This is a genomic window from Methylophilus sp. VKM B-3414 (assembly GCF_032248435.1).
GTDB classification, from domain to species: Bacteria; Pseudomonadota; Gammaproteobacteria; order Burkholderiales; family Methylophilaceae; genus Methylophilus; species Methylophilus glucosoxydans.
In genome coordinates this window covers 1-115,343 of the sequence record NZ_JAVTLI010000011.1, presented here as the reverse complement: position 1 = coordinate 115,343, position 115,343 = coordinate 1, and the positions used below count along the sequence as shown (strand labels likewise).

The window sequence follows — 115,343 nt, the reverse complement described above, 5'->3', positions numbered from 1 at the left end:
GAAGTGGGCGCGTATAGCACCATAGGTGCGGGTGTCCGTATTGATGCGGGTACCAAAGTCGCCTCACATGTGGTGATTGAAGGCCCCACCACCATTGGAAAGCATAACGAGATTTTTCAATTCTCGTCGCTAGGGGCAAAGCCACAAGACAAAAAATTCAAGGATGAGCCTACGCTGCTTGAAATCGGTGATCACAATGTCATCCGTGAGTTTTGTACCTTTAATCGTGGCACGGTTCAGGATAAAGGCACGACCAAAATCGGCAGCCATAACTGGATTATGGCCTATGTGCATATCGCCCATGATTGCATCGTTGGCAACCATACCATCATGGCGAATAACTCCTCGCTGGCAGGGCATGTCACTATTTATGATCATGCCATTCTTGGCGGCTTTACCTTAATCCACCAATATTGCCAGATCGGTGAGCATATTATTACCGCGGTTGGGTCTGTGGTGTTCAAGGATATTCCGCCCTATGTGACGGCAGCGGGGTATGACGCGCAGCCGCATGGGATTAATGCCGAGGGCCTCAAGCGAAGAGGCTTTAGTGCTGAGACCATACAGCAAATCAAGCGCGCCTATAAAGTGCTTTATCGTCAAGGCTTGTCGTTAGAAGAAGCAAAAGCGGCCTTGGCTGACATGGAAACATCCTGCCCGGAAATTGGCTTGATGACCCGTTTTCTCGCGCAGACCACGCGCGGCATTGTCCGTTAATTCACACACATTATGGCTAAGATTGCAATGGTGGCGGGAGAGGCCTCCGGAGACTTGCTGGGCTATCACTTGATTCAGGAGCTGAAAGCAGCGCAACCTGACGTCGAGATTTTTGGCATTGCGGGTCCTAAAATGATGAGCCTGGGTGCCAAATCCTTATTTCCGATCGAACGTTTATCGGTACGTGGCTATCTTGAAGTGCTCAAGCATCTGTGGGGCCTGCTCAAATTACGCCGCCAGTTGTACAAGCAGATTCTCACTGAAAAGCCCGATGTATTCATCGGTATTGATGCCCCAGACTTTAACTTTTGGCTGGAGCGTAAGCTCAAAGCCAAGGGCATCGCGACTGTGCATTATGTCAGCCCCTCTATCTGGGCGTGGCGTAAAAACCGGATTCACAAAATCAAGCGGGCGGTTTCACATATGCTGGCCTTGTTTCCGTTTGAGCCTGCGCTTTACCAGCAGGTTGGCGTGCCTGTCACCTATATCGGCCATCCTCTGGCGGATGCGCTACCGATGGAGCCGCCTGTTGAGCAAGCCCGAGAGAAACTCAAACTCAAAAAAGACACAGTGGTCATTGCGATGCTGCCTGGTAGTCGCCAGTCTGAGGTGACGTTTCATGCAGAACTTGTTCTGGAAACTGCGATTGTATTTGATCGCCTGATGCGTGAAAACGGCCAGCAAGCGCAGTTTCTGGTGCCATTGGTGACGCGAGAAACCCGTGATATTTTTACCAGTGCCTGGCACCAGTTATTAACGCAAAAACCTGAGACCAGCATAGATCTGCAAATCATGTTTGGTCACGCACATGATGCGATGACAGCCGCAGATGCGGTGCTGGTCGCCTCTGGCACGGCAACACTGGAAGCTGCGTTGCTCAAGAAGCCGATGGTCATTACCTACAAGATGTCTAATATGAGCTGGCAATTGCTTAAACGTATGCGTCTGCAGCCTTATGTTGGCTTGCCTAACATCCTGGCTGGTGAGTTTATTGTGCCTGAATTGCTGCAGGATGATGCGACTCCGGAGCGCATTGCGCAAACACTCTACAATCTGCTGGCTGATAAAGTTGGCTTGAGTGCGCTACAAGAAAAGTATCGCCATATTCACGCGCAGCTCAAGCAAAACAGCGCGCAAAAAGCAGCGGCTGTGATTAGACAATTTCTACAGGCTTAACTGCGATGCACATCCTGTGTGGTATTGATGAAGCAGGTAGGGGGCCTTTGGCTGGCGCAGTGTATGCCGCCGCAGTCATTCTGGATCCGTCCAGACCTATCGCAGGTCTGGCAGACTCGAAAAAGTTATCTGAGGCCAAGCGTGATGCACTGGCGATCACCATCAAACAACAGGCTTTGGCCTGGGGCATTGCCAGCGTCAGCGCGCAAGATATTGATCGGATCAATATCTTGCAGGCCAGTCTGCTCGCCATGCAACGCGCTTACCAGGCCATGTGCGACCAGTTTCATATACAGGCCACACTGATCCAGGTGGACGGTAATCGTAAACCTGTATTCCAGATCCCTTGTGAAGCCATTGTCAAAGGCGATAGCAAAGTGGCTGAAATTTCGGCAGCCTCTATTTTGGCCAAGACGGCCAGAGATGCTTCATTGCTGGAATTAGACGCGCAATATCCAGAGTATGGCTTTGCCCAGCATAAAGGCTATCCCACCGCGTTGCATCTTGAGCGCCTGGCCTTACATGGCGTCACGCCTGAGCACAGGCGTAGTTATGCACCGGTTAAAAAACTGCTCATAGCCATGGACATTTAAACACTTGGATGCCAGTCGCAATAAAAAAGCCGCTTTTTAAAAAGCGGCTTTTTTGTGACCTCAAGGCCAGAAAAGCTTATTCGACCAGCAGTTCAGTCTTGCCGGATTTGCCATTCATTTCATCGGCATTCGGCAAGGGTTCTTTGCGTGCGGTAATGGTCGGCCAGACTTTTGCCAGACGGGCATTGAGTTCGATAAAGTGCTGCTGGTTGGCTGGCACATCATCTTCAGAGAAAATCGCTTCTGCCGGGCATTCGGCCACACACAGCGTGCAGTCAATGCACTCATCCGGGTTGATTGCCAGAAAGTTAGGGCCTTCAACAAAACAGTCTACCGGGCACACATCTACGCAGTCGGTATATTTGCACTGAATACAATTTTCGGTTACTACATAAGTCATGTTTTAAATCCTTTGTGGGCTTTTAGGGCCAAAACGATATTTTATTGCAATTTAGCCAAATTGACGATGGATGGCTTTGTGTGACATCCGCTTGCGCTGGTTTAGACAATCATGCCTGCGCCAACCGTGTTGTTGGTGCTCTCGTCAATGACGATAAACGCGCCGGTGGCACGGTTTTTATCATAGCTGTCTACCATTAGCGGTTGCGCCAGCTTAAAGCTTACGCGGGCGATATCATTCATTTTGAGATCAGTAGTCGCCTGTTGCTCCAGCGTGTTGACGTCCACTTTGTATTGAATGCTGCCGATTTTCGCTTTGGATTCGCGTGTGGTGTGACGCACTATGTAAGTCCGTGCCGGCGACAATGGGGTTTCTGACAGCCAGCAGACATGTGCTTCAATGTGTTTGACGGCTTCAGGCGCTTGACTGGTTTTCACGATCATATCGCCGCGTGAGGTATCAATCTCATCTTCAAGCAGCAGGGTTACGCTTTGTTCCGTTTGTGCACGTTGCAGTTGCTCGGCACCCAGTTGAATCGCCTTGACTTTAGACTGGTAACCGTTCGGTAATACTGTGATCGCATCACCGACGGCGATTTCACCAGACTCAACACGCCCCATAAAACCACGGAAATCATGCAGGTCGGGATTGGCCGAGTCATGTGGGCGGCAGACAAACTGTACCGGGAAGCGGAAGGCTTCTGATGCCTCGCTATTTGAAGCCGGGGCCGCTTCCAGCAGCTCCAGCAAGGTTTCGCCCTGGTACCAGTTCAGATTTTCCAGACGGTCTACCAGCATGTCACCATTGAGTGCAGACATGGGAATGAATTTGATGTCACGCGCTTGCGCCAGACCGATCTCGGTGGCGAATGCCGTGTAATCCGCCTTGATTTTGTCAAAGACGGCTTGGTCATAATTGACCAGATCCATCTTGTTCACTGCCACGACAATATGGGGAATGCCGACCAGATGCGCCAGATAACTGTGGCGGCGGGTTTGGGTCAGTACGCCTTTACGGGCATCGATCAGGATAATCGCCAGGTTAGCCGTTGATGCGGCGGTCACCATGTTGCGGGTGTATTGCTCGTGACCAGGGGCATCGGCGATGATGTATTTGCGGGTACCGGTGCTGAAATAGCGGTAAGCCACATCAATGGTAATGCCTTGTTCGCGCTCGGCTTGCAAACCATCGGTCAGCAAGGAGAGATCCACGGCTTCCATACCGCGTTTTTTCGAAGTACGTTCAATGTTGTTGAGCGTATCTGCCAGGATGGTTTTAGTGTCATACAGCAAGCGGCCAATCAGCGTGCTTTTGCCATCATCCACGCTGCCGCAGGTCATGAAGCGCAGCAAAGAGTCGTTGTGTTGTGTTGTCATATTAGAAATAACCTTCTTTCTTACGCTGCTCCATCGAAGCCTCGGAAGTTTGATCGTCCAGACGCGTTGCGCCACGCTCGGTAATGGTGGTGGTGGCGGTTTCTACCACGATTTTGCTCACATCATCGGCATCAGAAATGACGGGCGCTGTACAGGTGACGTCACCGACGGTACGGAAACGTACCTGCATGTTGATGACTTCTTCACCGGCCTTGGGCTGGTTGATCAATTCGCCAGAAGTCAGCGGCACGTTGACCGGGAAAATCGCACCATGACGCATCACCACATCGCGCTGGTGGGCAAAGTAGATGCTAGGCAGCTCCAGTTTTTCACGCTCGATATATTGCCAGACATCCATTTCCGTCCAGTTCGAGATCGGGAAGGCGCGGATGTTTTCCCCTTTGTGCACACGGGCGTTGTACAGGTTCCATAATTCCGGGCGCTGGTTTTTCGGATCCCATTGGCCAAACTCGTCACGGAAGCTCATGATCCGTTCCTTGGCGCGCGCTTTTTCTTCATCACGGCGGGCGCCGCCAATGCAGCAGTCAAAACCGAACTCTTCAATGGCTTCCAGCAGGGTCACCGACTGATGTTTGTTGCGTGGCTCATCCGGCGTTTTCAGCACCACAGTGCCACGCTTCATGGAGTCTTCCACTGAACGCACAATCAGGCGCTCGCCTAGCTCGGCAGCGCGCTGGTCACGGAAATTGACCACTTCCTGATAGTTGTGACCGGTGTCGATATGCATGAGCGGGAAAGGGAAGCGACCTGGGCGGAAGGCTTTTTCTGCCAGACGCAAAATGCACAACGAATCCTTGCCGCCGGAGAACAGCAACACAGGGTTGGCGCACTGACCAGCCACTTCACGCAGGATATGAATGGCTTCAGCTTCGAGCCAGTCGAGATGTGATAAAGGTTGTTTCGTTGTCATCTTAATTTATTACCAATCAAATTTTTACCGCCGATCAACGTAGATACACGCTCATTACTGCTTTAACGTTTACCGGCAGTTAACTATTTCTTTACGTGCAAACCGCACTCTTTGCTGGTCGGATCTTCCCACCACCAGCGACCGGCACGGATATCTTCACCCATGGCGACGGCACGCGTACAAGGCGCACAGCCAATGCTGGGGTAAAACTGGTCATGCAGGGCGTTGTAAGGCACTTCATTCAACCGGATATAGGCCCAGACTTCTTTTTCTGTCCAGTCACTGAGCGGGTTGAATTTCTCCAGTTTGTTGCCTGCGTCAAATTCACGGACAGGCAAATTGCTGCGGGTGGTGGCTTGTTCAGCACGCATGCCGGTGATCCAGGCTTTTTTGCCAGCCAGTGCACGTTGCAGCGGCTCCACTTTGCGCATATGGCAGCAGGCCTTACGCAGTTCTATGCTGTCATAGAAGGCATTGATGCCCTGGGTACGCACATACTGCTCTACGGCTTCATGCTTGGGGAAAAATACCACCGGTTTGGTGGCATAGGTGTGCTCAACTTCGCCCATCAGGGTGTAGGTTTCTGCGGGCAGTCGACCTGTGTCCAGTGAAAAAATCTCGATGGGCAGGGCCTCTTTGGCGATCAGGTCAGTCAACACCATATCTTCAGCGCCATAACTATTGGCAAAAGTGATGGCCGGAAACTCTGCCGCAGCAGACTGAAGCAGGGCTACTACTTGGACGCGCTTGGCCTGGACAGAAGCAACCAGGGCTTCTGTCAGCTCAGGGCGTGTCGCAGGATTGCTGGCTGCCGGTTTGAGCATGCTGACGCCGAAACTCATGCGCGCTGTATCCTTCTCCACACAGGCACATCACCTACCGCACCCTGATAGGGCTGGCTGAAGTCATTCAGGCTGGCCAGTGCATCTTTGGCCGAGCGGTCAGCACGAATTAAAAAACTGGTGAAGCCTGCGCGCTTGTGAAAGAACAATTGGTCACGCAATACATCGCCAATGGCGCGCAATTCGTTTTTAAATCCATAACGCGTGCGTAGCCAGTTGCCCAAAGTGAAAATGCGGCCATCGGCAAAGCGTTCCACATAAATCGCAATGATTGGCAAGGTGTTCAAATCTGCAAATTCGGCTTGCAGTGTCTCTGCGGTTTCGTTGGTGGCCAGCACAATGCCGAGTTCACCAGCTGCCAGGCGCGCTTGCAACTCTGTCTTGCGAGCTTGCCAGACAGTCAACGGCACCAGAATTTTGCCGGTGGCTGGTATCTGCGTATTGGCAATTTGTTCAGGACTATAGGTTTGCTCGCCAGTCAGTTTGAACAGCACGACTTTACCGGCCTGCTTGCGGACAGACTCTTCAGCCGGGGCCGGTGGGACCACGCGGGTCCAGGTATCCGCCACAATGCTGGCGTGGCCGTTGGCATCAAGTTGAATTAATTGACTCATTATGCAGATTCCTTTTCAGCGTAGACATGGGCCTTGAACGGCGCCACGCCCAAACGACGTACCGTGTCGATAAAACGCTCTTCGTCGCTACGCTCACGCACATAGACCTCAATCAGGCGCTTGACTACGCCTGGCATTTCTTCTGCCGAGAATGAAGGGCCGATCACGGTACCTATGCTGGCATCATTGCCTTGCTTGCCACCAATGGTGACCTGGTACCACTCCGAACCATCCTTATCCACACCCAGAATGCCGATATGGCCGACATGGTGATGGCCGCAGGCATTCATGCAACCAGAGATATTGAGCTCAAGGTCACCGATTTCATACAGGTAGTCCAGATTGTCGAACTGCATCTGAATGGCTTCGGCAATCGGAATCGATTTGGCATTGGCCAGGCTGCAGAAGTCACCGCCAGGGCAGCAGATAATGTCCGTCAGCAAGCCGATGTTAGGCGTGGCCAGACCGGCTGCGCGGGCTTTTTCCCACACGTCAAACAGGTCGGACAATTGCACGTCGGCCAGAATCAGGTTTTGCTCGTGGGAGGAGCGCAGCTCGCCAAAACTGTAGGCATCGGCCAAGTCAGCCACCACGTGCATTTGCTCGCTGGTAATGTCCCCAGGCGCTTTGCCGTGTGGTTTCAGTGACAAGGTCACCGCGCGATAGCCTGCAACACGGTGCGCATGGACACAACGTTTGACCCAGGCAGCAAATGCCGGATTGCTGGCTACGGCAGCATCAAAAGAGGCATCATGCGCTGGTAATGTTTTGTATGGCATGGGCTCAAAGTAATGCGCCACGCGGTCTAGTTCGGCTTGAGTGATGGTGAGTGGACCGTCTTTGAGGTGGGCCCATTCCTCATCTACCTGGCGTCTGAATTCATCAATGCCCAGCGCCTTCACCAGAATCTTGATGCGGGCTTTGTAGATGTTGTCACGACGGCCGTGAATGTTATAGACACGGATCACCGCTTCGCAGTAAGACAACACATGTTGCCATTCAAGATGTTCGCGAATCACAGTGCCCAGGATCGGTGTACGGCCCAAGCCACCACCCACCCAGACTTTGATCGCCATCTGGCCTTGTGCGTCTTTGTAAAATTCGAGGCCAATGTCATGCGCCTGCACAATCGCACGGTCTTGTTCAGTGCCTGAGACGGCAATCTTGAACTTACGTGGCAACAGGGCGAATTCAGGGTGAAAGGTACTCCACTGGCGCATGATTTCAGCGATGGCGCGCGGATCAATGATTTCATCTGGCGCAATGCCTGCAAACTGGTCAGTCGTGATATTACGGATGCAGTTGCCTGAGGTTTGAATGGCGTGCATTTCTACCGTCGCCAGCTCAGCCAGAATCTCCGGGGTGTCTTCCAGTTTGGGCCAATTGAGCTGCAAGTTCTGACGGGTACTAAAGTGACCATAGCCACGGTCATAGCGCTTGGCAATGTCTGCCAGTTTGCGTAATTGTTTGCTGGACATGAGTCCGTAAGGTACGGCAATCCGCAGCATCGGTGCATGGCGCTGAATATACAGGCCGTTTTGCAGACGCAGCGGGCGGAACTCTTCATCCGTGAGTTCGCCTGCCAAATAGCGGCGGGTCTGGTCGCGGTACTGGGCGACACGTTCATTAACAATTTGTTGGTCTATAGGATCGTATTTGTACATGCTTGAGTCACTTTGTTCGCAAAAAGCGAAGAGGCAGTATTTTAATGGAAAACTAGCTTAAAGCCTACATAAATCAATATCATAGCCAAGGCAATACGTACCCAGTGTTCTGCAACACGTGAGCTCATATGGCTACCCAGGTAAATGCCCGGTATGGAACCGATCAGCAAGGTGCCGAGTAACTGGTAGTCTATGGTGCCCAGGGAGGCATGGCCTAGACCAGCCACCAGCGTTAGCGGCACGGCATGCGCAATATCACTGCCGACAATCGTGGTGATTTTCTCCTTGGGATATAACAGAATCAGCGCTGTTACCCCCAGCGCGCCCGCACCGACCGAGGTCAGCGTGACCAGCGCGCCAAGTACCACCCCGAGTAATACGGTGGCCGGAGGTACGTAATGGGCTGGAATCCATTCGTCTTTGGAGACTAAAGCGATTAATTTGTTACGTAACAGCACGGCCGCTGAGGTCACCATCAAGGCAATGCCTAACCAGAATTTGATTGTGGATACCACTTCGCCTGACTGTAAATCCATGCTGTGCAAGGCCCACAGGGTTAACAGAGACGCTGGAACGCTACCCATGGCCAAGCGTTTGACGATACGCCAGTCAATATTCCCCAGTTTGCCATGCGCAAAAATCCCCACAGATTTTGTGATCGAGGCATAGAGCAGGTCTGTCCCTACGGCGACGGCGGGCTTGATGTTATAAATAAGCAACAGAATCGGCGTCATTAATGAGCCGCCGCCAACACCCGTCAGACCAACCAAAAAGCCCACGACAAAGCCTGCCAATATGTATCCGAATTCCATGAGGAGTATCTTGAAAAGTTAAGCGCGGCATCATAACAAGTTTTTAAGTGTTGATTTAATAATAAATTCTTCTATGATATAGCTTTTGGTTATAAAGGGTGATCTATGAAGTTTCACCAGTTACGGTATGTGCATGAGGTGGTGCGGCAGCATTTGAATATTTCTGCTGCCTCTGAGGCATTGCATACCTCCCAACCTGGGGTCAGCAAGCAAATCCAGCTGTTAGAAGAAGAGTTGGGATTGCAGATTTTTCAGCGTAATGGCAAACGCCTCATCGGAGTGACTGAGCCTGGCCGTAAAATTGTCGAGCTGGCCGCGCGTGTCATGCTGGACATGCAGAATATCAAACGGGTGGGCGACGAATACAGCCGCGAAGACAGTGGTGAACTGACCATTGCCACTACCCATACGCAAGCGCGTTATCGCCTGCCTGCTGCGGTCAAGCAGTTCATGGCGCAGTATCCCAATGTGAAATTGACGATTCATCAGGGCAACCCGTCGCAAGTCACCGAACAGGTTGCTGCCGGAGAAGCCGATATCGGCATTGCGACCGAGAACATCAGCAAGGATGACCGTTTGTCGTGCTTGCCATGCTACAGCTGGAACCGGTGCCTGGTCGTGCCGTCGCAACATCCCTTGCTGGAAAAGAAAACCATCAGCCTGAAAGATCTGGTCAACTATCCGCTGATCACCTATGACTTTGCCTTTACTGGCGGCACACTGGTGTCTAAAGTCTTTCACGATGCCGGTCTGCAGCCCAATGTGGTGTTTACGGCGATTGATGCAGACGTGATCAAAACCTATGTCAATCTGGGGCTGGGTATTGGGTTGATTGCCAATATGGCTTATGAGGAAACCCGCGATGCACCGCTCAAAAGCCTGGACTGCAGCCATCTATTTCCTGACAGTACCACTTATCTGGGTGTGCGCAAGGATGCTTTTTTGCGTGATTACATGCTTAACTTTATTACCATGCTGTCACCGCAATATGACAAGCGCAGTGTGCAACGGGCCTTGCATCAGGGCTTGTGATGCGCGTCACATTGGTCTGCGTAGCGGCATGCTGTAATGCTACATAGTCTTCACAGATAGAGAGGTCTTTCATGCGTTTTAGTCACCTCGAGGGATGGTGTTGCCTCTGTTTTTTGATCCATTGCTCGGTTTGGGCCGCACCGGCGCATGTCCGTGTCATTGGTCATGGCATGCCAGACGTGGATCTCGATAACGCCATTTATGAAGTGCCGGTGCAGCCTGGCGTGAGCTACCAGGATCTGGTGGATAGCCTTAAATCGCTCTCTGAGGGCATGAATTTTGTAAACCCTGCCAACTTCCCGATTGGTGACCATATGAAACAGCGCGGCCAGGATCCGCAAGGCATCAAAGAAGTCCGCACCTTTTGTAACCTGAGCATGGGCACCGAAATTATCCTCGATCACCCCGAATTTCTGGTGTTTGCGCCTTGCCGCCTGGCCATTTATGAAAAGCCGGATGTGCACGGCAAGCGGCAACTTTATCTGGGGCTGGACAGACCCACGCATGACTTGAAAAATATCAAGCATCCCACCGCCAGGGCGCAAGCCTCGGCACAACAGCTTGAAAATGCCTTGATTGAGTTGATGGAAAAAGCCCGACGTGGGGATTTTTGATAGTTCTTAATAAAAACATTTTTAACCACAGAGAACACAGAGGCCACAGAGGGAACAACATCAATCCGCTATGTTCTGATTTACTGTGGTGCACACTCATCGCTTTTCTCGGTGTTTCTGTGGTTAAAAGTTTTTTAAACGATTTCTCATGTAAGGCAAAACAACAATCTTCCCCTTTTTAGAGCCATCCCCTATACTCAACTTAACTTTAATTGTTAAGAGTGCATTCCATGGTTCAACCTATGCTCATCGCAAAAAATAATGACATCGAAAGTGTGATGCTGCCCAAAATGGCCAACCGTCATGGCCTGATCGCCGGGGCTACCGGGACAGGTAAAACGGTCACTTTACAAAGCCTGGCGGAGCAGTTTTCGCGTATTGGTGTGCCGGTATTTATGGCTGATGTGAAGGGCGATTTGTCTGGCATGAGTCAGGTTGGCGGTGGCAACGCCAAGGTCGAGGCGCGTGTGCAGCAGCTGGCGCTGACTGGCTATGCGAATAAAGCCTATCCAGTCATGTTCTGGGATATGTTTGGTGAAAAAGGCCATCCGGTGCGCACCACCTTGAGTGAGATGGGGCCGTTGCTGCTGGCACGCATGCTGAACCTTAATGAGGTGCAGGGCGGTGTCTTGAATGCGATTTTCAAAATCGCCGATGACAATGGCATGCTACTGCTGGATTTAAAGGATTTGCGCGCCATGGCGCAACATTGTGCCGAAAATGCCGCCACCTATCAGACCCAGTACGGCAATATTTCTACCGCCAGTGTTGGTGCCATTCAGCGAGCCTTGTTGCAACTGGAGACAGAAGGTGGCGATGTGCTGTTTGGTGAGCCGGCCTTGAATCTCGAAGACATGATGCAAACCGATGGCAAAGGATTGGGATTTATCAATATTCTGGCTGCGGACAAGCTGCTGAATTCGCCGCGTGTGTATGCGACGCTTTTGCTGTGGTTGCTCTCCGAGTTGTTTGAAAAACTGCCTGAAGTCGGTGACCTGGATAAGCCAAAACTGGTGTTTTTCTTTGATGAGGCGCATTTGCTGTTTAATGATGCGCCGACCATTCTGATGCAAAAAATCGAGCAGGTAGTGCGCCTGGTGCGCTCCAAAGGCGTGGGCGTCTACTTTGTGTCGCAAAACCCGCTGGATATTCCGGATGTGGTGTTGGGTCAATTGGGTAATCGGGTGCAGCATGCCTTGCGCGCGTTTACCCCGCGCGACCAGAAAGCGGTACAAGTGGCGGCTCAAACCTTTCGTGCCAATCCCAAGCTGGATGTTGCCACAGCGATTACCGAGTTAGGCGTGGGCGAGGCGCTGGTGTCATTTTTGGATGAAAAAGGCGCGCCGACGCCGGTTGAGCGCGTGTTTGTCTGTCCACCCGAGAGCCGGATCGGACCGGCGACCGATGTGGAGCGCAAGCAGGTGATGGCGCAGTCTCTAGTTGTGGGCGTATACGACAAGCTGGTGGATCGTGAATCTGCGTATGAGATTCTCAAGCAGCGGGCGGAGCAGGCCAGTGCTGCGACGCAGGCACAACAACAGGAAGAAAGTTCAGGCTTTGATTTGGGCGGCATTCTAGGCGGTAAAACCAGCCGCTCAGACTCGGTGCTGGAGTCTGCGGCCAAATCAGCCGCGCGCGCCATCGGCTCACAACTGGGGCGGGCGATTATCCGTGGCGTGCTAGGCTCCATCATGGGGAATGGCAAAAGCAAGCGTTAACCGTGAAGTCAGTCAGGAAGAGACATGCTCAGTGATATCGCGATCGCCCAGGCCGCCACGCTAACGCCCATCGTTAACATAGCCAGCAAACTTGGGCTGGTGGCGGACGATGTGCATGCCTATGGTCAGCATATGGCCAAACTGACGCAGGCCACCGTCAACCGCTTGCAGGCGCAACCTGCCAAAGCCAAATTGATCCTGGTCACGGCGATCAATCCGACCCCGGCAGGCGAAGGCAAAACCACGACCACGATAGGATTGACCGATGCCTTGAATCAGGCGGGGTATCAGGCAATGGCCTGTTTGCGTGAACCCTCTCTGGGTCCGGTGTTTGGGATGAAAGGCGGGGCGACCGGCGGCGGCTATGCGCAGGTGGTGCCGATGGAAAATATCAACCTGCATTTTACCGGTGATTTTCATGCCATCAGTGCCGCCAATAATTTGCTGGCTGCCCTTGTAGATAACCATATATATCAGGGCAATGCGCTGCAGTTTGACACCGTCAGCTGGCGCCGCTGTATAGATATGAATGATCGCGCCTTAAGACGGCTCACGCTGGAAAATAATACCCATACCGGCTTTGATATCACCGTCGCCAGTGAGGTGATGGCCATTTTTTGCCTGGCGACCGATCTGGCCGATTTGACGTCTAGACTGGGAAGGATTCAGGTCGGCTTGAGTACAGCAGGCAGCCCGATTCTGGCGAGTGACTTGCAGGCTGAAGGCGCCATGGCCGCCTTGCTTAAAGATGCTTTTCAACCCAATCTGGTACAGACCCTGGAAGGGTCGCCGGCGCTGGTACATGGGGGGCCGTTTGCCAATATTGCTCATGGCTGCAACTCTCTGGTAGCGACACAAACCGCCTTGCGTCTGGCGGATTATGTGGTGACTGAAGCTGGCTTCGGTGCCGACCTCGGTGCAGAAAAATTCATGGATATCAAATGCCGCCAGTCTGGCCTGCGGCCGGATGTGGCGGTGATCGTTGCTACAGTGCGCGCCTTGAAATATCACGGTGGGGTGGATGTGGCGGACTTGAACCGCGAAAACCTCGCCGCTTTACAGGTAGGCGTGGCCAACCTTCGCAAGCATGTGACGAATTTACGCCAGCATTTCAATTTGCCGGTGGTGGTGGCGCTGAATCACTTTACCGCGGATACCGAGGCCGAAATCGCGTTAGTACAGGCAGCCGTACAAGCCTTGGGCGCCAGTCTGCATGTCTGCCATCACTGGGCACAGGGCGGCGCCGGGGCGATTGCGCTGGCGCACGCGGTGGCTGACCAGGCCCAACAAGCATCGACGCCTTGGTTACTGTATGCAGACGATTTGTCCCTGACTGAAAAGCTAGACACCATTGCGCAAAAACTCTATGGGGCCAGCGGGGTGACCTTTAGTGCGCTGGCACAACAGCAACTTGCCCGTCTGGCAGAAGTCAGCCAGGGCTTGCCGGTGTGTGTCGCCAAAACGCAGTATTCGTTCTCGTGTGATCCCAAGTTGCGCAATGTGCCCGCGGATCATGCATTGCATGTGCGAGAGCTGCGTTTGTCGCGTGGTGCAGGCTTTGTAGTCGCTATCTGTGGAGACGTGATGACCATGCCCGGCTTGCCCAAACAGCCCGCCAGCAGCCGGATTAGCGTCGATGCAGATGGTAGAATACAGGGGTTATCCTGAAGTCTGTGTCATGCAAACGTTTAGCCAACTCGGTCAAGCCGATCAAACCATCAATAAATCCCGCTTTATCGCCCGCGCCAAGCGCTGTGAAAACGAGCGCGAACTGGCCCTGTTTTTACGTCAGTTTGCCAGCGAGCATCAAACTGCCGGCCACTTGGCGTATGCGTTTCGCATGAAAACTCCAGAGGGCATCGTCGCGCGGTTTTCAGATGCCGGTGAGCCGGCAGGCACGGCGGGTAAACCCATCATGCAAATGCTGGATGGGCAGAATTATGTCAATTGCTGTGTGGCGGTGGTGCGCTATTATGGTGGCATCAATTTAGGCACTGGCGGCTTGGTGCGGGCGTATGGCGGCACGGCCAAGCAGGCCATGGATCAAGCCGGAAGCATGCCTTTCGTCGAGATGGTGCAACTGAAGATCTCAACCAGTTATAAACGGGTAGATGAACTGACCCGCGAAGTACAAAAGTGCCAGGGCGAAATTCTGGACAAGCAGTTTGATGAGGCTGTGCATTTTCTGCTCAAGCTGCCCCTGGATGCCGCCCAACAAATACGCGCCAAGTTTTAGTCGCGCAATAGACTGAACAACTGAGGAACCGGAGTTCGACGTGAACCAAACCCAACGACTGGATACTGCCACCTGTTTGCTCATGGTAGGGTTAATGTGGCTGGTATTGCAGGTGCAATTATTGCCCGCGTTACTGGTCGGCATGCTGGTGTTTGAGCTGATTCATGTCATTTCGCCGCTGATTGCACGCAAATTGCCGGGTAAATATGCCAAATGGCTGGCAGTCATGCTGATTGCCACGCTGGTGATCGGCCTGCTGGTTGCCTTGGGCATGGGGATTGTGACGCTGATCCGCAGTGACAGCGGCGGTTTGGCCATGTTGTTTGATCAACTGGCTAGAATCATTGAAGACTCGCGCAAAGTGTTGCCGCCCTGGCTCAACGAGCGTTTGCCAGATGATGCGATTACCTTGCAGCAAACCGTGATTGAGTGGTTACGTTCACATTCGGCAGATTGGCAATTGCTGGGCAAGGAGGCCGGGCATCATCTGGCGCATATTCTGATCGGCATGGTGATCGGGGCCATGGTCGCCTTGCATGATGTGCAAACACACGGTAACCATAAACCGCTTGCGCAAAGCCTGCTCAATCGCATCACGCTGTTTGCGCTGGCGTTTAAAAATATCGTGTTTGCGCAGGTGAAAATTTCCGCGGTCAACGCCAGCCTGACTGCGATTTACCTGATCGTGATTTTGCCGTTGTGCGGCGTACATCTGCCATTCACCAAGACCATGATTGCGATTACCTTTTTGGTTGGCTTGCTGCCTGTGGTGGGCAACCTGATGTCCAATACTGTGATTGTCATAGTCAGTACCAGTCATTCCTTTGTGATCGCCATGGGCTCGCTGGCTTTTCTCATCGTCATTCACAAGCTGGAATACTTTTTAAACGCGCGTATTGTTGGCGGGCAAATCCGCGCGCATGCCTGGGAGTTGCTGGTCGCCATGTTACTCATGGAGGCCACTTTTGGGCTGCCGGGCATCGTCGCTGCGCCGGTTTACTATGCCTACCTTAAAAGCGAGTGCCGGGCACGGGAGTGGGTTTAAGGGCTGCAATGTCTGGATATTCGGTAAAAACATTAATCAGCCATGGCGGTCATGCTCACATTTGCCAGTCTGGCCTGGCGTGGTCGGAGGTTGAAACAGATGACCCGAACGGGCCATTGTGGCGGCTTAACCAGGCAAGTATTCTACACACATCGCAAGGACACAAGAAATGACAGGGTTTAATCTAAAAGTATTATGGTTTGGATTGCTCATCCTGCTCATTGTCAGCATTTTGGATGCTTTTGTGTAATTGTGGCGTGTTTTTCAAGTTTAAAGTCTCTTTGGCCCCGACCCGTCGGGGCTTTTTCTTTTTGGGGATAGCGCGCTGCGGTTATGGTGCTTTGGCCAGGCGGCTGCCAGTGCGCGCTTCATCGTTGAGCGTTTTTAAAAAGGCCACAATCGCGTCGATCTCCTTTGCATCCAGCGGGGCGGGGTCACCAGGCTGTTGGCCAAACGGGGCTTTCATCTCGATATTGTCTTGATACTTTTCTGCCAGGTCATTGAATTTGAGGCGCTTGCCGGTACGGTCATGCGGATACCATTTTTCTGGCGCGGTATCGCGTTCGGCATAAAAGCGCACGGCATCTCTGAGGGTGTGTACCACGCCATTATGGAAAAAGCTTTTTTTGCGTGCCACATTGCGCAGCGTCGGCACCTTAAACAAGCCACAGTACTCTGCATTCAAATCCTGTCTGGCCGGGCCGCACAAGCCGAGGTCGTAATAGTGCCGGTCATGATTTTGCGCGATGTGTGGATTGCGTGGCAGACCCAGCGCAGCATAGCCATGATCGGTAAATTGCGGCAGTGCACCATGGACGACTGCTGCCTGGTGGCAACTGGCACAGTTGCCTTTGTTGGGATCCATAAATAGCCGCAGGCCTTTTTCCTCCAACGCGGTAAAGCGGGCCTGGCCTTGCATGACGTGATCAAACTTGCTGGAATAGGGCGCGAATTCTGTCGCGTCTTGCTGGTAGGTTTGCAGCGCCAATAAAACCGCATCCGTGATGGCGGCGTCGGATTGCAAGCTGGCCGTGCCAAACAACTGGCTGAACGCCTGGGGATAAGCCTGGCGTATTCTTTTGGCCAGCAGGCTCGGTGTCGAGGCCATTTCATTGCTTGAAAACAAAGGGATTTTTGCTTGCTCGGCCAGCGTATTGACGCGGCCATCCCAGGTAAAACCGCCTGCCGGACCATTATCAAGGCCAGGCTGTAAGCCCTCATCTTCGGTGTAGTGTTCTGTGAAAGGCGGGGTGGATTGCAAGTACATCAGGGTAGGCACTGCCCGCGTCCCCATTAACTGCATATGGTCACCGCCCTTTTGAACCGGCTGCTGGTTGCCTGGCGTAAACGCGTGCTGGGCCTGATGGCAGCTGGCGCAGGATAATTTGCCCGAAGCCGATAGTTGCGCATCATGAAACAGACGTTTGCCCAGCGCCGTCAATGCCTGGGTGCGTGAGGCGGGTGACAGCGTACTGGCCGCCTGGGGTTCTTGTACCAGCGGCGGGACTAAGGCTTCATCTTCCTGAGCCGTCAATTGCAAAGAAGAGAAGCAAAGCACGGTCAGCAATAATGTTTTCAAGTTGAGCATGGTTGTGAATGAGGTGAGTAAAAAAGCGGATAAACAGGCTGCTCATCCGCTTTGTTGGGCACAAAATGTGATTATTTGGACTGGCGTCTGCGCAGCATCAGGCCAGTCAAGCCCAGGCCGGCCAGCATCATCGCAGTGTTGCTGGCTTCTGGCACTGCGGCGGCGGTTACGCGTACAGCCGTGCCGGACAGCGCGCTGATGGTCACGCCTGCGTCGGTACTTTGGAACATATTGCTGGTGCTGGCAGCATCTTGCGTGTCAACCAGAGCGCTGTAGCCAGTCGCGCCAAATTGACCGGAACCAAAGATGATGTCATAGCTGCCTGCGGCCAGATGAACGGTGCTGCCCAGTGAAGCGAGTTGATCGCCACCGGTCGCTGCAAAGACGGTATGTGCCAGGCTGTTGGCAGCAAGGGTGCTACTATTCCAGTCACCGGCTTTGACGATCGCCCCAAAGATATTGCCATCGGAGAATTGGCTGAAGTTACCGCCAATGTAGGAAATATCCATGCTGCTGCTCAAGGTGAGGCGTACACCCAGATAATCCGTGTTATCGATGATGTAACTACCGAAAGCGGCAGATTCGCTCACATAGTCAGCACTTGAAAACACGATGGTAGGGGTGGCCGCAACACTGCTGTTGGATGCGAAGGTGAAGGCCAGCAGGGAGGCAAAGCCCAAAGATTTGATCATGATTCTTCTCCAGAAGTTAAGATTCAGTCAGCGCAATTGGGATACCCAACTGCGCCGTATGTTGTAATGATTAGAATGCCAGGGCGTTGGTCAGGTCGCCCATGATGTTGGCACCATGGCTTTGCAAGCTTTCATCACGCTTTTTCAGGCCGTCCAATGGCGGCAGTGAGTAGCGGTGTGTGATAAAACGCAAGGCAGAACCGGTGTCATACTGGGTATGATCCACGGCGCCTTTTTTGGCAAAAGGTGAAATGATCAAGGCCGGAATACGTGTGCCTGGCCCGATCAAATCGCCTTTAGGAGGCACGGCATGGTCAAACTGGCCGCCAAATTCATCATAGGTAATCAATACCAGGGTGTTATTCCATTGCGGGCTGTTTTGCAACTGGCTGATGATGGTCATCACTTCATCATCCGCATTGGTGACGTTGGTATAGCCTGGGTGCTGGTTCAGGTTGCCAATCGGTTTATAGAACGACACGGCTGGCAAGGTGCCTTGTGTAATGTCATTCAACAAATCTGCACGGTCTTGCAGGTGGCTGTTACGGTAGGTGCCATGGGCCACTGGGTCAAAATTTGCATAGTAGTTAAATGGCTGGTGATGGGCCTGAAAGTCGCCATGGGTCGCATCTGCCACGCCAAAGCTGTTTGACTTGTAGACATTGCCGCGATCATTGACCGCATCATTCCAGCCGCCTGAGTACCATTTCCAGCTGATTTGCTTGCTATCCAGCAGGTCTGCAATGGTGGTGATGGTTTGTGCTGGTAAGGTGGTGGAAGCCGATGGATTGGCGTACAGCAGCTGGTTACCTGAGGCGCTGGTCACCGGCGCATTGCCACTGGGTTGGAATGGTGGCTGCATGGTGTTCACGGCGCGATAGCCGTCACCCGCACCAAAGTAGTCCAATGGGGCAATGTTGCCGCTCTTGAATGAGGTGTTTGTCGCGTTGGTGCCAATCGCAGAGGCGCTCATGGAGCTGTTGCGGGCCAATTGTGGCACGCCGTTGACTGGGGTAGTCAAGACGTTGAGAGAAGCTTTGTTATTGGCGACGGTATCAGCGGAAATTGCCGGTGCGCAAGCGCAGACCAGATACTGGTGGTTCAGGAATGAACCGCCGTATGCGGCCTGGTAAAAGTTATCTGCCAGGGTGTACTTTTTCGCCAGCCCCCACAGTTGCATTTTGCTACCATCAAAATAACCCATGGATAAACCACCGGCATCACTAAAGGCCGCATAAAGGTTATTCAGGCCGCCATTGATTTGCATGGCGTTCTCAAAAAAGCGGTGATACAGATCGCGGGTGATGTTGTTACCAGTCACCAGGCCATAGCCAAACTGGTCACTCGTGGCATCGACCTGAAAGGGCGCATTGGGCCACACCCCAGTGGTTTGTGCCTGGGTGATGGCCTGGCCAGCGGTGTTTTTCTGGCCATTGGCCAGCATGCCACCCCAAGCCGGTGGCAAGGTGGTCAGCGTCGTGATGTAGTCGCGGTCTACCTGTTTGATCGCTTTAGCCTGTGGTGTATTCAGGCCGTTGGCGCCTGGATATTTGCCAAAAAGGTTGTCAAAACTGCGGTTTTCGAGGTAGATCACGACAAAATGCTCGATTTTGTCCAGATTTAGACGGTTGCTCAGCGCTTTATTCAGATTGCCTTTGCTGCCAGCCTCGCGCACCGCTTCGGCAAGGCGATTTTGCAGCTCATCGTTTTCGGTCATCAGGCTGTCAAGGTCGGCGCCAGTGCTCGTTTGTGTGAAGTCAGCTTCGAGCTGTGATCCGCTGACGTGTAGTCTGGCGGCCAGACGATCGCGTGCGGTCATGTAATCAAGATTGCTGCCTTCCATGAGCGCCAGGATTTCGGTGCTCAACGCACTGACAACGGTCGTGTTTTCGGCAGCTGCGCGGTACACAGACTTCCCTGCTTGCGCCACCAGAGCACCATGGCCTGCCAGGTTAAACTCGCCGTTGGCATTGGTCTGTGTGCTGACTTCACCGCTGTCACAGCGAGCATTCAGGTTGGCGTCAATGCAAACCAGGGTATTGGCAAGCTTGGCGCCATGCAAGCCGATCACAACACCAGAGGTGCTGGCCGCGGCGAAAGCTGGTCCGCTTAAGGCCATCCATACTGCAGCAGAAATTGGTAACAAACGAAAAAAATTCATAAATCATCCCCATATCAAGAGCACAAGAACAATTCTTGAGCCCGGAAATCGTAACCTGGCTGTGTAACAGGCATTCAGTGGTCCTGCGCCCGAAACGTAGCTCATCATGACTAGTGGGCGTGATGGTTTTATGAAGGTTGCGTGAACCCAACACTGGCTTACATTTTTTAATGTTTTAGGGGGTGTTGAATAGCTTAAAACTAGTCAGGCATGTCACATAAATTTCATGTTTCCGTAACCTGTCTGACACAGAGTTTTTCAAGAATGCATGGGCTAACACAAGCAAATGACTTGTGACATGACAAGCACTTAACCGTGTACAAAAACGTAATATAACCATCTGCGAGAGGATGAATGATGACATTGAAACCTTGGCTCATGGCTGGGTTGATGGGAGCGACTTTGCTCTCTCAAGCACACGCCGCTGAATTAATCCAAAATGGTGGCTTCGAGGTGCAGGGCGCAGACGCCTATGACATCGTCGGCTGGCAAGTGGCTGAAGCTGGCATCCTTGGTAGCGTACTGGCACAGCAAGGCACCACGACTGAAGTCACCGGAAACACCACCGTTGGCGCTTATCACGGCACACATTACGGTTTGCTTGATAATAACGGCCTGGCCAGCAACATCTTGTATCAAAACTTTACGACGTCGGCGGTCAGCCAGGCGACCTTGACCTTCCAAATGTTTGTCAACAATCAGTCAGCCAGCAGTGCTGTCGATGCAGGTGGCCTTGATTACACCGTTGACGCAACCGATCATCCAAACCAGCATGTCCGTGTGGATATCTTAAAGGCGGGCAGTGATCCTTTTTCTACCAGCCAGGGCGATGTCCTGCAGAGCCTGTATCTGGGCGGTGCCAATGGCACGCTGGCTGCCAACAACTACCTGAGCTACCAGTTTGACCTGACCTCCATCCTGTCTGGCGGTGGCCAATTCATGTTGCGCTTCGCCAGTGTCGCCAACCAGGGTTCTCTTCAACTGGGCGTAGACAATATTAGCTTGCAAACGGCTTCTGCAGTCCCTGAAGCGGATACCAATGCCTTGATGCTGGTGGGGCTTGGTTTGATTGCCGCCATTATGCGTAGACGCGCACAATAACTTATAACGAATATCTTTGAGGAAACAATCATGCAACTGTTTAACTTAAAACGTACTGCTCTGTTGGCCATGCTGCTGGGGACACAAGTCTCCCTGACACAACCTTTGATGGCTGAGGAAAACGCCCAGTTCTGGCTCAACGATGGCGCAGCAAGCCTGAGCGACAGTAAAAAACTGGTACCGAATGCACGCAAAGCCAAAAACGTGATTTTGTTTGTCGGCGACGGTATGGGGATTTCGACGGTCACTGGCGCGCGTATTTTTGAAGGTCAGCTCAAAGGCAAGGATGGTGAGCGCAACAAACTGTCTTTTGAAGAGTTCCCTTATGTGGCCCTGTCCAAAACTTATTCGACCAACCAGCAGACCTCTGACTCTGCACCGACCATGACCGCCATCATTTCTGGCGTGAAAACCAATGACGGCATCATTTCATTGAACCAGTCTGTTCCGCGCAATGAGGCTAACCCTGCCGTGATCAATGCGAATAAAGTAACCACCCTGCTGGAACAGGCCGAGCAAGCTGGCAAAGCCACCGGTGTGGTGTCGACTGCCCGTATCACGCATGCCACCCCGGCAGCCACCTATGCACATATTTCCAACCGTGACTGGGAAGCCAATGCTAACCTGTCAGCGGCGGCGGCTAGCAATGGCGTCAAGGATATTGCTGCACAACTGATTGATAACTTTGGTAATGGCAAGCTTGGCGATGGCGTTGATGTCGTCTTTGGCGGTGGCCGTAGCTACTTTTTGCCTAACAGTATTAAAGATATCGAAGGCGCCAAAGGCCGCCGTACCGATGGCCGTAACCTGACGCAAGAATATGTGAACAAGTTTGGTGGCGTCTATATCGAAAATCAATCGGCATTCAATGCCTTGAATCCAGCCACGACCAATAAAGTCTTGGGCTTGTTCAACCCCTCCCACATGGAATACGAGCAAGACCGTCCTAACGATATCGCTGGTGAGCCTTCTTTGGCAGAGATGACGGGCAAGGCCATCGACATTTTGAAGAAAAACCAGAATGGCTTTTTCCTGATGGTGGAAGGTGGCCGGATTGACCATGCTTCTCATGCAGGCAATGCTTACCGTACCTTTAAAGATGCGGTGGCGCTGTCAGATGCGGTGCGTGAAGCGGCTTCCAAAGTGAATCTGAACGACACCTTGATTATTGTCACAGCTGACCATAGCCACACCCTGACCATAGGCGGCTATCCAAAACGTGGTAACCCGATTTTGGGTAAAGTGGTTGAGCCAGGTAAAACCACGCCAACGCTGGCGGCTGATGGCAAGCCTTACACCACCGTGAGCTTTGCCAACGGCCCAGGCTATCACACTAACTCACCAGGTGATGCGGTTTACAATGAGGCGATTGCTGCAGGCCGCGTGGTCGACATGTCAGGCGTGGATACTGAGGACCCAGATTTCCACCAGGAGGCACTGGTGCCACTGAGCTCTGAAACGCATGCTGGTGAAGAGGTTGCGATTTATGCCGTCGGCCCTAAAGCCTATCTGGTCCATGGGGTACAAGAGCAAAGCTACATTTATCAAGTCATGAAAGATGCATTCGGTTTTTAATCGACTGTCTTTAGAATAGACCTGAACATCAATTGGTTTAACAGTGGGGCAGCGCAAGCTGCCCTCTGCCTTTAGTAAGAAATGGAATCATCATGAGATTGAAACAAACCGCTGGCTGTTTTGCGCTGGTGATGGCGATGATAAGCGCTGGTGCGCAGGCCGAAGAAATCGTCAATGCACGCTATGACACCGTGCAGTGCGCCTTGCCATGCCAGGCCGATGCCGCCAAGCACTTGCAATGGTGGCTGATGCGTGACCAGGATGAGGTGGAAATTCGTCAGTTGTATCAAAATGGCGAGCCAGCACACCACAGCAGCTTGTGGCAGAAAAAACCGGGTGGGCAATTCAGCTATATTTACCTGATGCATGACGAGCAGCGCACCATCGATTACAGCGATGTGGATTTGAAGCTGCTGGCGATCAAAATGGATGAAGCCACATGGCAACTGAAGACGCAATTGGTCACCGATAGCGAGTTGGCCAGCCTGCAAAAAGTGGCAGACGAAGCCAGCGAACAGTATGGCTATGCTATTGAGAAGTATAGTGGTACCTTGGGCAATGGTATTCGTAGTCAGGTCTGGTGGATTCCGGCCTTAAAATTGCCCTACAAGGTCGAATATACCTATCCACAACACACGGTCAGCATACAGTTGCAGGCGCTGCAACCGGCAGCCAAGCCTGGTCAGCCCGTCGAAGTCGCGCCCAAAACCTCTTTGACGGCGTTGAGCCAGTACCAGCATGTGGATTATGCCGATTTGGGCGATATGGAACACAACCCTTCCGAAATGCAATGGCTGGCCAAAGCGCACGATGCGCCTGGCTTGCAGTCGCATCATCATTAGTCGCGTCGGCCTGATCGCTAGCGATGTCTGGACTGCATGCCCAGGCATCGCAAAGAATACGTGTTGATTACTCTGATCGCATGGCGCATGCGATGGGCTTGCCGCCCGGCGGCCGAATTTGCAGCCGGACAGTGTGGCCCTCCCAGTCATCGGCTATAATGCCTGCATGACGTTTCAAATTATTCAGCTTCTTTTATTAGTGGTGATTATTGCCATGCTGGTGTGGCAATCTCGCAGGCAACAACAGGCTGCGCAGCAGGCGCTGGCACAGTTACTGGCGCAGCAGCTCGAAGAGAAACACCGCATGATGATGCAGGAGATGCACCAGTCACTCAATCATCTGGCTGATCGCTTGCAAAGCCTGAATACCGACCAGCAAGACCGTTTGCGGGCGCAATTGTCGCAAGAGCTGACCGCGACGCGTGAAGCGATGCAGGCGTTACAGGTTGCCCAGCGCGACCACTTGAGCCAGAGCACTGAACAACTCAGCCTGAGCTTGCGTAATGGCTTGTCCGAGCAGGGCATTACCCAGCAAAACTTGCTTAAAACCGCCTTGCAAACAACGACTCAAAGCCTGACGCAAAGCATTGAAGCACTGACCAAAGTCGTCGATGGCCGCCTGGAGGAAATGAGTGGCAAGGTGTCTATTCGCCTGGAAGAAGGGTTCAAAAAAACCAATGAGACCTTTGTGAGTGTGATGGAGCGACTGGCCACCATTGATGAGGCCCAAAAGAAAATTGATGGTCTCAGCGTGAATGTGGTCAGTCTGCAGGAACTGTTGGGGGATAAACGCAGCCGCGGTGCTTATGGGGAAGTGCAACTGGAAGGGCTGATCCGCAATGTGTTGCCCAATAGCAGTTTTGCCATGCAACATACGCTGAGTAACGGCGCACGCGTGGACTGTGCTTTATTTTTGCCTGAGCCAACTGGCACAGTGGCCGTTGACAGTAAATTTCCGCTGGAAAACTACCATCGCATGATAGATAGCAGCCAGGGCGATCTGGTGCAGGCGCAAGCCGCCAAGCTGTTCAAGGCCGACATCAGAAAACACATTGATGATATCAGCAGCAAATACATCATCGCCAACGAGACCTCCGATGGCGCGGTCATGTTTATCCCGGCTGAAGCGGTGTTTGCCGAGATTCATGCCTATCATAGGGATGTGGTCGATTATGCGATGCAGAAACGCGTGTGGCTGGTGTCGCCGACCACCCTGATGGCGGTGCTCAATACGGCACGCGCAGTGCTCAAAGATGTGGAAATGCGCAAACAGGTGCATATCATCAAAGACGAGCTGGGCAAATTAAGTAAAGATTTTGACCGCTTTGATACCCGCATGAAAAAACTGGCTGATAATATCCGGCAGGCGCATGAAAATGCGCAAGACGTGCATATCAGCAGTCAGAAGATTTCCAGACGCTTCGCCCAGATTGAAAAAGTCGAGCTGGCAGAGGCTGGTCTGGAAACGCTGGAATTGCTGGACGAATTAGACGAGGTTGGAAAGAGCACCCCTACATGAAGATCACCATTTTATATTTTGCACGCATCAAAGAGGTGGTGAATTACTCCTCTGAAGACGTAGAGTTGCCGGATGAGATAGAAACCATCGTCGCACTCAAGTCCTGGTTGTCTGGCCGCGGCGAGACCTGGCAAAAACTGTTTAACGGTAGCGGGGTGGTGCGTGCGGCTATCAATCATGAGCTGGTCGATGATATGGCGACCTTTGATGAAGGTGATGAGGTGGCGTTTTTTCCACCTGTGACCGGAGGCTGATTTGAGCAAGCTGCCATTTCTGGATATTTCTGTTCAGCCTGAGGATTTTGACCTGGCCAGCGAGTTGCAGCGCTTGCGTCTAGCCTCGCCAGAGGCCGGTGCGCTGGTGAATTTTGTCGGCTGGGTAAGAGAGCACGCCAGTGAGGGTCAGTTAAGCCAGATGTTAATCGAACACTATCCTGGCATGACCGAAAAGGCCTTGCAGGGTATTGCGCAACAGGCGGCCAGTCGCTGGCCATTGCTCGGGGTGCGTATCATCCACCGTGTCGGCCTATTGGCTGCTCAGGCGCAGATTGTGCTGGTGGCCGCTACCAGCTTGCACCGCCAGGCAGCCTTTGAAGCCTGTGCCTTTATGATGGACTATTTAAAGACCGATGCGCCGTTCTGGAAAAAAGAAATTGGCGCGTTTGGCGAACACTGGGTAGAAGCCCGTGCCTCTGATGAACAAGCAAAACAACAATGGAAACAGCCCTAAATGATGCAAGTCCTCAGTCCTGAAGAAATGACCGTTTCCTACAAACTGTCACCCATGTCATTTGAGTCCACCGCAGACCTGCTGGATGCGAGTGAGCTTAGCCTGACCGACTACGGCTGGAAACTACAGCCAGAAGCACAGAAAACACTGATGATGGGCCTGTCGCTGCAACAGGATGGCTGTAATGTGCTGGTGCTGGGGACGCCTGGTTCTGGTCGAGCCGGACTCACACTGGCGGCGATGAAAGCCTCTGCCATGACCGGGATTGATACCACGCTGACCGACCTGGTGGCGCTGTATGATTTTAGCCAGCAATCCTGCGCCAACTACATCAAGCTGCCGGCCGGGCTGGGCGCCCAGTTGCGGACTGTGATGGAATCGTTTATCAAGTCGCTGGTGGCCGAGATGCAGCAATGGGTGGATGCCAATGGCCAGGTCAATTTTTCGCAGGCCGAAACCTGGCTTGAGGAGCGCGTGGATGGTTTGCGCTCGCAATTAAGCAGCGCCAAGTTATCGCCATTTTTTAATCTGATCAAACCCGAGGTGCTGGGGTATCTGCAAGCCTGGCAGCAAGTCGGCAGTGAGGGCGACAGCGGCACTGACGGCTTGGTCAATGACGGCTTCTTATCGCGTTTTCGGGTGAATCTGCTGGTCGATCAGCGCGCTAACCTCACCTCCGGCATCAAGCAGCCTGTGGTGGAAGACAAAGATCCCGGCTTTGCCGCCTTGTTTGGCATGCTGGAAACCGCTGCAGGAGAGTCGGCGCAATGGCCGGAGTTCTTACGCTTGCGTGCCGGCAGTGTGCACCAGGCCGATGGAGGCATGTTGCTGCTGCATTTGCGTGATCTGATGCAAGACGAAGGCAACGGCAGTGCCTTGCTCGAAAAGCTTTACCGTCTCATGCGTAACCGCGAGGTGCAGATTGAAGACTGGGCCAACCATGCACAGCAAGGGGCTGGCGGCAATCGCCATGGCGCCTTGCCGGTCCATGTCAAAATTGTCATGATTGCCAGCCGCGAAGATTATTACGACTGCCTTGAAGCGCAGCCCGATTTCTTTGACTTCTTTCCGGTAAAAGTCGAGTTTGAAGACCGCGTTGCCGCGACGCTGGACAATTATGCCTGGGTGGCCGGCTATATTGCGCGTAAATGCCAGCAACAGGTGATGCCACATTTTACGAGCGCGGCGGTGAATGTGCTGTTGCAGTTCATGCACAGGCTAGAAGAGGACCAAGGCCGTATCAGTACGCGCTTTGTGCATTTGGATCAGCTCATGCATGAGAGTGCTGCAGTGGCTGCTGAAGCACGTCTGGTGACCGATGCGCATGTCAAGCAGGCCCTGTCTGCGCGCTTGTTGCGTCAGCAGTTTTTTGAAACACAGATTCGTGACTCGATTATTGATAATGAGTTATTGATTCAGGTGCATGGCAGTGTGGTCGGGCAGGTGAATGGCCTCACGCATATCGAGTTGGGCGACGCCAGTTTTGGTTCGCCTATCCGGATTACCGCCCGTTGTTATCCAGGCCGCAGTGGCGTGATCAATATTGACCGCGAAGTGAATATGAGCGGCCCTACGCATGACAAAGGCATTTATATTCTGCAAAACTGGCTAAGTGCCAGTTTTTGGGCGTTGGCACCGTTGAGCCTGAACGCTTCGCTGGTGTTTGAGCAAGAATATAATGGCGTAGAAGGCGACTCTGCCTCCTGTGCCGAATTGTTTGCGCTGTTATCTGCGCTGACTGGCTTGCCGATCAAGCAAGGCATGGCCGTCACCGGCGCCCTCAACCAGTTTGGCGAAGTGATGCCGATTGGTGGCGTCAATGAAAAAATCGAGGGCTATTTCCGCGTCTGCCAGGCCTTGGGCTTAAACGGCGAGCAGGGCGTCATTATCCCCAAACGTAACCAGCGTCACCTGCTGCTGGATGAGACCGTCGTCACGGCCGTGAATAATGGCATGTTCAAAATTATTGCCATTGACCATGTGCTGGAAGGCATTGCCCATCTGACCGACTGCGAAGCCGGCGTGCAAGAGGCGGATGGCACCTATCAGGGTGATACGCTCATGGCGCGCGCGCAAGCTGCACTCGCCAGCTACCGGCAAACGCTGGAACGTAATCAGGCGCGTATGGCCTATATCCAGCAACAACAAGACCATCAACATTTCTGATTTATGCCACGCACGCATCACCGCAAGCAAGAAGCGCCGCCAGAAAAAGACGACGGTTGCCGTCTGGACAAATGGCTATGGGCCGCCCGTTTTTTTAAAACACGCAGTCTGGCGGCCGACGCCGTTGATGCCGGCAAGGTGCGCATTGATGGCGACCGCGCCAAAAATGCACGCGAAATGAAGCCCGGCATGCGCGTAAGTATTAAAAACAAGGATATGCAGATAGAGGTGGAAGTGCTGACGCTCAGCAATGTAAGGCGCGGCGCGCCCGAAGCCGCCTTGCTATACCGCGAGACCGAAGAAAGCCAACGAATACGCCAGCAGATGAAAGAGAGCGGGGCGGAGCATTTTGCCGAGCGCGACCGTGGCATGGGGCGTCCGACCAAGCGTCAAATGCGCGAGATTCAGCGCTTTACTGGACGCGGTTAGTCTAGCTTGGCCTGCGGGCGCCATTGCTCAGCCCGGTTTTGGCTACCGCTTGTGCCCGGCAAGAAACATCCAGTTTCTGGAAAATGCGTTTGAGATGGTTTTTGACCGTATTGGCACTGATATGCAGGATCATGCCTATCTCCAGATTGGTTTTGCCACTACGCACCCAATGCAGAATCTCCTGCTCGCGGTCTGATAACCCGCCTTGCGCCATACTGTCCAGCAGGTCCTCGTCTTTAATCACCGGTTTCAGGTGTCCAATACGGCGGATCGCCGCATCCAGGTGCGGCATGATCATGCCCAGCATCTGGTCTGGCACATGAAACTCTTTGGTGCGGTCAAAAAACACATAAATACAGTCTGATTTGCCACGGGTATCGCGTACGCCATACACCATGAGCGAATGCATTTTTATCAACTGCTGCGTGAACGGGTTGGGCGACTGTGCATGAATGCCCGTGGCATCAAAACGGTTAATCACAAACCATTTTTCGTCGTTTTCTACCCAGCGTTTGTACAGGTTGCACATCAGGTAGTTCACAATGGCAGAGTCTTCCAGTAAGCGCTGGGTAGACATTTCCGGGATTGCAGAAGAGACATCAAAATGCAGTTCGCCAGTGCTGAAGTCGCCCCACGCTGCCAATAGCGCATCGTGCCGCATCAGTGGATGAATGTCTTGTTTCAGCCATTGAAAGAATTCAATATGCCGTTTAATCGCATATGATTTCTGTATGGCTTGCAAAATGCCTTCCCAATGGGTTTGTTTTTTTTGTACCAGCATGCAATGACCTCAAACGGTAATGAGCAGGGCAGCATTGCCCGATGTTTCATGGTTTAAGGGTTTTACGGCATAGGCTGGCAATTCTTTAACCATGCATGTGGGAATCCTTGCAAAGTGCGCACTTGATATGGCGCAAGGGTTGAACGATTTGGCCACATCGTTTTCCTACTACTTGGGGCCTTAAGGTAAAATAAGGCTGGTGTGATGAGATGGCTTTAAGGTCCAGACATTCATGGGTATTTTGAAAAGACTTCCTGGTGGCGTGCGTTACCCTAGCTATAAAGAATGGCAGCTGCTCAAGAAACTGCCTAAATGGTGGCTATTGGGGAGCGTGGTGTTTGCTGCCCCCATTGCTTATGACTGGTGGCAGTCAGGCGATTTGCTGGCTCATGACCTGGAACGCAACTCCATGTTTTTGGGCTTGCTGTTTACCTTCTGGTTCTTTATCGGTGCCGCCATGATAGGCCTGATCGTGATCATTATCATGAAAGGGCCTGGCTACGTCGCTGACCCTTATTACCTGCCAAAAGAAGACAAATCCCTAGAGAATCCGCCTAAAACATAATCGGTTCTTGATCAATCCTTCAAAAAGGGTTTATAATCGCGTGCTTTGCAACCTTGCCACACTTTGATCAGGCATTCTTAAGTTTGATCCGAAGGTGGCTTTAACCATAAGGAAATCTCATGCGACACTATGAAATCGTGTTTATTGTTCACCCTGACCAGAGTGAACAAGTGCCTGCGATGATTGAGCGTTACCGCGCACAAATCACAGGTAATGGCGGCAACATCCACCGTCTGGAAGACTGGGGCCGTCGTCAACTTGCCTATCCAATCCAAAAAGTACACAAAGCACACTACGTGTTGATGAACATCGAGTGCAGCCAAGAAGTGCTGGAAGAGTTGGAGCATGGCTTCAAATTTAATGATGCTGTATTACGTCACCTGACCATCGCGACGAAAACAGCGGTCACCGCACCAAGCCCAATGATGAAAGAGGAAAAATCCAAAACCATCGTTGGTGACGCACCTGCTGCTAGCACAGAGGCGGCTGCTTAAGTGTTGTGAATACGCTGGTGATTGCAGCGACGGTTCAAGTAGTTGAAACGTTGCGATACACACCGGCAGGCTTGCCCTTGTTGCGATTGCAATTGCAACATGATTCAGAGCAGCTAGAGGCTGGGATGAATCGGAAGGTACAGTGTCAGTTACCCGCAGTGATTATTGGTGAAAAAGCCAATTTGCCATTGCAAAGCGGCGATCAGATCAAAGTGAAGGGTTTTCTGGCACAGCGCAGTGCAAAAAGCACACAAGTGGTACTGCACATACAAGAGTTACAGCGAATACAGTATTAAAGAATTTAAGGAGTTTCAAATGGCAAGAGATATGTACAAACGTCGCCGTTACTGCCGTTTTAGCGCAGAAGGCATCAAAGAAGTTGACTACAAAGACGTAGATCTGTTGAAAGATTTCGTTTCTGAAAACTTCAAAATCATCCCAGCCCGTATGACTGGTACCAAGGCTAAATACCAACGTCAATTGACAACCGCGGTAAAACGCGCACGTTTCCTGGCGCTGATGCCTTACACAGACAAACACCCAGGTTAATCGGCGGCTTAGGAGAACAACATGCAAGTAATCTTATTGGAAAAAGTAGCAAACCTGGGTTCCCTGGGTGACGTGGTTAAAGTGAAGGACGGTTACGGCCGCAACTTCCTGATCCCACAAGGTAAAGCAAAACGCGCGACCGAAGCGAACAAGGCAGTGTTTGCTGCTCAGCGCGCCGAGTTGGAAAAACAACAGGCAGACCTGTTGGCCGCAGCACAAGCGCGTGGCGAAAAACTGGCTGGTTTTGTACTGACAGTCGCTCAAAAAGCCGGTGTGGATGGCCGTCTGTTCGGTTCCGTGACTAACATGGACATCGCTGAAGGCTTGCAAGCGCAAGGTCACGAAGTGAAAAAAGCTGAAGTGCGCCTGCCTAACGGCCCACTGAAGACCATTGGTGATTTCGCTGTGAGCGTGGCATTGCACCACGACGTAGTGGTAGACATCACTGTGACTGTGACGCCAGAAGCCTAATCAGGCATCTGCATGCATGACAGGAAAAGGCTACTTCGGTAGCCTTTTTGCTTTTTTGCCACAAAGCGTTATTTGATAACGTACCAATAAAGTACATGAGGTTTTTCTCTATCTCCTCTGCGATCTCTGTGGCTAAAGTATTTTTAATCTTTCATCTGTTCTGAAACCCAAAAATGCCAGTCAGCTTTTCGGTATAATCGCCAGATGGCTGATGAACAACTCGAATTCTTAAAACTCCCTCCACATTCCATTGAAGCTGAGCAGTCCGTGCTGGGCGGCCTGTTGCTGGATAACGAAGCGCTGGACAAGATTGCCGATATTCTGGCACCGCAGGATTTCTACCAGCATGACCATAAACTGATTTATGAACATATCGCACGGCTGATTGAGCGCAACCAGCCAGCCGATATTGTGACGGTTGCTGAATCGCTTGAAAACAGTGGTGAGTTGACCACGGTTGGTGGTGTGGCTTATCTGGGCGCGCTGGCGCAAAATACGCCCACCGCTGCCAATATCCGCCGCTATGCCGAAATTGTGCATGAGCGCTTTGTCATGCGCCAACTGGTCGCAGTGGGCACTGATATTGCCGAAAGTGCTTACCAACCGAATGGTCGCGATGCACAGCAGTTACTGGATGAAGCCGAAGCCAAGATTTTCCAGATTGCCGAAGGCGGTAACCGCAAGAGCCAGGGCTTTTTGGGCATGCAAGTGCTTTTGCCACAAGTGGCTGACCGCATTGACTACCTGTACTCACGCGAAAATCATTCTGATGTGACGGGGATCCCCACCGGCTTTACCGATCTTGACTCCATGACCTCCGGCCTGCAAGGCGGTGACATGGTGATTATTGCCGGTCGTCCGTCCATGGGTAAAACCGCGTTTGCAATTAATATTGCTGAGAATGTCGCGCTTGAGACCAATAAAGCGGTCGCTATTTTCTCGATGGAGATGGGGGCAACACAGCTGACCACGCGTATGATCGGCTCAATTGGCCGCCTCGACCAGCACAAAATGCGTAATGGTAACCTTGAGGATGAGGACTGGGAAAAGCTAACCACCGCGCTGGGCAAATTGAACGAGGCGCCGATTTATATTGATGAAGGGGCCGGCTTAAGCAGCTTTGACGTGCGGGCGCGTGCCCGTCGCTTGCATCGGCAAACAGGTGAACTTGGTCTGATTGTGATCGACTATTTGCAGTTGATGAGCTCACCAGCCGGCCGCCAGGGCGAAAACCGTGCAACCGAGATTTCAGAAATTTCACGTTCGCTGAAGGCATTGGCCAAAGAACTCAATGTGCCGCTGATTGCGATTTCGCAGCTTAACCGTAGCGTGGACCAACGGCCAGACAAGCGCCCGGTGATGAGTGACTTGCGCGAATCCGGCGCGATTGAACAAGATGCTGACTTGATCATGTTCGTGTATCGCGATGAGTATTACAACCCGGACAGTGCCGAAAAAGGCACTGCCGAAATTATTATTGCAAAACAGCGTAACGGCCCGATTGGCCGGGTGCGCCTGACCTTTATGGGTGCGCATACGCGCTTTGCCGACTATGCCAATGCGGCCTACATGCCGGACGAGTATTAATGCGTCCGATTGTTGCTCATCTGTCTTTAGCTGCGCTTAGACACAATCTGGCGCAGGTCAAACGTTACGCGCCAGCTGCGAAGATCATCTCCGTTGTCAAAGCTAATGCTTATGGTCACGGTTTGCTCAATGCGGCACAAGGGCTCAGCGAAACAGATGCTTTCGCTGTGCTCAATCCTAGTGAAGCCATCGCGTTGCGTGAAGCGGGTTATACGCAGCCCATATTGTTACTTGAAGGGGTGTTTGCGCCCGAGCAATTGCTTGAGGTCGACAGATACCGGCTGGATATTGTCGTGCACCAGATGCAGCAGATTGCCTGGTTGCAGCAGGCCGCATTGAGTGCCCCCATTCGAGTGTTTCTCAAGTTAGATAGCGGCATGCACAGGCTTGGCTTGTCGCCAGCCGAGTATCCGCAGGCGTTATCTGCTCTTGCTGCATGCGCCAATGTGTGCGAGATCGTCATGATGACGCATTTTGCCAATGCGGATCTCGCGGATGGCGTTGAGCAGGCCATGCACACCGTGGACGCGGTCATGGCCAATCAGCCTTATGCGCGCTCCCTGGCGAATTCGGCTGCCGTGATTCAGCAGCCGCAAACCCATGCCGATTGGGTGCGGCCTGGGATCATGTTGTATGGTGCCTCGCCGATTGCCGACCAGCATGCTTCCATGCTGGGCCTGAAACCTGTCATGACCTTGCAGTCCGCTATTATCGCCTTGCAGTCAATTCAGGCCGGTGAAAGTGTCGGATATGGCAGCTTGTTTACCGCAGATCAGCCGACCAAGGTCGGGATTGTCGCCTGTGGTTACGCCGACGGCTATCCCCGACATGCGCCAACAGGGACGCCGATTGCCGTTAATGGTCAATTGACCCGTACGCTAGGGCGCGTGTCTATGGATATGCTGGCGGTAGATGTCACCGGTATCCCTGACGCAACCGTTGGCAGCATTGTGGAATTATGGGGTGAGCAAGTCCCTGTAGATGAGGTTGCGCAAGCAGCGGGGACCATAGGCTACGAATTATTATGTGCGGTCACCGCCAGGGTCCCGTTCAAGCACTATGGCTAAAGCAAAAACACAATACACCTGCACCGAATGCGGTGCCACTGAGCCTAAATGGCAAGGCCAGTGCCCGAGCTGCCATGCCTGGAACACGCTGGTAGAGACGGTGCCGGAAGCGGCAACGACAAGCCGGTTTGCCAGTCTGGCGCCAACCGCCCAATTACAAAAACTGGCTGATGTTGAGGCGCAGGATGTGTCCCGTCAGGCGACTGGCATTACCGAGTTTGATCGGGTGCTGGGTGGCGGGCTGGTGGCGGGCGGTGTGGTGCTCATCGGTGGCGATCCTGGCATTGGTAAATCGACCTTGTTGCTGCAAACCGTGTGCAAGGTTTCGCAATCGCTCAAAGCGTTTTATATCAGCGGTGAGGAGTCTGCGCAGCAAATTGCCATGCGGGCACATCGCCTGGGGCTGGATGCGAGCCAGGTCGATGTGCTGGCGGAAATCAATCTCGAAAAAATCAGCCAGGTATTGCAGCAGCATCAGCCGGACGTGGTGGTGATAGACTCGATTCAGACCGTGTATTCCGAGGCTTTGCAGTCTGCACCAGGCTCGGTGGCGCAAGTGCGTGAATGTTCTGCGCAACTCACTCGGGTGGCCAAACAACTTGGGATCAGCATGATTCTGGTTGGTCATGTGACCAAAGAAGGCTCGCTGGCGGGCCCGCGAGTGCTGGAGCACATTGTCGACAGCGTGCTGTACTTTGAGGGCGACCAGAATTCGAGTTTCAGGCTGATTCGCGCGTTTAAAAACCGGTTTGGTGCGGTCAATGAACTCGGTGTGTTTGCCATGACCGAAAAGGGTCTGCGCGAAGTCAGCAATCCTTCCGCCTTGTTTTTATCGCACCATGAATCGCCGGTGCCTGGCTCCTGTATCACGGTCACGCAAGAAGGCACACGGCCTTTGCTGGTCGAAATCCAGGCGCTGGTGGATACGGCACATGCGCCCAATCCCAAGCGCTTGTGCGTGGGCCTGGAGCAGAACAGGCTGGCTATGTTGCTGGCGGTGTTGCACCGGCATGCGGGGGTGGCCTGTTATGACCAGGATGTGTTTATCAATGCCGTCGGTGGTGTCAAAATCAGTGAGCCTGCGGTGGATCTGGCAGTGTTACTGGCGATTGTTTCATCGTTGAAAAACAAACCGTTGCCAAACAAGCTGATTGTCTTCGGTGAAGTGGGCTTGGCTGGCGAAGTGCGACCCGTGCAGCGGGGCCAGGAACGTCTTAAGGAAGCTGCCAAACTGGGTTTTACCCATGCCATTATCCCCAAAGCAAATGCGCCCAAAGGCGGTATTGCCGGTATGCAGGTTGAGGCTGTGGATAGGCTGGAACAGGCCATAGACGTCATGCGTGCATAAAAAAATGGCAACGATAGATGGGAGTCCTATCGTTGCCTAAGGATGAGGTTGCCCAGAAGAGGGTAGGCAACCACAGGGAAGTCGGTTCACTCAAGCGGCTTGATGGCCGTGTCAAAAAAACTCGTTTTGATTCGGGTTATCTGTCTTTAATTTTTCTATATTTCTGGCCGTTCTTTGTTTTACAGACGGGTCACGCGCGAGTGGATCCTGGGTGAGTTGGCGTTGGTTCAGTTTCTCCTGGCAATCGCGCAAAGCCTGCTCGTCATCAGCCAAACGGATGCACTCTGCATGCTCGCCCAGTTGTTTGAGGATGCGTACTTTTTCCCCTGTCAGGTTTGCGTAATCTTCTGTCGGTAATATATCTGAAGCGAAGATTGACATGTGGACGAATAAGCCGGTGGCCATGACGGTCGCATATTTCATGCTTAACTCCTTTCAATCAATGACATTGAAAACAGTATAAAAAACCCACTGGGTTCTGTCAGTTACAAAGGCCGCGCATTTTGTAGGCATTTGTAGCGAGTTCGATACAGAGCAGAGATCGCGTGCATCACCAATAATTTTAATTTATATAAAAGTAATTGTCATAAAAATTTAATGCAACTATTCCTACAAAATGTAGGCCGAACCAAAGTCAGATTCACAAAAATATGACAATAAGATGACGATATGTATTAAAGGAGAAAAAATAATGAAAAAAATCATTTTTCTTTTGCCACTGTTAATGACGGCTTGTGCCAGTGTCAGCCCGCAGCAATATACAGGCAACAATGGTAAAACGGGCTATACCCTGACATGCAGTGAATTCAACACGACCTGGGAGCAATGCCAGCGCAAGGCGGGTGAACAGTGTGCCGGGGGGTATGAGCTAGACAAACGTTTGTCTTACACCGAAACCTTCCCTGATAGCGGTGATGGGATTTACAGACCAGCGAATAATCACCTGGCGGTGGTGTGTAAAGGCTAATCGCCTGTCTTGGCGCTGCTAGCCCAGTAATCGCGCAATTGCTTGCGCAGCGGCCTCACCGCTACGGATCGCACTTTCTATGGTGGCCGGATAAGGGCTCGCGACATAGTCTCCGGCTAAAAAGATGCGGGCATGTGCGGTTTGAGGGCCAGGCCGCTTTAAAGCCGGGCTGCAACTGAAGGTGGCGCGTTTTTCTGTGATGATTTTTGTCCACAGAGGTGCTTGCGGCAAAGTCATGTCGTAGTTGCCGAGCGCAGCATTAATCTCATTAAGGCAATGTGTGACCAGGACGGCCTTGTCCATCTCAAAGGGCGCATGTGCACTGATGACTACGGCGAGCAAGCCGGCCTGGTCACAGCACTGCCCGCGGTCAAACACCCATTGTGCCCAGCCGCCGCATAAGCCCATGATGGGGTGCGGCAAGCGCACCTGATCGCTGAATTGCAGGTAAATGGTGGTAATGGGTTGATACTCGCGCCAGGGCAGCGTAGGTGCGCCTGCGATGGTTTTCAGTTGGTGTGGTCCGACCGCAAGCACCACCGCATCAAACACTTCTTGTTGCTGATGCGTCAGCTTGCAACCATGCTCAAAAGCCTCGATGGCGGTGACAGTGGTCCCTAGCCTGACTGCAACCCCCTGTGTTTGTAGCTGCGTTAACAGCGGCTGAATGAGGGCGGTGGACAAATCAGATCTAGCCACTAGAAAGTCACTGTCCTGACGACGATGCTGAAAACTATCCCTGAGTACATTTAAAAATACCTGTGCACTGGCAAGCGCTAGCGGCGTGTTCAGTGCAGCCAGGCATAAGGGCTCCCACAAGTACTTGATCGCCAGTGGCGTTTGGTGGGCTTGAGTCAGTAAGCCGGATAGCGGCATATCCTGCGCAAGCGTAAAAGCGGTTGTTTGTAACTGCCGCATCCAGCAGATGGCCCACCATTTACTTTTCCAGTCCAGTCCGGTCGCGGTGATTAAGCCCCACAGCAGATGCAGCGGGGCGGGTAGCCATTCTGGGGTGACCAGCGAAATACGATGCTGGCCATCGTGCATGTGCAATGCCAGCGGCAAGCGCTTGAACACATGCCTGTGATCCAGGCCGGCATCGCGTAGCAAGGCCAGCGTGGCATGATAGGCGCCCAGGCAAAGATGTTGGCCGTTATCCAGCGTGGTTGAAGAGTGCGATACCCCACGTGCACGGCCACCTGCCTGCGGGGCGGCCTCAAAGACGCATACTTGATAGCCTTGCTGACCTAAGCGCAAGGCCGTAGACAACCCGGCCAGACCGGCGCCAATCACCGCTACTCTGCGAAGCTTCGCGGTGGCGCTAACGGTTGGGGATGTTTTCTGACTAGCCCTGGATAACACTGCACTCATGAACGGCGGGATTTAAACCAGGCGCCCAGCGCCAAGGTGAGCTTTCTAAATGGCGGCAACGCAATTTTATGGTTAAGTACCAGGTTGGGATCTTGTTTGATTTCCTGCAGCAATGTTCGGTAAATGGCCGCCATCATCAATCCTGGTAATTGGGCTTTCCGATCTTCTGGCGGGAGCTGCTGCAGGGCTTTGTCATAAAACAGTTCCGCGCGGGCAATCTGCTTGAGCAGCAAGGCCTGCGTTTGCGGCGTGGCTTCGCTATTAAGCAGTTGTTGCTCAGTGACACTGTCACGCTCCAGCTCATCCAGTGGAATATAAATGCGTCCGCGCCGCGCATCTTCGCCGACATCGCGGATGATATTGGTCAGTTGAAACGCCATGCCCAAGTCATGCGCGTATTGCAAGGTGGCCGGATTTTTATAGCCAAAAATTTGCGCTGACAGCAAGCCGACCACACTTGCCACACGGTAACAGTACAGGCCCAGCTGTTCAAAATCCGCATAGCGATTGTATTGCGTATCCATTTGCATGCCATCGATGATTTCAATGAAATGGCTTTCTTGCAAACCATAGGTTTTGATGACGGGCTCTAAGGCTTTCGTCACCGGATGTTGCGGCGTGGCATGAAACAGCCGCTCAACTTCCTGTTTCCACCAGCCAAGCTTGGTTTGGGCGATCTGGTAGTCGGTACACTCATCCACCACATCATCCACTTCGCGGCAAAAGGCATACAGCGCCGTCATCGCCTCGCGCTTGGCTTTGGGTAAAAAAGCAAAACTCAGCGTGAAGCTGGAACCGCTCTCACGGGTTTTTTGCAGGCAATATTGTTGCGGCGTCATTGTTTAAACAGGGCTTTCAGCAAAATCAGTGGCCAATCATAGGCTTTCAAGGTCGGGCGGTGATGGTAAATATCGCCACGACAGGATTTTAATTTATGCACGATACGTTCGCCACCGGCAATCATCATGCGCAACTCAAAACCGATCCGTCCAGGTAAGGCGCGTCCTAACGGTTTGCCAGCCTTTAACATGGCCTCAGCACGCCCCACTTGTGTCAAAAAGAACTGTTGCCAGTGGCTGTCCAGCCGTTGAGCTCGCAAATCCTGCTCACTGATGCCTGCCGCCAGCATGTCCTCCTGGCTCAGGTAAATCCGTCCGACGGCCCCATGTTTTTGCAGGTCTAGCGCAATGTCCTGATAAAAGTTAATCAGTTGCAGCGCGCTGCATATTTGATCGGACCACAGCCGGTGTTGCGTGCTGTCACTGCCATACAGTTGCAGCATCAGGCGGCCGACCGGATTTGCCGAGCGGCGGCAATAATCCAGTACTTCCTCAAAGTTGGCATAACGGGTTTTCACCACATCCTGTTTGAAAGCATCGATGAGGTCGATCAACAGTTGGACATCGAGAGTGTGAGTCCGGATCACCGCTTGCAACGATTGAAACAATGGCTGTGAGGGCTGTATATAGGCCTGGATCAATAATAACTCATCTTCATAAGCCTGCAGGGCTTGCAGGCGCTCGATTTCGCTCGCGTTGCCTTCGTCTGCAATATCGTCTGCCTCGCGCGCAAACTGGTAAATGACCGTCACTGCATGACGTAAATGGGCCGGTAACAGCAAGGATGCAACCGGAAAGTTTTCGTAATGCGTGTGTGCCAGTGTCAGGCTAGGTTGGGGCTGGGCGGGCTTGGAAAAGGCATGCATGGCTTAAGTATGCCATAAATCCATGATACGCTTACGCCTTGCAGATGAACAATCATAAAGAGAACTTATGTTAGGCATTATTGGGGGCACTGGGCTCACCGCACTGGATAATTTGAACATTTCTAAGCGCTTGATCGTGCGCACGCCATATGGGGAACCTTCGCAGCCCTTAGTCTTTGGCGAAATCAATGGCAAAGAAGTGGTGTTTTTAGCCCGTCATGGTGGTGGGCATACGATTCCGCCACATGCGATCAATTACCGGGCCAATGTCTGGGCCCTGCATTCGGTCGGCGTCTGTGATTTGCTGGCAGTGGCCACGGTGGGCGGCATTACGCGTAATCTGATCCCGGGAGATATCGTCTTGCCTAACCAGATACTCGATTACACTTATGGCCGCAATAACACCTATCACGATGGCATAGAGCTGCCTGTGCGGCATGTAGACTTCACACAACCTTATTCTCAAGCCATGCGTGAACGCTGTCTCAAAGCCGCTGTCGATGTGGGCTGCAGCGTGGTGGATGGCGGTGTGTATGCTTGCGTGCAAGGGCCGCGCCTGGAGACCGCCGCAGAGATAGACCGCTATGAGCGGGATGGTGCCACCCTTGTCGGCATGACCGGCATGCCGGAAGCGGTATTGGCGCGTGAATTGGGCGTGTCTTATGCGGCCATCTGCCCGGTAGCCAATTTTGCGGCTGGTCGCGGTGATAGTACACAATCCATCCAGTTTGAGCAGGTCATGCCTTTGCTGCAGCAAACCATGGATAAAGTCCGTGCCGTCATTGCGCAATACCTGTCAGATAATGATTGTTCTGTGGCTTAAACGGTAGTCAGAGGAGCAGAAATGGCAGTCAAACCTGTGCTGAGAATGGGCGAGCCTTTACTTTACCGGATAGCAGACAAGGTCACCGAGTTTGATACGCCCGAGTTGCATGCCTTGATTCAGGATATGCAGGACACGATGACGCATATGCAGGGCGCAGGCATTGCCGCGCCACAAATTGGTGTCAGCTTGCAGGTGGTGATGTTCGGCGTCGGTGCCAATCCGCGTTATCCGGATGCCGAAGCCGTGCCTTTTACGATTTTGATCAACCCCGAACTCACACCTGTGGATGAGGCAGAAGAAGAGGGTTGGGAAGGGTGTCTGTCTGTGCCTGGCATGCGCGGCCTGGTGCCACGTTATCAGCATCTGCATTACCGTGGCTTTGACCCGCAAGGTAACGTGATTGACCGCACGGTGAGCGGCTTTCATGCGCGGGTGGTCCAGCATGAATGTGACCACTTATTTGGTGTGCTTTACCCGATGCGTATCCGTGATCTGACAAAATTTGGCTTTAATGATGTACTTTTTCCTGGAATAACGCTTCCAGATGACTGATTGTTTGCTATAATGCGCGCTTTCGGGAAGAGTGGCAGAGCGGTTTAATGCAACAGTCTTGAAAACTGTCGAGGGTTCACGCCCTCCGTGAGTTCGAATCTCACCTCTTCCGCCAGACATGAAATGCCGCAGTTTTGCGGCATTTCTATTTGCAGTTTTTTATATTTACATGAAGGAACCGTCATGGCTCAAATCATTATCGATAGCAACCCATCCCAAGAGAAATTGAACGAGCTGGGCGTGTCCAGCTGGAACATTTGGGATTGCCCTCCATCAAAATTTCCACTCGACTTCACCATGACTGAAAAAGCCTATGTGTTGGAAGGTGAATTCAAAGTGACGCCAGCTGGTGGCGAAACTGTTACCATCAAAGCAGGTGACTATGTAGAGTTTCCAAAAGGCCTGAAATCCCAGTGGGAAGTGGTCAAGCAATTGAAAAAACACTACAAACACTTTTAATTGAAGTGGTAGTATGATGAAAACCCTGTCAATCCGGCAGGGTTTTTTGTTGATGGGCCTCCGTTCCCGTAAGCAGGAAAGGAATACACATGAGTCATCATCCAGTGAATCAAATTAAGGTCGAGCGTCCCAGTGCAGAGAGGCTGGCCTTACTCGGAGTAGATCAGTGGCCAACCTGGTCAAAAGAAGTCTCTATTTTCCCCTGGCAATATAGCACTAGCGAGATTGCTTATATCTTGCAGGGGGAGGTGACCGTGACACCTAAAGATGGCGAGCCAGTGAATTTTGGGGCGGGTGACTTAGTCACCTTTGCCAGTGGGCTGGATTGTGTGTGGGAAGTCAAACAGCCGTTGAAAAAGCATTACCATTTTGAGTGAGTTCAACGACAAGTGCCAAAAAATCCCTAAGCCTATACTGTTAGGCTATCAGAAACTGATTTGAATCGGGAGGCGCGTTGCTCGCTAGGCCAAATGGGCTATTGCCATTATGGGCTGGTCTCTATAAAATGGCTTTAAAATCAATTAATTATTTGGTGAGGTTAGCATATGAAGATCGCTTCAGTTCTCGCAATGGCAGCTTTGATATTCTCTTCCGGTGCTTATGCCGGACTCAATGGGAGTACGGTAAGTTCTACATACTACTACAACGGCGGAGCTTATGCTTTTGGCAACTCAGCCACCACATTCAATGCAGTGGGTACCTCCGCAGATTTGGTATTTGGTTCTTTTAACGTTAGTGTGACAGATAACCAAATTACTTATACCTTTCTTAAAGATAGTTTTTTTGATTATTCAGCACCGTCCTATACCAGCAATGGGATTGTAATCAACAGTGGTAATTTGTTGAGCTTTACGGGCGCAGATCGCATTACTAGTGTGACCTATGACTCACAGTCTTTCCAAACTACAGATCTCAGCTTCACTTTTAATGATAATCAAGTCGGCCTGAATTGGGAGAATGTCTCTTTTACAGCGGGTTCAAAAGTGATTTTAAATTTGGTGACAACCCCAGTGCCTGAGCCTGAAAATCTTGCATTGTTGTTGGCTGGGCTGGGTTTGATTGCCGTACGGCGTCGACAACTATAAGTGATGGAACTTCTACAAAAAGCCCTTGGCATTGCTTGCCAAGGGCTTTTTGCTTGTCTTAAGACCACTATCAAAGCGTGTTCAATGCAGATTTGAGATCATCTAACTGTGCTTCATCGAGCATAGACCCATGGCAGTTTGAGATTAAAAAACTATCTTCTACCCGGTTGCCTAAGGTGTTGATTTTGGCATTATGTAATGCAATGCCATGTTGCTGAAAAATCAGCGCCATACTGGCCAATAATCCTGGGCGGTCATTGGCGATGATATCCAGCTGTTGAAAAGGCTGGTCTGCGTCCTGTGGATTGGGCACGGCTTTAAAACTCACTTGCGTGCTAATCGGCATATGTTTGACTTGCCTGCTGACCCGGCCGCGAATTGGCGCGGGAATCGCCTCATGGCTGATCAATTGCGTATTCAACCCTTGTTCAATATGCTTCAATAAGCCGTTATAGCTGATCTGCCGTGTTTCAGGTTCCAGCACAATAAAGTTATCCAGGGCATAGCCGTGAGCGGTGGTGTAAATCTTGGCCTGTACAATGTTGTATTGCATGCTGTCAAAAAAATGGCAGATACGGGCAAAAATCTCTTTTTGATCTCGGCTGTAGATCATCACCTGAATGCCGTCGCCTTTGGGGCTGAGCCGGGCACGCACAATGGCTTGTTCGGTATTGAGATGCGGAATCAGTAATCGGCTTTGCCAGGCGATTTCATCACTGTCAAAACGACTGAAATAGCCATTGCCAAAGGCTTGCCACAGGGCTGCCACGGAAGACTCTTTGAGGTTGAAGCTGCTGAGTTTTTGCAACACTTCCTGCTTGCGTAAGCTGAGCTGGGCTTCGGTATTCAGTGATTGTTGCAGCACTCGCCGCGTTTGCAAAAATAGGCTCTCGAGCAGTTTGGCCTTCCACGCATTCCACACATTCGGGCTGGTGCCACGAATGTCGGCCACCGTCAGTAAGTACAACGCTGTCAGGCGATATTCTGTCCCCACCAGATGCGCAAAGGCTTCAATCACATCGGGGTCAGATAAATCACTTTTTTGTGCCGTACTGGACAGTTTTAGGTGTGCCTCAACCAGCCAAGCGACTAGCTCTGTATCCGTTTTGCTTAAGCCATGTTGTTTGCAGAATCGGCGCGCGTCCAGGGTGCCCAGCAGCGAATGATCGCCGCCACGGCCTTTGGCAATGTCGTGAAAAATGGCTGCCAGATAGAGTAAATGTGGCTGGCTAAATGCATTAAATAGTTGGCTGCACAGCGGAAATTCGTGTCTCAAATCGGGTTTGGCAAAGCGTCTGAGGTTGCGCAAGACATTCAGCGTGTGCTCATCTACCGTATAGACATGAAACAGATCATGCTGCATTTGTGCGATGACGCGGCCAAATACCGGGATATAGCGGCCGAGGATGCCATAACGGTTCATGCGCCGCAGGCTGCGGTGCACACCTTCGCGGCTGTGCAAAATTTGCAGGAACAAGGCTTTGTGATTGGCGCGTTGTCTGAATTGATGGTTGATCAGCGGCTGTGCCGCCTGCAATGCACGTACGAGCGGCGCACTAAAGCCGGTAATTTCCGGGTATTGTTGCAGGAGTTGAAAACATTGCAAGATGGTTTCTGGCTTGCGTTGAAACAGGTCTGGCGCATTTGCACTTAGCAAGCCCTGAGACAGGCTAAAGTCTTCTGTTAATGCTTGCGGCGGCTTGGTTTCTGGCTGAATGCGTGCATGCAGTAATTTGAGCAGGACTTCATTTTCTATGATGACCGCTTTGGCACTCCGGTAAAAGCCTTGCATTAACTGTTCGCTGGCACGTTTTTGCGGATTGGTCTCATAGCCCATCTGCTCCGCCAGCGTGTTTTGAAAGTCGAATACCAGGCGGTCTTCCCGACGCTTGGCCATCAGGTGCAGGCGGATGCGCAGATTTTGCAGCAAACGTTCGTGTTTTTTGAGTTGAATGGCTTCATGCCGGCTTAATAACCCCGCCTGGGCAAGCGCGTTCCAATCACTGCCCAAGCCCTGGCTTTGCGCGACCCAAAGAACCATATGCAAATCCCTGAGGCCGCCTGGACTCTCTTTGACATTGGGTTCTAGGTTGTAAGCCGTGTCATGAAATTTGGCATGACGGATTTGTTGCTCACGCAGTTTTTCAGCAAAAAAACGGGCTTGGTCCAGCTGTGCATGCAGTAACTGCGTCAGGGACTGGAAAGTTTTTTTGTCTCCGCTCAGCCAGCGGGCTTCCAGCAGGTTGGTCATGATGGTGACATCCAGCTGCGCTTCGTCCAGGCACTCTTTGAGGCTGCGCACGCTATGACCGATATTGAGACCAATATCCCACAAGGTGCCAATCAGCGATTCAACCAGCGTCTGTAGCGCAGCATCGCTGTTTTCCGGCATCAGGATCAGCAAATCAATGTCCGAGTAGGGAAACATATCGCCACGGCCATAGCCGCCGACCGCAACCAGGCAAGCACTGTCTGGCAGGGCATAAGCCTGCCAAATCTGTTTAAGCAGTAGATCGAGTGAGCGCGTATGTTGTTGTAGCAGGCGTTTGGCTTGCGGCTTGGCCAGATAAGCATCGGCCAGTTGTTGACGTGTCAGTTGCACTGACGCTCGCCAATGCTTGAGATGTTCCTTGCCAATGACTGTCATGCGGGACTGACCATCGACATGCGTGCCTTAGAGCGTGGGCCGGGCTGGCGTACCCGCTGAGACGGTCATGATTTCAAAGCCCTCTTCAGTGACGAGTACGGTATGCTCCCATTGTGCCGACAAGCTACGGTCCTTGGTGACCACGGTCCAGCCATCCGGCATGAATTTGATGTCGCGGCGGCCAGCATTGATCATGGGTTCGATGGTAAAAATCATGCCAGGCTTGAGCGTCAAACCTGCCCCGGGTTTGCCATAATGCAACACTTGGGGCTCGCAATGAAATTTTTTGCCGATGCCATGTCCGCAGAATTCACGCACAATGCTGTAGCCATTTTTTTCTGCAAATGACTGAATCGCATAGCCAATATCGCCCAACGTGTTACCAGGCTTGACCTTTTCTATGCCGCGCCACATGGCTTGGTAGGTGAGGTCGCACAGCCGCTTGGCCTGTGGTGAGACACTGCCGACCATAAACATGCGTGACGTATCGCCATGATAGCCGTCTTTAATGACTGTGATGTCCAGATTGACGATATCGCCATTTTTAAGCTCTTTTTCGCTAGGGACCCCATGGCAGATTTGCTGGTTAATCGAGGTGCAAATAGACTTGGGGTAGGGTGCATGGCCATCTGGTGCATAGTTTAATGGGGCCGGGATCGCTTGCTGTACATTGACGATGTAATCATGGCAAAGCTGGTCCAGTTTGTTGGTGGTCACCCCCGCCACGACAAACGGTGTGATGTAATCCAGCACTTCTGAGGCCAAACGACCTGCGATGCGCATTTTTTCAATTTCTTCGGGGGTATGCAGAACAATTGCCATAAACGAGTGACCGCTCTTACGTTAATCCGTTTTCCAGACAGGCTTTCGGAATCATTAACTAAAACAACATTCTAACATAGACACATAGCAGTCATGATGTTTGGCCTACTTCGCTCAAGGAATGCGCAAGAACGCCGTTAATAGAGTTGAGTCATAAAAGAAACTGACTGGCATTAGTGTAATTGATCCCGACATGACACTTGATGGCAATGATTTATACTCGGGCATGATTTTAGCTGGAGCACACTTATGGTGACACTCACCGAAGCAAGAGCCAACCGCACCGTTAAAGATTGGGTGGCTTTTTTTAAGGCGGCAGAGATTCCGGTCTTGCGGCAGACGGCTAGAGAGATCGCTCAATTACAGGCGCGTGAAGATGAAACGGGCGCCCGTGACATTACCCGTGTGGTCATTAATGATCCGCTCATGATGTTCAAGGTGTTGGCGTACGCCAATAATCATCGCAGCCGTCATCAGTTACAGGACCTGGTGCAGGTCGAGCAGGCAATTATCATGATGGGCACTGGCACGTTTTTCGCGCAGATTCCTACCGTTCCGCATGTGGAGGATGTGTTGCATGAACATATGTCCGCCTTGATCGATTTGCTCAAGCTCATGATACGGGCTCACCGTGCCGGTTATTTTTCCGCAGAGTTTGCCTCGCATTTGATGGATTTGCACGCAGAAGAGGTGAGGGTGGCAGCCTCGCTGCATGATTTTGCCGAAATGCTCATGTGGTGCTTTAACCCGGATGCGATGGGCGAAATCAGCCAGCGCCAGGATGCAGATAAAACCTTGCGTAGCCGGGTCGTTCAACAAGAGGTGCTGGGTTTCAGATTACTGGAGTTACAGGCCGAGCTGGTGCAGGTCTTTAACTTGCCGCCATTGCTCAGTGACCTGATGGACGAAGCGCGCGCAGACCTGCCCAGGGTGCGTAATGTGCAGTTAGCCGTGAATCTGGCCAGACATTCTGCCGACGGCTGGGATAACGCCGCCTTGCCCGATGACTACAAAGATATTGCCGAGTTGCTGCATGTTGATGTTGAGCGCGTCAAACATATCGTCGGCGTGCCACAACATTAATCTTGTGCGGCTTGTTCGCTTGCGATCAGGCGCTCATGACGCTGGGCCAGCATATCGGTGACGGCCTGATGTATCCGGTCAATCACTTGCTCCCAGGCTTCGTCATCCCCTTGTTTGAACAGGCGCATGCCTGGATACCACGGACTGTCTTCGCGCTGTTGTAACCAGCGGAAATGCGCATGTTGCGGCAGTAATAACCAGACCTCTTTGCCTAAGGCCGCAGCCAAATGCGCGACGGCCGTGTCGACTGATATCACCAGATCCATTTGCATGATCAGCCCCGCAGTGGCGGTGAAGTTTATTAATTCCGGGTGATGACATTCCAGCATGGGAAACCGTTTGAGCATGATATGGTCTTCGCGCCTGAACTCTTTTTGCAAGCTGTGCCATTCGACTTCCATATTCAGCAGAGGCGCCATCAGAAACAGCGGAATACTGCGCCACTGATCATATTTGTTCGTCGCCTCGCCACACCAGTTGAGCCCGATGCGCAACCGACGGCCAGGCCCCAGTAATTGTTGCCAGGGTTCACTGTGGCGTGCCTCTACCCCCAGATAAGGCAAGCCGGCCGGTATCGTATCCAGTTGCGTGTTAAACACCGCTGGCAAGCTCAGCATGGGGCAGAATACGTCAAAATGCGGCAGGCTACGTCCATCCTGGCAAACGACCAGAATCGTCGCATCATGCGCCCAATACTCATTAAACAAGTCAAATAAGGCCTCAGGGACGGCCAATACCAGATGGTTAGGTTTGCAGGCTTGAACCATAGGCAGGTAACGGCAATATTGCAGGGTGTCGCTCAACGTCTGCTCGGCCCAGATCAGAATGGTTTTGCCGACCAGAGCGCCTGCCGATGACCATAACAAGTTTAAATCTGGCCGGTGTTTGTCCGCAAGCACTTGAAAACGCGCCGCATACAGCGGCCAGCCGGCTTCGAATTCTCCGCGTGCCAATCGCAGCATACTCATGGTATATCTGGCTTGTGCATGATTCGGCGCCAATTTAAGCGCCGTCTCCAGGCAGGCGTAAGCCTCATCGTGCTGCCTGTTTTCATACAGCGCCAAGCCCAGGTGGCATTGGGCAGCCGCATACCCAGGGTTCAACTGCAAGGCCAGGCGGAAATCGGCAATCGCTTCAGTGTACTTCCCCAGCTGGCATAATACTACGCCACGGTTGTTGTAGGGTAAATGCAAATTTGGTTGATAGCGGATGGCTTCATCAAAACTTAGCACGGCCTCTTGTGGCTTGCCCTGTGATTGCAGAATCAAGGCGCGCTGATGATAGGCATCGGCAAAGTCAGGCTGTATGCGGATCGCCTCGTTCATGCATAACAGCGCATCGCCAGTCTGTTGCAGTTGCATGCATAACACCCCCAGACGATAGTGAAAATGGGCATGCTCCGGATGTGCCGCCACTGCCTGTCGTAAAACATTGGCTGCCTGGTCGACTTGCTGCAGTTGCAGCATCAGGTCAGTACATTCGGTAAAAGCGGGCAGTCGTTGCGGGTCAAGCTTGATGGCGGTACGCAGGCGCAAAATGGCTTCTTGCGTTCTGCCCAGGTTTTTCAGTGCGCGTGCATCCAGGTAATAAAGCTGTGCCTGTTTGGCATCCAGGGCAATGGCTTGTTTGTAGCACTCATGCGCCGCCTTGAACTGTTGCGTGCGCATATGCAGGTTGCCTAGCTGCACCCGCAGTTCCAGCAGGTCAGGCCGCAGACTGATCGCTTGCAGCAAATATTGCTCAGCCGCATGAAACTCCTGGTTTTGCAGCATTAGGCCTGCTAGCTTCTGATAGGCATCCCACTTCTGCGGATCGGCAGCAATCAGTTTCAGCAGTTTTGCAATGGCTTCATTGTTCATGGGATAACTGGCAACACTTCAAGCGATTGCGGGCGACCTTAAATGGATGGATGGCGGATTAAGGTACAATAAGCAGCTGTCAGCGTCAACGACCTGAATGTCATTTACCCAAAGAAAGGAAACTCAATGCTGATCAAACTGATCATGTACGGCCTGTTGTTCTGGTTAGCCGTCTGGGGCTATCGCCAATATCAGCAGCCTTCTACACGTGTCAGCGTCGGCATGAAAGCGCCTGCATTCAGTCTGCCAGATGCCCAGGGAAACCTGCGGCAACTCTCCGAATGGCAGGGTAAATGGCTGGTGCTTTATTTTTATCCCAAAGATGACACGCCTGGTTGTACGCGCGAAGCTTGCCAGTTCAGGGATGATATCCAGCAGATCCATGCCCTGGGTGCCGAGGTGGTAGGTATCAGTGTCGATACCGTTGCCAGCCATGCCGCATTTGCGCAAAAACACCGCTTGTCTTTTCCGTTGCTGGCAGACAGCAATGGTCAGGTGGCTGATGCCTATGGCGCCTTGTTTAACCTTGTCGTCTTCCAGGCCGCCAAGCGCATGACCTTTATTCTTGACCCACAAGGCGTCGTTGCCGAGTCCTACAGCAACGTCAACCCTGACGGGCATAGCGAGGCCATCATTCGTGACCTCAAGCGCCTGTCGGCTTTTTAGTGAGTATCACCATGCAAGCCCTTTCCCTGATCGTCGCCCATGCAGACAACCGTGTCATTGGTCACAATAATCAGTTGCCTTGGCACCTGCCCGAAGACCTCAAGCGCTTCAAACAACTGACCATGGGCCACCACATTATTATGGGCCGCAAAACCTATGAGTCGCTGGGTCGCTTGTTGCCCGGACGCACCACGGTAGTCGTCACTCGCGATACTGAATACGCGGTTGAAGGAGCCAAGGTTGTACATTCACTGCCACAAGCGCTTGCAGCCTGTGCCAGTGATGAAGAACCCTTTCTGATTGGCGGCGCGGAGTTGTATGCACAGGGCCTGCCTTATGTCACGCGGCTATACATTACGCGGGTATATGCTCATGTCGGCGGCGATGCATTTTTCCCGGAAATCGAGATGCATGAGTGGGAATTGGTGAGTGAGGAAGGGCATACCTCGGAGAATGGCTTGCATTATAGTGATATGGTTTATCAGCGGCGATGATAGAAGCCTTTGGCTTGATGCATCGACAAAAGAATAAGGTTATTGTTTTTTCGATGCTTAATCTCAATCCAAGTTAGTCCAGTTTTTCGTCATTCCGGCGTAGGCCGAATTCATGCAAGGTTAATACTAATCTGATTAAAATTGAAGAGCGCGTATTGAATTTGCTGCAAGTCTTCTTAGATATTTACGGAATTCCACCTTTCTTTTTCGCCTGTAGGCGAGTTACTTTCTGTTGCTTGTCCTACAGAAAGTAACCACAACTAACGGAGTGTTGCGGCGTAGGCTAACCTTTAGGTTAAGCCACAAAGTGGCGGCCGTAGCCAAAGAGGAGGGCACCCAGCCATCACGGCCTGACGGCGGCCTTGCGTTGTTGGCTACGGCCGCTACGCTTAACATTGCTGCGCAAGTTAGCCTACGCCGTAACAGACTGCGCTGAAGTCTTAGTTATCAACAAAGTGGGCGTCCATCGAAACTCGCCCTAGCGGCTTGCACAAAACGCAAGCCACCGCGGAACTCGAACAGCCGATGGCCGACATCCCCCACTTCGTCTGCGCTACTCAGCGTGATGGGATGGGATTTATCTCATCAAAATCACACTGTTGAAATTTGGACCGTTCAAAAATTCAAATTCTTTTCCTTTTAGCCCACAAACGGTGGCGCTCATGGGTTTTCGGGCCCCTATCTGCCACGCCGAGTAGCGCAGCCAAAGTAAGGAAGAAGGGAGCGACTGTTCGAGTCCCGCACCAGCTCACGTATTTTGTGAGCTGCCAGGTCGAGTTTCGTGACCGCTTGTTTTGGCGAGCAACGCAGGAAACAAGCGGAAGCTAGGGTCTCTTGTTCTTTGCCTTCTTTCTTCTGGACAAGCATAAGAAAGAACGGTCGCCTAAAAGGCGAAATAAATCATTCACCCATCCTGTTAATGCCTAATACAACCTTGTTCAATGTACGCAAAGAAAGGTGACTAGCTCACAGGCGAAACAGAGGTCTCGGTAAAATAGCAAAGGCAACCATTAAGTTGCCTTTGCTGAAGCTCACAAAAAAGAAAGCTCAGTAAAAAAACAGCTGAGTGAAGCTAAAGAGCTAATCTTCCTGCTGCACACAATCCACGTAATACACGGCTTTACCATCCACGACTTGCTTCACCAGGCCATGGTTATCGGTCTCAAAGCCCGGGAATTTCTCGTTGAATTCGCGTGCAAATTTGAGGTAGTTCACAATGACCTTGTTAAAGCGTTCACCTGGAATCAGCAGTGGAATACCTGGCGGGTAGGGGGTTAAGAGCACAGCTGTCACGCGGCCTTCGAGCTCATCAATGGCCACGCGCTCAATTTTGCGGTGGGCCATTTTTGAGAAGGCGTCAGTTGGTTTCATGGCTGGCACCATGTCAGACAGATACATTTCTGTAGTCAGGCGGGCGACGTCATTGGCTTTGTAGACTTCATGAATTTGTGTACACAAATCTTTGAGGCCGACACGTTCATAGCGTGGATGCTTCTGCACAAATTCCGGCAGCACTTTCCATAATGGCTGGTTTTTGTCATAGTCGTCTTTAAACTGTTGTAACGCGGCGACCATGGTGTTCCAGCGGCCTTTGGTAATGCCGATGGTAAACATGATAAAGAACGAGTAGAGACCGGTTTTCTCAACGATCACGCCGTGTTCAGCCAGGTACTTGGTCACAATCGCTGCCGGGATGCCGAATTCTTCTGAGAATTCACCATCTACATCCAGCCCGGGCGTGATGATGGTGGCTTTGATCGGGTCCAGCATGTTAAAGCCTTCGGCCAGGTTGCCAAAGCCGTGCCAGCGCTCGTTGGCTTTCAGCATCCAGGCGTCTCGTTCTTCCAGGCCGTCTTCTGACAAATCGGTCGGGCCCCAGACTTTAAACCACCAGTCGGTGCCCCATTCTTCGTCCACCTTACGCATGGCGCGGCGGAAGTCCAGGGCTTCTTTGAGGGATTCTTCTACCAGGGCGGTACCGCCTGGGGCTTCCATCATGGCGGCAGCCACGTCACAGCTGGCAATAATCGAGTATTGCGGGCTGGTAGAGGTATGCATCAGATAGGCTTCGTTGAACACATCGCGGTCCAGGCGGTTCTGGTCAGCATCCTGTACCAGAATCTGCGAGGCCTGGCTTAGGCCAGCCAGCAGTTTGTGCGTGGACTGGGTGGAGAACACCATGGATTCTTTACAGCGTGGGCGGTCTGCGCCAATCGCGTGGTAGTCACCATAAAAGTCATGGAAGGTCGCGTGTGGCAGCCAGGCTTCATCAAAGTGCAGAGTGTCGATCTTGCCATCCAGCATTTCCTTGATTTCTTCAACGTTGTACAGCACGCCGTCATAGGTGGATTGCGTGATGGTCAGTACGCGTGGCTTGGCGTTTTTGTCGGTGGCAAACGGGTTGCGTTCGATTTTCTTCTGGATATTTTCCCAGGCAAACTCGCTTTTCGGAATCGGGCCGATAATGCCAAAGTGGTTACGCGTTGGCATCAGGAATACCGGCACCGCCCCGGTCATGATGATGGAGTGCAATACGGATTTATGGCAGTTACGGTCAACCACCACGATGTCACCAGGCGCGACGGTGGAGTTCCAGACGATCTTGTTCGAGGTTGAGGTGCCGTTAGTGACAAAATAGAGGTGATCACAGTTGTAAATGCGCGCAGCGTTACGCTCAGAGGCGGCCACCGGGCCGGTATGATCCAGTAATTGGCCTAATTCATCCACCGCATTACACACGTCTGCACGCAGCATGTTCTCGCCAAAAAACTGGTGGAACATCTGCCCGACAGGTGATTTCAGGAAGGCAACGCCACCGGAGTGACCAGGGCAGTGCCAGGAGTAGGAGCCGTCAGCCGCGTAATGGGTCAATGCCTTGAAGAAGGGTGGTGGCAGGCTATCCAGGTAGGCTTTGGCTTCGCGGATAATCAGGCGCGCCACAAACTCAGGCGTGTCTTCATTCATATGGATAAAGCCGTGCAACTCACGCAGCACATCGTTTGGAATGTGGCGGCTGGTGCGGGTCTCGCCATGCAAAAAGATCGGAATCTCTTCGTTACGGTAACGGATTTCCTGTACAAAATTACGCAGTTGCTCGATGGCTTCTGGTTTCTCTTCAACGATTTCCTCATCGTCAATTGACAGGATAAACGCCGAGGCACGGCTTTGCTGCTGCGCGAAAGAGGTGAGGTCGCCGTAGCTGGTCACACCAAGCACCTCCAGACCTTCGTCTTCAATCGCTTTGGCCAACACCCGGATGCCCAGGCCAGACGAGTTTTCCGAGCGAAAATCTTCGTCAATAATCACAATGGGAAATCTAAATTTCATAAAGGAATCCTTTTACCGCTTAAGACACAGAGGCACAGGGAAAGTTATCGCTTAACCCTGTGCCTCTGTGGTGAAATGTTCTGATTGTGTTCAAGAGTGTGATTATATCTTTGGTAATGTGACACCAATTTGACCTTGGTATTTGCCACCACGGTCTTTATAACTGGTTTCACAGACTTCATCAGACTCCAGGAACAGCACTTGTGCACAGCCTTCACCTGCATAAATCTTGGCTGGCAACGGCGTCGTGTTACTAAACTCCAGCGTTACATAGCCTTCCCACTCAGGTTCAAACGGTGTCACATTGACAATAATGCCGCAGCGCGCATACGTGGACTTGCCTAGGCAAATCGTTAACACGGAACGCGGGATGCGGAAATATTCGACCGTACGTGCCAGTGCAAACGAGTTGGGAGGAATGACGCAATAGCCTTTGCCTGAGACCTCGACAAAAGACTGTGGGTCAAATGCCTTGGGGTCGACAATGGTGCTATTGATGTTGGTGAACACGCGGAATTCATCCGCACAACGGATATCGTAGCCGTAAGAGGAGGTGCCGTAAGACACGATTTTTTGACCATTCACCTCGCGGACCAGCGTGGGCTCGAACGGCTCGATCATGCCGTGTTGTTCAGCCATCCTGCGTATCCATTTATCAGACTTAATGCTCATTACGATATCCAGTCATTTGCGTCATCAACGCATGCAATAAAGAGAAAAAAGCGGAGTTTAAACTCCGCTTTTAGTGAGTGCAAATAATAACAACAATTACAGTTAAATTTGCAAATTTTTTTGGCTTTGAGGCGAATTAATCCACCGGGGAGGCATGAGCCCCCAAGGTTTACTTATCGCCGCCTAATTCAATGCTGTAGCGCCAGAACTGATCTTCCGCTTCAAAAATCACTTTGGACTCGATTGGATCACGGCTACCGGCAGGGTACTGATGGACCGGACGCTTGTCTTCTGCCCAGGCTTTCACGACTGGATCCACCAGGCGCCATTGTGCTTCGGCTTCAGAAATATGCAGGTAGTTGGAGTTGTCACCTTGCATCAGGTTCAGCAGTAAGGCCTCGTAAGCATCTACGGAGTCGTCTGCGTCCCAACGGTTGGCCGCATCTAGCTGGATGGTACGGGTTTGTACATCCAGGCCAGGAATCTTGGACTGGATTTCGAGCTTGATGCACTCACGTGGCTGGATGCCGATGATGAGCCAGTTTTGGTCCTGGTCATTGATTTGCAATGGCGCTTTTTTGAAGCGGATAGCAATACGCGTATCGGCTTCGTGCAGGCGCTTGGCGGTGCGGATGTAGAAAGGCACCCCTTTCCAGCGTGGGTTATCAATAAACAGTTTCAAGGCAGCATAGGTTTCTACCACGCTGTCATTGTTGCCCAGTTCTTCGAGGTAGCCAGGCACTTTTTCGCCATTGATTTCACCGGCACTGTATTGCGCGCGGAAAGCATGCTTTTCCAGTTCGTTGACTGGGATAGGGCGAATCTGCTCCAGCAACTTGATTTTAGCGTCACGTACGCCTTCCGGTGACAGGTCTTTTGGCAGCTCCATGGCGGTCAGTGCCAAGGTTTGCAGAATATGGCTTTGCAACATATCGCGCAGAGCACCTGTGCTGTCGTAGAACTGCGTACGGTCGCCTACACCCAGCATTTCGGTGTTGGTGATTTGCACGTGGTCAATGTACTGGTTGTTCCAGATCGGCTCTAACACGGTATTGGTAAAGCGTTGCAGCAAGATGTTTTGCAGCGCGGATTTGCCCAGGTAGTGGTCGATACGGTAAATCTGGCTTTCTTTCAGGTGCTTGGTGATGGCAGCCTGCAGTTCTTTGGCAGATGGCAGATCGGTACCGAATGGTTTTTCGATCACCACGCGGCGCCAGTATTTGTCTTCCTGAGTCAGGCCTACATTGGCCAGTGATTCAACGACTGGTGCAAAGTCTACCGGACGTACTGAGAGGAAGTAAGCCAGGTTCTGCGGAAATACTTTTTCGTCGCTCAGGGTGGCTTTCAGTTTGTTGAACGCGTCTGGGTCAGTCGGTGGGTTGGCATGGTAGAAGTTACGGGCGATAAAGCGCTCGAAGACTTTCTGGTCATACCCTTTTTTGAATTTGGTATCCAGCATGGATTTGATGTCTGCACGCCAGGCATCCAGATCAACCACTTGACGGCCAACGCCGATAATTTTCATGTCATCAGGCAGGCGGCCCAGCAGGTCTAGCCTGAACAAACCAGGATACAATTTTACGCGGGCAAGGTTGCCACTCGCGCCAAATAATACCAGGGTGCATGGATCAATTTTATTCGTCATTTCTAACCTTAAGATAAAAATGTAAACGGGAAAGGGCAGGCCTTTCCCATATGTTTATGACTAGCGCTAATAAGTTCTTAAACTTAGTCATGTCAGCATGTGGCTATGAACAAATAAGCAAAAGCCTCTCATGATGAGAGGCTTATATCACTTACTTGGTTTTCACTGAGTGGCCACCGAATGCATTACGCATCAGTGACAGCAGCTTGTAGCTGTAGCCTTCTGAGTCTTGGCTTCTGAAACGTGCTTGCAATGCAGTGGTCAACACTGGCGCTGCCACACCTTGCTCAACCGCTTCAACCACGGTCCAGCGGCCTTCACCGGAGTCAGCAACGTATGGTGCAATTTCTTGCAGGCTTTGGTCTTGTTTGAGTGCTTCAGCCGTCAAGTCGAGCAACCAGCTGCGTACCACAGAACCATGACGCCACAGTTCAGTGATTTGTGCCAAGTCCAGGTTGAACTCTTCTTTACCTTTGATCAGGTCCAAACCTTCAGCAAAGGCTTGCATCATGCCGTATTCGATCCCGTTGTGGATCATTTTGGTGAAGTGACCAGACCCAACAGGACCAACGTGTGCCCAGCCGCGATCCGCGTGGGTCAATGCCTGTGCATATGGAGCCAATACATCAGCATATTGTTTTTCACCGCCGTACATCAGGCAGTAGCCGTTATCCAGGCCCCAAACGCCGCCGGAAGTACCACAGTCGATAAAGCCGATACCATGTTCGGCCAACATTGCGCCACGGCGCTGACTATGTTTATAGTTTGAGTTGCCGCCATCGACGATGATGTCGCCTTTGTTCAGCATTGGGATCAAATCTTTGATTTGATTTTCGGTGATTTCGCCAGCGGGCAACATCAACCAAACAATTTTTTGGCCTTCGAGTTTGCTAACTGCATCCGCAACGGAGGTCGCTGCTTCCAGGCCTTCTTCTTTAACCAGTCTGTTAACGAATTCGGTGTTAAAGTCAAAACCAACCACGTTAATTTTGTGACGCAGCAAGCGAGCAGCCATGTTACCGCCCATTTTGCCCAAGCCAATCATTGCTAATTTCATTCGGATTTTCCTATGGTGTGAGGATAGTTTAAGAGACACCCATCTTTTGGATGGCATGAACCCGATCAGTGCTTCGGATAATTTTGCAGAATTATCATGTCGAGTCAGCTATAATTATAACAAATGCAGTCACGGTCTAAAAGGCTGCGCAAGCTTTTTTGTATTGTTTTTTACAGGTTTTCTATGTCTTTGAATGCTCAAACCCGTTGGCACACGTTTCAATCCCAGGAAGAAATCAACCATGCAGCACTTAACAGAATTCTGGCGGCTGCTGACGCCGCCATTGCCAAGCATGGCAGTTTTCTGATTGTGCTGGCAGGCGGCAGTACGCCCAAGGCGGTGTATCAGTTGTTGGCAAAAGCTGATGCCGACTGGTCCAAATGGCATGTCTATCATAATGATGACCGTTGTTTGCCAGTCGATCATGTGGATCGCAACAGCAAAATGGCGCGCGATGCCTGGTTAAGCCATGTGGCGATTCCTGAAAGTCAGATTCATGATATTCCGGCCGAGCTTGGCAATGTGGCTGGCGCGCTGGCTTATAGCGAGATCCTTAAAGGCGTGCGCACCTTTGATCTGGTGATTTTGGGGCTGGGTGAAGATGGGCATACTGCTAGTTTATTCCCAGGCCAGGCGGTTGATAACAGTGCCGATGCTGTGCCAGTGTTTAACTCGCCCAAACCGCCCGCGGATCGTATTACGATTAGCCAAAAGCGGCTGAACGATACGCATGAGGTCATGTTCCTGGTGACGGGTGCGGGCAAGCAGGAGGCGGTGGATAACTGGCGTAAAGGTGTAGCGATTCCGGCGACATTAATCCAGTCACCGAATGGCGTGGATGTCTATTGCTTTGGTGTGGTTTTGAGCTAAATCGTTTTAAGCTCCCGAGAACATAACGGCCACGCAGAGAACGCTTTGTGGCTTTTTTTATCACCCTGTGCGTGCTGTCGCTAAGATGGTTTTTTATTTTGCTCGGCCAGTAACTGCTCGAGCAAGCCAATCTGCTGTTGCTGCAAGTCTATGAGTTCCTGCCACTGTTGCTCGCGCAAACCATCCATTTTTTCATGCAGCAGCAAAATCTCCAGTTCTGCTTTCAAGTTCACTTCATAGTCATGCTCTGCATGTTTGCGGTCTATTTCTGCTTGCCGGTTCTGTGACATCAGGATGATGGGGGCTTGTATCGAGGCCAGCATAGACAAAAACAGATTGAGCAGAATATAAGGATAGGGGTCAAACGCACGGTCATATTTGAGCAAAATGACCGAGTTCAGCACGACCCAGGCGATCAGCACCAGGGCAAACACAAAAATAAACGTCCAGGAGCCGCCAAAACGAGCTACAGCATCGGCGGCCCTTTGAGCGGTGGTCATGCTACCGTCACTCTCATCTGCCGTATTGCGTGACACATGCCTGCGCTCGGTCAGGTGCCGGGCGACGCGCTGGGTGTGCGCGTCCATGGCGTCATAATCCTTGCCGATCAGCGTTTCTGCAATCTCATGTTCACTGGCGGTCATTGCAGTCTGTCGGCTTGATTGATTATGTATTTTGAATGACGATGTTGGGGAACTTGGCACTGTGGTCCAGGCTGGCAATGGCGATTTTGCTTGCTGCTTTGCGTGCAATTTCTTTATACGTTTTTGCAATGGCGCCATCCGGCATGGCGACTACGGTAGGCTGGCCGCCGTCCGCCTGCATGCGGATATTGATATCCAGCGGCAAACTGCCTAGCAACTCCACGTTGTAGTCTTTAGCCATCAAGGCGCCGCCGCCTGCGCCAAAAATATGCTCTTCATGGCCGCAGTTGGAGCAGATGTGCGTACTCATGTTTTCAACAATGCCTAAAATCGGGATGCCGACTTTTTCGAACATTTTCAGACCCTTGCGCGCGTCGAGCAGGGCGATGTCTTGCGGGGTGGTGACGATAATCGCGCCGGTGACCGGAATTTTTTGTGCCAGGGTCAGCTGGATGTCGCCGGTGCCAGGAGGCAGGTCAATCACCAAGTAATCCAGATCTTGCCAGCGTGTATCGCGCAGCAATTGCTCCAGAGCGCCGGTCACCATCGGGCCGCGCCACACCATGGGTGTGTCGGTATCGACCAGAAAGCCGATGCTCATGGCCTGGATGCCATGCGCACGCATGGGTTCTATGCTCTTGCCATCGGCGCTATCCGGGCGGCCAGAAATGCCTAGCATCTGTGGCTGGCTAGGCCCGTAAATATCCGCATCGAGCAAGCCGACGGTGGCGCCTTCAGCAGCCAAGGCCAGTGCCAGATTGACTGACGTGGTGGATTTGCCGACGCCGCCTTTACCAGATGCTACGGCAATCACGTTTTTCACGTTAGGCAGCAAGTTGACGCCGCGTTGCACGCTATGCGCCACAATGCGGCTGCCAACATTGACGGTGATTTTGCCAATTTCGGCAATGCTTTTTAATGCCTCGGTAATTTGTGCGCGAATCAGGTCCAGTTGTGTCGCTGCAGGGTAGCCTAGCACCACATCCAGGCTGACATCATTGCCATTGACTTGTATATTTTTGATTGATTTGCTGCTGACAAAGTCCTTGCCAGTATTGGGGTCTATGCTCAGTTTGAGCGTGCTTTGAATCACAATATCGCTGATGGCCATGCCTTGAGTTCCCGCAGAAATGCCTGACTAATTAAATCAGGAATTCTACTCCATCCCCCCTGATTCGTCATGCAATCTCTGCGTTAGTCGTGGCAGGCTGTGAGCGCACACAGGGGCTATGGTCAGGATAGTGCTTTTGAAACGTCTCAAAGCAATGCGCCCAGCTCCACTGGCTGCGCGCCTGCTCGCGTATCGCCTCCTTATCCAGCAATGAACACTGCACGATGGCTTGCGCAAGATCCTCGACCAACATGCCTGAAAAGCCATGTTTGATCACATCTCTAGGGCCCGTCACATCAAATGCTGCCACGGGCAGGCCGTTGCACATGGCCTCTATCATCACAATGCCAAATGTATCGGTGCGGGAGGGGAAGGCAAACACATCATGCTGTGCATACAACGCCGCAAGCGCCTTGCCATATTGATAGCCAACAAAATTGACGCGCGGGTATTTTTGCTTGAGCTGGCTTAAATAAGGGCCATCGCCAGCGATGGTGATGTCAAAGGTATCCTGATGCTCACATAGCGCATCCAGGTTTTTTTCACGGCTCACCCTGCCGACGTTCAAGACGCGCAATTTTTGTCCGGCCACCGGCGGCTGCGCAACGCTCAATAACTGTTCAGAGACGCCCCGCGACCAAATCACCAAGTGCTTGAATCCATGCGTCTGCAAAGTCTGGCGCATACTTTCGGTGGTGACAAAGGTGGCATGTGCACCCTGGTGAAACCAGCGTAAATAAGCATAGGTCCAGTGTGCGGGGATCCGCCACATTAATTCGAGGTACTCAGGAAAGCGCGTGTGATAGGAGGTCGTAAACGCAATCCCGCGCGATTTGCACCAGTGGCGCGCCACCAGGCCCATGACGCCCTCGGTGGCAATATGCAATTGTTTAGGCTGGATGCGATTGAGTGTGCGCCACAGGCGCAAGGGTTGGATATTGAGCTGGATTTCAGGATAAAACGGCAACGGTATCCAGCGATACAGGCTAGGGTGCAAAACACGAAAACGCAAGTTGCGTGATTTGGCCACCCGCCGCAGGTTTTTATAGGTCGTAGAGACGCCATTGGTTTGCTGAAAAGTGTCCGTCACAATCAACATCGTCATCATGCAAGCTCCGCAACAAGGTGCCATGATCTTGCCAAGCCAGCATGACGAGTTTATGAACATCTCGCTTTAAAGCTGCGATAACCATTGCCCAACTGATCATCCCTGCGCACATGCTTCACGGGTGTTCAGCTCGCTGTAAGTTTTGACCATGCCCCGGTAAGTTAAGCGTAAGGCTGGCTTGCTAAGGTAAGCACATCGACGACAGCAGCACGCAAGCCGCTAAAAGTCTCGGTAATACACGCTTTAGTTTCAGTTAAACAATAATTCTGGAGAACACGCATGAACAAACTACTTGCACTCACCTTGTTAGCCATCAGCTATACCCATCACGCTAATGCAGATACATTGCTGCAAACCGCAGATCAGGAAGGCAACTTCAAAACCTTTTTACAAGCCGTCAAAACTGCCGGCCTGGAAAGCACCCTCAACGAAAAAGGCCCGATCACCCTGTTTGCCCCTAACGATGCTGCCTTTGCCAAGTTGCCTAAAGCAAAACTTAAAGCGTTAATGGCTAACCCAACCGAGCTCAAAAAAGTGCTCAGCTACCATATCTATCCAGGCAAAATTACCTCTGCAGACGTGAGTGCTGGCAAGGTTAAATCGCTAGAGGGCGCTGACTTGAAACTCACTGTGACTGATGGCGTAAAAGTGGAAAACGTCAAAGTCATTGGTGATGAAATCAATGCTGATAACGGCGTGATTCATACGATGAGTGCTGTTCTGATTCCGAAGGGTTAGAACATTTAGCTTTTAAGCTTCATTTGCAGAATGCTTGTTGGATCAGAGCTTCTGCAAATGAATAGCCTTTTTATTCAACCAAACCATCCAGCTTTTTAGGCTGAAACTCATTACTCAAAGTCTCAAAAGCAGACCGTGTGGCGCCAATTCCTAGAATGCTCTTGCCTTGCCAATCGAAGATTTGAGAGCCAGCCTCACTTTGGGCCTAAGCGCCTTCAAATGCCTCTGACCCTTTGGCCTTAAGTTAGGTTCTAAGTATCATCTGCGCAGCGATTTCAGCTTCTTCATCTGCCGGAATGACGAGGATGGGTTTCGATGTGTTGTCACTGATCCAGGTTTGATGGGTTTGGTTGGCGCTTGCGGACAAACGAAAGCCTAAAAATGAGAGCGGGTCACAAATCAATGTTCTGATTTTGCTGGCGTGTTCGCCTATGCCTCCTGTAAACACCAATGCATCAATGCCGCCTGCTTTTGCCGCATAACTGCCTATCAAGCCGCGCACGCTACGGGCAAAGTAATCCACCGCAAATTTTGCAGCACGGCTGTCGCTGTCCAGCAGGGTTTGCATGTCGCTGCTTTCGCCATTGGAGAGGGCGTGCAGGCCACTTTGGTGAAAAATCAAATCCTCCAGTTGCCCGCTGTTCAACTGTTTTGCGAGTGCCAGCATCACGCCGGGATCCAGGTCACCACTACGGGTTGCCATTGGTATGCCACCTGCCGTGCTGTAGCCCATGCTGGTATCGACAGACTGCAGATTTTCAAGCAGACATAGGCTGCATCCACTGCCAAGATGGGCCACAACGATACGGCCTTGCGTAATCGTATGGTCCAGCAATCCAGGTAGCTGCTTGGCGATATGCGCATAATTCAAACCATGAAAGCCAAATCGACGTAGCTGCGCTGATTCTGGGATGGCGTAGCGGTATGCCAATGCGGGCAGGTTGTAATGAAAACCGTTGTCAAAACATGCCCACTGCGACAGTCGGGGGTGGTCGGAATAGTGAGTTGCACAAAGCCTGACCCCCAACAAGTTGAGTGGGAGATGCAACGGTGCGAATGAAATCAGTTTTTCAAGACGATCTTGTTCTTCCACCGACAGTAAACGCGCCGTGTCCTCAATATGGCCGCCAAACACAAAGCGGTGTGAGATACGGGTTGGGCGGGCAGCCCCCAGCTCTGCAAAAAACTGTTTAAATGCAGCCTCAAAGCCTTCTGTCACTGGTAGATGCGGGGCTATACGATAATGGTAATTCTGGCGGGCTTTGTCAGATGCAAAGTAGGCCGCTTTGAGGCTGGACGAGCCACAGTTGATCACCAGTAAAGACTGGTCATCATTCAACATGTTTTGTGTGTTTACTTCTGCCATTGCCACTCATCCTCTTCAGGCATATCTACGCCATGCTCATAGGCGTATTCACAGCAGGCAATCTGGCGGTTCAGGAGCTCCTCTTGCACATGGGCACCGATATTGCGTAGGCCGGGGATACGGTAAATGGCCTCAATGGCCAGGCTAAAACGGTCAATCTTGTTCTGGATGGCCAGCTCTAGCGGTGTGTTGATACTCCCTTTTTCGCGATAGCCCCTCACATGCAGGTTGGCGTGATTGGCGCGTCGGTAAGTGAGCCTGTGAATCAGGTATGGGTAGCCGTGAAAATTGAACAAGATGGGTTTGTCCGTGGTAAACAGGCGGTCAAACTCCTTATCGGATAAACCATGCGGATGCTCGCTATCCGGTGTCAATTTATATAAATCGACGACATTGATAAAGCGGATTTTGAGCGAAGGGAAGTGGTGCATGAGCAGCTGGGTGGCCGCAAGCGCTTCCTTGGTAGGAATGTCACCCGCACATGCCATAATCAAGTCGGGTTCGCTTCCCGCGTCGCTGCTGGCCCAGTCCCAAATCCCCAGCCCTTTTGTACAATGGATAGTCGCACTTTCAATATCCAGATACTGAAGATGTTTTTGTTTGTCGCAGACAATCACATTAATGTAATCAGTGCTGCGCAAACAGTGGTCTGCCACAGAGAGCAGGCAATTGGCATCCGGAGGCAAATAAATACGGGTAATTTCCGGGCTTTTGTTAACCACAAGGTCTAGAAAGCCTGGGTCTTGATGCGTGAAACCGTTATGATCTTGTCGCCACACAGTAGAAGTAATCAATAAATTCAAAGAAGAAACCGGCGCACGCCAACTGACTTTTTTTGACATATCCAGCCATTTGGCATGCTGGTTGAACATAGAGTCGATCACATGCACGAATGACTCATAAGTGGATAAGAAACCATGCCTGCCTGTTAGCAGATAACCTTCCAGCCAACCTTCCAGCGTGTGCTCAGACAAATACTCCATGACTTTGCCATCTGCTGCCAGCTCACCGCCATCGTCATCCTCAGGTAGTCTATCCGCCAGCCATGTTTTTTTGCTGGCGGTGTACACATCTTGCAGCTTGTTCGAGCTGGTTTCATCCGGACCGAATACGCGAAAATTGTTGGGGTTGGCCGATAGCACATCACGCAGCAGACAACCCAGCGGTTGCGTATTGGAGTGGAGGGGGCCTTCTGCCCGTGATGCTGTGACAGCATACTGGCGGTAGTCTGGTAAAGCCAGCGGTTGGCGTAACAGCCCGCCATTGGCATGCGGATTGGCACTCATGCGCCTGGTGCCGCGTGGCGCTAACTCGGCCAACTCAGGCAAGAGACGCCCCTCTGCATCAAATAAGCTTTCAGGTTGATAGCTGCGCAACCACGATTCCAATTGCGCAAGATGCTCAGGGTTCTCCGCGGGTTTGCTGATTGGCACTTGATGCGCGCGCCAGCTGTTTTCCACTTGATGCCCATCCACCCTTTTGGGGCCAGTCCAGCCTTTGGGGCTGCGTAACACAATCATGGGCCAGCGAGGGCGGCTGGTGTCATTGTTTGTTCTCGCGTTTTGCTGGATATCCTTAATTGACTGAATAGCGGCTTCAAGCGCTTGCGCCATCTCCTGATGCATGCCCTCGGGATCATTCCCCTCAACAAAAATGGGTGTCCATCCATAGCCTTTGAGCAACTCTTCCAGTTCCTGATGTGATATCCGCGCCAACACGGTGGGATTGTTAATTTTGTAGCCATTGAGATGCAACACCGGTAACACCGCCCCATCCCGAATAGGGTTCAGGAACTTGTTTGAATGCCATGCGGTGGCCAGCGGGCCGGTTTCCGCCTCACCATCGCCGACCATCACAGCGACCAATAAATACGGATTATCGAACGCAGCACCAAAGGCATGCGAAAGGCTATACCCCAGTTCACCGCCTTCATGAATCGAGCCCGGCAATTCAGGTGTGCAATGGCTGCCAAATCCACCCGGGAAAGAAAAGTCTTTAAACAAATTGCGCATGCCGAGTTCAGTTTGCGCTTTGTCGGGATAAATTTCGCTGCAGGTGCCTTCCAAATAGACGGGGGCCAGTACACCAGGTGCGCCGTGCCCAGGTCCGGCCAGAAAAATCGCATTCAAGTCGTATTTTTTGATCATGCGATTGATGTGGATGTAAGTGAAACTCAGGCCTGGGCTAGAGCCCCAGTGGCCTAATGGGCGTTGTTTGATATGGCCAGCTTCCAGCGGTTTTTTTAATAGCGGGTTGTCCTGCAAGTAAATCATTCCCGCAGCCAAATAATTACACGCCGACCAATAACGATTGATGCGCTTTAGCTCGTGCTCGTCCAATAAAAACGTGTGTTCAGTCATATGCGTAACCCTCTCATTTTTACTGATCGTTTGAGTAGTATGTCACTCACCATGGTAAATGGTTTGGTATAAATCAAAAGAAAGTATTTTGAAATAGCGATGCCGGACGCACGTTGTTTCCAATAGCCTGTTTCAAAGCCATTTGTAACGTGTAGAAGTAAGCTGCACAGAATGTGAGCAAAGACTGTGGAATAAGCTTCACGTAGCAAGCATTGAAATAGATACGGAGTAAATCGCGGAAAGTGCGCGCTGTTTGCTAAAATAGCACTTTTACTTTCAATCCTGTTGTCATGACACGCAAAATTCTGGTCACTTCTGCACTCCCTTATGCCAATGGCAGTATCCATTTGGGCCATTTGGTTGAATACATTCAAACCGATATCTGGGTGCGTTTTCACAAGATGCAGGGACATACCGTGCATTATGTTTGCGCGGATGATACGCATGGCACGCCGATTATGTTGCGTGCTGAAAAAGAGGGCATTACCCCTGAGGCGTTGATTGAGAAAGTCCACGCTGAGCACAGCCAGGATTTTGCCGAATTTTTGGTGCAGTTTGATAACTACTATTCCACCAACTCGCAAGAAAACCGCGAACTGGCCTCTGGCATTTACAAGGCGCTCAAGGCGAACGGCAAAATCGCCAGCAAAACCATAGAGCAATATTTTGACCCGGTGAAAAGTATGTTTTTGCCGGATCGCTTTATCAAAGGCGAGTGCCCCAAGTGCCACGCCAAAGACCAATATGGCGATAACTGTGAAGTGTGCGGTGCGACCTACAGCCCGACCGACTTGCTGAATCCCTATTCTGCCGTTTCTGGTGCGACGCCAGTACGTAAAGAGACCGAACACTACTTCTTCAAACTCAGTGAATGTGCAGACTTCTTGCGTGACTGGACACGATCTGGCACTTTGCAGGCCGAAGCGGCTAACAAGATGAGTGAGTGGGTGGGCGAAGCGGGCGAGAACAAACTCTCTGACTGGGATATTTCGCGCGATGCGCCTTATTTTGGCTTTGAAATCCCGGATGCGCCGGGCAAGTATTTTTATGTCTGGCTGGATGCGCCAATTGGCTACATGGCCAGCTTCAAAAATCTGTGTGCCAAAGCTGGTTTGGACTTTGATGAGTACTGGAAAAAGGATTCTTCGACCGAGCTGTATCACTTTATCGGCAAGGATATCCTGTATTTTCATGCCTTGTTCTGGCCAGCCACGCTGGAATATTCCGGTCACCGCACGCCTACGCAGGTGTTTGCGCATGGCTTTTTGACTGTGAACGGCGAAAAAATGTCCAAGTCGCGCGGCACGTTTATGACGGCTCGCAGCTACCTCGAACATGTCAAAAATCCTGAATACTTGCGCTACTACTATGCCGCTAAACTGAATGGCAGCATGGAGGATATCGATCTCAACCTGGAAGATTTTGTTGCCCGGGTGAATAGTGATCTGGTGGGTAAATATATCAACATCGCCAGCCGCACGGCCGGCTTTATCGCCAAAAAATTCGATCACCAAGTGATTGCAGCGCAGCACGCTGTGATTGACGAGATGCGCGCCGCCGCGCCTGTGATTGCCGAAGCCTATGCCGCGCGTGATTTTGCGCGTGCTTTGCGTGAAATCATGAAGCTGACCGATGCCGCGAATGGCTATGTCGCCGAAGCGGCGCCGTGGGTGGTGGCTAAAGACGAAAGCAAGGCGGCTGAGCTGCATATCATTTGCAGTAATGCGCTGGAAATGTTCCGTCTGTTGACCATTTATCTGAAGCCGGTGTTACCAAATATCGCTAGTGCGGTGGAGGCTTTCTTGAACGTGCCAGCCTTGCAGTGGTCACATGTGAACCAAGGTCTGGCTGCGCAAACAATCCAGGCATATAGTCATATGGTGACGCGTTTGGAGGCCAAGCAAATCGAGGCCATGGTCGAAGCCAATAAAGAAAGCCTGCAAGTGGCAGCACCTGCCAAAGCTGAAGTAAAGGTAGAAGCGAAAGCCGAAGCCAAGGCGGCAGAAGAGGGTGCTTATATCTCGATTGATGACTTTGGCAAGGTGGATTTACGGATTGCCAAAATTGTCAGCGCCGAGCACGTAGAGGGTGCAGAGAAGTTACTCAAGCTGCAACTCGATATTGGCGAAGAGAAGCCGCGACAAGTGTTTGCCGGTATCAAGTCTGCTTATGACCCGGCGACGCTGGTGGGGCGGTTGACTGTGATGGTGGCTAACCTGGCACCACGCAAAATGAAGTTTGGCATGAGTGAGGGCATGGTGCTGGCCGCCAGCGATGAGCGGGGTGGGCCTTATATCCTCTCACCTGACAGTGGTGCGCAAGCGGGGATGCGTGTGAAATAATGGTTGCATGCGCATCAGGCGGTTTTCTTGGGCTGTCATGGACGCGATGTTTGCGCCAAATCAACAAAGAGAAGATCGTTTGCTGCTTTAATGACGGCTTGAAAAGTTCGCTAACACATTGATTTATATTATATTCAATCATATAATATAAAGTTATAGATTGTTTCACGGATGCTCCATCACCCAATGGCAACCCCTTTAGCAGTGAGCAGTGCAAATCCCTGGCAGGGGCTGGATGTCCAGTCCGAGTGGGAGCGGTTTAGTCAGCGTGATGCTTCTGCCAACGAGGTGTGGACCTCGCATGTCTGGGTTGATAGCATGCATTGTGCCGCCTGCAGCGGCCGCATTGAGCAGACATTGAAACAAATGCGTGGTGTGCTGGCTGTGCATGCCAGTGCCGCTTCCAAGCGCGTCCGTGTGGTATGGGATGCGCATCAAACCTCCCCCTCGCAATGGTTTGCCGGTCTTAACGAGATTGGCTACCCAGCGCTTCCGCTTAACGAATACAACGCCATCAGTGACAGAACCGTGCAGCAGCGCAAGATGCTGTGGCGCCTGGTGGTCGCCGTCTTCTGCATGATGCAGGTCATGATGTATGCCTATCCGACTTATTGGACCGGCAGTAATGACATGGCGCCTGACATGGTGCAGTTGATGAAGTGGGCGTCCTGGGTGCTGACACTGCCCGTGATGCTGTTTTCTGCGACGCCGTTTCTCTCCCAGGCCTGGAACAGTCTCAAGCAACGCCAGTTAGGCATGGATGTGCCGGTGTCACTGGGCATACTGGCTGCCTTTATCATGAGTACGCTGGCCACGTTTGTGCCGGGTGGCTGGTGGGGCGATGTGGTCTATTACGATTCTCTGACCATGTTTGTCAGCTTTTTGCTGGTTGGCCGCTGGCTGGATGTGAAGCTGCGCAATCGTACGGCAGGCGCGCTGGAAAACATGATGCGACGCTTGCCACATGCGGTGCTCAAGAAGAATGAAGCAGGCGAGTGGGTGCAAATCGCCGCCAGCAATATCAATGTTGGCGATGTGTTATATGTGCGCCCTGGTGAGGTGTTTGCCGCCGACGGCAAGGTGCTGGTAGGCAATACCAGTGCCGATGAATCCATGCTGACAGGTGAGTCGGACCCGGTGTTGAAACCTGCCGGCGCGACTGTGATTGCCGGTTCGGGTAACCTGACTTCGGCGATTGAAATGCAGGTGGAGCAAGTGGGTGAGGGTACGCAGTATCATGCGCTGGTGAACCTGATGGCCTCTGCTTCAACCGAGAAACCTGGCATCGCCTTGCTGGCTGATAAGGTGGCGCAACCCTTCTTGTGGGGCGTGCTGCTGGCCGCGCTGTATGCCCTGGTTTTCTGGTGGACCACCGATCCGGCCAAAGCGATTATGTCAGCAGTGGCGGTGCTGGTAGTGACTTGCCCTTGTGCCTTGTCGCTGGCAACGCCTGCGGCCATGCTGGCCAGTGCGGGCACGTTTGCCAAAGGCGGTGTGCTGATCCGCCGTCTGCAGGCGATTCAGGCCCTCAGCGAAATTGACACCATTGTATTTGATAAAACCGGAACCCTGACCGAGAGCTTGCAAGAGGTCAGCGCGGTCGAAATGGCCGCCGGGCAAGACCATCAGTGGCTGCTGGATGTGATTGCCAGCATGAGCCGTGATTCCCTGCATCCGGTGGCGCAGGCCTTGCATGGATTTGCCACCCGGCAAGACGCGAGTGACCAGCTGGAGATGCAGGACTGGCAAGAAATTGTGGGGGGTGGCATGTCTGCGACCTTGATCACACAGTCTGGTGATTCCATGCCATTAAGATTGGGCAATGCTGAATTTTGCGGGATCATGGTCAAGCCGGAACACGAGGCGTTGCGAGTGGTCTATCTGGCTAGTAATGGCCAAATGTTGGCGACATTAGCGTTGTCTGAGCAAGTGAAGCCACACGCCAAGGCGGCTGTTTCACAATTAATTGCATCCGGGCTTGATATTCAACTGTTATCTGGTGATAGAATAGCGGCCGTTAAAAACCTTGCATCACAACTGGGTATCCAGCGAGCAGCAGGGTTACAAAAAGCAGAAGATAAGCTGCAGCATGTCAAGCAGCTGCAACAACAGGGGCGGAAAGTGTTGATGGTAGGTGATGGTTTGAATGACGGCCCTGTCATTGCAGCAGCGCATACTTCTATTGCAATGGGTTCCGGCGTCCCTTTGACGCAGGCACAGGCCGATATGGTAGTGTTGGGCAATGATATCGGCGTGCTGGTTTCGCTCATTTCACACTGCAAAAAAACCATCCTCATCGTAAAACAGAATTTGTTGTGGGCGGCGTTGTATAACGCGGCCGGTGTGCCTTTGGCGATTATGGGGCTGTTGCCTGCCTGGTTAGCCGGGTTGGGGATGGCGGCCAGTTCGTTACTGGTACTGTTAAATGCATTGCGATTGACCGACTGGGATAAGTCGGCCTGGCAGAAAGGTTAGGCATCGCTCAATGGAAATTGCATACTTACTGATCCCACTGGCAGTGTTGCTGGTGTTTGTGATTTTGGGTGGCTTGTGGTGGGCCATTCAAACCGGGCAATTTGAAGACCTTGAGGAAGAGGGGTCCAGAATTCTCGAGCAGGATTAGGAATTCTCAAGCAGGAACGGGGATTCTTAAGCAGTATTGATGTGAGTCAAATCAAATTTGTGACATCTCTGAGAATATCAGGGTGAACAACTAGAAGTTTTTTTAGTGTTGGGTGTTTGTTTTAATCATTGGGAGAAATCCATGCAAAATGCAACCGTGAAGGCTGCGACCTACAACGATAGTGTAGTCCGCCAGTTCGCAATCATGGCAGTGGTTTGGGGTGTTGTGGGTACACTGATGGGCGTGATTATTGCGTCCCAGCTGGTGTGGCCAGAGCTGAACCTGGGCCTGCCGTTTACCTCTTTTGGCCGTTTGAGACCACTGCATACCAATGCAGTGATTTTCGCGTTTGGTGGCTGTGCTTTATTTGCTACCTCGTACTATGTTGTTCAGCGTACCTGTCAGACACGTTTGTTCAGCGACAAGTTGTCCAGCTTCACCTTCTGGGGCTGGCAGGCTGTCATCGTGGCTGCTGCCATTTCTCTGCCTTTGGGTTATACCCAGGGTAAGGAATACGGCGAGCTGGAGTGGCCAATCGATATCCTGATTGCCTTGGTATGGATTGCTTATGCAGTCAACTTCTTCGGTACTATCGGTATCCGTAAAGTAAAGCATATCTATGTAGCTAACTGGTTCTACGGTGCATTTATTCTTGCGGTGGCTTTGTTGCACATCGTTGAAAGTGCTGCGATTCCTGCTGGTTTCATGAAGTCCTACTCTGCTTACGCCGGGGTACAGGATGCGATGGTGCAGTGGTGGTATGGTCACAACGCGGTAGGTTTCTTCCTGACTGCGGGCTTCCTGGGCATGATGTACTACTTTGTGCCTAAACAAGCTGAGCGTCCTGTCTACTCTTACAGCTTGTCTATCGTCCACTTCTGGGCACTGATCTTCACTTACATGTGGGCGGGTCCTCACCACCTGCATTACACTGCCTTGCCTGACTGGACACAGTCCTTGGGTATGGTGTTGTCTCTGATCCTGTTTGCACCAAGCTGGGGTGGCATGATCAACGGTATCATGACCTTGTCTGGCGCATGGCACAAACTGCGCACAGACCCAATCTTGCGCTTCCTGATCGTTTCCCTGTCTTTCTACGGTATGAGTACCTTTGAAGGTCCGATGATGGCGATCAAGACTGTGAACGCCTTGTCTCACTACACTGACTGGACTGTGGGTCACGTGCACTCTGGTGCGCTGGGCTGGGTTGGTTTCGTCTCTATCGGTTCCCTGTACTTCCTGATTCCACGTTTGTTTGGTCAAAAACAAATGTACAGCGTGAAAGCGATTGAAGTGCACTTCTGGATGGCAACCATCGGCGTGGTGTTGTATATCGCTGCGTTGTGGATTTCCGGCGTGATGGAAGGCTTGATGTGGCGTGCCATGAACGCTGACGGCACATTGGCGTACACCTTCGTTGAAAGTGTGAAAGCCAAGTTCCCATACTACTTCACACGTGCATTGGGTGGTTTCCTGTACATGAGCGGTTTGATCATCATGTTGTGGAATACATATAAAACAGCAACTAACGGCAAAGCAGTCACTGTAGAAGTGCCAGCTGTGGTTGCTCACGCTTAAGGAATTCACTATGGCTACGCATCAAAACAATAGTGGCAATTTTCACGAAAAGATTGAAACCAGCAACTTCCTGCTGATCGTGCTGACCTTCATCACGATCTCGTTTGGTGGTCTGGTCGAAATCGTGCCTTTGTTCTTCCAGAAGTCAACCACCGAGCCTATCCGTGGTCTGGAGCCTTACAACGCGTTGCAACTGGCTGGCCGTGACATTTATCTGCGTGAAGGTTGCTACAACTGCCACTCACAGATGATTCGTCCTTTCCACGCTGAAACGCTGCGTTATGGCCATTACTCGGTTGCTGGTGAATATGTTTATGATCACCCGTTCCAGTGGGGCAGTAAGCGTACGGGTCCTGACTTGCACCGTGTAGGGGGCAAGTACAGTGATGACTGGCACCGTGTGCACCTGCACAACCCACGTGATGTCGTGCCTGAGTCCATCATGCCAGCCTATCCATGGTTGGAAGAAAACCTGGTTGACGACAAAACCATTGGTGACCATATGGCTGCACTGCGTAAAGTGGGCGTGCCATACACCGACGCGCAGATCAAGGCTGCTGGGGATGAAATCAAAGGCAAAACCGAGCAGGACGCACTGGTGGCTTACCTGCAAGTGTTGGGTACACACCTGAAATAAGGAGACGCGCCATGGATATCAACATACTACGCATATTTTTTACAGTACTGAGTTTCGTCCTGTTTGTGGCAATTTTGATTTGGGCATGGCGCAATCGCAACTCCGCGCAATTCAAGGACGCGCAAAATCTGCCGTTCGACCAAGACTAAACACTGCGCGGAAAGGTTAAGGAAAACATCATGAATGATTTTGTAAATGGTTTTTGGCCGATCTGGATTTCGACCATTACCTTGGGCGGGATTGCTTTCTGTGTCGGGTTGCTGATTTTCGCAAGCCGCGTCAAAGTGCCTTTGGATAGCGATAACACCAATGGTCACGAATGGGATGGCATCAAGGAGATGAACAATCCGCTGCCAATGTGGTGGGTAGGCTTGTTTATCATTACCGTAATTTTTGGCCTGACCTATCTGTACCTGTTTCCTGGCCTGGGGACTTACAATGGCAAGTTCGGCTGGTCGGAAGTTAAGCAGTACGAAGCTGAAGTGGCAAAGAACAATGCCAAGATCGCCCCGCTGTATGCCAAATATGCAGCCATGCCGGTAGAAGAAGTGGCCAAGATTCCTGAAGCCCGCGACATTGGTAAGCGTATTTTCTTGAACAACTGTGCTGCTTGTCATGGTTCAGACGCCAAAGGGAGCCGTGGCTTTCCTAACCTGACCGACAATGACTGGTTGTATGGTGGTTCACCTGATACGATCAAGTTGACTATCAACAATGGTCGTAATGGCATCATGCCTCCCATGGCTGCTGCTGTTGGTTCTGAAGAAGATGTGAAAAACGTCGCCAACTACGTATTGAGCTTGTCTGGCAGTATTCATGACTCTGGTCGTGCCAATGCCGGTAAAGAAAAATTTGTGGTGTGTGCTGCTTGCCATGGCCCAGAAGGTAAGGGCAACCAGGCGATTGGTGCACCTAACCTGACAGACAACATCTGGTTGCATGGTCAAGGTGAAGCCGCGATCATCAAGCGTATTCATGAAGGTAAAAACAACGTGATGCCAGCCTGGAAAGAAAAATTCAGCCCAGAGCAAATTCATCTGCTGACTGCTTATGTTTGGGGTCTTTCCAACAAATAGGCGAATGCAGATAACCCATGAGCGATATTAAACAAACCGCTGTGAACAAAACCACCATCCCTGAACAGGAGGTGGTTTTGTCACTTTATAAATCCGCAGATAAGATCTATGCCCGTAGCGTCTCCGGTATGTTCAATAACTGGCGCTGGGTCATGGTGTGGGCTACGCAACTGTTTTTTTATGGCGTACCCTGGTTACAATGGGATGGTCGTCAGGCCATGCTGTTTGACCTTGATGCCAAACGCTTTTATATCTTCGGCCTGATTTTTCATCCGCAGGACTTGATCTATCTGTCGTTTTTGCTGATTGTGTCTGCGCTGTCGCTGTTTCTGTTTACGGCCATTGCCGGTCGCTTGTGGTGTGGCTACACCTGTCCGCAAACGGTATATACCGAAATTTACATGTGGATGGAAAATAAAATCGAGGGCGATCGCATCGCACGTATGCGCCTCGATGATAGCAAATGGACTCTGAACAAGCTCACGCGCAAATCGCTCAAGCAGTTTGCCTGGATCACCTTTGGCTTGTGGACAGGCGTGACGTTTGTCGGTTACTTCTCCTCCATTCGCGAGCTGGTGCCCAATATTGTGAACTGGCAATTGGGTGGCTGGGAAACGTTCTGGATTTGTTTTTACGGCTTTGCCACCTATGGCAATGCAGGCTATATGCGTGAGCAAGTCTGCAAATATATGTGCCCTTATGCCCGCTTTCAGAGTGCCATGTTTGATGATGACACCATGATTGTGACCTATGACGAGGCACGCGGTGAACCGCGTGGTGCACGCTCTAAAAAAGCTGGCGAGAATGCCAATGGCCTGGGCAGTTGCATTGATTGCAGTATCTGTGTGCAAGTGTGTCCGACCGGAATTGATATCCGTAAAGGCTTGCAGTACGAGTGTATTGGTTGCGGTGCCTGTATTGATGCGTGCGACGATGTAATGGACAAAATGGGCTATGCCAAGGGCTTGATCAAATACTCCACGCAGAACGGCATCACCAACCGTTGGAGCCGTCAGCAAATGCTGCAACGGTTGCTACGCCCACGCGTGATTATTTATACAACGATTTTGTTGGCGCTCACCATCGGTATGGTGGTCAGCCTCTACTTCAAGCCTGATTTCAGGCTGGATGTGTTACGTGATCGTGCAGTCATGTCTCGCTACACTGATGAAGGCATGATTGAGAACGTGTATAACCTCAAGCTTGAAAATGATACCGAAGCCGTGCATGACTACGCATTGAAGGTCACGGGGCTCGAAGGCTTGGTGGTGCATTTTGCTGACGAGAATAGCCAGGACTTCAAAGGCTTGCGGCCGTTTGAGACACGCAATGTGGTGATTGAGCTGGAGTTGCCTGATGGGGTTACCAGAGCTGGTTCGCATAAAATCTTTTTCGAAATGACGGATTTACAAACCAGCGAAGCGGTCAAAGAAAAGTCGGTCTTTATTGTGCCGAGCAACTAATGGAGCAGAGATTGTCACAACACCAAGCACAGCAGAAACCGGCCGCTAAAGCGGTTGACCAGAAAAAATGGTATCACAACCCTTATGTCTGGATGATTATAGGCGGCCCTTCTGCCGTGATTGTGGCTTCATTCATCACCTTATATCTGGCGATTACGCATCCTGATCCAGCAATTGATGATTACTACCGCAAGGGTATAGAAATCAACAAGACGCTGGATGCACAAGCGCAAGACGGCCAGACAGATGCCATGGCGCCCGCCATCCAGGCGCGTAACCATGCGCAGACCGGCCTGAAACCTGCTGAACAGTAAACTGTCTGCCTGTCTCTCAGCGCTGACGCGCGTCTAAGCCCTGATTCAGGCGCGATCATTTCGGGTAGGGGATCAGCGTTTAGGCAAATAGGCGCACGTTGAAGCCCTGCGTGCGCAAAGCATCAGCATACTGCTGTAACAGCCGGATGTATGGTGCTTGAATGCTGGCCAGCGTGTCTTGCTGGCTAGGTCTGGCGATGCCATACAACAAAATGCCTTCAATGTTCTCTTTGAGTGGTAGCAACGCCTGCACATAGCCGGCCAATGCGGGGGTGGTGACCAGTTGGTCCGCGATACGTCGTTGCATCACAGCGGTTTGCACCCAGGTCCGGCAAGCCATGCTGCAAGCATGCAGCCGTTGCAGATGCAGGCTAAGTGGCAAACGCGCATCATTCACTGCCAGCATTTCCGCATCGTTGCCTGCATCCAGCTTAAACCAGACTTCTCCCCCCATCTGTTGCAGTACCTTTAAGGCTTGCTGTGTCGTGATCAGATGCATTTGGCTGCCATTGGTAATAAGCCTGACCCGTGCCGGACGGTCTGTTTGTGTTGTCTGGCCCAGCAATCGTTCAACCAGTGCCAAGGCTTCAGAAAATTGCGGCGAGGTGGTCGGTTCGCCGTCTCCGGCAAAGGCAATATCCTGCACATCTTCCGACAATACACGCTTTGCTGCGTGTAAGTGCTGTTTTAGCCAGTGCAGGCAGGTGCTTAATTCTTGTTGCAGGCGCTCTATTTGAATGACCGGGGAGGGGCCGCGATGCAGCCCCGGCACCTGGCAATAAATGCAATGCCAGTTGCAGCATTGATTCGGGTGCAGGTTGATGCCGATGGAAAGGCCCTGCGCACGGCGGGACCAGGCAGGATAAACATATTGCCAGGCTTGTTGCGCGGCCATGCGCTGTAAGGCCTCAAATAGAGACGAAGGCAGCGGCATCCCTCAGCGCTTACAGACGTCAGCAACCGCCTAGCAGGTGCTGGCGTTGAAGATGGTTTTAAGCTTTTCGTGGTCCAGAATACGGATATTCTTTTGCTTGACCTCGATAATGCCTTCATCACTAAATTTGGAGAAAGTACGGCTCACTGTTTCCAGTTTCATGCCCAGGTAGCTGCCGATCTCTTCACGCGTCATGCGTAAAATCAATTCGCTTTTGGAGTAGCCGCGGGCATGCAGGCGTTGCAGCAAGTTGAGCAGAAACGCCGCCAGGCGTTCTTCGGCGCGCATATTAGCCAACAACATCATGACGCCGTTTTCGCGCACGATCTCGCGGCTCATGATTTTGTGCACATGGCGTTGCAAGACAGGAATCTCACGCGACAGGTCTTCGACATGATTGAAGGGCATCACACAGACTTCGGCGTCTTCGAGGGCAATGGCGTTGCAGTTGTGCTTGTCACTGACAATGCCATCCAAGCCCATGATTTCACCGGCCATCTGAAAGCCGGTGACTTGTTCACGGCCATCTTCCGAAACGACGCAAGTCTTGAAAAAACCTGTGCGAATCGCATAAAGCGTGGTGAAGGCATCGCCACTGCTATACAAGTGACCGCCTTGCTTGATCTTTTTACGGGTGGCAACCATGCCATCCAGTTTAGTCATTTCATCTGTACTCAAGCCTACCGGCAGGCACAGTTCACGCAAGTTACAATTAGAGCAGGCAACCTTGAAACTGGATTCTGCTTGCATGGAGGGCGTCCTTGACTGACGTTGAACATGCGGCAAATTATACGCCTCTTCGGTTGCGATTTCATTGAACATGGTGTGACCTCTTCCTTTTGTATTTAGGCGCATTATGCAGCAGGCGACGCAAGCTGCATTTGACGTGTGTCAAAAAGCCCTGCATTGGTTTATGGCACAGTAACGCCAGATGAACCCGTAAAGTCCAGTTTCGGGATACTGATAGGAAAGAATTTGCCAGAAACCATGAACTCCCCGTTGCTGATTACTCAAGAGCATATTGAGCGCTATGACGTCTCCGGGCCTCGTTATACCTCTTATCCGACAGCAGACCGCTTTGTTGAGGCGTTTGACGCCGCTGCTTATCTCAAGGCGGCCGAGCAGCGCAATATCAGCAACTGGACACAGCCGCTCTCGTTGTATGTGCATATTCCGTTTTGTGCCTCGCTGTGTTTTTATTGCGCATGCAACAAGATAGTCACCAAGCGCTATGAGCAAGGCGCGGTTTACCTCAACTACCTGCAACGCGAGCTTGATTTGCACTTGGACAAGTTTGCCAAAAAGCAAACCGTCAACCAGTTGCATCTGGGCGGGGGCACGCCGACGTTTCTCAATGATGCCGAGTTGACCCAACTCATGCAGATGTTCAAGCAGGCGTTTGCCTTTGCCAAAGACGGTGAATACTCGATTGAAATTGATCCACGTACCGTCAATCAGCAACGCTTGCAACACTTGCGCGAGCTGGGCTTTAACCGCCTGAGTTTTGGCGTGCAAGACTTTGATGCCGAGGTACAGCAGGCCGTGCACCGGGTGCAGTCTTATGCGCAGGTTGAAAGCCTAATGCAACATGCGCGAGATCTGGGGTTTGCGTCTATTAATACCGACTTGATTTACGGCTTGCCCAAGCAAACCCCGGCGACCTTCCGCCAGACCATCGCCCAGATCATTCAATTGCGGCCAGACCGTATCGCGTTATATGGCTACGCGCACTTGCCGTCACGTTTCAAGCCGCAACGCCGGATTTTGCAAGCGGACTTGCCACATGCCGTAGATAAAATCCAAATGCTGTCAGAAGCGATTCAGCAGCTGATGCTGGCAGGCTATGTCTTTATCGGCATGGATCATTTTGCTTTGCCTGATGACCCGCTGGCGATTGCCAAACAACAGGGCAGGTTACACCGCAACTTTCAGGGCTATAGCACCATGGCTGATCAGGATATCCTGGCTTTGGGTGTCTCCGCGATTGGCAAGATCGGTGCTACTTACAGCCAGAATGCCAAAACCCTCGAAGAGTATTACGACTTTCTTGACCAAGGCCAGTTACCGATTGTGCGAGGGCTGGCATTAAGCCGCGATGACCTGATCCGCCGTGCCGTGATCATGGCGGTCATGTGCCATGGTGAACTGAGTTACGAATCCATTGAGTTGTCTTACATGGTCAATTTCAAGCAATATTTTCAGGCAGAAATTGCGCAATTGGCCGAGAAAGAGAAACAAGGCCTGGTCGTACTCGAAGACGATGGCCTCAAAGTCACCGAAATGGGCTGGTATTTTGTGCGCGCCATTGCCATGGTGTTTGACCGTTATTTGCAGCACGATGCCAACCGTGCAAGGTTTTCCAAAATCCTTTAAACTGCTGGCATGTTAGCCAGTTTACTCTTGACTGCTTTTGTCATGGGGCTGGCAGGCGGCCCGCACTGTGTGCTGATGTGTGGCGCTGCTTGCGGCGCCATGCAAACGCCGCCGAATCTTTCCAGTCCCCCGCGTTCCATCCCTCTGCGTGTCGTACAGACCATCCCCTGGAGTTTTTACCTGGGCCGTATGCTCGGCTATGGCTTGCTCGGCGCGATTGCTGCCGAAACCTTGCGCGGTTTGGCCTGGTTATCCAATCAGAGCCATCTGTTTCAACCATTGTGGACGTTCTCGCATACGCTGATCTTCGCCTGGGGCGTGTTGCTGCTTATCCTCGGCCGACAGCCACAATGGGCGGTGCAGCGGGCACAATTGGTCTGGGCATGGATCAAGCAACATACCAGGCATGCCAGGTCGGGCTATTTTGTGACCGGCATCGTCTGGGCCTTGCTGCCTTGCGGCCTGCTGTACTCGGCGGTGATGCTGGCCTCCCTCCAGTCGCAATGGCTGCAAGGCGCACTGGTCATGATTGCCTTCGCGACCGGTTCCGCCATCATCCTCGCCTTGGCCCCCTTTTTCTGGCGCGCAGGCCAGCAAAGCCTGCCGCGCTGGTTCAGTGAAGCGGCAGGCATGCGCCTGAGTGGCTGCTTGCTGGTCGCCCTCAGCCTGGTGGCGCTTTGGATGGACGTCATGCATCACGACAAGCTGTGGTGCCAGTTGTTATAGCCGTGTCTGATTGTTTGCACCAGCAGCCTCTGTGAGGCTTATTTGGGCCATCCGTGTATTGCTTACCTAGTTAAATTCCGCTAAATTACGATTTTTAAATTAAATTAACAATCTGGGCGGTGATGATGATATGGATGCGCATCTGTTTTTTACTGTGGCTGATCAGTCAGCCTGGCATGCCAGCCTATGCGCAGGTACCAGAAATCCTGCTGGCACAGGTCTACCACGAAGGCATCGCTGTCAACGACTACTTGGTCAGCGAAAAGCTGGACGGCATACGCGCCGTGTGGGATGGCAAACAACTGATCAGTCGACAGGGCCATCCCATCCACGCGCCGGCCTGGTTTGTGCAAAAATTCCCCCAACAGGCCCTGGATGGTGAACTGTGGATCGCCCGCGCTCAATTTGAACGACTCTCTGCAACTGTGCGCCGCGCGCAGCCTGATGAAGCGGAGTGGCGTCATGTGGCCTATTATGTGTTTGAACTGCCAATGGCCCCAGGCACTTTCACTCAACGTGCCCAGCACATCGAGCAACTGGTCAAACGTCAGCAGAGCCCGTATCTCAAAGCCATCAAACAGTTTCGCGTGGCAGATGCCGCTGCCCTCAAACGCACGCTGGACTGGGTGGTGGCCCGCAAAGGCGAGGGCCTCATGTTGCATCAAGCCCATGCACCTTATCTGACCGGCCGCAGCCACGTGCTACTCAAACTCAAGCCACAGCTGGATGCCGAAGCCAAAGTCATCGCCTACGTGCCCGGCAAAGGTAAATACCAAGGTAAAATGGGCGCGTTACTGGTCGAAACCGCGCAAGGGATACGTTTTAAACTAGGCACCGGCTTTAAAGATAGCGATCGCGCAAACCCGCCGCCGATCGGCAGCCAGGTGACCTATACCTACCGCGACCTCACCAAAAACGGCAAACCCAAATTTGCGCGCTTTGTACGGGTACGGCCACCGGAATAATTGACACAGAAAGGATCACACAATGAAATGGATGCTTGGATTGGTCGGCGTTTTTGTTGCAATCAACGCCTATGCGCTGGATTTAAGTGGTGTTTACAGCTGCACCGGCGATGACGCGCATGAAGGCAAATACACCGGCACCGTCACCATGAAGTTGCGCCCGGAACACAGCAAAGGTGCGGATGCCAGCTATGACTTTCAACTCGACGTCCCGGATTACGGTACCTATACAGGCCACGCCGCCGCGCACGGCATGCATGCGGCGATGCATTTTGCCTTGCCGATGGAAAATGGCGAATATGGCGGTAAGACGCATGATTATGGAACCGGGATTGCCGAGTTTAAGAAGAATGCCAAGGGGCAGTTGAGTTTTAGGAAGTTTTATTTTGAGCCTGGGTTTAAAGGTGGCAATACGGGAGTGGAGGAGTGTGTGAGGAAGTAATTTTTGTTTAAGGCTCAAGTATTTTGTGTAGCGTTTGTTTCGCCTCTAGGCGAGTTACTTTCTGTTGCTTGCCTCACAGAAAGTAACCAAAAGAGGAGGGCACCCAGCCATCACGGCCTGACGGCGGCCTTGCGTTGTTGGCTAAGGTCGCTACGCTTAACATTGCTGCGCAAGTTAGCCTACGCCGTAACAGACTGCGCTGCAGTCTTAGTTATCAACAAAGTGGGCGTCCATCGAAACTCGCCCTAGTGGCTTGCACAAAACGCAAGCCACCGCGGAACTCGAACAGCCGATGGCCGACATCCCCCACTTCGTCTGCGCTACTCAGCGTGATGGGATGGGATTTATCTCATCAAAATCACACTGTTGAAATTTGGACCGTTCAAAAACTCAATTTCTTTTTTTTTAGCCCACAAACGGTGGCGCTCATGGGTTTTCTGGCCCCTATCTGCCGCGCCGAGTAGCGCAGCCAAAACAAGGAAGAAGGGGGCGACTGTTCGAGTCCCGCAGCAGCTCACGTATTTTGTGAGCTGCCAGGTCGAGTTTCGTGACCGCTTGTTTTGGCGAGCAACGCAGGAAACAAGCGGCAGCTAGGGTCTCTTGTTCATTGCCTTCTTTCTTCTGGACAAGCATAAGAAAGAACGGTCGCCGTAAAGGCGAAATCAACAATTCCCCTAAGTTAAGCTTGGCATCGAAGCGTTACAACAGCCTATGTAAGCGAAAAACCTGAGAAATTTGTTTGCCAGCTTAAATCTTAAGCTAGATGTAAGCCGTCATGCTGCATCCCCATTCGCATGCCATGATAAAATCACCCCCCTATGACTGCCGTCTCTCCCATCCAACTCATCAGCCAACTCGAAAAACAACTCTCCCAGTGCATGCTGGCTGATCGCTTTCCGCTCAAGCGTCGTTTGCAGCAGCTACGTGATGCTTTAAAACAAAATAAACCCGTGGATAAAGCGCTGGTGGAACTTGCACACAAGGTGCAGGCTTCCCAGCAGCGGTTACAGGCACGTCAGGCGGCGTTACCCCGGCCTGATTACCCGCCAGAGTTGCCAGTGAGTGGCAAAAAGGATGAGATTGCGGCGGCGATTGCCAAACATCAGGTGGTGATTGTTTGTGGTGAAACCGGTTCGGGTAAGACCACACAATTGCCTAAAATCTGCCTCGAACTCGGGCGCGGTGTGAGTGGCTTGATTGGCCATACGCAGCCACGCCGGATTGCTGCGCGTTCGGTGGCGTCGCGCATTGCGCAGGAGTTGCAAAGTCCGCTCGGTGAGGTGGTCGGTTACAAGGTGCGCTTTAATGACAAATTGTCCGAGCGCAGTTACGTCAAGTTGATGACGGACGGGATTTTGCTGGCGGAGACGCAGAGCGATAAATTCCTTAACGGCTATGACACCATCATTATCGACGAGGCGCACGAGCGCAGCCTGAATATTGATTTTCTGTTGGGCTATCTCAAACAGTTACTCCCCAAGCGGCCAGATTTGAAAATCATCGTCACCTCGGCGACGATTGATGCAGACCGCTTCTCGAACCACTTTGATGGCGCGCCAGTGATTGAAGTGTCTGGCCGGACTTATCCGGTGGAAATCCGTTACCGGCCGCTGGGCAACAAAACCACCATGGTGGCCGTGGAAGTGCCGATTGATGACGGGCTGGATGACATAGACCGTTTTGCGCAGGACCTGATGGGCATCAAGCGCAAGCCGCCGCGTACCGAGACGCGCTGGCTGGAAGAGGATGACGAAGAGGAAGTCATGGAAGATGCCATCCTCGATACCGCCGAGGATTTGTTGCGTCTGGGGGATGGCGATATTCTGGTGTTTTTGCCGGGTGAGCGTGAAATCCGTGATACCGCCGAGCATCTGCGTAAATACCAGGGCCGCTCGCCCAAGCTGAAGTCGATTGAGATTTTGCCGCTATTCGCGCGCTTGAGCATAGAAGACCAGCAAAAGATTTTCCGCCCCAGCGGCCAGCGCCGCATTGTGCTGGCGACCAACGTGGCGGAAACCTCGCTAACCGTGCCTGGTATCAAGTATGTGATTGATACCGGACTGGCCCGAGTCAACCGCTATAGCCCACGTGCCAAGGTCGAGCAATTGCAGATTGAAAAAATCTCGCAAGCGGCAGCCAAGCAGCGGGCAGGGCGCTGCGGGCGTGTGTCTAACGGCATTTGCGTGCGTTTGTACGGCGAGGATGATTTTAACCAGCGTCCGGCGTTTACCGATCCCGAGATTCTGCGTAGCTCGCTAGCCAGCGTGATTTTGCGCATGGCGGATTTACGGCTGGGGGATGTCGGTGAATTCCCGTTTATTGAGGCGCCTTCTTCACGCCTGATCAGCGATGGCTATCAGTTGCTGCAAGAGCTGGGGGCGGTGACCGAGCGTCGTGAGATCACCGAGCTGGGTCGGCAGATGGCGCGCTTGCCGCTGGATCCGCGTGTGGCGCGCATGATTCTGACCGCAAAAAAAGAAGGCTGCGTGCGTGAGATTCTGATCATTGCCAGCGTACTCAGCATCCAGGATCCTCGGGAGCGGCCCATGGATAAACGCGAGGCCGCCGACAATGCGCATGCCAAATTCAAGGCGGATGACTCTGACTTTATGAGTTATCTCAAACTTTGGGACTGGTATGAGCAGGCGCTCAAAAGCAAAAAGTCCAACCGTGATTTGCTCAATCAGTGCCATCAGAACTTTCTCTCCTTTTTGCGCCTGAAGGAATGGCGTGAGCTGCATGCGCAGTTGCTGGAAATGGTGGATGAGCTTGATATCAAGCCCAATCAGCAAGAAGCGAATTATGCGCAAATCCATCGTGCGTTACTGTCCGGCTTGCTTGGCAATATCGGCTTTAAAGATGGCGATAGCGAGACCTATGCCGGCGCGCGCGGGATCCGCTTTACCGTTGCACCGGGCTCGGTGCTCAAGAAAAATCGCCCCAAGTGGGTGATGGCCGCCGAGTTGGTCGACACCAGCAAGCTGTATGCCCGTTGCGTTGCAAAAATTGATCCGGACTGGATAGAGCCAATTGCGCATGAAGGCGGCGGCCGTGGCATTACACAAAGCCATTACAGCGACCCGCGCTGGGACCGCAAAACCGCGCAAGTGGTGGCCTGGGAGCGCGTGAGCTTGTACGGGCTGACCATTGTGCCCAAACGCCGCGTGCATTATGGGCCGATTGCGCCGACCGAAGCGCGTGAAATTTTCATCCGTGAAGCCCTGGCCAATATGGAATTTGACACGCGGGCCCCGTTTTTTGAAGCTAACCGTCGCCTGATCACCGAAGTGGAGGCGCTGGAACATAAAGCCAGACGTCAGGACGTGCTGGTCGACGAACACCAGTTGTTTGTGTTTTATGACCAGGTGGTGCCGCCGATTGCAGACCCTTACCGTGTCTATAATGGCGCTGCGTTTGAAAAGTGGCGGCAGGACGCTGAAAAAGCCAATCCCAAGGTGTTGTACCTGACGCGTGAGTCGCTGATGCGCCATGGCGCCAGTGCCATTACTGAGGTACAGTTTCCTGAGACCATGGTGGTAGATGGCGAAGTCGTGCCACTCAAATACCGCTTTGAACCCGGGCATGTGCTGGATGGGGTGACGGCGACGATACCGCTGGCCTTGCTCAATCAGCTTGATGCCACCGTTACTGAATGGCTGGTACCGGGCATGGTACGTGACAAGGTGACGGCACTGATAAAAGCCTTGCCCAAAACCCTGCGCCGCGTCTGTGTACCGGTGCCGGAGTTTGTGACCGGCTTCCTCGAAGCCAAACAGACTGCGCAGCCATTATTGCCCGCTCTGGCTGAGTTTATCCAGCAAAAAACCGGGCTTAAGCTCAAGCCGGAAGAGTTTGACCTGGCGGGCCTGGAACCGCATCACCGCATGAACTTTAGCGTGGTCGACGAAAAAGGCCGTGAGCTAGGCATGGGCCGCGACTGGAATCAGCTCAAAAAACAACTGGGTTCGGCCGCGCAACTGACGTTTAGAACCGGCTCGCCCGGCATTGAAAAATCCGGGCTCAAGCAGTGGGATTTTGGCGACTTGCCAGCCACCCTTACCTTTAGCAAAGATGGTCGCCAACTGACCGGCTATCCGGGCCTGGAAGACAATGGTGACAGCGTGGCCATCAAACTGTTTGATACGCCAGAAGCTGCCTTGGCCGCTCACCGTAAAGGCGTCTGCCGCCTGATGCGTTTTGAGCTCAAGGAGCAGGTCAAACAACTGGAAAAAGGCCTGCCAGGCTTTAACCAGTATGCCTTGCTGTTGCGCGCCATCATGAATCCTGACCAGTTGCGTGAAGACATGCTGCAATGTATTGCTGACCGCGCCTTTATTGCCGAGGACGACTTGCCGCGCAGCAATGCCGAGTTTATGCAACTGAAAACACGGGCGCGTACGCGTTTGCCAGCGGTGACCGAGGCGCTGACCCGGCAGGCGCAACTGATTGCCAATGAGTATCAGGTGCTGGTTGCCCAGTTACAGAAAATGACGCCGGTGACGCAGAAAATCAAACGCGAGTGCGAGCAACAATTACAGGGTTTGTTGTATCCCGGTTTTTTTAGCCAGACCCCGTGGGAGCAATTGCCGCACTTGCCGCGTTATCTCAAGGCGATCAAGCTGCGCATAGACAAATATCCGACCAGCATAGAGCGTGATGGCCGCCATGCGCAGGCGCTGGTACAACTGGAGCAGCGCTGGCAGCAAAAAATTGAGCAATTGCGCAAGGCGCATCTGCCTGTAACCATCCAGTTACAAGACTTTGCGTGGCAATTACAGGAGTTGCGTGTATCATTATTTGCGCAGGAATTAAGGACGCCTTATCCTGTCTCAATCAAACGTCTTGAAAAACTCTGGCAAGAAATGCAATAGTATCGCGTGACCACTGCTAACCTGTGACCAACCCTGTTCATGCAGCCTTCTCCCTTTGAACCATTTAGTACGCCTAACTGGCTAAAGCCCAAGCAACGCGAGCGCGTGTTGCGTATCCCGGCACGCCTGATGTGGGCGATTTTGGTGTCGCTGCTCATACATGCCATCCTGTTCTGGGGCTTTTTACTCGATTTGCTCAAGCCGCTTGAGGAGCCCGCGCAAGCGCCGCTGAATATTGTGCTGGACTTGGGCGTGCCGGCGCCGACCAAACCCAAAGTGGTCTCGCCGCCGCCTGAGATTCCGCCCATCCCGCAACCGCGGCCCGAGCCTAAACCAAAGCCACCGCCCAAATCTGAGCTCAAGCTGCCTAAAAAAATTATTCAGTCACAGCGGCCGGATAGCGCCTTTAAGTTGCCCGAGCCCAAGCCGCAACCCAGACCAGAGCCTACGCCAAACTTGCCGCCACCGCCGGTGGAAGACTTTTCAAGTTTTATCAAGCGCAAGCAGACGGACCGTTATGCGGATGAGATCTCGGCCAAACAGGCCAATGATGCTGCTGCAGCGGCCGAGCGTGGTCCTTCCGAGGATGAGCGCCGCACCAAAAACATCATGAACAATCTCAAGTTCGGTACCAACGGCTTGTTCCAGATCCGCCGCATGGATCCCTTGAATGCAACCTTCAGCTTCAAGGGCTGGGTCAATGATTACACCTCGGCCAATACGCAGTACTACGAGGTGGAGGCGCGCAGTGGTGAAGATATCCGCCTGGTGATGGTCAGACGAATGATCAGTATTATTCGCGAGCACTATAACGGTGATTTTGACTGGATATCCAACCGCCTGGGCCGTACTGTCACGCTGTCAGCGCGGCCTGCAGACAGCGCGGGGCTCGAGGACTTTTTGATGAAAGAGTTCTTTGGGCCCAATTATAAAAATCAGGATATTTACGGCCGCTAGCGCCCGGGGCAGCAGATGGCAGACGGCTTTGTTACCCCCACAACGTCGCATCGGCCAGACTGGCAATATCAGCTAGTACTGTGGTCGGGCATGGCCCTCACCACCTGGGTGGGTGTCTGGCATTTTGCCAGCCTGGGTGTCACGCTGCTCACCTTGCTGTATATGCTATGGGTGTTGTGGGCGGCCTATTTCCTGCACTTTGCCACCGCCATGCTGACGGCGATTGCCGCTGTCCTGCTGATCAATTACTGTTTTATTGAACCGCTGTACACCTTGCGCGTGGCTAGCCTGCAATCGTGGGTGATGCTCATAGTGTTTGCCGTGCTGGCATTGACGGTGAGCCGGGCCATGCAACAGCTCAAGCGGCAAAGGCAACAGGCACAATTGGCCGCACAACAATCCCGTTTTTTTCAATCACTGGCCGAAGTGTTATCCAGCCACTTGAGCGTTGCAGCGTTATTGCAGGCCGCTTGCCAGCATGTGCAACAGGGATTGGGCTGGCAGGTTTGTGTGGTGCAATTGGCGCCCGACATGCAATTGCAGCGACTGGCCGGTGAGTCCACGCTGCTTGTACAGCCTTCCAGTGTGCAATGGGCACTCGATTACCAGCGTGCCATCGGCGCAGGCACTCAGGATTGGCCAGCGCTGGGGCAATGCCTACTGCCGTTTGGTTTTCCGCAGCACGAAGTGCTTGTGGTGGCCGTGCCAGCCGATCATGTGCCTGACCTGCATTTTTTACAGCGGCTGGTACAGCAATGTGCTGACGCTACGCTCAAACTCAGGCAGCAGATTGCCCTGGCAGACGCCGCCCGCGAGACCACTGAGGCCCAGTTCAAAAAATCGCTGCTGACCGCTTTGTCGCATGATATGCGTACGCCACTGACGGCGATTTTGGGCGCGGCCAATGTGCTGGCCGACCAAGAGATTACGCTGGCGCCGGCACAGTCCTCACAGTTATTGCAAAGCATCCAGGCAGAAGCCGGTTATTTAAGCCAGGCCACTGAAAATATCCTGACTCTGGTCAAGCTGGAAGCGGGCGAGCGCGCCTTGCATCGCGAATGGCAATCGTTGCAAGAGGTGATTCAACATGTGATGCACCGCTACTTGCAGCGCACGCCCCCCGTATCACTGGCCTTTGCCGCTGTTGCAGAGGGCGAAGAATGGCTGGTGCATATGGATGCGGTGCTGGTGGCGCATGCGCTCTCTAATCTGGTGGATAACGCCTTGCAATGGCGCAGCACCGAGACGCCCGTGGCATTGCAGCTGGCAAGGGAAGGGGATTGGCTGGTACTATCTGTCATCAACGAAGGTCCAGGCTTTGCGCCAGATTTCGAGATTGCCTCGTTTCACTCGCGCCGTCCTGCGGGCAGTGGTAGCCGTGGCTTTGGACTGGGCCTGAGTATCGTCAATACCATCATGCAGTTGCATCAAGGGCAATTGCAACTGACGCAGCAGTCAGATCAGCCCCCATTAAATGCCGCCCCGTTAGATAAAACGGCAGTCGCCCGGCGCACCTGTGTGCGTATGTTGTTTCCATTTGTGCCCGCCACCACCTTGAGTGCAGGGGATGCCGGATGAGCCAACCAGTCGATCACTCTACGCACCCACATCTGTTGCTGGTCGAAGATGATCCGGGTGTTTACCAGTTTCTGCTGCCCGCGCTGTCTGCGCATGGCTATCACGTGCAGCATGCGCGTGACCTGGCTCAGGCCAGACAGGCCAGCGGCTTTGCCATGGTGATACTCGACCTTGGCTTGCCAGACGGGCAGGGCGAACAACTGATTCCGCATCTGCGCAGTTATTCCGACGTGCCGATACTGGTGCTGTCCGCACGGCAGGATGAGGCAGACAAAGTGCACTGTCTTAATCTGGGCGCAGATGACTATCTGATGAAGCCGTTTGGCTTGCAGGAATTGCTGGCCAGATTACAGGCGGCCCTGAGGCGTTCTGCCATGATGCAAATGCGCGACCATGTGTATCAGCACGCCGGGGTCAGTGTCAACCGTGCCACCGGAATTGTGACCAAGGCTGGTGCGCCTTTGCACCTGACGCCCATCGAGCACGCCTTGCTCATGCAACTGGCCAGTAAACCCGGCAGCATTTTTACCCATGCGCAATTGCTGCAAGCGGTGTGGGGGCCAGAATATCTCAACGATACGCAATACCTGCGTATTCACATCGGCCGTTTACGCGCCAAGCTCGAAGATCAGCCCGCTGAGCCTAAAGTCGTCTTAACTGAGCTGGGGATCGGCTACCGGCTGGCTTAATCATTGTCGCCATGACCATAGGCGTTGTAAATATTGCATCATGTATATGCGATTGATATACGCCTGATTGCACACTTGCGCCATCAATCAACCATAAGGGGATGTGATGGAAACGTTTTCCACCAAAAAAAGCAGTCTGGCCGCCTTGGCCTTAGGGGCGATCGGTGTCGTCTATGGCGATATCGGAACCAGTCCGCTCTATACCGTACAGGTCATTTTTAGCGAGAGCACCGGTGTGCCGCTCAACCAGCCCAATATCCTTGGCGCGATTTCGTCTATTTTCTGGTTACTCATGTTTGTGGTGACGTTTAAATACGTCCTACTCGTGCTGCGGGCACATAACAAAGGCGAGGGCGGCGTCATGGCCTTGCTGTCGCTGGCGGTCTCCAGCTTGCGTCCACAAGACAAACGTAGCACTGTGCTGTTATTACTCGGCGTCCTCGGGGCGGCGCTGTTTTATGGCGACAGTGTCCTGACGCCGGCCATTTCGGTGCTGTCTGCCGTAGAAGGCCTGCAAGTGGCGTCGCCCACCCTGGCTGCGCAGGTGCTGCCGATCTCAATCGGCATCCTGATCGGCTTGTTCTGGGTTCAGCGCCATGGCACGCATGCCGTCGGGCGTTTTTTTGGCCCGGTGGTCATTGGCTGGTTTCTGGCGCTGGCCTGTATCGGTGTCTGGCAAATTAGCCAGGCGCCAGAAGTATTGCAGGCCATTCATCCGCAGTATGCCTGGCAGTTTCTGCAATCACGCGGGGCTGGTGTGTTTATCGCCATTGGCGCCATTTTGCTGGCCGTGACCGGGGCCGAGGCCTTGTATGCAGACATGGGGCACTTTGGCCGTCCGGCCATTCAGTTGGCCTGGCTGGGCTTGGTATTTCCGTGCCTGATTTTAAATTATCTGGGCCAGGGCGCCTTGCTGCTGCATCATCCTGAAGCTGTCAACAATCCGTTTTACCTGTCGTTTCCCGAGCCCTTGCTGATTCCCGCCGTGATTCTGGCCACTCTGGCCACCATTATTGCCTCGCAAGCCGTGATTTCGGGCGCCTTCTCCATGACACGTCAGGCAATTCAATTAGGGTTTTTGCCTCGTATGCGCATTATTCACACTTCAGCCAGCGAGTCCGGCCAAATCTATATGCCCTCTGTCAACTGGGCGCTGCTGATCGCCGTCATCATCGTCTGTCTGGCTTTCCAAAGCTCATCGGCACTGGCCTCGGCTTATGGCATTGCCGTGACGGGCACCATGCTGATTACCACCATCCTGATGTTTATCGTCATGTGCAAGCGCTGGCAGTTTCCGCTTTGGCTGGCAGGCTTGTTGACGGCCGTATTGGCGAGCGTAGATGGTATTTTGCTCAGTTCTGCCTCCATGAAGTTTATGCAAGGTGGCTGGTTTCCGGTTGCGCTCAGTGTGGTGTTGATTCTGTTCATGACCACCTGGAAAAAAGGCCGTTTTAGCCTGCTCAACGGCATTGCGCAGTCTGACCCCAAACTGCTGCCTTTTATCGAGTCACTGGCACACTGTACGCTGCCCCGCGTCCAGCGCACGGCCGTCTACATGGTCTCCAATCTTGAGACTGTGCCACAAGCGCTGTTACACAACCTCAAGCATAACCAGGTGTTGCATCAACATAACCTGTTTGTGAATGTCACGTTTGAGGAGGTGCCGTTTATGAGCGCAGAAGAGCGTGTGAGGGTGACGCGGCTGGCAGAAGGCTTTTGGCAAATCCAGTTAAGGTATGGCTTTATGCAACATCCTGATATTCCGCAAGCCTTGCGCTCGGTGGCGCTGGATGGCAAGACGCTGGATCCGTTCACCAATTCTTATTTCTTGAGCCGCGAGATTATCGTGCCGGATGTAGGCGGTGCCATGCCACGCTGGCGTGACCAGTTATTCTCGGTGATGTCGCGCAATGCCAGCAGTGCGGTCGAGTTTTTCAATATCCCGGCCAATAGTGTCATTGAGCTGGGTAGCCGCGTGCAATTGTAGGGTGAGCACCCTTGATCGCCAGCCAGAACAGGGCATCAAGGGGAAGCCAGCCGTTTATGCCTAAAAAGGATGCCCAGTCGCTCCGGGCATCCGTTTCATGACGGGTAGTGGCGCTGATATGCGCCGCTACGCCCGTCTTTTTTGAGTGTTTTGTAGCGTGAACTGGTTTTGTTGTCCGGCAGTATTGCCACTGTGATTCAATTTGTAGTGACTGACTTTCTCGTTTAATTGCTCGGCCTGGTCTACCAGTGACATGGCCGCCGCGGCCGCTTCTTCGACCAGAGCGGCATTTTGTTGCGTGACTTCGTCCAGTTGCGTCACTGCGGTATTCACCTGTTCGATGCCTATGCTTTGCTCACGCGAAGCAGAAGTGATTTCAGTGATTAAGTCCGAAATTTGACGTATCGCGCCTATCATCTCGTCCATCGTACTACCAGCCTGATTGACGTATTGAGAGCCGCTCGAGACTTTTTCAGAAGAGTCTACAATCAGTTGTTTAATCTCTTTGGCCGCACTGGCAGAGCGTTGGGCCAGATTGCGCACTTCACTGGCGACGACGGCAAAGCCACGGCCTTGCTCCCCCGCACGGGCGGCTTCCACGGCTGCATTCAAGGCCAGAATATTAGTCTGAAAAGCAATGCCATCAATCACTGAAATAATTTCCTCAATCCGTGAGGAGCTCTCGGTAATTTCGGACATGGTGATGACCACCTTGCCAAATACCTCGCCACCGCGTGCAGCAATTTCGCTTGCTTGCGCGCTCATGCTGTTGGCCTGTTTGGCATTTTCAGCATTCTGTTTTACCGTAGAGGCAATCTGTTCCATACTGGCCGCAGTTTCTTCCAGCGAGCTGGCTTGCTCTTCGGTACGTTGAGACAAATCATTATTGCCCACAGAAATCTCGCTGGCGGCGGTCTTGATGGTTTCTCCGGCAATTTTGATTGCAGCGAGAATCTCAGCCATGGTGTCGACAATACTGTTGACCCCCAGGCACAATTCCCTGATCTCTCCTTGTTTGTCATCTGTCTTGATGCGCTTGGTCAAGTCACCCGCTTTAGCTAATGCCACCACCTCTCCGGTTTCATCGACCGCCTGTTTCATGGCTTGTGCTTCTAGCATTTTGTCGGTGATGTCAGTCGCGTATTTCACCACCTTCAAGGGTTTGCCTTCCATATCCAATATCGGGTTATAACTCGCTTGTAGCCAGACCTGCTTGCCCCCTTTGCCTACACGCAGATATTGGCCGTTATCAGGTTCACCACGTGCCAGTTTTTGCCAGAACTGCTTATATTCCTGACTATTTTTATAAGCTGACTCCACAAACATACTGTGGTGGTTGCCGATGATTTCCTGCGGGCGGTAGCCAGTGACGGCTGCAAAGTTGTCATTGACATGGGTGATCGTGCCTTTTAAATCAAATTCAATCACCCCCATCACTTTGCTAATGGCCGCAATTTGTCCGGCAGAGTCTGCATTTTTAACGATTTCTGCCGTGATGTCGGTGGCGTATTTAATCACCTTCACCGGCTTACCAGCGGCATCCAGAATAGGGTTGTAGTTGGCTTGTAACCAGATCTCCTTGCCGCCTTTGCCCAAGCGCTTGCATTGGCCGCTCATGGCTTCCCCGCGCGCCAGTTTTTCCCAGAACTGTTTATATTCCTGACTATTTTTATAAGCCGGCTCGACAAACATACTGTGGTGATTGCCGAGGATTTCCTGCGCGCTATAACCGGTGACTGCGGCAAAAATGGGGTTTACATGTGTGATATTCCCTTTGAGGTCAAATTCAATCACGCCCATCACCTTGTTGATGGCCGAAATTTGGCCTTCAAACTGCGCATTTTTTCTTTTTTCAGCGGTGATGTCGGTCGCATATTTGACGACTTTGAAAGGTTTACCTGTCGTATCAAAAATGGGGTTGTAACTGGCTTGTAGCCAAACCTCTCGGCCGCCTTTGCCGATGCGTTTGTATTGCGCGTTATCGGCCTCACCCTTGGCCAGTTTGTCCCAAAACTGTTTATATTCCGCACTGTTTTTATAAGCGGATTCAACAAACATGCTGTGGTGATTGCCGATGATTTCCTGCTTGCTATAGCCAGTGGCTGCGGCAAAGTTGTCATTCACGGCAATGATTCTTCCGTCAAGGTCAAACTCAATCACCCCCATCACCTTGTCGATCGCAGAAATCTGGCCTGCAAAGTCAGCGTTCTTGCGTTTTTCTGCCGAGATATCAGTGGCGTATTTAACAACCTTGAATGGTTTGCCCTGTTTGTCGAGAATCGGGTTGTAGCTGGCTTGCAGCCAGATTTGTTTGCCGTCTTTGCCCTTGCGCAAATATAGGCCTTGATCTGGCTCGCCGCGCACAAGCTTTTGCCAGAGTGCCTGATATTCCGGGCTTGCCTGATCCGCGGCATCCACCAGCAGCCGATGGTGCTGGCCGACCAGCTCCTGCCTGCTATAACCCGTCACCGCCGCAAAATTGTCGTTGACCGCAAGGATGTTTCCCTCCAGGTCAAACTCAATCACGCCCATGACTTTATCAATCGCGCGCAGTTGTCCTTCTTGATCCAGCTGCCGGAGCAGTGTTTCCTGAGAAGGTTGTTTGCTAAGCTTTTTAAAAATATTCCAGTCCATTTTTCACCCTCATTGATATAAATTTATCTTGTAATTATTATCGCGATACCAATAGGATTAGAGACTAATCAGGTGTAAAGGCGTGCTGGGATAAGAGACGGGTTAGTGTCTGTGTTCAATAGATCAAACAGATATTCTGCCGCTTCTTCTCCGTTTAAAGGTAAAATGCAGGGATATTCTTTGTAGTCGTTTCATGACTCGCTACCAAGTCTGTGTTTAGCCTGTTCGGGCTATTTGGATGAAAAAAACTTTTAATCTATAATGATTATCGAAGTAAATGTTTAATTAAATTAAGGATATGACTATGTTTTGGAAACTGGCTTGTGCAGGGGTCATGTTTGCAGCCTTTAACGCAAATGCAACAACAATTACGATCACGAATGGCTATGATGAGCCGGGTGCATCAGCTGCTAAAACTGAGATTATTACAGTACCTGAGCAATTTTCTGCTTTTAATTTTTCTGGCTCGCTAGATTTAGATGGTCGTTTGCAACCTGATGGGAATCCTGGTTCAGTTTTTGGTTTGTATAAAGATAATACTTTGCTAAAAGGCCTGTCTGATTTTATTGCATCAACTGGTGATGTTTACACTTTTAGTTTTACTAATCTCGCTTCTGGTAACTACACCTTAAGATTTAATATCAATGGTGGTGGCAACTACAATTTTAACGGCGATGTGACAAAATTCGTTGTTACCCCAGTGCCAGAGCCAGAAAGCATGGCCTTGATGCTCGTGGGTTTGGCCGCGATTGTCGCCCGCCGTTTTAAAAAGGCTTAATCAGCCGCATATAAAAAAGCCCCAGTGATGGGGCTTTTTTATTGGCTCAGGTTTTGTGGGTCCCCGCTGCACGCTTTTCATGCATGAGTTGATACACCTGCTCGATTTCCTTTTGCTCCGCCACATCCAGCACACCATCATGATTGGCATCCATATGCTCAAACATCTTTTTCTGATGCGTCGGGTCGCCTTGCAAATACTCTTGTAACGAAATCACACCATCGGTGTTTTCATCCAGATAGCTCAAACTGTAATTAGGCGGCAGCTTGTTGCAATCCGGTGTTGTCGTATGTTCGTCTGCATGCGTGTTGTGGTACAGCGATGGGATTAAAAAAACAAGCATCGTGATCACAGGAAATTTCATATCGGTTACTCCAAAAAAGAACTGAAATTATGATTGCCGTAATCTAGAACTGGTTCCATGTCGCAAATGTATTTTTCACATGAATTAATCGCCTCTTTGGAGTCGACTTAAAGTTGATGGGGGCAAATCTTGTTGCTGGCATGATCCTTATGTCTTCTTAAACAGTTCATGCACGTACAAGACGTGTGTGCGAGTTAACCCCTGCTTTTAGCGGAACATATTGCATTTTCAATTTGATCGGCTCGCTTGGCGGTTTAGGCTTGGATATAGCGGCCGCGCTGATTTCTGGCTTAGAGGCGTCATCCCACCATAGTTGATAGGCAATCAGGACTGCACAAGCTAGTAGGCACAAGATATACATCAAATACACCAGCCTTCGCATAGCAACTCCTCTTAATGCAAGACCCATTTTGCATCTGAAATCAGACACATCCCGCCATAGCGTTTGAGTATGGGGCGTAACGTTTCAATCACGCTTTTAAGCTGATTCTCTGCACAAGCAATCACAAACGTGATGTTTTCAAATTTTTCGCCAAAAGCACTGCCATCTCTAAGCCCACGTTCACCCCTTCCGCCTACATGGTGGTATATGGTGTAGCTTCGGATATTGATGCTTTCCAGTTGCTGAATCACTTCGTCTTTTTCTATGGATTCGACGACCAGTTCGATACGTTTTACGCCAATCATTTCTGAATCTTTCATAGTTGTTGAGCAAAATATAAATAAGTCGGAATACCGATCACCACGTTAAAAGGAAACGTGACGCCAAGGGATAAAGTCAGGTAAAGGGAGGGATTTGCCTCGGGGATGGCGATCCGCATTGCAGGAGGGACGGCAATATAAGAGGCGCTCGCTGCGAGTACCCCCACCAGCAAAGCACCGCCAGTAGAGTAACCTAGCAATGCATGCCCAAGCGTTACACCAATTACCCCCAACAGCAATGGCATCAATATGCCGAAACTCACCAGAAACAGGCCTGCCCGTTTAAAATCCGAAAGTTTTTTTCCAGCTTCAATCCCCATGGCCAGCAGAAACAGGCACAGGACACCCATAAACATCTGTTGAAAAAAGGGCAGTACTGATTGCAGGTTTTGTTCAGGTACGAGATCGCCGATCAACATGCCACCTAACAAGAGTACGATGCTACCGTTAGTCAGCGATTCGCGTAGCAGACCTGCAATGCCTATAGAGAGATTGGATGAGCCGTTTTCAGGAGTTTGTCGTACATGGTTGGCAAGTAACAAGCCAATTAAAATCGCAGGCGACTCCATGATTGCCAGCATCATTACTGGATATTTCTCATAGTCCATTTGCATGGATTCCAAAAAGGCAATCGCGGTCAGAAAAGTGCCTGCACTCACTGAGCCATAATGGGCAGCAATGGCGACTGCATTGAGTTTATCCAGGCCTCCAACCCGCCAAATGACCTGATAAGCAAACAATGGAATCAGTATCCCCAACGCCACCGCAACTAGCATGGCTGGCACGGCCTCATGTAATTGCGCATGGGCAAGCTCTTGTCCGCCATGGATTCCAATCCCTAGCAGTAAATAAACGGTCAGCGACTTCACCAGTTCAGGTGGAATTTTTAAATCCGAGCGAACGATCTGGGCAAACATTCCCAGCAAAAAGAACAACACAGAGGGGGATAAAAGACTATGAACTTGCATATCTGCCTGTATAAGTGAGTACAGGCAAAATTATGAACAGCTATGAACGTTCTGTATAATATTAAAAATTAATTTTAATGTTCTGTTTTATGTATGTTTTTGCAAGGTTGGATAATTCAAGTTTTGCGTAAAAGGCTTCTCCCACCACAACGTTTTGTAAGTGCTTTTATCCTCAAAAATAGCCACAAGTGAGCATAGTTGCCGCAGTTTATTGTTGAACAGCTTCATGTTTTAGCTGCCACTCAATCGTGAAATAGATGATCAGTAGCACACTCTGATGAATTCAAATTGCCAAGACGGACAGAGCAGCAATAAAAATTCACGTTGTCTATGGTTGATGCGTCAAGAGAGGTCAATTGGCAGCAAGGCTGTATCTTGACTAAAGTTGAGTTTATCGCGGCGCTCAATAAAGATTGAACACTACCCTGGAGTCGCTGTATAGCAAGTCTGGCGACCCAAGGGCAGGGGGTGAGAGGTTGTGAGTGACCTAGTGGTCATCACCATGTCCGGCAATTTTATCCATCCAGGCAAACAAAACGCCGGTGATGATAAAGGTCAGGTGAATGCCCACCAGCCAAGCCATTTGCTCGGTGCTAAACGTGGCGGTACCAGAGCTCTGGTGCACAAAAGCCTTAAGCAGATCGATGGCAGAAATCGCCACAATCGAGCCGATTAGCTTCAGTTTCAGGCCGGAGTAATCGACTTTACCCATCCATTCAGGGCGGTCTTCGCTATCAGCCGTATCAATGCGTGAGACAAAGTTTTCATAGCCGCTAAAAATCACCATAATCAGCAAGTTACCCACCAAGGTGATATCCACCAGCGCCAATAGCGAGAGCACGGTTTCTTGCTCGGTGAGCGAGCCCAGATGCCCGGCAATATGCATAAACTCCTGGCCAAATTTCACCAGTAAAATGACCAGCCCGCCGACCAGGCCGAGGTACATCGGCGCCATCAGCCAGCGGCTCTTAAAAATCAAACTCTCTAAAATTTTTTCCAAAAACTTCGCCATGAAAACTCCAAATAGAAACTACTAATTTTTCTCAATGAATGATTTTGCAGGATGAAGCGCAAGGCGCACGGAACACAGAAACCGGAGTGTACTTGTAGTACATGAGGATTTCGCGTACCGCGCAACACAGCGATTCGCCTGTTAAATCACTTCATTCCTAAAACTGTGTGAGCATGTCGCGCACAGCGTTTTCATCTATGCCCTTGCCGATAATCACCACGCGGCTAATTGGCTCATCTTCATCCCAGCCCTCAAGCAAGGTGGGCGGGTAGGGCGTAAAGTGCACGGCGTGAATCGCCAGCGGGGCAGGCGCATCTTCCACATGCAAAATACCTTTCATGCGCAGCAGCTTTTCACCATGCGTCTGGCACAGCTTTAAAATCACACTTTTAAAATCCGCATAAGCCATCGGCTTGGGTAAATACACGGTAAACGTGCTCACCCCATCATGCGCAGGCGCTTTGGGCAACGTGCCTTTTTTCGCCGCACTAAACCCACTGGCCGGGGCACGCAACCAACGCTGCGGGCTCGCCTGCTTGCTGGCAAAGTCAAACAAGCCTACATCAATAATCTGCATCGGGTCTATCTCGCCATGCAACACAAATTGCTGCGTCGCATTCGGGTTGATCTCACTCAGCTTGGCCTGCAAGGCTTCAATCTGCTCCGGCGTGGCCGTGTCACGCTTGGTAATCAGCAACACATCCGCCACCGCCGCTTGTTTGAGCGCTTCTTTTTGCTCTGAAATCTGCTGCAAGCCGTACGCCGCATCAATCGTCACCACCACGGCGTCCAGACGATACACTGACTCAATCACAGGCTCATTCATCAGGTTGGCTAAAATCGGGCCAGGGTCGGCCATGCCGGTGGTTTCAATCACCAGACGGTTAAATTCCGGCACTGCCTGCAAACTGCGCTTAAAAAACAAATCGCGCATGGTGTCAGCCAACTCGTTTTTGAGTGAGCAGCACAAACAGCCTGAACTCAACAACACCGTGTTATCGGCAATATGCTCGCTCTCTATGGTTTGCGAAATCTGGCTATTGGCAAAAATCTGGTCCAACCCTGCTTCGCCGAGCTCGTTGATGATCACGGCGGTGTCTTTCATCGCGGGGTTATGCAGCAGCTTGTTAAGCAAGGTGGTTTTGCCACTGCCTAAAAAACCAGTGAGCAGCGTGACGGGGATACGTTTATCCATAACAATTCTAATAGAACGAGTGTGGCGATATTTTAACGCGGATGATTGTGGCTGATGCTAAGTGTTTCAACTTATATGGTGACGCTGTTATGAATCGCAAGAACTTTAGAGTCAAAAAGCGTCAATTAATTTACGCATTGGAGTCCGGTTTGTCTCACCACATCTCACGACGATGAGAACAGTTTTGGTTAGATTTTCGATTAACTAACCAATAATTAACAATAAATTGTTTTATCTCTTAAAGTTTTGTTGAGCTAGTTCTAAATATTGAGTCGGCTAATCTTGTTCCAGTTGATACGAGTTTTGAGAGAACTCTTAGTTGCTCTTTACATGCTATATTCTCAGTTGGTTTGGGGTAATTAAGGCTATGATCAATTTCTCCCCAAATTTCCTCAAATAAAGTTCTCACTTGGATTTCACAAATTATTTCTGAATCCTCTTTTGGTTTAACGACATAGTGAATGCTAGTGTAAAACGTTTCTTTAATTTCAGGAGTTAAACCGAGATTTTTAAAAAAATCTGTTGCTTCTGGATCCCAAGAGTAAGCTTTAGGCGGTTCATGTAAAGCCCACTCTTTGGACGATATCTGCCCCATAATTCTTTGGTGAATTATGGGAAATTGATCTTGGTACAAGTGAAGTATTCTTACACCAGCTAAATCTGTAATTTTCGTTAAAATATTTTCAGCGGTAATGGGCATGTCCTCCGAACATTTGCGATTAATTTTTTCTCTTAGATGATCTTCATCCTTTAACCTAGCTTTTATGGTGTGAATAACATTTGCCCCATTTATTATGAATGATGGGTCAAGTCTAAAAAAATCAACAACACCATTCTGAAACCGCTCAAATAAATGTCTGTTATCTTTATATTTTTGTAAGCAATTTACGAGATCATCAGACATTTTTTTATCCAAGGGTATTAATTCTGGCTAATAAGTCATTACAGAACTCTATGTAGGCGTCTTTTGTTTCTTTGTATTTTGTACTGGCGCCTCTTAAGGTACTTACATGTTCCGCTTCAATGTCAGGAAGGTCTGGTACATTCCACATTGCATTATGATAGTGCTGTGCCATAGTGGGGAAAGTGTTATGTGAGTGCATAACAGCAGTTTGACCAATCGGTGAACGCATTTCTTTATCATTTAAGTGACTTCTTAAATGCGGATCGATACAATTTTTAATTGTTTCTGGAATTTGGCTCGCATAATTAAAGTGTGCATGAGCCAGGTCCCAAATATTATTGACTCCAGAATATTTTTTTGCATTGTAAATTGTATAGCCTATGAAGGATACAAAGTTTTCTGGGAAAGCATTCCTTTTTTCTTCAGAAATAAGTTTATAAATAACATCAAACTCAGCTCTCCAAGAGCTTAGTGACTTACCAATGTTTTTTATACCATACAAAGAGAACAAATCTGGGGCAGCAGGTATTAAAAAGCCATCAACAGTTGAAATTAGCACCTTATTTAGTGAACCAAGACTTGGCGATGTGTCCACAATAACAAAATCATAGCTGTAAGCATTACCATATTTCTCGCATAACTCTCGAATCTTTGTGACCGTTCTAATTGCAAGGGGATCGCCTCGATAAATGCCAGCCCAGCGCTCTGCAATCTTATCTTCATACAAGTGCAGAGTTAGTCTACCAGGTATGATATCTAATGAAGGTGTAAGCTTGACGGGAGGTGGTAGCGTATTTAAGTCTCCTGTACCTTCTTCAGTTGGCTTTAATATGTAGTGCAAGCTTCTATTGCTTTGATTCAATGCATTGAACGATGTTTCAGTTAATTGTTTTTTAGCTGACTCAAATCCCTCATCGATAAATTTGTCTTCTTTTTCCCAAATGTCATGAATAACTTCCTGATCTAGGGAGTAGATGGTTAGATTACATTGTGGGTCCGCATCAATCATGAGAACTTTTTTTCCCATCTCTGCTAATGCGTGCCCTATGTGGTATGTAAGGGTCGTCTTACCAACACCCCCTTTGTTATTAAATACTGATATCGACTTCATATTCTTTATTCCTATCATTTCCCATTTATGTAACGCGGAAGCAGTAAATACAATCTTACATAATATTTCAAATTTGCAGCGATGTACTGCCTAAAGGAATCGCTGGGGGTCAGTATCGATTGGTTATCGACGTATAGCACATTAATAAGCCTAACCAAAGATCGTCAAATCTACTTATGCCAATCTACAACATGCTTAATATTTGCTGTAAGGATCATATTGGTATCTTGCTAATAGCAGTTCAAAAAATGTCCTCAGGCTTGGCGCGCATATCTTCAGTAGCCGACAATGTATCTTCTAGTACTAGTCGCTGCTCCTGACGCCATTCTGCCAGCAATTCGACGAGCTTGGTAGGCTGTGACATCGGTTCAATAATCAGCTTATTACCTTCACGATGAATTAATACGCGATCACCTGGTAGCTCAAACTCAACAGGGATGCGCACTGCTTGGCAGCAGTTGTGGCGAAACAGCTTGGCTTCTTTAGGCGGTACGGCTTTGGATAAACTTGACATTGCAGGTGCTCCTTTTGCATTTACAACTAGCATATGCCGTATTTTGCGTACGTCAATATTTAAGAGAACATTGGCTTTGTGAGCGTAAATCTCATGATTGATTCGACTAAAAAAATAAACCCCATGTCATAAAACATGGGGCGAGTTGGCACACTGAATACTCCTTTTAAAAGAGTTTTTTATGATAGCCCATAAGGGTTAACGCTGCGCCCGTTTGCGTCGACTGTTCATTGCACAGACCAATAGGCCCAAGCCAAGCATGGCAGAGGTTGCAGGCTCGGGAACCGGCGTGGCGGTGATATTGGCAAGTTGAAAATTCACACGCTGCGAGCCCAAGCCACTGCCACCTTCATTGTAAAACACCGAGAAGTTGACGGTTGTATTGCCATCAAAAGGGTCTATGACTTTTTGCCGTGCAAACACGAATAAATCTTGCCCGCTGGTATTAATAAAAAAGCTGAGGGTTCCATTCAGGCCGAGTGCAGCGGTGCTGTGCAGTTGGCTGCTGATGAGTTGTGTATCAAAGTTGGCGTTAAATCCGTCTTTGGTTGAGGTGACACGGCAGTCAATGTCAAGAGTAAGGCAAGGGTTACTGCTCAGGGCAAGGCTGGTGTTGCCGATGACTGCGGTGGAGGTCACTGCGTTGCGCAGTTCGATTTGATTTACGGCAGGGTTGGTGTCTGCCACTGTGGTATCAACATCGACGGTAAACCCGGCATACTGGTTGGTGAGTGCGGCGCGGATGGTTTGACCTGTCAGCAGGCTGACGTTTGATCCGTTTGCGACAAAGTTAATATTGCCAAATACCGAGTATACGACTGCCTTGGCTGGCAAAGAGATAGTGAATAAAGATAACACTAAGCCCTGACAGAATAGTTTGAATAGGCCTTTTTGATGCATGCCTGACTCCTCTCAAATGGTATTTAAATGATTTTTTAATCTTTTAGAGACTATGCTGGTCAGTGAGGCTGGTCAATCCCGAGTTCGGGGGGCTTGCAACGGTTAGCATGCGTGAGAAATCTCTCTAAATAGTGGATAAATTGTTGGATTTACGTTGTCACACGATCATGCAAACAAAACCATTGCGGCTTAATCCTAAAAAGCTGTTACATTCTAAGTGGACAGCGGTAAAGCCCGTGAATAAAGAAAAACACTTTATGGTGACCAAGCTCATCGTAAGCGATGAGAAGATGGGTGACGAGGAGACGCAAGTGATTGAAACCGTTGAGTTAGAAGCGGTCATGACTGGGCGCGTGCAGGTGATTGACTGGCATGCGTTGCAAGACCGCGCAGTGTGGAAACAGGGGTGGGTGGCGTGAAAAATATTGCGGTGATTGGTGCGGGGATGGCGGGCTTGTCTTGCAGCCAGGCGTTGCAGCAGGCCGGTTATCTGGTGACGGTGTTTGAAAAGAGCCGTGGGCCTTCGGGGCGCGTGTCTACTCGATTGGGTGAGGGCTGGCAGTGTGACCATGGCGCGCAGTATTTTACGGTGAGCCAGCAGCCGTTTGTGACACAGGTGCAAAAGTGGTTGCAGGCGGGCGTGGTGGCTGAGTGGCAAGGGCGCTTTTATGAGGCGAATGAGGTGAGTTTACGCGCCAAAGAGTCTGAAAAGCAGCGTTATGTTGGTGTGCCACGCAATACGCGCCCGGCGCGGCAGATGGCGCAGTCTTTAACCGTGGAGCTGGAGCAGACGGTGCAGCAGATTACCTTTGCCGAGGGTAAATGGCGCGTGCACAGCAAAGAGCACGGCGCGTATCCGCAGGTGTTTGACAAGGTTGTGCTGGCGATTCCGGCACCGCAGGCACAGGCGCTGCTAGGCTTTAATCTGGAGATGCAGGCGCTGGCAGCCAGTGTAAAAATGCGTGGCTGCTGGGCCTTGATGGGGCGCTATACACATACGCTCGATTTGCCGTTTGATGGCTTGTTTGTGAATGCGGGGCCGCTGAGTTGGGTGGCAAGAGACAGTAGCAAGCCGGGGCGTGTGCCTGAGGGCAGTGCGGTCAAAGAGGTCTGGGTGTTACATGCCAGCGCTGAATGGTCCGAGGCCAATATTGAGCGTGCGCCAGAGGAGGTTGCGCTGGCATTGCTGGCGGCATTCCAGGCCTTGGGTGGCGAAGCGCCCATTGAACACAGTGTGCACCGCTGGCGCTATGCGGATTGTGCCAATTATCTGCACCAGGGCTTTGCCTGGGATGCCGCCCAGCAACTGGGTCTGTGTGGCGACTGGCTCAATGGCGGCAAGGTAGAAGGCGCATGGATGAGCGGCTACCAGCTCGCGCAGGCGATGATAAAAACCTGCGAGCCTTGTTATTGATTAAGGATTACTTGTATTCGTTGTCTTGGGGAGTTTTGGCATCACCCATTTGCGGAACATGAGCGGCGTGATCAGTGTTGTTACCACGCCCATCAACACCAGCACCGAGAACAAGTCCTGCCCGATAAAGCCGCGTTCGTAGGCGATGCTGGCGATGACCAGTTCCATCACGCCGCGGCCATTGAGGATAAAGCCGATGCCCAGTGCATCGCTTTTGCTCAGGCCGATGAGGCGGCCCCCCAGCCAACCGGCCAGGATTTTAGTTACTATCGACACTACCAGCACCACAGCGACAAACCAGACCGAATCTATGACCTGGATTTTGAATTCCAGCCCGAGATAGGCAAAAAATACCGGGGCCAGAAAGCCGCCCGTGATGGAGCTTAAGGTGAGCTCTAGTTCTTTGTAGCGTTCGGGTGAAAAGAAGGTGCGGTCTATGAGCAGGGCACCAAAAAAGGCGCCGATGATAAAGTGAAACCCGAGCGCGGCACTGACTGAACCAAATACGAGTACCAATAGGAGCAGCAAGCCGAACAGGGCCTCGTTGCCGATGATGGTGACCAGCTTTTCTGACAGTTGGTCGATAAGAATGCCTCTTTGAATGACCTGCTTGATCAGCACACTAATGCTGACAATCAGCGTCATGAGCAAAATCAGCTTCCAGCTCGCGTTAAACGTGGCAGCGGCCACGGCCTGATAGGATTTTTGTTCGGGCAGGTTGAGAATCACCCCTAACACCAGCAGCGCGGCGATATCGTTAAAGATCGCCGTGGCGACTGAATAGCGTGCGATGGTGGAGTCCAGCAGTTTGAAGCTTTGCAGAATGCTGACGGTGACGGGTAGTGCTGTAATCGAGACACACAGGCCGAGAAACACCGTACGGCTGACATCCAGGCCGAAGCCGACCCCGACCAGAATGCCGCCCGTGAGTGGCAATAAAAAGCCCAGCAGCGCAATGACAGCGCCTTTGCCGCGCATGGAGTCTATGACCTCCTTGAAGTTCATCTCTAGCCCGGCCGACAGCACGATTAAGAACACGGCAAACTCAGAGATGCCAGACAGCGCTGGGCTGGGCGTGATCAGGTTGAGCAGGCTGGGGCCAAGCAACACCCCGGCCAACATTTCGCCAATAATGGCGGGTTGGCTAAAGCGACTGAAGACTTGCCCGAGCAGGCGGGCGGTGACGATCAGAATCAGTAGTGATGTCAGTAATGGCATTGGTTTCTCTTATGGTTGGGCAGCGCGCCATAAGGCAAGATCAATGGGGTCGTTGCGCGAGGACTTCTTTTGGTTTGAACCATCAAGATTAAAGTCACGGACGGTGCAGGCTTAGCATAGCGCGCGTGCAGAATAGAGTGTAACGGATTTAGGCGCGGATGGCATGTATCAGGGCGCGCATTGGCGTTCAGGGCTGCATCTGTGTCAATGACGTCGCAAAAAACCAACGGCGCTTTGTTGCGCAGGCTTAGTGCGTAAAGACTTGGACCATTTCTTTGCGATTTTTGCGTGCGCGCTTATCGGCATACATGCGTTTGTCAGCGATGCGCATCAGCGATTCGGTGTCTGTGGCTTCGTGGGCAAACACGATGCCTACGCTGGTGCCCGCGCCAACGATGCCTTCTTTTTGCAGGTGCAAGTGCGTGTATTCCAACTGGTGCTGGCACCATTCCACATCATCCTCATGGCAGACGATGGCAAATTCATCGCCCCCCAGGCGGTAAAGCTTGCCATGCGTATCCAGCTTGTTCGTCAGGATGCGGCTAAAACTCTTGAGCAGTTGATCCCCGGCCTCGTGGCCATATTGGTCGTTGACATGCTTGAGGTTGTCGATATCGAGGAACATCAGGCAACCGTGCTCGGGAAAATGCAGCATTTGATTCTCCAGCGCATGCCGGTTGGGCACGCCAGTCAGGCGGTCTGTCATGGCCAGCGAGCGCGTGGACTCGAGTTCGGCCAGCATGTGTTCTTTTTCTTTGTGCAGGCGGTTGATCTGGTATGCCACCAGCAGTGACAGCGCGACGGCTTCCACGGTCACCGCGATGAGGCCGAGTTGCTCTACGGTCCAGGCGTTTGAGGTGAGGCGATCTGCGGTAATCGTCAAACCACCTAGCACGCCAAAAATGGAAATGGCCAGCAGGTATAACTGTGCCACGCGCTGACCTTGCAAGCTCAAACGGATGCCACACACCAGGCCAAAGACCAGGAAAATGGCCACGCCCAGCCTGTCCATTTCCAGCATCCAGTTGGGGTAAATCATGGCGAATACCATGAGCGCCAGTAGCGTTAGCTTGGCCGCAATCGAAACCTGATAAAGCCGGCTATGGCGAAACGGGCTGATGCCGAGTAAATGACAGACAAAGCTGATATAAGCGAGATTGGAAAACAGGATAGGCAGGCTGGTCAGGTAGAACCAGTGCCAGTCAAACAATTGCTTGAACAGGCCGAGCACCGCGCTTTGAAAAATCAGGTTGCCCAGAATAAACAAGGCATACATGCGCTCGGTGACGTGGCCGGGCATGATGCCGATGGCCATGTAATAACTGAAAATCCCCAGCAAAATGCCGAGCAGCAACAGGCTCACGGCAGTGCTGACATTGGTTTGTTGCTGGTGGCTGGCGAGGTCAGTGACAAACACTTCTGGTTGCGCCAGATAATAAGGGGATTGCAGCCAGGTAATGAGCCGGTAGGTCCCCGGCTGTAGTGCTACGAGGCGGCCATGCCTGAGCAGAAGCTGGTCTGTATGCTCGCTACTGAGTCCGCCTGACAGCACATGCATGGTGTGGTGACCATCAGAAATTTCGTGCTGGAACTGGGCCAGGGTAGAGGTGTTTTTAAAGTCAATCACATACTGACCGGCCTGCGTGATCTTGAGCACGCCCTGACACACAAAGCGGCCGCCTTGCAGCGGAATATTACCTACGATTTCGCCCTCGCTGCTCATGCAGGTTGTGCCCGACAATTGCGCGTCAGCCTGGGCTTGCGTGGGCAGCCAGGTCAAGAGCAGCATCAGGGCACAGAGGAGAAAGCGTTGCAAGACTGTTATCCATCAAGAGTAAATCTAACAAGCCAGTTTACCTGAAAAGTTCCTGTCTCTCTTGTGGGGGGATGGATTAAGAAACGCAAAGAATTACTAACGAAGGTGTGGTTGCGGACGATGCGTTCGAGGCCAAACAGCGCCCTTGTCTGGGGCGCTGTTTGAGTAAAAGGGCGTGGGGTACTAACTCATGTTTCAGGGTTGGCTTGGCATTGCTTTGATCTGGCTGGCGATCTGGTCAGATAATTTGTCCAAGTCTTGCCCCAGTGCGCGGACCAGCGCCGGGTAACCGTTTTCTGTGAGCGGGGTGGTAAATTGAAACGGCTGGATTTTGAGCGGGCGTTGATCGGCGGACAGCCATTGCCATTGGCCGCTCATGATCGCTTCGCCACGCATATGTCCTTGAAACTGATCTATGCGCAATTGCAGGCGGCTGGCTTGCAGTTTGGTGCCGGGCAAGGCATCGGTGACCAGGGTGTCAGGCAGGCGTTGGGCGAGTCGGCTGCGCAGGCCTTGCCGTAGTTCTTCAGACAGCGAAGCGCTCCATAAATGGTCGCGCGTGGGCTGAATGGTGATGTCATCAAGCTGGATCAGAATACGGTCGCTGTCCAGCGCATCGGCCAGCACCAGATTGCCCAGAATAAGGATGCGCGTAGGGGGTGTGGTCGTGCTAGGCAGACTGACTTCTGGCAGGCTGTAGCGCTGGGTATTGACCGGCGGGCGGTTGCCCAGACAAGCGGTCAGCGACAGGCTGCAGAGCAGGCAAATTGTCGTACGCAAGAAAGAAAAAGGCATATGCATGAAAACTGTCCTTATGGGGTTGCCGGTGCCAGTGGCATCGGGTCGTTACCGGGTTTGCGGTCAAACAGGATGGCATTGGGCTGCTCATTCAGCGTACGCACCAGCGGCTGGACTTCGCGCAAGACCTTTTCCAGCCGTTGCAGGGTGCTACTCAGCTCCTGATAAGCCGGTGACTCGGGCGACAGGCCTTTGATGGTGGTGCGCAGTTCTTGCATGGTCTGGTTCAGGTTGGCCGGCATTTGCTGGAACTCTGGTTGTGCCACAAACTGGTTCACTTGCTGGCTCAGCGCACGAATCTCCCGCAAGGTTTGCTCGGATTGTTGCAGGTTTTTATCGAGGCCGCTCAATACCGGCTCCACATTGAGCTTATTCAGTTTATCCAGCAGATCAGACAGTTTCTGTTCGATCTGTGCCAGGCTGGTCGCGCTCGTGGGCAACACTGGCAAGCCTTCAAAGGTTTTGGCTTTGTAGTTGTCTTTGCGTGCGTGCTTGTCCATGTTCAAGTCGACAAACAATGAGCCTGTCAGCAGGTTGCCAGATTTGAGCGTGGCATGCAGGCCGTTTTTGAGCATGATGCCGAGGCGCGATTTCCACTCGTTGAGGTCCGCCTTGCCACTGTCTGCCAGACGGCCAGGTTCGAGATGAATCAGCACCGGAATCGCATAGTTAAAGTCCTGTTTGCGTGCGGGCGAGTTGAATTTCCACGGCACTTGCATCACCGTGCCTACGCGCAAGCCCCGGAACTCGACCGGCGCGCCACTGGAGAGTCCGCGCACCGTATCATCCACCAGCAGCACATATTCCAGATATTGGTCGTAGGTTTGCTGGCGGGCAGCTTCTTCATTGGCATACAGCTCAAAGGTGGTTTCGGACGCCACCGGTTTACCCATGGGCCGGTTGTCGGCATGGCCAAAGCTAACCCCGCCTGCAATCAGCGACTCCACGGTGGGGATGCTGGCCTTGAAGCCTTCGGAATCCAGCTTGAGGTCTATGCCAACGGTGGTCCAGAAGCGCGTGTTTTCAGTGATCAACACGTCGTAGGGCTGCTCGATAAACAACTCATGCTGCATTTTGCGTTGCTTGGGGTCAAAGGTGGCGCTTGCCACCCGGCCCACGCGCAGGCCCTGATAGGTGACCGGGTCACCAATGCGCAAGGCGTTGCCGACGGTGCCGATCAAATTAATATGTACGCCGCCGGCGCCATTCAATGAAATCGGTGGCTGGTCGAGCACGGTAAATTCGTCTGTTTCTTCATGGCCCTTGCCCGGTTGCAACTGGATATAGGCGCCCGAGATCACGGTATTGAGGCCGCTGATGCCCTCGAGGCCGATGCGGGGTTTGACCACCCATAATTGCGTATCTTTTACCAGTAGCGGTTGCGCATCTGGTGCGATGCGGGCGATGACCTGGATGTGCCCGAGGTCTTCGGACAGTTTGACTTGCTCGACCAGACCGATATCGACGCTATGCACCTTGATTTTGGTTTTGCCGGCTTCTATGCCTTCGGCGTTGGACATTGAGAGCGTGATTTGCTTGCCAGCACGCGTATAGTTGTCATAGATGAGCCAACAGCCTATCAGCAACGCGACAATGGGCACGATCCAGATCGGTGAAACTCGGGCCTGCTTGCCTACCCGGGCCAATAAATTGTCATCAGACGTATCAGTCATGTTGTTTTCCTTGAGTATCCCATAACAGGCGCGGATCAAACGCCATTGCGGCCAGCATGGTGGTAATCACCACGGCGCAAAAGGCCAGCGCGGCGGGGCCGGGCAACACCGACATCAGGTTGCCGGACTGGATCAGTGCCACCATGATGGCGACCACAAATACATCCACCATGGACCAGCGGCCGACAAACTCGGTTAAATGATAGAGCCGGGTTTTTTGCAGGGCATTGAGTGGCCCCGGGTGTTTGACCAGCCACGATAGCAGGATTAACACCAGCATTTTGAGGATGGGCACCAGTACACTGGCGACAAAAATCACGACCGCAATCGGTTGCGAGCCATGCTGCCAGAGCTCCATCATGCCGCCGATAATGGTGGCTGCATGGCTTTGCCCCAGCGCAGTGGTAATCATCATCGGGTAGGCATTGGCCGGGATATATAAAATGATGGCGGTGAGCAACAGCGCCCAGGTGAACTGCAGGCTGTGCGGCTTGCGCGCATGCAAGAGCGTGCCGCAACGGATACAGCTGGCATGATGGCCTTCGTTATCAGGATGACTAGCCAGGTGGTTGATCAGCCCACAAGTCGGGCAGCCGGTGACATGCTGCTCGGCGGCGGTGATGCCGCAACGGATGTCTTCCGGGGTTTCCGGTTCGCCTGCCAGCCGGTACCACAGCCAGTCTATATCCACCGAGCGTGTCGTCATCAGCAAGAGTAGCGCAAACACGCAATACGCCCAGAACGAGGCGCCCAGATGCACATCCGCCATGCCGGTCAGCTTCACCAGGCTGATCAGCGCGGCGACGATAAAAACATCCGCCATCATCCATGGGTGCAGTTGTGAAAACAGGCGTGCAATCACATCGCTGTAGGCTTTGGGCACCGTGCGCAATACATTGGCCTGCATGGCAATCACCCCGGTCAGGTACAAGCCGGGCAGCACAATTGCCGTGCACGCTACAATAAAAGCCACAATGGGTTGATGCGATTGCAACAAGGTGGAGGCGGTTTGTGACAGGGCGATCTGGTTATCCAGCCCGCCGGCATCGACGCGGATAAACGGGAACGCGACCGCAATCAATAGCGTGATGAGCGCGCTTGCCGCCAGCGCAATGCTGCGTTGCACCGGATGCAGGTAGCGTCGTGCCAGCACGTGTCCACAGCGCGGGCAACTGGCGTGCTGACCCGGCCGCAGTACCGGAATGGCACTGACCATGTCACAGGCTGGGCAGGCACGCAAGCGTCGCCATTTTGTCGGTTGCTGGGTCGTCATACAGGGGGTTGCAGGCAGCGGATTGTCAGTTTTTCAACAGGCTGGATACAAGCATAGTAATGGGATTGGATTTGATCAGGCAAGAAAAATTCCGTGCCCTAGACACTCATAAGAGGGACTGATGACAGGAATTGTCTCTAAGGGCGGTTTGATGCACACAATTTGTCACCGCATACGCGCTTTGAAATCCCTGTTGTCTCATCCTTTTTGCCATGGTGAAAGGAGTAGGGATGGGGCAAGAAGGATTTTCTGAGCGATGCGCGGCCGGGTGTGCGCAAGCCGACGTATTCAGCAGAGGAGGCGCGCCTGTTTTGATGAGATTCTTAAGTATGCAGGCCTGCCAGGCGCATGCAAAAGCGCAGCAATAAACTGACTACGCCCAATGCCGCAATGCTGGCGAGCCAGATCAGGCATAGCCAGCCTACACGCTTGCGCCAGTTGGGGCGTGGGGTGTCTGCCTGAACAGACTTTGTCCCTGTTGTGTGCTTAATGGTAGTGCTCATCTCTATTCACCTTGCCCCTGAAAATATAGTAGCCCCAGGCGGTGTAAATTAAAATAATCGGGATGATCACCAGTGCGCCTATCAATGCAAACATCTGGCTGATATGCGGCGCTGCGGCAGCTTGTATCGGCAAGTCGGGCGGAATGATGTTAGGCCAGATGCTGATGCCTAGCCCGGCATAGCCCAGCAGAACCAGTGCCAGGGTGTAAAGGAACGGGCGGGTTTCAGCTTGCTGGCTCAGGGCTCGCTGCAAGCGGTAAAAACACAACCCTACTAGCAACGGCACGGGCGACAGCCATAACAGATTCGGCATGCTGAACCAGCGCTCAGCAATGCGGCTATCCATCCATGGCGTCCACACGCTGATGATGACAATGATGGCAAACAAGGCGGTGGCGATGTGTTTTGACAGGCGGTAACAGCTGGCCTGTAGCGCGCCATCGGTTTTCATGATCAGCCAGGTGCTGCCGAGCAGGGCATAGGTGACCAGCAGCCCAAGGCCGGTAAACAGCGAAAACGGTGAAATCCAGTCCAGTGAGCCACCGGCATAGGCCTGGTTTGCCATGGGGATCCCTTGCAGGTAAGCCCCTAGCGTCATGCCCTGAAAGAAGGTCGCCGCAACCGATCCGCCGGTAAATGCCTTGTCCCAGAAGTGCCTTTCGCTGTCCTTGGCGCGAAACCTGAATTCAAACGCTACGCCTCTGAATATCAGTGCCATCAGCATCAGCAGCAAAGGTAGCGCAAACGCACTTAAAATCACCGAATAGGCTAAGGGGAAGGCGGCGAGCAAGCCGGCGCCCCCCAACACCAGCCAGGTTTCATTGCCATCCCACACCGGGGCTACCGTGTTTATCATGAGGTCACGGTCGCTTTTGTCTTTAAAAAAGGGATAAAGAATGCCTATGCCAAGATCAAAGCCATCCATGATGATGTACATCATGATGCCAAACAGAATGATCGCAGCCCATATGAGAGACAAGTCCATTTATTGATCCTTTGATTGATCGTCAGCCTGAGTGCCAGCCTGGTGCTTTGCTGACTGCGCCGAAGCGGGTGTCTTGGTCTCCGGGTGAAACTCAGGGGCCAGCGTAAATGCAGTGGCGTGGTCAAGCTGCGGTGAAATGGCGTCGCCGTGCAGTGCCTCCCCGGTACTAGGGCCTGCTTTGAGCAGCCGGAGCATGAAGCGCGTGCCCATGCCAAACACTAACAGGTAAATGATGACAAACAGGCCCAAGGTCAGTGCCACCTCGCTGGCAGGGTGCGGCGTCACCGCCTCTGCAGTACGCAACACGCCATACACTACCCAGGGCTGGCGGCCGATTTCGGTGGTGAACCAGCCTGCCAGGATGGCAATAATGCCTGCGGGCCCCATGGCCACTGCAAACTTGAGGAACAGCGGCTGTTGATACAGTTGTTGTTTCAAGCGTAGCCACACGGAGGAGAATGCCAGCAAGATCATGAGCAAGCCCAGCGCCACCATCACGCGGAAGGTCCAGAAAATAATGGTGGCATTGGGCCGATCTTGAGGGGCGAATTGCTTGAGTGCAGGAATCTGCTCGGTCAATGAGTGACGCAAAATCAGGCTGCCAAGCACCGGGATTTCGAGGACAAAATGATTCTTTTCCTGTTGCATGTCTGGCCAGGCAAACAGAATCAGCGGCGTCGGTTCATTGCCTTTGTTCTCCCAGTGCGCTTCAATCGCGGCGATTTTGGCGGGTTGGTATTTGAGGGTATTCAAGCCATGCATATCGCCAATAAATGCTTGCAAGGGCGCAATCAGCAGAATCAGCCATAACCCCATGGACAACATTTTACGGATGCTGGCGTGATCCCGCTGCTTGAGCAAGTGCCAGGCAGCTGTCGCCACCACCAGCAAGGCTGTGGCCAGATAGGCACCGATGACCATGTGCATGAGCCGGTAAGGGAATGAGGGATTGAATATGATCTGCCACCAGTCCACCGGCACTACTTTACCGGCGATTAACTCAAAGCCCTGTGGCGTTTGCATCCAGCTATTCGAAGCCAGAATCCAGGTGGCAGAGATCAAGGTGCCAACCGCGACCATCAAGGTTGACAGAAAGTGCAGGCCTGGCCCGACCTTGTTCCAGCCAAACAGCATCACGCCGAGAAAACCCGCCTCAAGGAAGAAGGCGGTAAGCACTTCATAAGCCAGTAAAGGACCGGTCACGCCGCCGGCGACATTGGAGAAGCCTGCCCAGTTGGTGCCAAACTGGTAGGCCATCACCAGGCCAGATACCACGCCCATGCCAAAACATAGCGAGAACACTTTAATCCAGAAGTGGTAGAGATCCAGATACACGCTTTGTTTGGTCACGAGCCAGCGTGCTTCAAGAACTGCCAGGTAGCTGGCCAAACCTATGGTGATGGCCGGGAAGATGATGTGAAACGAAATCGTAAAACCAAACTGGATACGCGCCAGCGTCAGTGCCAAATCAGACATATTGATCTTTCTACCACCTTACCTTCCCGCCGCCGGAGAGGGATATCGCCTGCTGTTGCGGAAATCAACCATATAGACCGTGTCTCCGCCCATTAAGTTTGCCACAGCGTGGGCTGCAAGTAAAAAAATCTATCCTCGGCGTTTGCCTGACAAAGAGACGCCGTTTGATGACTTGTTGGTAAAGCGCAGGCCCGCATAAGTAAAAAGCCTTGCAACTATGCAAGGCTTTTAGCAGACATCACTCACAAGATTAGTGCTGATCCAGATCTTTTAATAATTGCTGCTGCAGCGCGATCTCGCTAGGCAGTGCGGTGGCAACCATCAACGCGACACTATCGTTAGGCGCTAAACTGGATGCACCATGTTCAGCGACGGCTTGTTCGGGGATCAAGTCAGCGATATGCAAGGCATCCGCTTGTGGCGGAGGATCCGCTGGGGCCGCAAAAGCGGCAAACTCCAGCGGTGATTGTAAGAGGGTAGAAATATCCAGTTCGGTATCGCCCGCCTGTAATGAGGAGAGGACATGTTGCAACAATTGTGCATCAATCGCATCATCACTGGCATGCGGCAGATAATCCGCCGTCAATTGCGCGCTCAGTGTCATGGTTTGCAGACCTTGCACCTGCAAGCGTTCACCAGTCGCAGTCTCCAGCGAAACCTGAGCGCCATCATGCGCCACAATACGCTCACCCTCGCGTAACCAGTCGCCGGCGATCAGTGGCCGGTGCTGGCCCATTGCGTTGACTGCCTCGACCTGACCATCCAGGTGTGAAATTTTTGCCACCATGCTATGCATCTTTATTCTCCTGGAAATATTATATCCTCATAACCTTACATGCCTAAGTCTGTCAAGCTTGGACAAGCTGAATATTACAAAAATTTGCCGAAAATTTGCAGCGTGAGTGGCATTTTGCAGATGGCTGGCCTGTGGCCAAAAAAATATAAAATATTTCGCAAAAAGTGGTTGACCAAGGGGCGTGGTCTCAGTAATATAGCGCCTTCAAACGACGTACCGATTCCTCAATAGCTCAGTCGGTAGAGCGCCGGACTGTTAATCCGTAGGTCCCTGGTTCGAGCCCAGGTTGAGGAGCCAAATAAAAGAAGCCTTGTAGAGATGCAAGGCTTTTTGCTTTTTAGCCCATCGTAGCTGAATCGTAACCTTCGAACTTAGAATCTAATCAATTTGCAGCATTCGCTAAATGATCCGGTGCAAGATGAGCATATCGTTCAACCATCACACCAGAACGCCAGCTACCTAAACGCTGTAACTCATGTGTAGGCTTGCCAGCCTGCCGTTGCCAGGTTGCCCATGTATGTCGCAGATCGTGCCAGCGAAAATCTTTGATTCCCACTCTTTTCAATGCTGCACGCCAGGCACGAGTATTTGCCGTGCATAGTGGCTTGCCTGCATAAGTAAACACACGCGTTTCATGCTTACCTACTTGGCGCTTTAAAACATTGATTGCAGTTTCATTTAACGGTACTGCAATCGGTCTTCGATTTTTCGAGTGTGTTGCTCTGACCCAGGCATGCTTCAATACAAAATTGACCTGCGCCCATTCAAGCTGCAATACATTCTGCTGCCCAAGCCCTGTACACAAAGCAAACAACACTGTTTCACGTTGATGCAGCGGCAACTCGCTTAACAACAAATTGACTTGTTCAGCAGTCAAAAAACGTTCGCGTATATTAGATTCTTTAAAAAGCCGTATTTTTGGCGCCTTTTCAATCCATTCCCATTCATCTCTTGCTCGAATAAGAATGGCTCAAGACATAGAAATAATTGAAAGATGATAATAAATTTCATCGTTTTTACGTTAGGCCAGTGTAATTACATTAATAAATGAATGTAATTTGTAGCTTGCATACATTCTCAATCTATTTTGGATAGCCTTTTCCAATAAGACATACCTCCATTTTTAAAGCTAATCAGGCATGCTTTCATTGTAATGTTTTGACAGCTGGTCTATTTCTATCCAGTTCACTGCAAGTCGAATCAATCTTATAAGATCGTCCATATCATGAGTGGTCCACTTTCTAAGATAGTGAGTTTCATCATTTCCTAACCACAACGTACGCTTTGCAACAGCTTGAATTCTTGGGTCAGTAACATACTCTGAGACCACTGAACCAGAAAATGCTTTTTCAATTTCTTCATGTTTTTCAGGAGCAAGTGATTTCGCATAATCTTTTATTAAGAATTCAAAAGCTTTGCGATAGCCAGGGCCTGCAACTTGAGGTAAACCTTGATGCAATGCCTCTTCTGCCTCTCTAAATACAGAGATAAATGTGGGGGAAAGTCTCGAAATATCTTCAGGAAAAGCCGTTGGATTCGGTTTAATAGGTTTTAATGTTTTAAGCTCAGCCTGTCCTTTAGGTCCATAGTAGCCAATAAAGTAACTTTTGCATCCAGAGTAAACACATTGAAATACCACCTGTACTTCGGTTTTATTGAATGTCTCATCAGCTTTAAATAAATGGATTTCGCTATGATGATGACAAATTGGGCATTTATCAGGACAATCGATCTCATAACCCTGATTTCCAATTGCGATGCTCTTCTTCATCATGTTCTTCCCGAAGCTCCATTTAGAATAAAAAATCGTGACATTGAATCGCCCCGGCTAGCCTAGATATTTTCGAGCCTCTCGAAATACCGCCGTTCAAACTCTGCGGGAGCGA

The 115,343-nt window shown here is 51.8% G+C and carries 107 protein-coding genes and 2 tRNA genes (1 of these 109 running past the window's edge); 59 read left to right on the top strand and 50 right to left on the bottom strand.

Annotated elements, in window-relative coordinates; translation table 11 throughout:
- The 3 genes in view from lpxA to rnhB are tightly spaced (at most 12 nt apart) and all read left to right on the top strand, a layout consistent with a single transcriptional unit that may run on beyond the window.
- Nucleotides 1–717 carry the 3' portion of an acyl-ACP--UDP-N-acetylglucosamine O-acyltransferase gene (gene lpxA / locus Q9292_RS11655; RefSeq protein WP_313988222.1) on the top strand. 63 nt of this gene lie to the left of the window's left edge, so 717 of the gene's 780 nt are visible here — the last part of the coding sequence; its start codon lies beyond the left edge, outside the window; it ends in the stop codon at nt 715–717.
- A 12-nt stretch (nt 718–729) separates the two neighbouring features.
- Complete coding sequence (gene lpxB / locus Q9292_RS11650) at nt 730–1,893, top strand: lipid-A-disaccharide synthase (RefSeq protein WP_194748087.1); 1,164 nt, start codon at nt 730–732, stop codon at nt 1,891–1,893.
- A 5-nt stretch (nt 1,894–1,898) separates the two neighbouring features.
- Complete coding sequence (gene rnhB / locus Q9292_RS11645) at nt 1,899–2,486, top strand: ribonuclease HII (RefSeq protein WP_313988218.1); 588 nt, start codon at nt 1,899–1,901, stop codon at nt 2,484–2,486.
- 76 nt (nt 2,487–2,562) lie between these two features.
- Here the strand turns inward: rnhB and fdxA are convergent, their stop codons facing one another.
- The 7 genes from fdxA to Q9292_RS11610 form a co-directional block, all read right to left on the bottom strand.
- Entirely contained in the window at nt 2,563–2,886 is a 324-nt protein-coding gene (gene fdxA / locus Q9292_RS11640; RefSeq protein ID WP_194748085.1) for a ferredoxin FdxA, read from the bottom strand.
- 101 nt (nt 2,887–2,987) lie between these two features.
- Nucleotides 2,988–4,262, bottom strand: a complete 1,275-nt coding sequence (gene cysN / locus Q9292_RS11635) for a sulfate adenylyltransferase subunit CysN (protein WP_313988214.1) — start codon at nt 4,260–4,262, stop codon at nt 2,988–2,990.
- A gap of 1 nt (nt 4,263) precedes the next feature.
- Nucleotides 4,264–5,193, bottom strand: coding sequence for a sulfate adenylyltransferase subunit CysD (gene cysD / locus Q9292_RS11630; RefSeq protein WP_194748082.1), 930 nt, complete (start codon nt 5,191–5,193; stop codon nt 4,264–4,266).
- Nucleotides 5,194–5,276: 83 nt separating this feature from the next.
- Nucleotides 5,277–6,035 carry a phosphoadenylyl-sulfate reductase gene (locus tag Q9292_RS11625; RefSeq protein ID WP_313988210.1) on the bottom strand — a complete coding sequence of 253 codons (759 nt, stop codon included), beginning with the start codon at nt 6,033–6,035 and terminating at the stop codon, nt 5,277–5,279.
- Nucleotides 6,032–6,649, bottom strand: coding sequence for a DUF934 domain-containing protein (locus tag Q9292_RS11620; RefSeq protein ID WP_313988208.1), 618 nt, complete (start codon nt 6,647–6,649; stop codon nt 6,032–6,034). Before Q9292_RS11620 ends, Q9292_RS11625 begins: the two co-directional genes overlap by 4 nt.
- Nucleotides 6,649–8,313, bottom strand: coding sequence for a nitrite/sulfite reductase (locus Q9292_RS11615; RefSeq protein ID WP_313988204.1), 1,665 nt, complete (start codon nt 8,311–8,313; stop codon nt 6,649–6,651). The genes Q9292_RS11620 and Q9292_RS11615 overlap by 1 nt, the downstream gene beginning before the upstream one ends.
- 41 nt (nt 8,314–8,354) lie before the next feature.
- Entirely contained in the window at nt 8,355–9,125 is a 771-nt protein-coding gene (locus Q9292_RS11610; protein ID WP_194748074.1) for a sulfite exporter TauE/SafE family protein, read from the bottom strand.
- A gap of 105 nt (nt 9,126–9,230) precedes the next feature.
- On the opposite strand from Q9292_RS11610, the gene Q9292_RS11605 reads away from it, so the two are divergent.
- From Q9292_RS11605 to Q9292_RS11580, 6 genes are all read left to right on the top strand, one after another.
- Complete coding sequence (locus Q9292_RS11605) at nt 9,231–10,157, top strand: CysB family HTH-type transcriptional regulator (RefSeq protein ID WP_313988200.1); 927 nt, start codon at nt 9,231–9,233, stop codon at nt 10,155–10,157.
- Between the two features lie 71 nt (nt 10,158–10,228).
- Entirely contained in the window at nt 10,229–10,771 is a 543-nt protein-coding gene (locus Q9292_RS11600; protein WP_313988197.1) for a DUF302 domain-containing protein, read from the top strand.
- Nucleotides 10,772–11,001: 230 nt separating this feature from the next.
- Nucleotides 11,002–12,489, top strand: coding sequence for a helicase HerA-like domain-containing protein (locus Q9292_RS11595; RefSeq protein ID WP_313988194.1), 1,488 nt, complete (start codon nt 11,002–11,004; stop codon nt 12,487–12,489).
- Nucleotides 12,490–12,513: 24 nt separating this feature from the next.
- Nucleotides 12,514–14,157: a formate--tetrahydrofolate ligase gene (locus Q9292_RS11590; RefSeq protein WP_313988192.1), complete on the top strand. Its 1,644-nt coding sequence runs from the start codon at nt 12,514–12,516 to the stop codon at nt 14,155–14,157.
- A gap of 10 nt (nt 14,158–14,167) precedes the next feature.
- The gene (locus tag Q9292_RS11585) at nt 14,168–14,725 is read left to right on the top strand and encodes an IMPACT family protein (protein ID WP_313988190.1); all 558 of its coding nucleotides are present in this window, start codon (nt 14,168–14,170) and stop codon (nt 14,723–14,725) included.
- Nucleotides 14,726–14,765: 40 nt separating this feature from the next.
- Nucleotides 14,766–15,770, top strand: a complete 1,005-nt coding sequence (locus Q9292_RS11580; RefSeq protein WP_313988187.1) for an AI-2E family transporter — start codon at nt 14,766–14,768, stop codon at nt 15,768–15,770.
- Nucleotides 15,771–16,101: 331 nt separating this feature from the next.
- Here Q9292_RS11580 and Q9292_RS11575 read toward each other — a convergent pair whose 3' ends face one another.
- From Q9292_RS11575 to acpA, 3 genes are all read right to left on the bottom strand, one after another.
- Nucleotides 16,102–17,349, bottom strand: coding sequence for a cytochrome-c peroxidase (locus tag Q9292_RS11575; protein WP_313988184.1), 1,248 nt, complete (start codon nt 17,347–17,349; stop codon nt 16,102–16,104).
- A gap of 80 nt (nt 17,350–17,429) precedes the next feature.
- Nucleotides 17,430–18,050 (bottom strand): hypothetical protein, encoded by a 621-nt coding sequence (locus Q9292_RS11570; protein ID WP_313988181.1) that lies wholly within the window; start codon nt 18,048–18,050, stop codon nt 17,430–17,432.
- 70 nt (nt 18,051–18,120) lie between these two features.
- Complete coding sequence (gene acpA, locus Q9292_RS11565; RefSeq protein WP_313988178.1) at nt 18,121–20,211, bottom strand: acid phosphatase; 2,091 nt, start codon at nt 20,209–20,211, stop codon at nt 18,121–18,123.
- 354 nt (nt 20,212–20,565) lie between these two features.
- On the opposite strand from acpA, the gene Q9292_RS11560 reads away from it, so the two are divergent.
- The 8 genes from Q9292_RS11560 (at nt 20,566) to Q9292_RS11525 (ending at nt 28,572) form a co-directional block, all read left to right on the top strand.
- Nucleotides 20,566–21,312, top strand: a complete 747-nt coding sequence (locus tag Q9292_RS11560; protein WP_313988175.1) for a PEP-CTERM sorting domain-containing protein — start codon at nt 20,566–20,568, stop codon at nt 21,310–21,312.
- A gap of 30 nt (nt 21,313–21,342) precedes the next feature.
- A complete protein-coding gene (locus tag Q9292_RS11555; RefSeq protein WP_194748058.1) occupies nt 21,343–22,887 on the top strand; it encodes an alkaline phosphatase in 1,545 nt (514 codons plus the stop codon).
- A 92-nt stretch (nt 22,888–22,979) separates the two neighbouring features.
- Nucleotides 22,980–23,729 carry a hypothetical protein gene (locus Q9292_RS11550; protein WP_313988172.1) on the top strand — a complete coding sequence of 250 codons (750 nt, stop codon included), beginning with the start codon at nt 22,980–22,982 and terminating at the stop codon, nt 23,727–23,729.
- A 166-nt stretch (nt 23,730–23,895) separates the two neighbouring features.
- Nucleotides 23,896–25,248, top strand: coding sequence for a DNA recombination protein RmuC (locus Q9292_RS11545; RefSeq protein ID WP_313988169.1), 1,353 nt, complete (start codon nt 23,896–23,898; stop codon nt 25,246–25,248).
- Nucleotides 25,245–25,502, top strand: a complete 258-nt coding sequence (moaD, locus tag Q9292_RS11540) for a molybdopterin converting factor subunit 1 (protein ID WP_275355676.1) — start codon at nt 25,245–25,247, stop codon at nt 25,500–25,502. Before Q9292_RS11545 ends, moaD begins: the two co-directional genes overlap by 4 nt.
- Before the next feature lies 1 nt (nt 25,503).
- Nucleotides 25,504–25,977 (top strand): molybdenum cofactor biosynthesis protein MoaE, encoded by a 474-nt coding sequence (locus tag Q9292_RS11535; protein ID WP_313988167.1) that lies wholly within the window; start codon nt 25,504–25,506, stop codon nt 25,975–25,977.
- Nucleotides 25,978–28,143 carry a Lon protease family protein gene (locus Q9292_RS11530; RefSeq protein ID WP_275355674.1) on the top strand — a complete coding sequence of 722 codons (2,166 nt, stop codon included), beginning with the start codon at nt 25,978–25,980 and terminating at the stop codon, nt 28,141–28,143.
- 3 nt (nt 28,144–28,146) lie between these two features.
- Nucleotides 28,147–28,572 carry an RNA-binding S4 domain-containing protein gene (locus Q9292_RS11525; protein WP_313988163.1) on the top strand — a complete coding sequence of 142 codons (426 nt, stop codon included), beginning with the start codon at nt 28,147–28,149 and terminating at the stop codon, nt 28,570–28,572.
- A 1-nt stretch (nt 28,573) separates the two neighbouring features.
- Here Q9292_RS11525 and epsA read toward each other — a convergent pair whose 3' ends face one another.
- Nucleotides 28,574–29,353, bottom strand: coding sequence for an XrtB/PEP-CTERM-associated transcriptional regulator EpsA (gene epsA, locus Q9292_RS11520; RefSeq protein ID WP_275355671.1), 780 nt, complete (start codon nt 29,351–29,353; stop codon nt 28,574–28,576).
- Nucleotides 29,354–29,585: 232 nt separating this feature from the next.
- Here epsA and Q9292_RS11515 point away from each other — a divergent pair, with 232 nt between their 5' ends.
- From Q9292_RS11515 to radA, 8 genes are all read left to right on the top strand, one after another.
- Nucleotides 29,586–29,918 (top strand): hypothetical protein, encoded by a 333-nt coding sequence (locus Q9292_RS11515; protein ID WP_194748044.1) that lies wholly within the window; start codon nt 29,586–29,588, stop codon nt 29,916–29,918.
- Nucleotides 29,919–30,037: 119 nt separating this feature from the next.
- A complete protein-coding gene (gene rpsF / locus Q9292_RS11510; RefSeq protein ID WP_194748042.1) occupies nt 30,038–30,412 on the top strand; it encodes a 30S ribosomal protein S6 in 375 nt (124 codons plus the stop codon).
- 5 nt (nt 30,413–30,417) lie between these two features.
- Nucleotides 30,418–30,708, top strand: coding sequence for a primosomal replication protein N (gene priB, locus Q9292_RS11505; RefSeq protein ID WP_313988157.1), 291 nt, complete (start codon nt 30,418–30,420; stop codon nt 30,706–30,708).
- Between the two features lie 19 nt (nt 30,709–30,727).
- Nucleotides 30,728–30,961, top strand: a complete 234-nt coding sequence (gene rpsR / locus Q9292_RS11500; protein ID WP_024929836.1) for a 30S ribosomal protein S18 — start codon at nt 30,728–30,730, stop codon at nt 30,959–30,961.
- 21 nt (nt 30,962–30,982) lie between these two features.
- Nucleotides 30,983–31,432 (top strand): 50S ribosomal protein L9, encoded by a 450-nt coding sequence (gene rplI / locus Q9292_RS11495; protein ID WP_194748038.1) that lies wholly within the window; start codon nt 30,983–30,985, stop codon nt 31,430–31,432.
- A 204-nt stretch (nt 31,433–31,636) separates the two neighbouring features.
- Nucleotides 31,637–33,019 (top strand): replicative DNA helicase, encoded by a 1,383-nt coding sequence (dnaB, locus tag Q9292_RS11490; RefSeq protein ID WP_194748036.1) that lies wholly within the window; start codon nt 31,637–31,639, stop codon nt 33,017–33,019.
- Nucleotides 33,019–34,086, top strand: coding sequence for an alanine racemase (gene alr / locus Q9292_RS11485; RefSeq protein ID WP_313988151.1), 1,068 nt, complete (start codon nt 33,019–33,021; stop codon nt 34,084–34,086). The genes dnaB and alr overlap by 1 nt, the downstream gene beginning before the upstream one ends.
- The gene (radA, locus tag Q9292_RS11480; RefSeq protein WP_275355658.1) at nt 34,079–35,434 is read left to right on the top strand and encodes a DNA repair protein RadA; all 1,356 of its coding nucleotides are present in this window, start codon (nt 34,079–34,081) and stop codon (nt 35,432–35,434) included. The genes alr and radA overlap by 8 nt, the downstream gene beginning before the upstream one ends.
- A gap of 111 nt (nt 35,435–35,545) precedes the next feature.
- On the opposite strand, the gene Q9292_RS11475 is transcribed toward radA, so the two are convergent.
- The gene (locus tag Q9292_RS11475) at nt 35,546–35,857 is read right to left on the bottom strand and encodes a hypothetical protein (protein ID WP_313988149.1); all 312 of its coding nucleotides are present in this window, start codon (nt 35,855–35,857) and stop codon (nt 35,546–35,548) included.
- 268 nt (nt 35,858–36,125) lie between these two features.
- Here Q9292_RS11475 and Q9292_RS11470 point away from each other — a divergent pair, with 268 nt between their 5' ends.
- Entirely contained in the window at nt 36,126–36,401 is a 276-nt protein-coding gene (locus tag Q9292_RS11470) for a hypothetical protein (protein WP_275355654.1), read from the top strand.
- Between the two features lie 18 nt (nt 36,402–36,419).
- Here Q9292_RS11470 and hpnE read toward each other — a convergent pair whose 3' ends face one another.
- Genes hpnE through hpnC form a run of 3 tightly spaced genes read right to left on the bottom strand, consistent with a single transcriptional unit; the run spans nt 36,420 to nt 39,477 of the window.
- On the bottom strand, nt 36,420–37,772 hold the full coding sequence (hpnE, locus tag Q9292_RS11465; RefSeq protein ID WP_313988146.1) for a hydroxysqualene dehydroxylase HpnE: 1,353 nt from the start codon (nt 37,770–37,772) through the stop codon (nt 36,420–36,422).
- Nucleotides 37,769–38,611, bottom strand: coding sequence for a presqualene diphosphate synthase HpnD (gene hpnD, locus Q9292_RS11460; protein WP_275355651.1), 843 nt, complete (start codon nt 38,609–38,611; stop codon nt 37,769–37,771). The genes hpnE and hpnD overlap by 4 nt, the downstream gene beginning before the upstream one ends.
- The gene (gene hpnC / locus Q9292_RS11455) at nt 38,608–39,477 is read right to left on the bottom strand and encodes a squalene synthase HpnC (protein ID WP_275355649.1); all 870 of its coding nucleotides are present in this window, start codon (nt 39,475–39,477) and stop codon (nt 38,608–38,610) included. Before hpnC ends, hpnD begins: the two co-directional genes overlap by 4 nt.
- Before the next feature lie 67 nt (nt 39,478–39,544).
- On the opposite strand from hpnC, the gene Q9292_RS11450 reads away from it, so the two are divergent.
- From Q9292_RS11450 to Q9292_RS11425, 6 genes are all read left to right on the top strand, one after another.
- Nucleotides 39,545–40,300 (top strand): S-methyl-5'-thioinosine phosphorylase, encoded by a 756-nt coding sequence (locus Q9292_RS11450; RefSeq protein ID WP_313988142.1) that lies wholly within the window; start codon nt 39,545–39,547, stop codon nt 40,298–40,300.
- A 21-nt stretch (nt 40,301–40,321) separates the two neighbouring features.
- On the top strand, nt 40,322–40,855 hold the full coding sequence (gene def, locus Q9292_RS11445) for a peptide deformylase (RefSeq protein ID WP_313988140.1): 534 nt from the start codon (nt 40,322–40,324) through the stop codon (nt 40,853–40,855).
- A 25-nt stretch (nt 40,856–40,880) separates the two neighbouring features.
- Nucleotides 40,881–40,970: transfer RNA gene (locus Q9292_RS11440), tRNA-Ser, on the top strand.
- A 68-nt stretch (nt 40,971–41,038) separates the two neighbouring features.
- Nucleotides 41,039–41,314 carry a cupin domain-containing protein gene (locus tag Q9292_RS11435; RefSeq protein ID WP_194748017.1) on the top strand — a complete coding sequence of 92 codons (276 nt, stop codon included), beginning with the start codon at nt 41,039–41,041 and terminating at the stop codon, nt 41,312–41,314.
- An 89-nt stretch (nt 41,315–41,403) separates the two neighbouring features.
- The gene (locus tag Q9292_RS11430; protein ID WP_409934498.1) at nt 41,404–41,691 is read left to right on the top strand and encodes a cupin domain-containing protein; all 288 of its coding nucleotides are present in this window, start codon (nt 41,404–41,406) and stop codon (nt 41,689–41,691) included.
- 168 nt (nt 41,692–41,859) lie between these two features.
- On the top strand, nt 41,860–42,399 hold the full coding sequence (locus tag Q9292_RS11425) for a PEP-CTERM sorting domain-containing protein (protein WP_313988137.1): 540 nt from the start codon (nt 41,860–41,862) through the stop codon (nt 42,397–42,399).
- A gap of 70 nt (nt 42,400–42,469) precedes the next feature.
- Here Q9292_RS11425 and Q9292_RS11420 read toward each other — a convergent pair whose 3' ends face one another.
- Together Q9292_RS11420 and map are read right to left on the bottom strand one after the other, a co-directional pair.
- Nucleotides 42,470–45,046, bottom strand: a complete 2,577-nt coding sequence (locus tag Q9292_RS11420; RefSeq protein ID WP_313988135.1) for a [protein-PII] uridylyltransferase — start codon at nt 45,044–45,046, stop codon at nt 42,470–42,472.
- 27 nt (nt 45,047–45,073) lie between these two features.
- Nucleotides 45,074–45,868, bottom strand: coding sequence for a type I methionyl aminopeptidase (gene map / locus Q9292_RS11415; protein WP_313988133.1), 795 nt, complete (start codon nt 45,866–45,868; stop codon nt 45,074–45,076).
- Nucleotides 45,869–46,117: 249 nt separating this feature from the next.
- On the opposite strand from map, the gene Q9292_RS11410 reads away from it, so the two are divergent.
- The gene (locus tag Q9292_RS11410; protein WP_275355641.1) at nt 46,118–46,951 is read left to right on the top strand and encodes an HDOD domain-containing protein; all 834 of its coding nucleotides are present in this window, start codon (nt 46,118–46,120) and stop codon (nt 46,949–46,951) included.
- On the opposite strand, the gene Q9292_RS11405 is transcribed toward Q9292_RS11410, so the two are convergent.
- Nucleotides 46,948–48,810: a tetratricopeptide repeat protein gene (locus tag Q9292_RS11405; RefSeq protein WP_313988127.1), complete on the bottom strand. Its 1,863-nt coding sequence runs from the start codon at nt 48,808–48,810 to the stop codon at nt 46,948–46,950. The two genes, Q9292_RS11410 and Q9292_RS11405, sit on opposite strands and share 4 nt — an antisense overlap.
- A gap of 126 nt (nt 48,811–48,936) precedes the next feature.
- On the opposite strand from Q9292_RS11405, the gene Q9292_RS11400 reads away from it, so the two are divergent.
- Both Q9292_RS11400 and Q9292_RS11395 read left to right on the top strand, forming a co-directional pair.
- A complete protein-coding gene (locus Q9292_RS11400) occupies nt 48,937–49,476 on the top strand; it encodes a peroxiredoxin (protein ID WP_313988124.1) in 540 nt (179 codons plus the stop codon).
- A gap of 11 nt (nt 49,477–49,487) precedes the next feature.
- Complete coding sequence (locus tag Q9292_RS11395; protein WP_313988121.1) at nt 49,488–49,970, top strand: dihydrofolate reductase; 483 nt, start codon at nt 49,488–49,490, stop codon at nt 49,968–49,970.
- Nucleotides 49,971–51,050: 1,080 nt separating this feature from the next.
- Here the strand turns inward: Q9292_RS11395 and Q9292_RS11390 are convergent.
- The 4 genes from Q9292_RS11390 to gnd all read right to left on the bottom strand — a co-directional run bounded on the left by Q9292_RS11390 (nt 51,051) and on the right by gnd (nt 56,671).
- Complete coding sequence (locus tag Q9292_RS11390) at nt 51,051–53,297, bottom strand: arginine/lysine/ornithine decarboxylase (protein WP_194748003.1); 2,247 nt, start codon at nt 53,295–53,297, stop codon at nt 51,051–51,053.
- A gap of 102 nt (nt 53,298–53,399) precedes the next feature.
- A complete protein-coding gene (gene dcd / locus Q9292_RS11385; protein ID WP_275355635.1) occupies nt 53,400–53,969 on the bottom strand; it encodes a dCTP deaminase in 570 nt (189 codons plus the stop codon).
- Nucleotides 53,970–54,138: 169 nt separating this feature from the next.
- Nucleotides 54,139–55,614: a glucose-6-phosphate dehydrogenase gene (gene zwf, locus Q9292_RS11380; protein WP_194747999.1), complete on the bottom strand. Its 1,476-nt coding sequence runs from the start codon at nt 55,612–55,614 to the stop codon at nt 54,139–54,141.
- 151 nt (nt 55,615–55,765) lie between these two features.
- Complete coding sequence (gene gnd / locus Q9292_RS11375; RefSeq protein WP_194747997.1) at nt 55,766–56,671, bottom strand: phosphogluconate dehydrogenase (NAD(+)-dependent, decarboxylating); 906 nt, start codon at nt 56,669–56,671, stop codon at nt 55,766–55,768.
- Between the two features lie 183 nt (nt 56,672–56,854).
- Between gnd and pgl the strand changes: the two genes are divergently transcribed.
- On the top strand, nt 56,855–57,541 hold the full coding sequence (gene pgl, locus Q9292_RS11370) for a 6-phosphogluconolactonase (protein WP_313988115.1): 687 nt from the start codon (nt 56,855–56,857) through the stop codon (nt 57,539–57,541).
- An 80-nt stretch (nt 57,542–57,621) separates the two neighbouring features.
- Here pgl and Q9292_RS11365 read toward each other — a convergent pair whose 3' ends face one another.
- The 3 genes from Q9292_RS11365 to Q9292_RS11355 all read right to left on the bottom strand — a co-directional run bounded on the left by Q9292_RS11365 (nt 57,622) and on the right by Q9292_RS11355 (nt 60,404).
- Nucleotides 57,622–58,185, bottom strand: a complete 564-nt coding sequence (locus Q9292_RS11365) for a DUF1003 domain-containing protein (protein WP_313988113.1) — start codon at nt 58,183–58,185, stop codon at nt 57,622–57,624.
- A gap of 22 nt (nt 58,186–58,207) precedes the next feature.
- The gene (gene apbC / locus Q9292_RS11360; protein WP_313988111.1) at nt 58,208–59,296 is read right to left on the bottom strand and encodes an iron-sulfur cluster carrier protein ApbC; all 1,089 of its coding nucleotides are present in this window, start codon (nt 59,294–59,296) and stop codon (nt 58,208–58,210) included.
- A 67-nt stretch (nt 59,297–59,363) separates the two neighbouring features.
- Nucleotides 59,364–60,404 carry a glycosyltransferase family 1 protein gene (locus tag Q9292_RS11355; RefSeq protein ID WP_313988108.1) on the bottom strand — a complete coding sequence of 347 codons (1,041 nt, stop codon included), beginning with the start codon at nt 60,402–60,404 and terminating at the stop codon, nt 59,364–59,366.
- A 279-nt stretch (nt 60,405–60,683) separates the two neighbouring features.
- Here Q9292_RS11355 and Q9292_RS11350 point away from each other — a divergent pair, with 279 nt between their 5' ends.
- On the top strand, nt 60,684–61,142 hold the full coding sequence (locus Q9292_RS11350) for a fasciclin domain-containing protein (protein ID WP_313988106.1): 459 nt from the start codon (nt 60,684–60,686) through the stop codon (nt 61,140–61,142).
- A gap of 244 nt (nt 61,143–61,386) precedes the next feature.
- Here Q9292_RS11350 and Q9292_RS11345 read toward each other — a convergent pair whose 3' ends face one another.
- Together Q9292_RS11345 and Q9292_RS11340 are read right to left on the bottom strand one after the other, a co-directional pair.
- Nucleotides 61,387–62,508: an acetate kinase gene (locus Q9292_RS11345; protein WP_313988104.1), complete on the bottom strand. Its 1,122-nt coding sequence runs from the start codon at nt 62,506–62,508 to the stop codon at nt 61,387–61,389.
- Complete coding sequence (locus tag Q9292_RS11340; protein WP_313988102.1) at nt 62,496–64,868, bottom strand: phosphoketolase family protein; 2,373 nt, start codon at nt 64,866–64,868, stop codon at nt 62,496–62,498. The genes Q9292_RS11345 and Q9292_RS11340 overlap by 13 nt, the downstream gene beginning before the upstream one ends.
- Before the next feature lie 290 nt (nt 64,869–65,158).
- Between Q9292_RS11340 and metG the strand changes: the two genes are divergently transcribed.
- From metG to Q9292_RS11295, 9 genes are all read left to right on the top strand, one after another.
- Nucleotides 65,159–67,210, top strand: coding sequence for a methionine--tRNA ligase (gene metG, locus Q9292_RS11335; RefSeq protein WP_313988100.1), 2,052 nt, complete (start codon nt 65,159–65,161; stop codon nt 67,208–67,210).
- Between the two features lie 186 nt (nt 67,211–67,396).
- The gene (locus Q9292_RS11330; protein ID WP_313988098.1) at nt 67,397–69,685 is read left to right on the top strand and encodes a cation-translocating P-type ATPase; all 2,289 of its coding nucleotides are present in this window, start codon (nt 67,397–67,399) and stop codon (nt 69,683–69,685) included.
- A 10-nt stretch (nt 69,686–69,695) separates the two neighbouring features.
- On the top strand, nt 69,696–69,833 hold the full coding sequence (ccoS, locus tag Q9292_RS11325) for a cbb3-type cytochrome oxidase assembly protein CcoS (RefSeq protein ID WP_194747968.1): 138 nt from the start codon (nt 69,696–69,698) through the stop codon (nt 69,831–69,833).
- Nucleotides 69,834–69,974: 141 nt separating this feature from the next.
- On the top strand, nt 69,975–71,411 hold the full coding sequence (ccoN, locus tag Q9292_RS11320; protein WP_194747965.1) for a cytochrome-c oxidase, cbb3-type subunit I: 1,437 nt from the start codon (nt 69,975–69,977) through the stop codon (nt 71,409–71,411).
- Nucleotides 71,412–71,421: 10 nt separating this feature from the next.
- On the top strand, nt 71,422–72,048 hold the full coding sequence (gene ccoO, locus Q9292_RS11315; RefSeq protein WP_194747962.1) for a cytochrome-c oxidase, cbb3-type subunit II: 627 nt from the start codon (nt 71,422–71,424) through the stop codon (nt 72,046–72,048).
- Between the two features lie 11 nt (nt 72,049–72,059).
- The gene (locus Q9292_RS11310) at nt 72,060–72,197 is read left to right on the top strand and encodes a cbb3-type cytochrome oxidase subunit 3 (RefSeq protein WP_194747960.1); all 138 of its coding nucleotides are present in this window, start codon (nt 72,060–72,062) and stop codon (nt 72,195–72,197) included.
- A gap of 30 nt (nt 72,198–72,227) precedes the next feature.
- A complete protein-coding gene (ccoP, locus tag Q9292_RS11305) occupies nt 72,228–73,124 on the top strand; it encodes a cytochrome-c oxidase, cbb3-type subunit III (RefSeq protein ID WP_194747958.1) in 897 nt (298 codons plus the stop codon).
- Between the two features lie 17 nt (nt 73,125–73,141).
- Nucleotides 73,142–74,587: a cytochrome c oxidase accessory protein CcoG gene (ccoG, locus tag Q9292_RS11300; protein WP_313988090.1), complete on the top strand. Its 1,446-nt coding sequence runs from the start codon at nt 73,142–73,144 to the stop codon at nt 74,585–74,587.
- A gap of 92 nt (nt 74,588–74,679) precedes the next feature.
- A complete protein-coding gene (locus Q9292_RS11295) occupies nt 74,680–74,901 on the top strand; it encodes a FixH family protein (RefSeq protein ID WP_228518788.1) in 222 nt (73 codons plus the stop codon).
- Nucleotides 74,902–74,980: 79 nt separating this feature from the next.
- Here Q9292_RS11295 and Q9292_RS11290 read toward each other — a convergent pair whose 3' ends face one another.
- Nucleotides 74,981–75,835: a hypothetical protein gene (locus Q9292_RS11290; RefSeq protein WP_313988085.1), complete on the bottom strand. Its 855-nt coding sequence runs from the start codon at nt 75,833–75,835 to the stop codon at nt 74,981–74,983.
- Between the two features lie 30 nt (nt 75,836–75,865).
- On the bottom strand, nt 75,866–76,585 hold the full coding sequence (gene fnr, locus Q9292_RS11285; protein WP_194747950.1) for a fumarate/nitrate reduction transcriptional regulator Fnr: 720 nt from the start codon (nt 76,583–76,585) through the stop codon (nt 75,866–75,868).
- 237 nt (nt 76,586–76,822) lie between these two features.
- Between fnr and hemN the strand changes: the two genes are divergently transcribed.
- The 9 genes from hemN to Q9292_RS11240 all read left to right on the top strand — a co-directional run bounded on the left by hemN (nt 76,823) and on the right by Q9292_RS11240 (nt 90,423).
- The gene (gene hemN, locus Q9292_RS11280; protein ID WP_194748455.1) at nt 76,823–78,208 is read left to right on the top strand and encodes an oxygen-independent coproporphyrinogen III oxidase; all 1,386 of its coding nucleotides are present in this window, start codon (nt 76,823–76,825) and stop codon (nt 78,206–78,208) included.
- Between the two features lie 9 nt (nt 78,209–78,217).
- Entirely contained in the window at nt 78,218–78,934 is a 717-nt protein-coding gene (locus Q9292_RS11275) for a sulfite exporter TauE/SafE family protein (protein WP_313988083.1), read from the top strand.
- A 122-nt stretch (nt 78,935–79,056) separates the two neighbouring features.
- Nucleotides 79,057–79,899: a DNA ligase gene (locus Q9292_RS11270; RefSeq protein WP_313988080.1), complete on the top strand. Its 843-nt coding sequence runs from the start codon at nt 79,057–79,059 to the stop codon at nt 79,897–79,899.
- A gap of 22 nt (nt 79,900–79,921) precedes the next feature.
- Nucleotides 79,922–80,341: a hypothetical protein gene (locus tag Q9292_RS11265; RefSeq protein ID WP_313988077.1), complete on the top strand. Its 420-nt coding sequence runs from the start codon at nt 79,922–79,924 to the stop codon at nt 80,339–80,341.
- An 878-nt stretch (nt 80,342–81,219) separates the two neighbouring features.
- A complete protein-coding gene (gene hrpA, locus Q9292_RS11260) occupies nt 81,220–85,212 on the top strand; it encodes an ATP-dependent RNA helicase HrpA (protein ID WP_313988476.1) in 3,993 nt (1,330 codons plus the stop codon).
- Between the two features lie 39 nt (nt 85,213–85,251).
- Nucleotides 85,252–86,169, top strand: a complete 918-nt coding sequence (locus Q9292_RS11255) for a hypothetical protein (RefSeq protein WP_313988074.1) — start codon at nt 85,252–85,254, stop codon at nt 86,167–86,169.
- Between the two features lie 15 nt (nt 86,170–86,184).
- Entirely contained in the window at nt 86,185–87,747 is a 1,563-nt protein-coding gene (locus Q9292_RS11250) for a DUF4118 domain-containing protein (RefSeq protein ID WP_313988071.1), read from the top strand.
- Complete coding sequence (locus tag Q9292_RS11245) at nt 87,744–88,436, top strand: response regulator transcription factor (protein WP_313988068.1); 693 nt, start codon at nt 87,744–87,746, stop codon at nt 88,434–88,436. The genes Q9292_RS11250 and Q9292_RS11245 overlap by 4 nt, the downstream gene beginning before the upstream one ends.
- Nucleotides 88,437–88,542: 106 nt before the next feature.
- Entirely contained in the window at nt 88,543–90,423 is a 1,881-nt protein-coding gene (locus Q9292_RS11240) for a potassium transporter Kup (protein WP_275355602.1), read from the top strand.
- Nucleotides 90,424–90,549: 126 nt separating this feature from the next.
- Here the strand turns inward: Q9292_RS11240 and Q9292_RS11235 are convergent, their stop codons facing one another.
- Nucleotides 90,550–93,057: a PAS domain S-box protein gene (locus tag Q9292_RS11235; RefSeq protein WP_313988064.1), complete on the bottom strand. Its 2,508-nt coding sequence runs from the start codon at nt 93,055–93,057 to the stop codon at nt 90,550–90,552.
- Nucleotides 93,058–93,361: 304 nt separating this feature from the next.
- On the opposite strand from Q9292_RS11235, the gene Q9292_RS11230 reads away from it, so the two are divergent.
- Nucleotides 93,362–93,835 (top strand): PEP-CTERM sorting domain-containing protein, encoded by a 474-nt coding sequence (locus Q9292_RS11230; RefSeq protein ID WP_313988061.1) that lies wholly within the window; start codon nt 93,362–93,364, stop codon nt 93,833–93,835.
- 46 nt (nt 93,836–93,881) lie between these two features.
- Here Q9292_RS11230 and Q9292_RS11225 read toward each other — a convergent pair whose 3' ends face one another.
- The 9 genes from Q9292_RS11225 to Q9292_RS11185 all read right to left on the bottom strand — a co-directional run bounded on the left by Q9292_RS11225 (nt 93,882) and on the right by Q9292_RS11185 (nt 101,505).
- Nucleotides 93,882–94,199 carry a hypothetical protein gene (locus Q9292_RS11225; RefSeq protein WP_313988058.1) on the bottom strand — a complete coding sequence of 106 codons (318 nt, stop codon included), beginning with the start codon at nt 94,197–94,199 and terminating at the stop codon, nt 93,882–93,884.
- Nucleotides 94,200–94,592: 393 nt separating this feature from the next.
- Nucleotides 94,593–94,886 (bottom strand): P-II family nitrogen regulator, encoded by a 294-nt coding sequence (locus tag Q9292_RS11220; protein WP_313988056.1) that lies wholly within the window; start codon nt 94,884–94,886, stop codon nt 94,593–94,595.
- 11 nt (nt 94,887–94,897) lie between these two features.
- Nucleotides 94,898–95,839 carry a sodium-dependent bicarbonate transport family permease gene (locus Q9292_RS11215; protein WP_313988473.1) on the bottom strand — a complete coding sequence of 314 codons (942 nt, stop codon included), beginning with the start codon at nt 95,837–95,839 and terminating at the stop codon, nt 94,898–94,900.
- Nucleotides 95,840–96,356: 517 nt separating this feature from the next.
- On the bottom strand, nt 96,357–96,881 hold the full coding sequence (locus Q9292_RS11210) for a TIGR00645 family protein (RefSeq protein WP_194747933.1): 525 nt from the start codon (nt 96,879–96,881) through the stop codon (nt 96,357–96,359).
- A 157-nt stretch (nt 96,882–97,038) separates the two neighbouring features.
- On the bottom strand, nt 97,039–98,076 hold the full coding sequence (locus Q9292_RS11205; protein WP_313988051.1) for a GTP-binding protein: 1,038 nt from the start codon (nt 98,074–98,076) through the stop codon (nt 97,039–97,041).
- A gap of 238 nt (nt 98,077–98,314) precedes the next feature.
- The gene (locus Q9292_RS11200; RefSeq protein WP_313988048.1) at nt 98,315–98,980 is read right to left on the bottom strand and encodes a RelA/SpoT domain-containing protein; all 666 of its coding nucleotides are present in this window, start codon (nt 98,978–98,980) and stop codon (nt 98,315–98,317) included.
- Nucleotides 98,981–98,984: 4 nt separating this feature from the next.
- A complete protein-coding gene (locus Q9292_RS11195; RefSeq protein ID WP_313988045.1) occupies nt 98,985–100,091 on the bottom strand; it encodes a ParA family protein in 1,107 nt (368 codons plus the stop codon).
- A gap of 241 nt (nt 100,092–100,332) precedes the next feature.
- Nucleotides 100,333–100,605 (bottom strand): antitoxin, encoded by a 273-nt coding sequence (locus Q9292_RS11190; RefSeq protein ID WP_313988042.1) that lies wholly within the window; start codon nt 100,603–100,605, stop codon nt 100,333–100,335.
- A gap of 198 nt (nt 100,606–100,803) precedes the next feature.
- Entirely contained in the window at nt 100,804–101,505 is a 702-nt protein-coding gene (locus Q9292_RS11185) for a PEP-CTERM sorting domain-containing protein (RefSeq protein WP_313988039.1), read from the bottom strand.
- Nucleotides 101,506–101,741: 236 nt separating this feature from the next.
- On the opposite strand from Q9292_RS11185, the gene Q9292_RS11180 reads away from it, so the two are divergent.
- Both Q9292_RS11180 and Q9292_RS11175 read left to right on the top strand, forming a co-directional pair.
- Nucleotides 101,742–101,924 carry a TIGR02450 family Trp-rich protein gene (locus Q9292_RS11180; RefSeq protein ID WP_313988036.1) on the top strand — a complete coding sequence of 61 codons (183 nt, stop codon included), beginning with the start codon at nt 101,742–101,744 and terminating at the stop codon, nt 101,922–101,924.
- Nucleotides 101,921–102,919 (top strand): NAD(P)/FAD-dependent oxidoreductase, encoded by a 999-nt coding sequence (locus tag Q9292_RS11175; protein WP_313988034.1) that lies wholly within the window; start codon nt 101,921–101,923, stop codon nt 102,917–102,919. Before Q9292_RS11180 ends, Q9292_RS11175 begins: the two co-directional genes overlap by 4 nt.
- On the opposite strand, the gene Q9292_RS11170 is transcribed toward Q9292_RS11175, so the two are convergent.
- The 9 genes from Q9292_RS11170 to Q9292_RS11130 all read right to left on the bottom strand — a co-directional run bounded on the left by Q9292_RS11170 (nt 102,920) and on the right by Q9292_RS11130 (nt 113,457).
- Nucleotides 102,920–104,137, bottom strand: coding sequence for a cation:proton antiporter (locus Q9292_RS11170; RefSeq protein ID WP_194747922.1), 1,218 nt, complete (start codon nt 104,135–104,137; stop codon nt 102,920–102,922).
- A 247-nt stretch (nt 104,138–104,384) separates the two neighbouring features.
- A complete protein-coding gene (locus Q9292_RS11165; protein WP_313988028.1) occupies nt 104,385–105,953 on the bottom strand; it encodes a diguanylate cyclase in 1,569 nt (522 codons plus the stop codon).
- 195 nt (nt 105,954–106,148) lie between these two features.
- Entirely contained in the window at nt 106,149–106,754 is a 606-nt protein-coding gene (locus tag Q9292_RS11160; RefSeq protein ID WP_313988025.1) for a membrane integrity-associated transporter subunit PqiC, read from the bottom strand.
- An 11-nt stretch (nt 106,755–106,765) separates the two neighbouring features.
- Nucleotides 106,766–108,424, bottom strand: a complete 1,659-nt coding sequence (gene pqiB, locus Q9292_RS11155) for an intermembrane transport protein PqiB (protein WP_313988022.1) — start codon at nt 108,422–108,424, stop codon at nt 106,766–106,768.
- On the bottom strand, nt 108,417–109,697 hold the full coding sequence (locus tag Q9292_RS11150; RefSeq protein WP_313988019.1) for a PqiA/YebS family transporter subunit: 1,281 nt from the start codon (nt 109,695–109,697) through the stop codon (nt 108,417–108,419). The genes pqiB and Q9292_RS11150 overlap by 8 nt, the downstream gene beginning before the upstream one ends.
- A 323-nt stretch (nt 109,698–110,020) precedes the next feature.
- Complete coding sequence (locus Q9292_RS11145) at nt 110,021–110,200, bottom strand: DUF2474 domain-containing protein (RefSeq protein ID WP_194747917.1); 180 nt, start codon at nt 110,198–110,200, stop codon at nt 110,021–110,023.
- The gene (gene cydB, locus Q9292_RS11140) at nt 110,184–111,185 is read right to left on the bottom strand and encodes a cytochrome d ubiquinol oxidase subunit II (RefSeq protein ID WP_313988014.1); all 1,002 of its coding nucleotides are present in this window, start codon (nt 111,183–111,185) and stop codon (nt 110,184–110,186) included. Before cydB ends, Q9292_RS11145 begins: the two co-directional genes overlap by 17 nt.
- On the bottom strand, nt 111,186–112,661 hold the full coding sequence (locus tag Q9292_RS11135) for a cytochrome ubiquinol oxidase subunit I (protein ID WP_313988012.1): 1,476 nt from the start codon (nt 112,659–112,661) through the stop codon (nt 111,186–111,188).
- 250 nt (nt 112,662–112,911) lie between these two features.
- On the bottom strand, nt 112,912–113,457 hold the full coding sequence (locus Q9292_RS11130) for a hypothetical protein (protein WP_313988009.1): 546 nt from the start codon (nt 113,455–113,457) through the stop codon (nt 112,912–112,914).
- Nucleotides 113,458–113,678: 221 nt separating this feature from the next.
- On the opposite strand from Q9292_RS11130, the gene Q9292_RS11125 reads away from it, so the two are divergent.
- Nucleotides 113,679–113,754: transfer RNA gene (locus tag Q9292_RS11125), tRNA-Asn, on the top strand.
- Nucleotides 113,755–113,839: 85 nt separating this feature from the next.
- On the opposite strand, the gene Q9292_RS11120 is transcribed toward Q9292_RS11125, so the two are convergent.
- Nucleotides 113,840–114,334: a site-specific integrase gene (locus Q9292_RS11120; protein WP_313988006.1), complete on the bottom strand. Its 495-nt coding sequence runs from the start codon at nt 114,332–114,334 to the stop codon at nt 113,840–113,842.
- 252 nt (nt 114,335–114,586) lie between these two features.
- A complete protein-coding gene (locus Q9292_RS11115; protein WP_313988003.1) occupies nt 114,587–115,231 on the bottom strand; it encodes a DUF4145 domain-containing protein in 645 nt (214 codons plus the stop codon).
- Nucleotides 115,232–115,343: the final 112 nt, after the last annotated feature.

Coding starts and splice junctions, on each gene's coding strand:
- Q9292_RS11200 (WP_313988048.1), bottom strand. CDS start 98,980: ATGTCTGATGATCTCGTAAATTGCTTACAAAAATATAAAGATAACAGA.
- hpnC (WP_275355649.1), bottom strand. CDS start 39,477: ATGCATGCCTTTTCCAAGCCCGCCCAGCCCCAACCTAGCCTGACACTG.
- Q9292_RS11245 (WP_313988068.1), top strand. CDS start 87,744: ATGAGCCAACCAGTCGATCACTCTACGCACCCACATCTGTTGCTGGTC.
- Q9292_RS11150 (WP_313988019.1), bottom strand. CDS start 109,697: ATGACGACCCAGCAACCGACAAAATGGCGACGCTTGCGTGCCTGCCCA.
- Q9292_RS11560 (WP_313988175.1), top strand. CDS start 20,566: ATGATGACATTGAAACCTTGGCTCATGGCTGGGTTGATGGGAGCGACT.
- Q9292_RS11235 (WP_313988064.1), bottom strand. CDS start 93,057: ATGGACTGGAATATTTTTAAAAAGCTTAGCAAACAACCTTCTCAGGAA.
- Q9292_RS11555 (WP_194748058.1), top strand. CDS start 21,343: ATGCAACTGTTTAACTTAAAACGTACTGCTCTGTTGGCCATGCTGCTG.
- Q9292_RS11595 (WP_313988194.1), top strand. CDS start 11,002: ATGGTTCAACCTATGCTCATCGCAAAAAATAATGACATCGAAAGTGTG.
- Q9292_RS11210 (WP_194747933.1), bottom strand. CDS start 96,881: ATGGCGAAGTTTTTGGAAAAAATTTTAGAGAGTTTGATTTTTAAGAGC.
- hemN (WP_194748455.1), top strand. CDS start 76,823: ATGAACTCCCCGTTGCTGATTACTCAAGAGCATATTGAGCGCTATGAC.
- pqiB (WP_313988022.1), bottom strand. CDS start 108,424: ATGACTGATACGTCTGATGACAATTTATTGGCCCGGGTAGGCAAGCAG.
- ccoO (WP_194747962.1), top strand. CDS start 71,422: ATGGCTACGCATCAAAACAATAGTGGCAATTTTCACGAAAAGATTGAA.
- Q9292_RS11350 (WP_313988106.1), top strand. CDS start 60,684: ATGAACAAACTACTTGCACTCACCTTGTTAGCCATCAGCTATACCCAT.
- Q9292_RS11615 (WP_313988204.1), bottom strand. CDS start 8,313: ATGTACAAATACGATCCTATAGACCAACAAATTGTTAATGAACGTGTC.
- Q9292_RS11295 (WP_228518788.1), top strand. CDS start 74,680: ATGATTATAGGCGGCCCTTCTGCCGTGATTGTGGCTTCATTCATCACC.
- ccoG (WP_313988090.1), top strand. CDS start 73,142: ATGAGCGATATTAAACAAACCGCTGTGAACAAAACCACCATCCCTGAA.
- Q9292_RS11170 (WP_194747922.1), bottom strand. CDS start 104,137: ATGCCATTACTGACATCACTACTGATTCTGATCGTCACCGCCCGCCTG.
- rplI (WP_194748038.1), top strand. CDS start 30,983: ATGCAAGTAATCTTATTGGAAAAAGTAGCAAACCTGGGTTCCCTGGGT.
- cydB (WP_313988014.1), bottom strand. CDS start 111,185: ATGGACTTGTCTCTCATATGGGCTGCGATCATTCTGTTTGGCATCATG.
- Q9292_RS11430 (WP_409934498.1), top strand. CDS start 41,404: ATGAGTCATCATCCAGTGAATCAAATTAAGGTCGAGCGTCCCAGTGCA.
- Q9292_RS11275 (WP_313988083.1), top strand. CDS start 78,218: ATGTTAGCCAGTTTACTCTTGACTGCTTTTGTCATGGGGCTGGCAGGC.
- Q9292_RS11220 (WP_313988056.1), bottom strand. CDS start 94,886: ATGATTGGCGTAAAACGTATCGAACTGGTCGTCGAATCCATAGAAAAA.
- Q9292_RS11330 (WP_313988098.1), top strand. CDS start 67,397: ATGGCAACCCCTTTAGCAGTGAGCAGTGCAAATCCCTGGCAGGGGCTG.
- apbC (WP_313988111.1), bottom strand. CDS start 59,296: ATGGCCATCAGCGATATTGTGATTCAAAGCACGCTCAAACTGAGCATA.
- alr (WP_313988151.1), top strand. CDS start 33,019: ATGCGTCCGATTGTTGCTCATCTGTCTTTAGCTGCGCTTAGACACAAT.
- Q9292_RS11265 (WP_313988077.1), top strand. CDS start 79,922: ATGAAATGGATGCTTGGATTGGTCGGCGTTTTTGTTGCAATCAACGCC.
- moaD (WP_275355676.1), top strand. CDS start 25,245: ATGAAGATCACCATTTTATATTTTGCACGCATCAAAGAGGTGGTGAAT.
- Q9292_RS11190 (WP_313988042.1), bottom strand. CDS start 100,605: ATGTCAAGTTTATCCAAAGCCGTACCGCCTAAAGAAGCCAAGCTGTTT.
- hpnE (WP_313988146.1), bottom strand. CDS start 37,772: ATGAGTGCAGTGTTATCCAGGGCTAGTCAGAAAACATCCCCAACCGTT.
- Q9292_RS11625 (WP_313988210.1), bottom strand. CDS start 6,035: ATGAGTTTCGGCGTCAGCATGCTCAAACCGGCAGCCAGCAATCCTGCG.
- Q9292_RS11255 (WP_313988074.1), top strand. CDS start 85,252: ATGCAGCCTTCTCCCTTTGAACCATTTAGTACGCCTAACTGGCTAAAG.
- Q9292_RS11515 (WP_194748044.1), top strand. CDS start 29,586: ATGGGTATTTTGAAAAGACTTCCTGGTGGCGTGCGTTACCCTAGCTAT.
- hrpA (WP_313988476.1), top strand. CDS start 81,220: ATGCTGGCTGATCGCTTTCCGCTCAAGCGTCGTTTGCAGCAGCTACGT.
- Q9292_RS11250 (WP_313988071.1), top strand. CDS start 86,185: ATGGCAGACGGCTTTGTTACCCCCACAACGTCGCATCGGCCAGACTGG.
- metG (WP_313988100.1), top strand. CDS start 65,159: ATGACACGCAAAATTCTGGTCACTTCTGCACTCCCTTATGCCAATGGC.
- Q9292_RS11390 (WP_194748003.1), bottom strand. CDS start 53,297: ATGAAATTTAGATTTCCCATTGTGATTATTGACGAAGATTTTCGCTCG.
- cysN (WP_313988214.1), bottom strand. CDS start 4,262: ATGACAACACAACACAACGACTCTTTGCTGCGCTTCATGACCTGCGGC.
- ccoP (WP_194747958.1), top strand. CDS start 72,228: ATGAATGATTTTGTAAATGGTTTTTGGCCGATCTGGATTTCGACCATT.
- Q9292_RS11590 (WP_313988192.1), top strand. CDS start 12,514: ATGCTCAGTGATATCGCGATCGCCCAGGCCGCCACGCTAACGCCCATC.
- cysD (WP_194748082.1), bottom strand. CDS start 5,193: ATGACAACGAAACAACCTTTATCACATCTCGACTGGCTCGAAGCTGAA.
- Q9292_RS11185 (WP_313988039.1), bottom strand. CDS start 101,505: ATGCATCAAAAAGGCCTATTCAAACTATTCTGTCAGGGCTTAGTGTTA.
- rnhB (WP_313988218.1), top strand. CDS start 1,899: ATGCACATCCTGTGTGGTATTGATGAAGCAGGTAGGGGGCCTTTGGCT.
- zwf (WP_194747999.1), bottom strand. CDS start 55,614: ATGACGAATAAAATTGATCCATGCACCCTGGTATTATTTGGCGCGAGT.
- Q9292_RS11400 (WP_313988124.1), top strand. CDS start 48,937: ATGCTGATCAAACTGATCATGTACGGCCTGTTGTTCTGGTTAGCCGTC.
- acpA (WP_313988178.1), bottom strand. CDS start 20,211: ATGAATTTTTTTCGTTTGTTACCAATTTCTGCTGCAGTATGGATGGCC.
- Q9292_RS11545 (WP_313988169.1), top strand. CDS start 23,896: ATGACGTTTCAAATTATTCAGCTTCTTTTATTAGTGGTGATTATTGCC.
- Q9292_RS11410 (WP_275355641.1), top strand. CDS start 46,118: ATGGTGACACTCACCGAAGCAAGAGCCAACCGCACCGTTAAAGATTGG.
- Q9292_RS11475 (WP_313988149.1), bottom strand. CDS start 35,857: ATGAAATATGCGACCGTCATGGCCACCGGCTTATTCGTCCACATGTCA.
- Q9292_RS11145 (WP_194747917.1), bottom strand. CDS start 110,200: ATGAGCACTACCATTAAGCACACAACAGGGACAAAGTCTGTTCAGGCA.
- Q9292_RS11550 (WP_313988172.1), top strand. CDS start 22,980: ATGAGATTGAAACAAACCGCTGGCTGTTTTGCGCTGGTGATGGCGATG.
- Q9292_RS11605 (WP_313988200.1), top strand. CDS start 9,231: ATGAAGTTTCACCAGTTACGGTATGTGCATGAGGTGGTGCGGCAGCAT.
- Q9292_RS11310 (WP_194747960.1), top strand. CDS start 72,060: ATGGATATCAACATACTACGCATATTTTTTACAGTACTGAGTTTCGTC.
- radA (WP_275355658.1), top strand. CDS start 34,079: ATGGCTAAAGCAAAAACACAATACACCTGCACCGAATGCGGTGCCACT.
- Q9292_RS11355 (WP_313988108.1), bottom strand. CDS start 60,404: ATGATGACGATGTTGATTGTGACGGACACTTTTCAGCAAACCAATGGC.
- gnd (WP_194747997.1), bottom strand. CDS start 56,671: ATGAAATTAGCAATGATTGGCTTGGGCAAAATGGGCGGTAACATGGCT.
- Q9292_RS11230 (WP_313988061.1), top strand. CDS start 93,362: ATGTTTTGGAAACTGGCTTGTGCAGGGGTCATGTTTGCAGCCTTTAAC.
- fnr (WP_194747950.1), bottom strand. CDS start 76,585: ATGCAAGCAGAATCCAGTTTCAAGGTTGCCTGCTCTAATTGTAACTTG.
- Q9292_RS11240 (WP_275355602.1), top strand. CDS start 88,543: ATGGAAACGTTTTCCACCAAAAAAAGCAGTCTGGCCGCCTTGGCCTTA.
- hpnD (WP_275355651.1), bottom strand. CDS start 38,611: ATGACGCCGCAACAATATTGCCTGCAAAAAACCCGTGAGAGCGGTTCC.
- Q9292_RS11620 (WP_313988208.1), bottom strand. CDS start 6,649: ATGAGTCAATTAATTCAACTTGATGCCAACGGCCACGCCAGCATTGTG.
- Q9292_RS11135 (WP_313988012.1), bottom strand. CDS start 112,661: ATGTCTGATTTGGCACTGACGCTGGCGCGTATCCAGTTTGGTTTTACG.
- lpxB (WP_194748087.1), top strand. CDS start 730: ATGGCTAAGATTGCAATGGTGGCGGGAGAGGCCTCCGGAGACTTGCTG.
- Q9292_RS11435 (WP_194748017.1), top strand. CDS start 41,039: ATGGCTCAAATCATTATCGATAGCAACCCATCCCAAGAGAAATTGAAC.
- Q9292_RS11195 (WP_313988045.1), bottom strand. CDS start 100,091: ATGAAGTCGATATCAGTATTTAATAACAAAGGGGGTGTTGGTAAGACG.
- def (WP_313988140.1), top strand. CDS start 40,322: ATGGCAGTCAAACCTGTGCTGAGAATGGGCGAGCCTTTACTTTACCGG.
- dnaB (WP_194748036.1), top strand. CDS start 31,637: ATGGCTGATGAACAACTCGAATTCTTAAAACTCCCTCCACATTCCATT.
- Q9292_RS11225 (WP_313988058.1), bottom strand. CDS start 94,199: ATGAAATTTCCTGTGATCACGATGCTTGTTTTTTTAATCCCATCGCTG.
- Q9292_RS11115 (WP_313988003.1), bottom strand. CDS start 115,231: ATGATGAAGAAGAGCATCGCAATTGGAAATCAGGGTTATGAGATCGAT.
- Q9292_RS11420 (WP_313988135.1), bottom strand. CDS start 45,046: ATGACAGTCATTGGCAAGGAACATCTCAAGCATTGGCGAGCGTCAGTG.
- Q9292_RS11160 (WP_313988025.1), bottom strand. CDS start 106,754: ATGCATATGCCTTTTTCTTTCTTGCGTACGACAATTTGCCTGCTCTGC.
- Q9292_RS11525 (WP_313988163.1), top strand. CDS start 28,147: ATGCCACGCACGCATCACCGCAAGCAAGAAGCGCCGCCAGAAAAAGAC.
- Q9292_RS11600 (WP_313988197.1), top strand. CDS start 10,229: ATGCGTTTTAGTCACCTCGAGGGATGGTGTTGCCTCTGTTTTTTGATC.
- Q9292_RS11425 (WP_313988137.1), top strand. CDS start 41,860: ATGAAGATCGCTTCAGTTCTCGCAATGGCAGCTTTGATATTCTCTTCC.
- Q9292_RS11270 (WP_313988080.1), top strand. CDS start 79,057: ATGATGATATGGATGCGCATCTGTTTTTTACTGTGGCTGATCAGTCAG.
- Q9292_RS11470 (WP_275355654.1), top strand. CDS start 36,126: ATGAAAAAAATCATTTTTCTTTTGCCACTGTTAATGACGGCTTGTGCC.
- ccoN (WP_194747965.1), top strand. CDS start 69,975: ATGCAAAATGCAACCGTGAAGGCTGCGACCTACAACGATAGTGTAGTC.
- map (WP_313988133.1), bottom strand. CDS start 45,868: ATGGCAATTGTTCTGCATACCCCCGAAGAAATTGAAAAAATGCGCATC.
- Q9292_RS11585 (WP_313988190.1), top strand. CDS start 14,168: ATGCAAACGTTTAGCCAACTCGGTCAAGCCGATCAAACCATCAATAAA.
- Q9292_RS11450 (WP_313988142.1), top strand. CDS start 39,545: ATGTTAGGCATTATTGGGGGCACTGGGCTCACCGCACTGGATAATTTG.
- Q9292_RS11345 (WP_313988104.1), bottom strand. CDS start 62,508: ATGGCAGAAGTAAACACACAAAACATGTTGAATGATGACCAGTCTTTA.
- Q9292_RS11530 (WP_275355674.1), top strand. CDS start 25,978: ATGATGCAAGTCCTCAGTCCTGAAGAAATGACCGTTTCCTACAAACTG.
- Q9292_RS11205 (WP_313988051.1), bottom strand. CDS start 98,076: ATGGATAAACGTATCCCCGTCACGCTGCTCACTGGTTTTTTAGGCAGT.
- Q9292_RS11130 (WP_313988009.1), bottom strand. CDS start 113,457: ATGCATAGCATGGTGGCAAAAATTTCACACCTGGATGGTCAGGTCGAG.
- dcd (WP_275355635.1), bottom strand. CDS start 53,969: ATGAGCATTAAGTCTGATAAATGGATACGCAGGATGGCTGAACAACAC.
- rpsF (WP_194748042.1), top strand. CDS start 30,038: ATGCGACACTATGAAATCGTGTTTATTGTTCACCCTGACCAGAGTGAA.
- Q9292_RS11405 (WP_313988127.1), bottom strand. CDS start 48,810: ATGAACAATGAAGCCATTGCAAAACTGCTGAAACTGATTGCTGCCGAT.
- Q9292_RS11610 (WP_194748074.1), bottom strand. CDS start 9,125: ATGGAATTCGGATACATATTGGCAGGCTTTGTCGTGGGCTTTTTGGTT.
- ccoS (WP_194747968.1), top strand. CDS start 69,696: ATGGAAATTGCATACTTACTGATCCCACTGGCAGTGTTGCTGGTGTTT.
- epsA (WP_275355671.1), bottom strand. CDS start 29,353: ATGCTGGTACAAAAAAAACAAACCCATTGGGAAGGCATTTTGCAAGCC.
- Q9292_RS11340 (WP_313988102.1), bottom strand. CDS start 64,868: ATGACTGAACACACGTTTTTATTGGACGAGCACGAGCTAAAGCGCATC.
- fdxA (WP_194748085.1), bottom strand. CDS start 2,886: ATGACTTATGTAGTAACCGAAAATTGTATTCAGTGCAAATATACCGAC.
- Q9292_RS11570 (WP_313988181.1), bottom strand. CDS start 18,050: ATGATCAAATCTTTGGGCTTTGCCTCCCTGCTGGCCTTCACCTTCGCA.
- pgl (WP_313988115.1), top strand. CDS start 56,855: ATGTCTTTGAATGCTCAAACCCGTTGGCACACGTTTCAATCCCAGGAA.
- Q9292_RS11395 (WP_313988121.1), top strand. CDS start 49,488: ATGCAAGCCCTTTCCCTGATCGTCGCCCATGCAGACAACCGTGTCATT.
- Q9292_RS11365 (WP_313988113.1), bottom strand. CDS start 58,185: ATGACCGCCAGTGAACATGAGATTGCAGAAACGCTGATCGGCAAGGAT.
- Q9292_RS11290 (WP_313988085.1), bottom strand. CDS start 75,835: ATGCCGCTGCCTTCGTCTCTATTTGAGGCCTTACAGCGCATGGCCGCG.
- rpsR (WP_024929836.1), top strand. CDS start 30,728: ATGGCAAGAGATATGTACAAACGTCGCCGTTACTGCCGTTTTAGCGCA.